The organism is Shewanella sp. cp20, assembly GCF_000832025.1.
Classification (GTDB): domain Bacteria; phylum Pseudomonadota; class Gammaproteobacteria; order Enterobacterales; family Shewanellaceae; genus Shewanella.
Genome location: NZ_JPII01000027.1, coordinates 57672 through 153074 on the forward strand (window position 1 = coordinate 57672; position 95403 = coordinate 153074).

At 53.8% G+C, this 95403-nt stretch carries 81 protein-coding genes, 2 pseudogenes and 1 riboswitch (1 of these 84 cut by a window edge); of the genes and pseudogenes, 44 read left to right on the forward strand and 39 right to left on the reverse strand.

Annotation, left to right across the window (positions count from 1 at the left end):
* Positions 1–1162, forward strand: partial view of a S9 family peptidase gene (locus tag DB48_RS09825; protein WP_041510190.1) — the 3' portion only. It extends 1091 nt beyond the left edge of the window; only the last 1162 of its 2253 coding nucleotides appear in the window; its start codon lies beyond the left edge, outside the window; the stop codon is at positions 1160–1162.
* A gap of 348 nt (positions 1163–1510) precedes the next feature.
* On the opposite strand, the gene arcA is transcribed toward DB48_RS09825, so the two are convergent.
* Positions 1511–2230 (reverse strand): two-component system response regulator ArcA, encoded by a 720-nt coding sequence (gene arcA / locus DB48_RS09830; protein ID WP_011864583.1) that lies wholly within the window; start codon positions 2228–2230, stop codon positions 1511–1513.
* Positions 2231–2808: 578 nt separating this feature from the next.
* On the opposite strand from arcA, the gene DB48_RS09835 reads away from it, so the two are divergent.
* The 3 genes from DB48_RS09835 to DB48_RS09845 all read left to right on the forward strand — a co-directional run bounded on the left by DB48_RS09835 (position 2809) and on the right by DB48_RS09845 (position 6376).
* Positions 2809–3240: a DUF3293 domain-containing protein gene (locus DB48_RS09835; RefSeq protein ID WP_041510119.1), complete on the forward strand. Its 432-nt coding sequence runs from the start codon at positions 2809–2811 to the stop codon at positions 3238–3240.
* A gap of 368 nt (positions 3241–3608) precedes the next feature.
* Positions 3609–3785, forward strand: a riboswitch (Lysine riboswitch).
* Positions 3786–3914: 129 nt separating this feature from the next.
* Entirely contained in the window at positions 3915–5270 is a 1356-nt protein-coding gene (gene lysC, locus DB48_RS09840) for a lysine-sensitive aspartokinase 3 (RefSeq protein WP_041510120.1), read from the forward strand.
* Positions 5270–6376 (forward strand): succinylglutamate desuccinylase/aspartoacylase family protein, encoded by a 1107-nt coding sequence (locus DB48_RS09845; protein WP_041510121.1) that lies wholly within the window; start codon positions 5270–5272, stop codon positions 6374–6376. Before lysC ends, DB48_RS09845 begins: the two co-directional genes overlap by 1 nt.
* A gap of 113 nt (positions 6377–6489) precedes the next feature.
* On the opposite strand, the pseudogene DB48_RS20615 reads toward DB48_RS09845, so the two are convergent.
* The 6 genes and pseudogenes from DB48_RS20615 to DB48_RS09875 all read right to left on the reverse strand — a co-directional run bounded on the left by DB48_RS20615 (position 6490) and on the right by DB48_RS09875 (position 12962).
* Positions 6490–10121: pseudogene (locus tag DB48_RS20615) on the reverse strand (S8 family serine peptidase).
* A gap of 220 nt (positions 10122–10341) precedes the next feature.
* Positions 10342–10803, reverse strand: a complete 462-nt coding sequence (gene asnC / locus DB48_RS09855; protein ID WP_041510122.1) for a transcriptional regulator AsnC — start codon at positions 10801–10803, stop codon at positions 10342–10344.
* Positions 10804–10921: 118 nt separating this feature from the next.
* Complete coding sequence (gene rluA, locus DB48_RS09860; protein ID WP_041510123.1) at positions 10922–11599, reverse strand: bifunctional tRNA pseudouridine(32) synthase/23S rRNA pseudouridine(746) synthase RluA; 678 nt, start codon at positions 11597–11599, stop codon at positions 10922–10924.
* A 113-nt stretch (positions 11600–11712) separates the two neighbouring features.
* On the reverse strand, positions 11713–12000 hold the full coding sequence (locus DB48_RS09865; RefSeq protein WP_041510124.1) for a hypothetical protein: 288 nt from the start codon (positions 11998–12000) through the stop codon (positions 11713–11715).
* A 25-nt stretch (positions 12001–12025) separates the two neighbouring features.
* Positions 12026–12571, reverse strand: coding sequence for a class I SAM-dependent methyltransferase (locus DB48_RS09870; RefSeq protein WP_041510125.1), 546 nt, complete (start codon positions 12569–12571; stop codon positions 12026–12028).
* On the reverse strand, positions 12546–12962 hold the full coding sequence (locus DB48_RS09875) for a hypothetical protein (protein ID WP_041510126.1): 417 nt from the start codon (positions 12960–12962) through the stop codon (positions 12546–12548). Before DB48_RS09875 ends, DB48_RS09870 begins: the two co-directional genes overlap by 26 nt.
* 218 nt (positions 12963–13180) lie before the next feature.
* Between DB48_RS09875 and DB48_RS09880 the strand changes: the two genes are divergently transcribed.
* Together DB48_RS09880 and DB48_RS09885 are read left to right on the forward strand one after the other, a co-directional pair.
* Entirely contained in the window at positions 13181–14170 is a 990-nt protein-coding gene (locus tag DB48_RS09880; protein ID WP_041510127.1) for a 2-hydroxyacid dehydrogenase, read from the forward strand.
* Positions 14171–14286: 116 nt separating this feature from the next.
* Positions 14287–15024, forward strand: a complete 738-nt coding sequence (locus DB48_RS09885; RefSeq protein WP_041510128.1) for a dienelactone hydrolase family protein — start codon at positions 14287–14289, stop codon at positions 15022–15024.
* A 261-nt stretch (positions 15025–15285) separates the two neighbouring features.
* Here DB48_RS09885 and DB48_RS09890 read toward each other — a convergent pair whose 3' ends face one another.
* A complete protein-coding gene (locus tag DB48_RS09890) occupies positions 15286–16254 on the reverse strand; it encodes a magnesium transporter CorA family protein (protein ID WP_041510129.1) in 969 nt (322 codons plus the stop codon).
* A gap of 16 nt (positions 16255–16270) precedes the next feature.
* A complete protein-coding gene (locus tag DB48_RS09895; RefSeq protein WP_041510130.1) occupies positions 16271–16816 on the reverse strand; it encodes a mechanosensitive ion channel domain-containing protein in 546 nt (181 codons plus the stop codon).
* Between the two features lie 307 nt (positions 16817–17123).
* Here DB48_RS09895 and DB48_RS09900 point away from each other — a divergent pair, with 307 nt between their 5' ends.
* From DB48_RS09900 to DB48_RS09915, 4 genes are all read left to right on the forward strand, one after another.
* A complete protein-coding gene (locus tag DB48_RS09900) occupies positions 17124–17870 on the forward strand; it encodes a spermidine synthase (RefSeq protein WP_041510131.1) in 747 nt (248 codons plus the stop codon).
* Between the two features lie 195 nt (positions 17871–18065).
* Complete coding sequence (gene ahpC / locus DB48_RS09905) at positions 18066–18635, forward strand: alkyl hydroperoxide reductase subunit C (RefSeq protein ID WP_041510132.1); 570 nt, start codon at positions 18066–18068, stop codon at positions 18633–18635.
* A gap of 174 nt (positions 18636–18809) precedes the next feature.
* Positions 18810–20375 (forward strand): alkyl hydroperoxide reductase subunit F, encoded by a 1566-nt coding sequence (ahpF, locus tag DB48_RS09910; protein ID WP_041510133.1) that lies wholly within the window; start codon positions 18810–18812, stop codon positions 20373–20375.
* Positions 20376–20486: 111 nt separating this feature from the next.
* A complete protein-coding gene (locus DB48_RS09915) occupies positions 20487–21671 on the forward strand; it encodes a GGDEF domain-containing protein (RefSeq protein WP_041510134.1) in 1185 nt (394 codons plus the stop codon).
* 47 nt (positions 21672–21718) lie between these two features.
* Here DB48_RS09915 and DB48_RS09920 read toward each other — a convergent pair whose 3' ends face one another.
* The 4 genes from DB48_RS09920 to DB48_RS09935 all read right to left on the reverse strand — a co-directional run bounded on the left by DB48_RS09920 (position 21719) and on the right by DB48_RS09935 (position 24715).
* A complete protein-coding gene (locus DB48_RS09920) occupies positions 21719–22123 on the reverse strand; it encodes a hypothetical protein (RefSeq protein WP_041510135.1) in 405 nt (134 codons plus the stop codon).
* Positions 22124–22331: 208 nt separating this feature from the next.
* Positions 22332–22529: a hypothetical protein gene (locus DB48_RS09925; RefSeq protein ID WP_011864602.1), complete on the reverse strand. Its 198-nt coding sequence runs from the start codon at positions 22527–22529 to the stop codon at positions 22332–22334.
* Positions 22530–22637: 108 nt separating this feature from the next.
* The gene (locus DB48_RS09930) at positions 22638–24056 is read right to left on the reverse strand and encodes a cytochrome C biosynthesis protein (protein WP_152619133.1); all 1419 of its coding nucleotides are present in this window, start codon (positions 24054–24056) and stop codon (positions 22638–22640) included.
* Between the two features lie 221 nt (positions 24057–24277).
* Positions 24278–24715 carry a hypothetical protein gene (locus DB48_RS09935; protein WP_052813744.1) on the reverse strand — a complete coding sequence of 146 codons (438 nt, stop codon included), beginning with the start codon at positions 24713–24715 and terminating at the stop codon, positions 24278–24280.
* A gap of 323 nt (positions 24716–25038) precedes the next feature.
* On the opposite strand from DB48_RS09935, the gene DB48_RS09940 reads away from it, so the two are divergent.
* The 4 genes from DB48_RS09940 to chrA all read left to right on the forward strand — a co-directional run bounded on the left by DB48_RS09940 (position 25039) and on the right by chrA (position 29312).
* Positions 25039–25506, forward strand: a complete 468-nt coding sequence (locus DB48_RS09940; protein ID WP_200890549.1) for a MarR family transcriptional regulator — start codon at positions 25039–25041, stop codon at positions 25504–25506.
* Between the two features lie 33 nt (positions 25507–25539).
* Complete coding sequence (locus DB48_RS09945) at positions 25540–26781, forward strand: glycerol-3-phosphate dehydrogenase/oxidase (protein ID WP_041510138.1); 1242 nt, start codon at positions 25540–25542, stop codon at positions 26779–26781.
* Positions 26782–26823: 42 nt separating this feature from the next.
* Complete coding sequence (gene rlmC, locus DB48_RS09950) at positions 26824–27963, forward strand: 23S rRNA (uracil(747)-C(5))-methyltransferase RlmC (protein WP_041510139.1); 1140 nt, start codon at positions 26824–26826, stop codon at positions 27961–27963.
* Positions 27964–28115: 152 nt separating this feature from the next.
* Positions 28116–29312, forward strand: a complete 1197-nt coding sequence (chrA, locus tag DB48_RS09955) for a chromate efflux transporter (RefSeq protein WP_041510140.1) — start codon at positions 28116–28118, stop codon at positions 29310–29312.
* A 10-nt stretch (positions 29313–29322) separates the two neighbouring features.
* Here the strand turns inward: chrA and DB48_RS09960 are convergent, their stop codons facing one another.
* Genes DB48_RS09960 through DB48_RS09975 form a run of 4 tightly spaced genes read right to left on the reverse strand, consistent with a single transcriptional unit; the run spans position 29323 to position 32489 of the window.
* Positions 29323–30570 (reverse strand): ATP-binding protein, encoded by a 1248-nt coding sequence (locus tag DB48_RS09960; protein WP_041510141.1) that lies wholly within the window; start codon positions 30568–30570, stop codon positions 29323–29325.
* Positions 30567–31271, reverse strand: coding sequence for a response regulator transcription factor (locus DB48_RS09965; protein WP_041510142.1), 705 nt, complete (start codon positions 31269–31271; stop codon positions 30567–30569). Before DB48_RS09965 ends, DB48_RS09960 begins: the two co-directional genes overlap by 4 nt.
* Positions 31268–31663, reverse strand: a complete 396-nt coding sequence (locus DB48_RS09970) for a DUF3019 domain-containing protein (RefSeq protein ID WP_041510143.1) — start codon at positions 31661–31663, stop codon at positions 31268–31270. The genes DB48_RS09965 and DB48_RS09970 overlap by 4 nt, the downstream gene beginning before the upstream one ends.
* Positions 31653–32489 carry a MipA/OmpV family protein gene (locus DB48_RS09975; RefSeq protein WP_235375378.1) on the reverse strand — a complete coding sequence of 279 codons (837 nt, stop codon included), beginning with the start codon at positions 32487–32489 and terminating at the stop codon, positions 31653–31655. Before DB48_RS09975 ends, DB48_RS09970 begins: the two co-directional genes overlap by 11 nt.
* A gap of 718 nt (positions 32490–33207) precedes the next feature.
* Between DB48_RS09975 and DB48_RS09980 the strand changes: the two genes are divergently transcribed.
* Both DB48_RS09980 and DB48_RS09985 read left to right on the forward strand, forming a co-directional pair.
* The gene (locus DB48_RS09980; protein WP_041510145.1) at positions 33208–38325 is read left to right on the forward strand and encodes a S8 family serine peptidase; all 5118 of its coding nucleotides are present in this window, start codon (positions 33208–33210) and stop codon (positions 38323–38325) included.
* 278 nt (positions 38326–38603) lie between these two features.
* Positions 38604–40268, forward strand: a complete 1665-nt coding sequence (locus tag DB48_RS09985; protein ID WP_041510146.1) for a methyl-accepting chemotaxis protein — start codon at positions 38604–38606, stop codon at positions 40266–40268.
* A 165-nt stretch (positions 40269–40433) separates the two neighbouring features.
* On the opposite strand, the pseudogene fdhF reads toward DB48_RS09985, so the two are convergent.
* Positions 40434–44665: pseudogene (gene fdhF / locus DB48_RS09990) on the reverse strand (formate dehydrogenase subunit alpha).
* 295 nt (positions 44666–44960) lie between these two features.
* The gene (locus DB48_RS09995) at positions 44961–45941 is read right to left on the reverse strand and encodes a pentapeptide repeat-containing protein (RefSeq protein ID WP_041510147.1); all 981 of its coding nucleotides are present in this window, start codon (positions 45939–45941) and stop codon (positions 44961–44963) included.
* A gap of 462 nt (positions 45942–46403) precedes the next feature.
* Here DB48_RS09995 and prfB point away from each other — a divergent pair.
* From prfB to DB48_RS10010, 3 genes are all read left to right on the forward strand, one after another.
* Positions 46404–47502 (forward strand): peptide chain release factor 2 gene (gene prfB / locus DB48_RS10000; RefSeq protein WP_162484107.1). Its coding sequence is split into 2 segments (ribosomal slippage): positions 46404–46478 and positions 46480–47502, totalling 1098 coding nucleotides; the frame shifts between segments, so codons are not numbered across the junction.
* Positions 47503–47514: 12 nt separating this feature from the next.
* Positions 47515–49017 carry a lysine--tRNA ligase gene (gene lysS / locus DB48_RS10005; protein ID WP_041510148.1) on the forward strand — a complete coding sequence of 501 codons (1503 nt, stop codon included), beginning with the start codon at positions 47515–47517 and terminating at the stop codon, positions 49015–49017.
* A gap of 303 nt (positions 49018–49320) precedes the next feature.
* Positions 49321–51801: a sensor domain-containing protein gene (locus DB48_RS10010; protein ID WP_041510149.1), complete on the forward strand. Its 2481-nt coding sequence runs from the start codon at positions 49321–49323 to the stop codon at positions 51799–51801.
* An 81-nt stretch (positions 51802–51882) separates the two neighbouring features.
* Here the strand turns inward: DB48_RS10010 and DB48_RS10015 are convergent, their stop codons facing one another.
* Positions 51883–52431: a pseudouridine synthase gene (locus tag DB48_RS10015; RefSeq protein ID WP_152619138.1), complete on the reverse strand. Its 549-nt coding sequence runs from the start codon at positions 52429–52431 to the stop codon at positions 51883–51885.
* Between the two features lie 336 nt (positions 52432–52767).
* Between DB48_RS10015 and nagB the strand changes: the two genes are divergently transcribed.
* The 5 genes from nagB (at position 52768) to DB48_RS10040 (ending at position 57384) form a co-directional block, all read left to right on the forward strand.
* Positions 52768–53574, forward strand: coding sequence for a glucosamine-6-phosphate deaminase (nagB, locus tag DB48_RS10020; RefSeq protein ID WP_041510150.1), 807 nt, complete (start codon positions 52768–52770; stop codon positions 53572–53574).
* Between the two features lie 263 nt (positions 53575–53837).
* Complete coding sequence (locus DB48_RS10025) at positions 53838–54374, forward strand: SRPBCC family protein (RefSeq protein WP_041510151.1); 537 nt, start codon at positions 53838–53840, stop codon at positions 54372–54374.
* Positions 54375–54384: 10 nt separating this feature from the next.
* Complete coding sequence (locus DB48_RS10030) at positions 54385–54702, forward strand: cupin domain-containing protein (RefSeq protein WP_041510152.1); 318 nt, start codon at positions 54385–54387, stop codon at positions 54700–54702.
* Between the two features lie 179 nt (positions 54703–54881).
* Complete coding sequence (locus tag DB48_RS10035; RefSeq protein ID WP_041510153.1) at positions 54882–56795, forward strand: peptidase U32 family protein; 1914 nt, start codon at positions 54882–54884, stop codon at positions 56793–56795.
* A 214-nt stretch (positions 56796–57009) separates the two neighbouring features.
* Entirely contained in the window at positions 57010–57384 is a 375-nt protein-coding gene (locus tag DB48_RS10040; RefSeq protein ID WP_033537910.1) for a PH domain-containing protein, read from the forward strand.
* 87 nt (positions 57385–57471) lie between these two features.
* Here the strand turns inward: DB48_RS10040 and DB48_RS10045 are convergent, their stop codons facing one another.
* The 4 genes from DB48_RS10045 to DB48_RS10060 all read right to left on the reverse strand — a co-directional run bounded on the left by DB48_RS10045 (position 57472) and on the right by DB48_RS10060 (position 60823).
* The gene (locus DB48_RS10045; protein WP_041510154.1) at positions 57472–58659 is read right to left on the reverse strand and encodes an AAA family ATPase; all 1188 of its coding nucleotides are present in this window, start codon (positions 58657–58659) and stop codon (positions 57472–57474) included.
* Between the two features lie 83 nt (positions 58660–58742).
* Positions 58743–59036: a helix-hairpin-helix domain-containing protein gene (locus DB48_RS10050; RefSeq protein ID WP_041510155.1), complete on the reverse strand. Its 294-nt coding sequence runs from the start codon at positions 59034–59036 to the stop codon at positions 58743–58745.
* Between the two features lie 62 nt (positions 59037–59098).
* Entirely contained in the window at positions 59099–59692 is a 594-nt protein-coding gene (locus DB48_RS10055; RefSeq protein WP_041510156.1) for a LysE family translocator, read from the reverse strand.
* A 231-nt stretch (positions 59693–59923) separates the two neighbouring features.
* Positions 59924–60823: a LysR family transcriptional regulator gene (locus DB48_RS10060; RefSeq protein ID WP_041510157.1), complete on the reverse strand. Its 900-nt coding sequence runs from the start codon at positions 60821–60823 to the stop codon at positions 59924–59926.
* A 118-nt stretch (positions 60824–60941) separates the two neighbouring features.
* Between DB48_RS10060 and DB48_RS10065 the strand changes: the two genes are divergently transcribed.
* Positions 60942–61571 (forward strand): NAD(P)-dependent oxidoreductase, encoded by a 630-nt coding sequence (locus DB48_RS10065; protein ID WP_041510158.1) that lies wholly within the window; start codon positions 60942–60944, stop codon positions 61569–61571.
* 115 nt (positions 61572–61686) lie between these two features.
* Here DB48_RS10065 and rpiA read toward each other — a convergent pair whose 3' ends face one another.
* On the reverse strand, positions 61687–62346 hold the full coding sequence (gene rpiA, locus DB48_RS10070) for a ribose-5-phosphate isomerase RpiA (RefSeq protein ID WP_041510159.1): 660 nt from the start codon (positions 62344–62346) through the stop codon (positions 61687–61689).
* Positions 62347–62911: 565 nt separating this feature from the next.
* On the opposite strand from rpiA, the gene DB48_RS10075 reads away from it, so the two are divergent.
* Both DB48_RS10075 and DB48_RS10080 read left to right on the forward strand, forming a co-directional pair.
* Positions 62912–63835 (forward strand): DUF808 domain-containing protein, encoded by a 924-nt coding sequence (locus DB48_RS10075; protein ID WP_041510160.1) that lies wholly within the window; start codon positions 62912–62914, stop codon positions 63833–63835.
* A gap of 110 nt (positions 63836–63945) precedes the next feature.
* Complete coding sequence (locus tag DB48_RS10080; RefSeq protein WP_041510161.1) at positions 63946–64593, forward strand: peptidylprolyl isomerase; 648 nt, start codon at positions 63946–63948, stop codon at positions 64591–64593.
* A 4-nt stretch (positions 64594–64597) separates the two neighbouring features.
* Here DB48_RS10080 and DB48_RS10085 read toward each other — a convergent pair whose 3' ends face one another.
* Positions 64598–65491 carry a LysR substrate-binding domain-containing protein gene (locus tag DB48_RS10085; RefSeq protein WP_041510162.1) on the reverse strand — a complete coding sequence of 298 codons (894 nt, stop codon included), beginning with the start codon at positions 65489–65491 and terminating at the stop codon, positions 64598–64600.
* 100 nt (positions 65492–65591) lie between these two features.
* Between DB48_RS10085 and DB48_RS10090 the strand changes: the two genes are divergently transcribed.
* Positions 65592–66020, forward strand: a complete 429-nt coding sequence (locus DB48_RS10090; protein ID WP_041510163.1) for a CidA/LrgA family protein — start codon at positions 65592–65594, stop codon at positions 66018–66020.
* The gene (locus DB48_RS10095; protein ID WP_041510164.1) at positions 66004–66714 is read left to right on the forward strand and encodes an LrgB family protein; all 711 of its coding nucleotides are present in this window, start codon (positions 66004–66006) and stop codon (positions 66712–66714) included. The genes DB48_RS10090 and DB48_RS10095 overlap by 17 nt, the downstream gene beginning before the upstream one ends.
* A gap of 61 nt (positions 66715–66775) precedes the next feature.
* Here DB48_RS10095 and DB48_RS10100 read toward each other — a convergent pair whose 3' ends face one another.
* Positions 66776–67195 (reverse strand): CBS domain-containing protein, encoded by a 420-nt coding sequence (locus DB48_RS10100; protein WP_041510165.1) that lies wholly within the window; start codon positions 67193–67195, stop codon positions 66776–66778.
* 359 nt (positions 67196–67554) lie between these two features.
* Here DB48_RS10100 and DB48_RS10105 point away from each other — a divergent pair, with 359 nt between their 5' ends.
* Both DB48_RS10105 and DB48_RS10110 read left to right on the forward strand, forming a co-directional pair.
* Complete coding sequence (locus DB48_RS10105; protein WP_041510166.1) at positions 67555–69327, forward strand: alkaline phosphatase D family protein; 1773 nt, start codon at positions 67555–67557, stop codon at positions 69325–69327.
* A 283-nt stretch (positions 69328–69610) separates the two neighbouring features.
* A complete protein-coding gene (locus DB48_RS10110; RefSeq protein ID WP_041510167.1) occupies positions 69611–70177 on the forward strand; it encodes a phosphoribosyltransferase in 567 nt (188 codons plus the stop codon).
* Positions 70178–70384: 207 nt separating this feature from the next.
* Here the strand turns inward: DB48_RS10110 and DB48_RS10115 are convergent, their stop codons facing one another.
* The 6 genes from DB48_RS10115 to DB48_RS10140 all read right to left on the reverse strand — a co-directional run bounded on the left by DB48_RS10115 (position 70385) and on the right by DB48_RS10140 (position 76827).
* Positions 70385–70597 carry a hypothetical protein gene (locus DB48_RS10115; protein ID WP_041510168.1) on the reverse strand — a complete coding sequence of 71 codons (213 nt, stop codon included), beginning with the start codon at positions 70595–70597 and terminating at the stop codon, positions 70385–70387.
* 122 nt (positions 70598–70719) lie between these two features.
* Positions 70720–73326 (reverse strand): ERAP1-like C-terminal domain-containing protein, encoded by a 2607-nt coding sequence (locus DB48_RS10120; protein WP_041510169.1) that lies wholly within the window; start codon positions 73324–73326, stop codon positions 70720–70722.
* A gap of 217 nt (positions 73327–73543) precedes the next feature.
* Entirely contained in the window at positions 73544–74137 is a 594-nt protein-coding gene (lpoB, locus tag DB48_RS10125) for a penicillin-binding protein activator LpoB (protein WP_041510170.1), read from the reverse strand.
* Positions 74138–74162: 25 nt separating this feature from the next.
* Positions 74163–75518: a COG3014 family protein gene (locus DB48_RS10130; RefSeq protein WP_041510171.1), complete on the reverse strand. Its 1356-nt coding sequence runs from the start codon at positions 75516–75518 to the stop codon at positions 74163–74165.
* A gap of 114 nt (positions 75519–75632) precedes the next feature.
* Positions 75633–75845: a SlyX family protein gene (locus DB48_RS10135; RefSeq protein ID WP_041510172.1), complete on the reverse strand. Its 213-nt coding sequence runs from the start codon at positions 75843–75845 to the stop codon at positions 75633–75635.
* 13 nt (positions 75846–75858) lie between these two features.
* Complete coding sequence (locus DB48_RS10140) at positions 75859–76827, reverse strand: WD40 repeat domain-containing protein (protein WP_041510173.1); 969 nt, start codon at positions 76825–76827, stop codon at positions 75859–75861.
* A 179-nt stretch (positions 76828–77006) separates the two neighbouring features.
* On the opposite strand from DB48_RS10140, the gene fkpA reads away from it, so the two are divergent.
* Both fkpA and DB48_RS10150 read left to right on the forward strand, forming a co-directional pair.
* A complete protein-coding gene (gene fkpA / locus DB48_RS10145) occupies positions 77007–77774 on the forward strand; it encodes an FKBP-type peptidyl-prolyl cis-trans isomerase (RefSeq protein WP_041510174.1) in 768 nt (255 codons plus the stop codon).
* A gap of 184 nt (positions 77775–77958) precedes the next feature.
* Positions 77959–78333, forward strand: a complete 375-nt coding sequence (locus DB48_RS10150) for a YacL family protein (RefSeq protein ID WP_041510175.1) — start codon at positions 77959–77961, stop codon at positions 78331–78333.
* 150 nt (positions 78334–78483) lie between these two features.
* Here DB48_RS10150 and DB48_RS10155 read toward each other — a convergent pair whose 3' ends face one another.
* Together DB48_RS10155 and narQ are read right to left on the reverse strand one after the other, a co-directional pair.
* A complete protein-coding gene (locus DB48_RS10155; RefSeq protein ID WP_011864648.1) occupies positions 78484–79113 on the reverse strand; it encodes a response regulator in 630 nt (209 codons plus the stop codon).
* 61 nt (positions 79114–79174) lie between these two features.
* Positions 79175–80878, reverse strand: coding sequence for a nitrate/nitrite two-component system sensor histidine kinase NarQ (gene narQ / locus DB48_RS10160; RefSeq protein WP_041510176.1), 1704 nt, complete (start codon positions 80876–80878; stop codon positions 79175–79177).
* A gap of 248 nt (positions 80879–81126) precedes the next feature.
* On the opposite strand from narQ, the gene nrfA reads away from it, so the two are divergent.
* Positions 81127–82527: an ammonia-forming nitrite reductase cytochrome c552 subunit gene (nrfA, locus tag DB48_RS10165; protein ID WP_041510177.1), complete on the forward strand. Its 1401-nt coding sequence runs from the start codon at positions 81127–81129 to the stop codon at positions 82525–82527.
* Between the two features lie 57 nt (positions 82528–82584).
* On the opposite strand, the gene DB48_RS10170 is transcribed toward nrfA, so the two are convergent.
* Positions 82585–83127, reverse strand: coding sequence for a hydrolase (locus tag DB48_RS10170; protein ID WP_041510178.1), 543 nt, complete (start codon positions 83125–83127; stop codon positions 82585–82587).
* Between the two features lie 252 nt (positions 83128–83379).
* On the opposite strand from DB48_RS10170, the gene DB48_RS10175 reads away from it, so the two are divergent.
* The 4 genes from DB48_RS10175 to DB48_RS10190 all read left to right on the forward strand — a co-directional run bounded on the left by DB48_RS10175 (position 83380) and on the right by DB48_RS10190 (position 86688).
* The gene (locus DB48_RS10175) at positions 83380–83718 is read left to right on the forward strand and encodes a P-II family nitrogen regulator (protein ID WP_011864652.1); all 339 of its coding nucleotides are present in this window, start codon (positions 83380–83382) and stop codon (positions 83716–83718) included.
* 13 nt (positions 83719–83731) lie between these two features.
* Positions 83732–84982, forward strand: coding sequence for an ammonium transporter (locus DB48_RS10180; protein ID WP_041510179.1), 1251 nt, complete (start codon positions 83732–83734; stop codon positions 84980–84982).
* A gap of 105 nt (positions 84983–85087) precedes the next feature.
* Entirely contained in the window at positions 85088–85414 is a 327-nt protein-coding gene (locus DB48_RS10185) for a hypothetical protein (protein WP_041510180.1), read from the forward strand.
* A 122-nt stretch (positions 85415–85536) separates the two neighbouring features.
* On the forward strand, positions 85537–86688 hold the full coding sequence (locus DB48_RS10190) for a tetratricopeptide repeat protein (protein WP_235375379.1): 1152 nt from the start codon (positions 85537–85539) through the stop codon (positions 86686–86688).
* Between the two features lie 176 nt (positions 86689–86864).
* Here DB48_RS10190 and DB48_RS10195 read toward each other — a convergent pair whose 3' ends face one another.
* Positions 86865–87632 (reverse strand): substrate-binding periplasmic protein, encoded by a 768-nt coding sequence (locus DB48_RS10195; protein WP_052813745.1) that lies wholly within the window; start codon positions 87630–87632, stop codon positions 86865–86867.
* Positions 87633–87970: 338 nt separating this feature from the next.
* Here DB48_RS10195 and aroG point away from each other — a divergent pair, with 338 nt between their 5' ends.
* The gene (aroG, locus tag DB48_RS10200; RefSeq protein WP_041510182.1) at positions 87971–89023 is read left to right on the forward strand and encodes a 3-deoxy-7-phosphoheptulonate synthase AroG; all 1053 of its coding nucleotides are present in this window, start codon (positions 87971–87973) and stop codon (positions 89021–89023) included.
* Positions 89024–89118: 95 nt separating this feature from the next.
* Here aroG and DB48_RS20290 read toward each other — a convergent pair whose 3' ends face one another.
* Positions 89119–89295: a hypothetical protein gene (locus DB48_RS20290; RefSeq protein WP_011864658.1), complete on the reverse strand. Its 177-nt coding sequence runs from the start codon at positions 89293–89295 to the stop codon at positions 89119–89121.
* A gap of 398 nt (positions 89296–89693) precedes the next feature.
* Here DB48_RS20290 and DB48_RS10205 point away from each other — a divergent pair, with 398 nt between their 5' ends.
* Positions 89694–91469, forward strand: a complete 1776-nt coding sequence (locus tag DB48_RS10205) for an ABCB family ABC transporter ATP-binding protein/permease (protein WP_041510183.1) — start codon at positions 89694–89696, stop codon at positions 91467–91469.
* Between the two features lie 75 nt (positions 91470–91544).
* Positions 91545–91802, forward strand: a complete 258-nt coding sequence (locus DB48_RS10210; RefSeq protein WP_041510184.1) for a hypothetical protein — start codon at positions 91545–91547, stop codon at positions 91800–91802.
* A 354-nt stretch (positions 91803–92156) separates the two neighbouring features.
* Here DB48_RS10210 and DB48_RS10215 read toward each other — a convergent pair whose 3' ends face one another.
* Complete coding sequence (locus tag DB48_RS10215) at positions 92157–92693, reverse strand: phosphoglycerate mutase family protein (RefSeq protein ID WP_041510195.1); 537 nt, start codon at positions 92691–92693, stop codon at positions 92157–92159.
* Positions 92694–92846: 153 nt separating this feature from the next.
* Here DB48_RS10215 and DB48_RS10220 point away from each other — a divergent pair, with 153 nt between their 5' ends.
* The 3 genes from DB48_RS10220 to DB48_RS10230 all read left to right on the forward strand — a co-directional run bounded on the left by DB48_RS10220 (position 92847) and on the right by DB48_RS10230 (position 95245).
* Positions 92847–93428: a DUF5610 domain-containing protein gene (locus DB48_RS10220; protein ID WP_041510196.1), complete on the forward strand. Its 582-nt coding sequence runs from the start codon at positions 92847–92849 to the stop codon at positions 93426–93428.
* 466 nt (positions 93429–93894) lie between these two features.
* Positions 93895–94635 (forward strand): ferredoxin--NADP reductase, encoded by a 741-nt coding sequence (locus DB48_RS10225; RefSeq protein ID WP_041510197.1) that lies wholly within the window; start codon positions 93895–93897, stop codon positions 94633–94635.
* A 10-nt stretch (positions 94636–94645) separates the two neighbouring features.
* A complete protein-coding gene (locus DB48_RS10230; RefSeq protein WP_041510185.1) occupies positions 94646–95245 on the forward strand; it encodes a glutathione S-transferase N-terminal domain-containing protein in 600 nt (199 codons plus the stop codon).
* Positions 95246–95403: the final 158 nt, after the last annotated feature.

Sequence of the window (95403 nt, forward strand, 5' to 3'; positions counted from 1 at the left end):
ATCGGAGCGCGATGGCTTTAACCACCTCTATCTATTCGATCAACAGGGACGACTGCTTAAGCGGTTGACTAAGGGCGACTGGGCGGTAGATGAGCTGGTGCATGTGGATGAGCAGGAAGGCTGGGTCTACTTTACCGGCCGCAAGGCGAGTGTGGTCGAGCAGCATCTGTTTCGCGTGCCACTCAAGGGTGGCAAGATAGAGCAGCTGAGCAAGCGTAGCGGCATGCACGCGCCGGTATTTGCCGACAATCAGGCAATCTATCTGGATTACTTCAACAGTCTGGCGCAGCCGCCGCAGATCAGTTTGCACGACGAGCAGGGCAAGCGTCTGGCCTGGGTGGAGCAGAACAAGGTGGATAAGGCGCACCCTCTCTATCCTTACTTTGGTCAGTGGCAATTGCCCGAGTTTGGCCAGATAAAGGCTGAAGACGGTCAGGCGCTGCAATACCGTCTGTTTAAGCCGACGCAATTTGATGCCACCAAGCGATACCCCGTGGTGGTGCGCGTCTACGGCGGGCCCCATGCCCAGCTGGTGGTGAATAGCTGGAGCGAGCACGATTACTTTACCCAGTATCTGCTGCAACAGGGCTTTATCGTGTTCCAGCTGGATAACCGTGGCTCTGCCCATCGTGGTACCAAGTTCGAACAGGTGATCTATAAACATCTGGGCGAGGCCGAGGTGAACGATCAGAAAGCGGGTGTCGACTACCTGCGTAGTCTGAGCTATGTCGATGGCAATAACATCGCCATCTATGGCCATAGCTATGGCGGCTACATGGCCCTGATGAGCCTGTTTAAGGCGCCGGATCATTTTAAGGCGGCGATTTCAGGGGCGCCTGTGACCGACTGGTCTCTGTATGATACTCACTACACTGAGCGTTATCTATCGCATCCAGAGACCAATGCTGAAGGCTACGCGGCCAGCAGTGTGTTGCCGTACGTTAAGGGTTATCAGTCTGGTCTGCTGATGTATCACGGCATGGCCGACGACAACGTGCTGTTTGAAAACAGTACTCGGGTCTACAAGGCACTGCAGGATGAGGGCAAGCTGTTTCAGATGATCGATTATCCCGGCTCTAAGCACTCTATGCGCGGCGAGAAGGTGCGTACTCATCTGTATCGTTCTCTGGCCGATTTTCTCGAGAAGCAGCTAAAGCACTAAGCTAGAGACATTTAGTCTTTAGGTGAATTAAAAGCCCTACCGCTTATCAAAAGTGGTAGGGCTTTTTTTGTGGTATAACAAAGGGGAAAGTAGTCGAAACTATTTAGCGTTAATCTGAATAGGATGTGAATGAATCTAACTCTAACTTTTCCCTGAATGACCTTCGCTGATACTCTATGGTTTCATCAAACCAAAGCGACTTTTCAATATCGGTATAAATACCTGTGTAAATAAAGTTTTTGCCCTTGGAATCATCACCATTGGGAACAAGTACAATCCATGTACAAAAAAGCCAGTCGTTAGACTGGCTTTTCAAATTAAATCACATTTGCGCTAGCTGGATGTGATTTATGCTTCTTCTAAGTTACCGCAGAAACGATAGCCTTCGCCGTGGATGGTGGCGATGATCTCTGGGGTGTCAGGTAGGCTCTCGAAGTGCTTACGGATACGACGAATGGTCACATCCACAGTACGGTCGTGTGGCTTAAGCTCACGGCCAGTCATCTTCATCAGCAGATCGGCACGGGTCAGGATCTTGCCTGGGTTCTCAACGAAGTGCAGCATGGCGCGGAACTCGCTGCGAGGCAGCTTGTAAGACTCGCCCTGTGGGCTAACCAGTGAACGGCTGTTGATCTCTAGGCTCCAACCGTTGAAGCGGTAGAATTCTACTGCACTCTTTTCTTCGGTTTCGCCACCGGTGCTGTTAACACGAGTCAGCAGGTTACGTGCACGGATAGTCAGTTCACGTGGGTTGAATGGCTTGGTGATATAGTCATCGGCACCAATTTCCAGGCCCAAGATCTTGTCAACTTCGTTGTCACGGCCGGTAAGGAAGATAAGGCCGATGTTGTTGATTTCACGAAGTTCACGCGCAAGCAGTAGACCATTCTTACCGGGTAGGTTGATATCCATTACCACTAGATTGATCTTGTTTTCCTGCATGGCTTTATGCATCTCTGCGCCATCATTGGCTTCAGTTACCACATATCCTTCAGCCTCGAAAATACTTCTTAGCGTGTTCCGGGTAACGGCTTCATCTTCAACGATCAGAATGTGCGGGTTTTGCATGTTTATTTACCTAATATTTGTTTAAAACTGTTCTAACCATGAGCGCTAGTTGGTGCTGCTGCGCCCTATCTGTCTTCGCGACAATTACTGAACTCACTTAGTGCTTTCATCAAAAAACTATTGATACAGCAACACACTTCATGATTAGTAAAGTATACGTATCTCTTTCAAAAGACACGCGAACTGCTATTCACTTCGATTAACAATAGTTGGGAATAGTTCCGTTAACTATTTAATATTTTCAAGTTTAAATGCTAAATCAGCCTAAGCTCACATTTTATACAGGAAATTGACTAACTTTTGATGACCTTGTCGCCGACAAGATGTAACAAAAAGTATTTCATCGTGAGATGAGTGGAAGTGAATCAACGAACTTATTGTACTCGTTTTAGTCATTTGTTAACAAATGAAATGTTAACAAAATTCCTTTGAGATTTGATGTAAGTCACATTGTTTTCCTTAGGTGTTTGATTTTAATGATATTAATAAAAATTCATAAAGTGACCTGCCTCACACCTCTAGGAAGGTGAGCGAATTTTGCTATAATCGACTGAATCTAATTTAGGAATATTTTAGTGATGAGCACAGCGAACGAACACTTTTGGCAATGCTATCAGCAAACGCAATTCTTACTCACTCAACCTTTCTCTCCCTCGTTATCATTTGCAATCATTACCGCTCATAATCCTAAAGGCCAACACCTTTCTCCCTCGCAAAACCGCCTCCTCGATAAACAGCTTCAACGTCATATTCAACGCCTGCAATACCCCTATCGTGCCCTGATCGGCGCCTCCAGCGATCGGGGGCATATGGAAAAGAGCTGGGCGGTCTCTATCGATAAGGCTGCCGCGGTGGATCTGGGAAAGGTGTTTAATCAAAACGCCATCTACTTTGTCGATAAGGATGAACTGCAACTGGTGCCTTGTCTGGCCGCGTATGATGAGGTCACCTTAGGTAAGTTTTCCGCAAGGGTCTGCCTGGTTAGCGAACTGCCGGACATTAGTCGTTAGGGCCTGCTGACCTTTTGAGCACAAATTTTGTTCTAATTGAGCACTTTCAAATCACGGCACGAGGCTTGTAGTATAGTTATTCTGTATAAATGCCGAGCAACAAAGAGTTGAACGTGCTCAAGACGAACTCTGCGGGCAGTGTCTGTATCATTTTTCTACTGCGTTATCGCTCATTGATGTAGCACACTACATTACAATCGCTCTGCCTTGTATAAAATCGATACAGAATGCTGCAAAAATGAACGCGAAAGGTCAACAGACCCTAGGGCCGTCTATGTTGAATGGCTTTCATCATGACTGGCTAAAATATCGTTGACTTTTTATTCGGTTGTTTGATAGTTTTCTTGCATCCTGATCGATAAGGTTAGTGATACAGAAGAGGAGCGTTAACTAGGTAGTAAGCCCGAGGAGTCCAAACTCCGTTGACGGTTTATGAGGGAGATTAACGCCGAGGTAAAGAGATGTTTGGTTTCATCTGTTTATCGGTCGACTGGGCTGAATCCCACCGATTGTCACCTGTTTTTTGGTGGAGAGCTTCTGGTGGCAATCGCTGTTTCCCGTCTTGGGGTGCGTCATCTTTGCACCAGGCTCTTCGAACGAAGTGAGTTCGGAGCGTATTCAATGTTATCTATTTCTTTCGTGTCATCGTCGGCTATTTGGGTTGAGGTGCGCTAATGTCTATTGTTGTTGCTAAGTTTGGTGGAACCTCTGTCGCCGATTATGAGGCGATGAACCGCTGTGCCGATATCGTATTGGCCAATCCCGATACCCGCGTTGTAGTCGTGAGCGCCTCGAGTGGTGTGACGAATCTCCTGGTGGAACTGACTCAGGAGCGTGTGGATTTTGAGCGTCGTCAGCAGTTACTCAAGGCGATTGCCTCTATTCAATATAAGATCCTCGACGAGCTGGGCCAGCCCCACGATGTGGCCGCGCGTCTCGATGCCATCTTAAGTAAGATTGCCAGCCTGAGTGAGTCGCTTTGCCAGCATCGCAGCAAGGCGACCATAGATGAATTATTGGCTCAGGGTGAGCAGTGCTCGTCTGTGCTCTTTGCTGCCGTGTTAAGAGAGAAGGGCGAGCGGGCGAGTGCCTTCGATGTACGTCAGGTGATGCGCACCGACAGTCATTTCGGCCGCGCCGAGCCGCAGATCGAGGCGGTAAAGCAGCTATGTACCGAGCACCTGCTACCACTGCTGGGAGAGCAGCGTATCGTGACTCAAGGCTTTATTGGCGCCGATGAGCAGGGGGCGACCACCACATTGGGCCGTGGTGGCAGTGACTATTCAGCCGCGCTGCTGGCCGAGGCGCTGGATGCTTCGGCGGTGGAGATCTGGACGGATGTGCCAGGCATCTTTACTACCGATCCAAGGCTGGCGCCCAATGCTCGCCCTATCCCAGAGATCAGTTTTAACGAGGCGGCCGAGATGGCAACCTTCGGCGCCAAGGTGCTGCATCCTGCCACCATATTACCAGCGGTTAGACACAAGATTCAGGTATTTGTCGGTTCCAGTAAGGCGCCTGAGCTTGGCGGCACCTGGATTCGTCATCAGGTGAACGACGAGCCTATTTATCGCGCCGTAGCGGTGCGACGCGACCAGACGCTACTCAATCTGCATAGCCTGCAGATGCTGCATGCCCAGGGCTTCCTGGCCGAAACCTTTGCCACCCTAGCAAGGCATAAGATCAGCGTGGATTTGATCACTACCTCAGAGGTAAACGTCTCGCTGACCTTAGATAAGACGGGATCAGATTCGGCAGGAAACAGCCTGCTGAGCGAGGCCTTGCTGCAGGAGTTGTCACAGCACTGCCGGGTGCGGGTAGAAGAGGGCTTGGCGCTGGTGGCGATCGTCGGCAATAAGATTGCCACTACGGCCGGTGTGTGTCGCCGGGTCTTCGAAGTACTCGAACCCCATAATGTGCGCATGATCTGTCAGGGGGCAAGCCCGCACAACCTGTGTGTCCTGGTGGCCGAGTCTGAGGCGGCTCAGGTGGTGAGTGCGCTGCATCAGAATCTTTTCGAAGGCCAATGATGAAACCAACTCGTTCTACGTTAAAGGTTGGCGAGCTCGCCACGGGTCAAGATCTCGAACTCAACCTGTTTGAGTTTGCCCCAGAGGTCGTGACAGGCCCGAGTGTCTATATTCAGGCGAATGTGCACGGCGCCGAGGTGCAGGGCAATGCGGTGATCTATCAGCTGATGCAGGCACTCGAAACCTGTGAGCTGCGCGGCAAGGTGACCCTGGTGCCACTGGCTAATCCTCTGGGGATCAATCAAAAGAGTGGCGAGTTTACCCTGGGCCGGTTCGATCCTATCACCGGGGTGAACTGGAACCGTGAATATCTGGATCATAAACTGGACATTGCTAGCTGGTATCAGGGGCACAAACATCTTACTGATGCCGAGTTAATTGCCCATTTCAGGGCCTTGCTGGTTGAGCAATGCTACAGCCGTCTGCATGAGCCCTGGGGGATCACCACGGGACATCGTCTGGCGGTGAGTCTGCAGCAGATGGGCCATGGGGCGGATATCGTACTCGATCTGCACACTGGCCCCAAGTCATGCAAGCACCTCTATTGTCCCGAGTATGACAAAGCGGCCGCCAGCTATTTCTCCATTCCCTACACCTTGCTTATCCCTAACGAGTTTGGCGGGGCCATGGATGAATCTATCTTCTGTCCCTGGTGGCAGCTAAGCGAATATCTGGCCACTCAGGGGCGTGAGATTGAGGTGCCTGTGTCGGCCTTTACCCTGGAGCTGGGTAGTCAGGAGAATGTCGACCTAGAAGATGCCTTGGTGGATGTCGAAGGGATACTGGCCTATCTCAGCCTGCGCGGCGTGATAGGTGAGCGTATTTCGCCCTCGGACATGCCAAGGTATGCCTGCTACCTGAAAGACTATAAGAAGTATCATGCGCCACTGGGCGGTCTGGTGGAGTACAAAGCCAAGGTAGGGCTGCCGCTGCCCGCCGGTGAACCCCTGGCCAATATCCTGCGTGTCGACAGATATGGTCGAGAGGATGCGATAGTGCCTTTGAGTCTGCCTGTGGACTGCGTGCCGGTACTGCATTTTGCCTCGGCGTCTGTCTACCAAGGCACGGAGCTCTACAAGGTGATGACTAAGGTATTTGCGCTTTAGTTATAGGCTTGGTTAAGACTAAGTGTTTTAGCTTAGAGGTCGGTCTAACTGTCAGTAGTGTTACCAATAAAAAGGGAGCCAATTGGCTCCCTTTTTCTGTTTAAGCTAGATGCTTACTTACGACGACGTAGCGCTGCAAATGGTAGCATCAGTAGTGCGAACCACCCCAGTGAACCACCACTTGAAGATTTCTCTTCCTTGGCGTTAACTGTGATAGTTGCAGTTCCAGCTTCACTCTCTGCACGGCCATCAGAGGCTACAACAGAGAAGGTCAGAGTATGGTTACCTTCTGGAGCAGTGAACTTAATTTCTGCACCGCCGTTGTTAAAGGTAACAGGCGTACCCGCAGTCTGTGTCCAAGTGTAGGTTAGCTTGTCACCATCTGCATCTTTGCCGTTAGCCTTAGCGGTAACCACGAAGCCTTCGGTACTTGTCATTCCGCTAGGCGATACAGTTGGAACTGTGTTGTTGATTTCGACAGTTACAGTTGCAGATTCAGAGCGGTTGCCCATGGTATCTATGGCAACAACTTCAGCAATCATAGATTCACTTTGCTGATCGATAACAGCGGAGTCGCTTAGCTTAACTGTTCCGTCTTTTTCGATAACAAGCATATTGCTGTTGCTGTTGAGTACAATAAACTCTGAGAATGGGCTTGTTAGCATGTCTGGGTCAGTAACCATAAGTTTACCTAACTCAGAGCCTGCTTCTGTACCTTTATCGACTGACAGCGTAGTATCTTCGATAGTTGGAGCAGAGTTCCCTTCTTCTGTGATGTTTGCGGTAATTGACATAGAGCCATTTTCAGAAAGGAACATATAACCCATTGAGTTTGCACCCACTTCGCTGGTTAGGAATGCACTTTCACCTGGTGCTAATTCACTGACGTCATTTCCTTCTTCGTCAACAAGTTGAGCACTTGTACCTGAGCCATCCAGCATCAGTGTTGTGACCACTTCATCACCTGAACCTGTAGATACTGGCGCCCAGTCAGATTCTTCAACGCGGTAGCGTACAGTCACATTTTGACCCAGGTCGGCTGAAGTTAGTGACATATCTTCGAAACAGGCCTTAATCGTCACAAAGTCATTGCCTGTAACGTGGAAGGCTGGTTCCAGTGTACCGCTAGCTGTACCGTACTCTTTGACAAAACCATACAGTGAGCGTGGATATAGGTCATTAAACCACTGTAGATTTACAGTTGTCGCCGTGTAATCCCATACACCGTTATTATCTATATCAAAGTCTACGTTGTAGCTGGCTGCGAGTGGATGAAGGATTGCATCACGCATTTGAAAGGTGTTGTAGATTGCAATACCTTCATCGCATGAGCCGCTGAGTAATAGCTCGCTCGATGCGTTAATTAGATCGTGGCGAAGCTCTTTGTTTACTGGGCTAGTAGCTGTCAATGGCGCAGTAAATGGCTCAGTGATAGCGACAGCACCCGAGTTAGTAAAGGTACGAACGGTACCTCGTCGGTGACTTCAGTTTCGACCGAGGCTGCTGCAGTTGCTTTTGGCAGAATGTGGTAAACCACGTGAAGAGCAAGCTCTTCGCCGTCCATAAATTTGATCGCACCGTCGTACTCGGAAAGAGTGAGCGCAGTTGACGCATCTTCAGCGGTGCCACTTAACTCGTATGATGAGGTCAGTGTCCATTCAGGTAGCTTAGTTGGATCGATAGTTACGGTTACGTCGAAGTCTGCAGTTTGACCTGCTGCAACGGTAACTGATTCAGGCAGCTCGAAACTTACTGCTTCAGATTTTGCGTCATTTTCAAAACGTTGATCAACGGCTAGGTTGTATGTCTTCTCTTCTGTAGAGAAGTTTTTAACCGTGACAGTCTTGGTCATTGACACAACTTTATCGGTTGCCACTAGACCAAAGGCGAGAGCCGCCTGTTGAGTGTCTTTATTCCAAGCAATTACCGGCAAATTAACCGCTTTCTCAACATCAACAAGGCCTGAACCAATGTAGCTAATAGGTGCAAGCTCAGCATCTGGGTTTAGACCTGTCGGTTCTACCGTGACGTTGAGATCGGCTGAGTTCATCATTGTCGCTTTAATCTCAAGAGCATTACGCTCTGGAAGAGCCTCACGTACTATGCTCATTGCGCCTGCGGTGATCGGGCTAGAGAAAGATGTACCACTGATTGGTGATAGCTTGTCTCCGCCACCTGGATAGGCAGTAAGAATTGATGTACCTGGTGCAGTGATTTCAGGCTTGAGTGTGCCTGCAACTGAAGGTCCGCGAGATGTAAAGGTGGCTATCGCGCCCGCTGTGGTAACTTCGATTGAGGTTAAGCTGTATACCACGTCCCCTTTGGCTAATGCCGCTTTGATCAGGTCGCCATCTTCTTTAGAGATCATCACTGATGGGATAGTGACGTTCTCATCGGCACCGCCCATGTTGAAAGCGCCATCATCAGGCTTGTTGTTGGCAACGATAACGAAAGATGCGCCTTTATCTTGCGCATTAAGCACCTTGGTTGTGAAGTTACATGCACCGCGGTCGATGATGACTGCTTTACCAGTAAAATCAACGTCATCAGCAAAGGCAGTACAGCCGTTTTGATTGGCGGTCGGGTAGACTAATGGTGCTTTGGTGTTGTCAAAAGCAAATTCGTTACTCTTGTTAAAACCTGCGCCAAATGCCTTTACTGTTTCGCCAGCAAAGGTTGAATCAACCTTACCTGCTTTAGTTGTCGGGTGAGTCATAGCGCCAACAGAAAGGGCGTTATTTGAAGTACTTGGGCCACCAACGACGAAAGGTGTCGCGCCGTCGTTACCAGCTGAAATGGCTAGGTTGACGCCGAGTTCAACCATTTCATCGATAAGTTCTTGAACCGCACCGCCCTTGGTATCACCAAAATCACCACCAAGAGACATGTTTACAGTATCAACGCGGTCACTAATGTCGCCATCACCGTTTGGATCCATTGCGGCTTCAAGAGCTAGAAGCTGAGCTAGACCAGGACATCCAGAGTTACACACTGAATAAACGAATAATTCAACATCTGGTGCAACCCCCAGTACCGAGTGGCTAACATGAGTACCGTGACTGGTATTTACATCGATAGGGTTAGGATCATTGTTAATAAAGTCCCAACCACCTACTACTTTACCCTGCGGCCAGTTTGGTGCTTCAGACTTTGCAGCAACAGCTGCTTCATAGTCGGCAACATCACCGCTACCGCCGATTGATTTGTGTGTGTAATCAACACCTGTATCAAGAACAGCTACACGTTGGCCTTTACCTGAGGCAATACCAGCTTCGATAACGTCGGTAGCTTTGATGTAATCAGCACTTTCGTCAACATGTAATTCGTAATCATAGATAGGTAAGATATCTGCAACGTCTGGATTTGTAAGTAGCGCTGCAAGCGTATATTGATCAGCTTCGACGATGACCGAGTTAACGAGTTTTGATGTTGTTGCCAACACCTTGATGCTATCACCCATCGCACGAATGCTTGATTGGATGCGCGCTTGAGCACTTTCGATGCTATTCATTGCAGACACGCGATCAAAGTTTCCTGCGCGTTGCTGTTGTGAGATAGATTGGGTTTTTAGTTTCAGCATCCAAGCAACAGGCGTTTTAGCTTGTGATTGGGAAGCTCTTGAGGCCTTAAGTCCCTGGTACTTATCATTTACTTGGTTGGTCGTATTATATTTGTCTACGGTACCAGCAAATGCCGCACTCGAGATCAGCGCCGCTGAAATGGCTAGAGATAATTTAGTTTTCACAACTTCTTCCTTGTCAAATAGAAGTGTTTTGAGACACAAAACACTATTGGTATTGCTGTAACTTTGGTTACTAATCTTTTCTTATTTTGTTGCCGCTATGTTGACGGCTTGTTCTTTTTAACACAAAAGATTACCAAAGTTAAAGCTGGTAGAAGAAAAAGTTGTAAGCGGTTTTTTTATAGTAGTATTCGCTAAGCCTGTAAGCCGCAACGGTACTGACTTAAGGCTTCACCGCGCGGATGATTGGATTTTGTAAACTTATGAGTGTCTCGGTGGACTGGATCTCATCGATGGACTGAATGCGGTTGATTAGTACATGTTGCAGGCCATCGATCGACTGGCACATAACCTTGACGAAGATGCTGTAGTTGCCTGTGGTGTAATAGGCCTCGGTGACCTCTTCTAAGGCGTTGAGCTTGGCGATGGCGGCGGGGTAATCACCTGCGCTCTTGAGGTTGATGCCGATAAAGCAGCAGACATCATAACCTAAGGCCTTGGGGTTGACCGTGATCTGGGCGCCCGTGATGATGCCAGCCTGCTTCATCTTCTCTACCCGCACATGTATGGTACCGGCGCTCACGCCGAAGCGTTTAGCCAGTTCGGCGAAGGGGGTACGTGCCTCCTCCATGAGTGCCGAGAGGATCTGGTTGTCGAGTTGGTCTCGCTGAAATGAACTATCCATTGCCATATACCGTTTTAAGTCAACATTATGAAGTAATTTACGGCATTGGTTAGCAAACTGCTAACCTTTTAGCGAGTTAAGTAGATTTTATCGCAGATTTCCTCTGAGAATGACGGGCCTATTGCTGCTCGGTGACTTCCAAAAAGGGGATTGGCGTACTAAAAGTCATCGGCTGCTTGCTGTAGGGATGGGTCAGGCTCAGCGACTGGGCATGCAGTAGCAGACGCGGTGCCAGACGCTTAGCCAGAGGATCGGCGTAGAAGTTATCGCCCAAGATGGGGTGTCCTATGGCCATCATGTGCACTCGTAGCTGATGAGAGCGTCCGGTTATCGGCGTGAGCTTGACCAGAGTCGAACGCTTGGCGCGGCTGACGACCTCAAACAGCGTCTTAGAGGCCTTACCAAGTTGATGATCCACCTTCTGCTTAGGTCGGTTAGGCCAGTCACAGATAAGCGGATAATCCACGCTGCCTTGCTGCGCCTTCACGTGGCCGGCGACGCGGGCATAGTAGATCTTATGGGTCTCCCGGTCACGAAACTGTCGCTTAAGCTCCCGCTCGGCGCTACGCCTGAGCGCCACCACGATAATGCCAGAGGTGGCCATATCCAGGCGGTGTACTATCTGGGCGTTGGGGTGGTCGCGTAAGACACGGGTGTAGACGCTGTCATGATAGGCGGGGTCGCGTCCCGGCACCGACAAGAGTCCAGAGGGCTTATTGACCACCAGAATATCTCTATCCTCATGGAGAATCTCGAGCCAGGGCTCGGTAGGCGGCGCATACACAAAGTCAGTCATAGCAAACCTTGGGGGTTAAATCGGGCTGCAAAGATACCCCTAGGGCGCTGGCGGCGCAAGTATTGTGGACGTAACCTGTGTGGTTTAGGCGGGTGTATTGGTAGAGCTTGGGGCTAAAAGCTGTGGCCATTGACATGCATGATGGCGAAGGTCCAGACCACGAAAGCCAGGCTGAGGTGGATAAAGGCGTAGATGCCCTGATCCAGCCGCTCTATTCCCTTGGCCTGCCAGATCAACTTGCCGTGCAGTAAGATATTGAGGGGAAACAGCATAAACAGCGGGTAGAAGGCGATGGCGCTGTCGTCGCCGAACAGGGCGCGTGACAGGATTGACCATAACACCATGAAGGCGGTGACCAATGGCGGCGCGGCGAGTCGGTACTGTTCGGGATAGGGAAACATCTATCGTCCTTAACGCTGTGAGATCCTATTTTGCCGGTTTGCGGCCAATATATTGAGCCTTGAAACAAGGCGTATCTTCACAGCCTACATCACCTTCGAAAGCGTGCAAAGTCTCCCAGGATGAAAAGCGCTGCAATAATTCCCCATCGGTCAGTAAGAAGTTGGGGTTCTTGGGTCTGCCCACCTCTGCCTGTCGGGCGATAAAGGTCTCGTAGACGATGAGACCGCCGGGTTTGATGCTCTCCTTTATGGCCTCAAACAGTGGTCGGTGCAGGTAGTTGAACACCAGGACGATGTCGTACTGTGCCTTTTCTGCCTGAGCTTTGGGGAGCTTTGCCTCGCCGGTTTCCAAGTCGAGCGCCAGCGCCCGACACTGGGGCGGTAGCGCCGCGAGTCGGCCCAGGTCTCTGTCGATAAAGGTGACCTGGGCACCATGGGCCGCTAACCATCGGCCGTTGCGCCCTGTGCCGCAGGCAAGGTCCAGTACCAGGGGATGGCTATCGAGCCCGAGAAGCTGGCTGCTTTGCGTCAGCAGCAGGGCGGCTTCAGCCCTTAATCTCTTTTCGTCCATCGAGGCGTCGTCCATGTACCACAGAGAAGTGTCTGAGCCCTGCCGGGCCGTGTGAGACCACCACAGAGAGCAAGACGATAACGATCAGCAGCTCGCTCTTGTAGTCGGCGAGGGGAATAAACAGTGCCAGCAGGCAGAATTTTACCAGGGTCAGCACGCCCTTTAGCTGGATCAGCCAGCGCCAGTCTCGCACCACCTCCCAGAGCATCAGCAAGCTGCCGGTACTCATGGCCAAGATCCAGTAGTTGCACCACAGGGTCTTATCCACCCCGAGTAGGATGCCGCCACCGGCACCCGTGATCCCTAAGATATGCAGGGCACGCAGGCTGGTCTTGCTCAGGCGCTGAAGCCAAAACTTTTTCTCGGAAATCGGCTTATGCTTATTGCTCATAAGGTGAAAGAAGGCTGAAAATTTGCGCCAGCTTAGCAGGAAATCAACTTAAAACACATTGACGGCTCACAAAGTTAACCATTTCGTGATCTAAGCGCGATTTATCTTTGCTAAGTCACATCTTTCCTTGGCTATAATGGAGCCAAGACAGGCGGGGGCTTTGCGATACTAGGCTTGCAAACCTCTGTCTAATGTTGAACCACTTTTAGGTAGCTAAGATGAGAATAGGTTTTTTTAGTGCTAAGCACTATGACATGGAACATTTCAACCGCACCAACCAGGCCTTTGGCGCTCAGATAGAGTATTTCGATTATCGTCTCTGTATGCAGTCGGCCAAGTTGGCCTATGGTTTCGAGGTGATCTGCGCCTTCGTCAACGATTCGCTATGTGAAGAGGTGTTGGTCGAGCTAGCTAAAAATGGCACTAAGATTATTGCTATGCGCTGCGCCGGATTTAACAATGTCGATCTCGAGGCGGCCAAACGTCTGGGGATCAAGGTGGTGAATGTGCCAGCCTATTCACCCGAGTCGGTGGCCGAGCATACCGTGGCGCTGATGTTGACCCTAAACCGTAAGGTTCACAAGGCCTATCAACGTACCCGCGACGCTAACTTCTCCCTCGAGGGGCTGGTGGGCTTCAACATGTATGGTCGTACCGTGGGCGTGATCGGCACGGGTAAGATTGGGGTGGCGACCATCAAGATCCTGTTAGGCTTCGGCTGCAAGGTAGTGGTGTATGATCCTTATCCGAATCAGGCGGTGTTGGATATGGGGATAGAGTACCTGTCTCTGGATGAGCTTTATGCCGTGAGCGACATCATCAGCCTGCACTGTCCGCTGACCAAAGAGAATCACCACCTGCTCAGCAAGGAAAGTTTCGATAAGATGAAACCTGGGGTCATGGTGATCAACACCAGCCGTGGCGGCCTGCTTAACGCATTCGATGCCATGGAAGCCTTGAAGACGGGGCAGATTGGTTCCCTGGGGTTGGATGTGTACGAGAATGAGAAAGAGCTCTTCTTCGAAGATAAGTCGAATCAGATCATCCAAGACGATGTGTTCAGACGCTTGTCGGCGTGCCACAACGTGATCTTTACCGGTCACCAGGCCTTCTTGACCGAGGAGGCGCTCGGTGCCATTGCCCATACCAGCCTGACCAATGTGCGCCAGCTGCTCGACGGCGAAGAATGTCCTAATCAGCTATTTTAACTTTTTTCACTTCTTTACTTTTTTCACTTCTTTAACTTGGTCAGCCGGGTTTCACCTGACAAGGGGGACTCAGGCTGATAACTTAAGGACAAGTTTATTGGCCTGAGGGCAAGATTATGATGGTAAAACAGGAAGTTCACGACATAGACACGCCGACGGGTAAGATGCGCTGTTATCTCTATCGTCCCGACAGCGAAGGCTTGTTTTCGACGATTATCTTCTACTCGGAGATTTTCCAGCAAACCGCACCCATCGCCAGGGCCGCAACCATGTTGGCCGGTCACGGTTTTGTGGTCTTGGTGCCGGAAGTCTTCCATGAGCTCAACCCCCTAGGCACAGTGTTGGCCTATGACGATGAGGGCAAAGACAAGGGCAATCAGGACAAGTTTACCAAGGCGCTGGAACATCACGACAGTGACACTCAGGCCTTAGTCGACTTCGCCATGAGCCAAGCCTTCTGCACCAATCAGATCGGGGCCATGGGCGTCTGTATCGGTGGTCATCTGGCCTATCGCGCCGCACTGAATATCGATGTCGTCGGTGCCTTCTGCCTCTATCCTACGGACATACATTCCAATACCTTGCCTGCTAATCCTGGTAATGACTCGCTGAGCCGTACCGGCGATATAGATGGTGAGTTGGTGCTGGTATTCGGTAAGCAAGATCCCCATGTGCCGAGCGAGGGGCGCAGGCTCATCTATGACAGACTGACGGAGACGGGGCGCAAGTTTACCTATCTTGAGGTCAATGCCCAGCATGCCTTCATGCGTGATGAGGGTGACAGATACGATCCCGCGCTGGCGCTGCAGATCTATCAGCAGGCAGTGGCCTTCTTCCATCGAGTGCTGCGCTAAAGATACCGATTGCGCGACAGACAGCGTTTGCGCAAATAGCGATACCCTGTCAGTAAAAAAGGCGAACCTAGGTTCGCCTTTTTCTGTTTAGCTTTGGCTTATACCAATCGTAATAAATAATTGATCATTCTAGCTTGTTAAAACGCTCGATAACTGTATTAGTATTTTTAATTGTAGAATAACTACTTATCTAAAAATCCTGCTTTGTTCTCAAGCGTTTTTCCTGCGCTATTTCTGATCACATGTTTACTGTGATTGGTATTACAGCCACTTGCGGCGTCTGAACAGCCAGATCAATACGGCTGTGATGCTGAGCATCACACCCCAGACGATGAAGTAGCCATCTTTATGTTTCAGCTCGGGAATATACTCGAAGTTCATGCCATAGATGCCGGCGATAAAGGTGAGTGGCACGAAGATGGCGGTGATGATGGTTAGCACCTTCATGATGTTATTGAGCCTATGGGCGCTGATGGAGATATAACCGTCGATGAGATCGCTTGAGACCTGATAGAAGAGATCTGCCAGGCTGGCGGCCCTGTGCTGGTGTTCGCACACGTCGTTGATCTCGTGGTACAGGCTGTCATCGAACGGCACAGAGGGCTCGCTGCGCAGGCTGTCGAACAGTTCGACGTGGTAGTGAAAGTTGCGCCTCAGGCGGGTGAGATCTGTCTTATACAACACTACCTCGGCCAAGATCTTATCATCCGCCGTGGTCAGCATCACGGTTTCCAGCTCCTCTAGGCGGCTCTCGAGATCGAATAGGATCTTATGGTAACGCTTGATCACATAGCGACTCAGTTTCAGTGCCACGGCGCCGGTGTTTTTAAGCGACAGCTCGCCAGCTTCCAGGGCCGTCATGGTGCGTTCGATGGAGAGCGAACGCTTGCTGTGACGGGTCACGATGAAGCGAGGCCCCACAAACAGCGCCAGCACTATGTTGTCGCAGTTGATAGAGTCGGAGTCGGCCGACAGCCCTCTGAGCAACATAAAAGTATGGTCGTCGAAGTCTTCTATCTTTGGGGGGTGACGATCCCGCGAGGCATCCTGCAGTGCCAGCGGGTGTAGGCCGAAATCTCGCTGCAGCGAATCACTCAGCTGCTCGTCTATCTCGCCGTCAATGTTGAGCCAGAGTATGGTGTCGTCGCGCAGCTGCCAGCTGGCAACTTGCGATGCGTCGCCCCGGGTGAGCGAATCATCTTGCGGATCATAGAGCAATGTCGTGAGCATTTTGGCCCCCTATCTGTTAATCGCTTTGTACTTGAGTATGGTCTTTCTCGGGCGATTCGCTCGGCACCTTGACGGGGGCCTGAGTCAGTTTCAACACCCCTTTCTGTAGCATCAGGTTGTTCGGATAGGTGATGGTGATGCCATCGCTGCGTTCTATCAGCACATGAAACAGGCTGATCTCGGCAATGATACCGCTGACATCCTCATCCTTGTCGATGATCTTGATGCGATCGCCAATACGGTAGGGGAAGACGAAGAAGATCAATATGCCGGCGGTGATGTTACTCAATATCGACCACTGGGCCACCAGGGCGACACCAAGCACGGCAAATACCGAGGAGATAAACAGGGACACCTGTTGATACTCTATGCCCAGCGACACCACCCAGAGGCAGGCGATGATGATAAACAGCAGGTAGGTAATATATTGGGTCACCATCTTGGTGCGCTTAAAGGAGACCTGTTTGGCCTCGGAAAGCCTGGCGATCCAGTTGGTCAGCAGACGTTGGGCGAAGATGAAGATGCCGATATAGAGGCAGCTGATGAGCAGGGTTTGTGTCATGGTCAATCACAAATGAGCCAAAGATTTCAAACAAATACTACAAGCTTCGCATGATTGCAATGTGAGAGTGCCGGGCCGATTGCAAGGCGAAAATGCGGGGGCGAATGCAGCGCGCAAAAGTGGGTTGAGTGGGGAAGGGGATGCTCATGCCTGTTTATGGCCTTTAGCCTTATCCTTCACTTACAGAGTCAAAAGGATTTGCCTGCTGTGTTAACTGCGATTTTGCGGCATACTAGCGGCTTTTACTGTGGCATTTTTTGCGCCATTCATCGAAGCCCTAGGCATAGGCGCAGCAACGGAGAGACAGATGTCAGATTACACCACCCTTTATGCCGGCGAAGATGACCACGGCCCCTTGCTGGTGATGGAAGATAAGGAGGTTCGCCTGCTCTCCTTTGGCGATAACGATGAGCAGAGCAAGCTGCACAAGTCGGCGTTGCATGTGCCTATGCATACCTATCTGCAGGCCATGTTGTTGGTGCTGCTGTTTATTAAGCCCAAGCGGGTGATTGTACTCGGGTTGGGTGGCGGTGGCCTGATCCACGCACTGCGTAACTTCGACCGGGGGATCAATATTACCGCCGTCGAGCTGCGCGAGGCGGTGATCGAGGTGGCCAAGCGTTACTTCTGGCTGCCCCTGGGGAAGAAGCTCAACCTGATCCACCAAGATGCCAACGAGTTCCTGAGCGAGGCCAACCACAAGAAGGCCGATGTGATCTTCGCCGACATCTACCATGGTGACGGGGTAGACGAGCAGCAACTAAGCGAGACCTTCATCGCCAACGCCGCGGCCCTGCTTAAGGCAGAGGGGTATCTGGTGCTTAACTGCTGGAAGGAACATAGCCGCAACACCACCTTACTAGCTCAGCTAGAGCAACATTTCGGTGACGTACGCGCCTGCCTGACCGGTGGTGGCAACTGGGTAGTACTCGCCGGTAAACAGGCGCGCCAGATAAGTGCCAGTGGTCTTAAGGCCGAGGCGCAGCAGTTGTCGCAACAGTTGGATTTTCCCCTGAGTCGCAGCCTGACGCGCTTCGAACCCTGGGAGTCATGATACAGAGGTGTTGGCCTAATCGGTTTTTTGTCACCACAGATAGTTCAATCTTAAAAACCGATTAGTATGATAGTTTTTACCCGTTATATTTAATTGTCCAGTCTCGTTATTATCTCCTCATCGACAAAGAACACGGGGTCACGGCAGACGCCACACCCCACAAATTACTGTTAATAACGAGCACTGGAGCAAGCAATGACTCAATCAATCATCAACACCGAAATCAAGCCTTTTTCAGCCACTGCATACCACAATGGCGATTTCGTCTCTGTGACTGAGCAAGACCTACTGGGTAAGTGGTCAGTGGTTTTCTTCTACCCAGCCGACTTCACTTTCGTCTGCCCAACTGAACTTGGTGACATGGCTGACCATTACGAGAAGCTGCAGTCTATGGGTGTCGAAGTTTACTCAGTTTCTACCGACACTCACTTTACTCACAAGGCGTGGCACGATAGCTCAGACACTATCGGCAAGATCAACTACCCAATGATCGGCGACCCAACCGGTGTTATCTCACGTAACTTTGGCGTGATGATCGAAGAAGAAGGTCTGGCACTGCGCGGTACCTTCGTGATCAACCCTGAGGGTCAGATCAAGGTTGCCGAGGTTCATGATCTAGGTATCGGTCGTAGCGCTTCTGAGCTGGTTCGTAAGATTCAAGCGGCTCAGTATGTAGCGACTCACGATGGTGAAGTTTGTCCGGCAGCATGGCAGCCAGGTGAAGAGACCCTAGCACCTTCACTTGACCTGGTCGGTAAGATCTAAGATCTCTGCTAAAGGTTGCTCGGGCCTCATCATCTCGGGCAACCCGGCGAAAGCCAAATTCGTTTAATCATCATTCTTTTTCATTGCCGGTTCACCTCCCCCTGCATGCGAGCCGGCAATTTTTCCCCTATGTTTTGGCTCCCAGTGGGAGCCACTTTTTTCCTAGGAGTTATCATGTTAGATGCGAATGTGAAAAATCAGCTGACTACCTATCTGCAAAACCTCAAGCGCCCAGTTGAACTTGTCGTATCGGCAGATGAGCGTCCTAAAGCAAAAGAACTATTGTCGTTGGCAACCGATATTGCCGCGCTTTCCGCATTAGTGTCATTGACCCAAGTTGAGGGTGAGCGCACCCCGTCAATGACAGTTAAGAGTCCTGACACCGGTAGTCAGATCCATTTTGCTGGCCTGCCCATGGGGCACGAGTTTACCTCTCTGGTGCTGGCGCTGCTGCACACAGGTGGCCATCCAATCAAGCTCGCCCCCGAGGTGATCGAGCAGATCCGTGACCTGCCGGGTGAGTATCGCTTCGAGACCTATGTGTCACTCAGCTGTCAAACCTGTCCCGAGGTGGTACAGGCGCTCAACATGATGGCGGCGATCAACCCCAATATTCAAAACACCATGATAGATGGTGCCCTGTTCCAGGATGAAGTGAACGAGCGCAATATCATGGCGGTGCCTTCTGTTTACCTCAACGGCGAGCCGTTTTCTGTCGGTGGTATCAGCGTGGTCGAGATCCTCAATAAGCTGGATGTTAACGCGGCCAGCCGTCAGGCGGAAAAGCTCAGCCAGAAAGAGGCCTTCGATGTGCTCGTGGTCGGTGGTGGCCCAGCCGGCGCCTCTGCTGCCATCTATGCTGCCCGCAAGGGGCTGAGAACCGGTATCCTGGCGGACAAATTTGGCGGCCAGGTGGCCGAGACTGTGGGTATCGAAAACTTTATCTCGGTCAAGGCGACCGAAGGCCCTAAGCTGGTGGCTAACCTGGAAGCCCACGTACAGGACTATGATGTCGATATCATGGATAACCAGCGCGCCCTGAGTCTCAAGTCGGGCGAGCTGTTTGAGATCCAGACCGAAAGCGGCGCACTGCTGCGCAGCAAGACGGTACTCCTGGCCACGGGCGCCCGCTGGCGCGAGATGAATGTACCGGGTGAGAAAGCGTATCGTGGCAAAGGCGTCGCCTACTGTCCTCACTGTGATGGCCCGCTGTTTAAAGGCAAGCGCGTCGCTGTGATTGGCGGTGGTAATTCGGGTATTGAGGCGGCCATCGATCTGGCCAATATCGTCGAGCATGTTACCGTTCTCGAGTTCGATAGCAAGCTGCGCGCCGACGAGGTACTACAGCGTAAGGCGGCCTCCATGGGCAATATCGAGATCATCACCCAGGCGATGACCACAGAAGTGGTGGGCGATGGCACACGGGTACAAGGCCTGAACTACACAGACAGAGCCACGGGCGAGCAGCACCATGTTGCCCTGGCGGGGATCTTCGTGCAGATAGGCCTGGTGCCAAATGCCGAGTGGCTCAAGGGCACGGTCGATCTCAGCGATCGCGGCGAGATCATGGTCGATGCCAAGGGGCAGACCTCATTGCCAGGCGTATTTGCCGCGGGCGATGTGACCGACTCGGCCTTTAAGCAGATCATTATCGCCATGGGCAGCGGCGCAACGGCCTCCCTGGGTGCCTTCGACTACCTGATCCGTCTCGGCGAGCCGGCGGAGTCGGTTGCGGCTTAGGGAACAAATTGCTACAGATAAACAGCCAGCTTTATGCTGGCTGTTTTTTTATTCGTCTTTATAATTACTTAAGCTTATGACGATAGCAGAAGAGGGGCGGGCGCAGATACGATGAACAGTAAGCCAAAAAGCTTTGACGAACTCCTGACCCAAGAGACTCACCTCTATCTTTGCCGCTCGGTGAAGTGGACCGCCTATCTCTCGGTGTTCCTGCTGATTGCCATCTTCCTCGCCACCATGCTTCAGAAGCATCATGTTTTAACCCTAGAGGATCTCTTAGTATTGCAGATGCCTACTCTGAGTATCGCCCTGTTTGGGTTGGCGGGGATTCTCTATCGTCAGCCTGAGCAGCATCGCATGGGGCTAGTGCTGGCTTACCTCTTGGTACTCGAAGTTGCCTGGATCTACTTTGTGATTGGACATTACTGGCTGACCAGCACCTTAAGTATTCAATGGGAATATGGCTCCCTTGCCGCAGTCGATTCTGTTGTCGACGTCTTGGTGTTTACCTTTGCCATCTCTCTCTATCCCCTGCGCGGCTGGCTCTTGGTCAGCGTGGTGCCCTTACTGACGGTGAGTATGGTGACGCGGCTTATCGAGATCCCGGAAAATCCCATTTTCGCCGTCACTAAGTTTATCTGTCTCTTTGTGATCATACTTACCGGGCAGAAGGTGCTGCAGCAGTGGTTTCGTAAGGCGATTCTGCGTAACGCCGAGAAATTGCAGCTGTTGCAACAATTTAAGCGGATGGCCCTGATAGACGGCCTGACTGACCTGAGCAATAGACGCCATTTCGACGAGGTGCTGGCCCTTGAGATCAAGGCGTCCGAGCGTACCGGCGATCCCCTGAGCATCATCTTACTGGATGTGGATTTCTTTAAACGCCTCAACGACAGCCTGGGCCATGGCGAAGGCGATCTCTGTTTGATTGGGCTAGGTGAGGTGCTGCGCGGCGTGGCGTCTCGGCCTAGAGATCTGGCGGCGCGCTATGGTGGTGAGGAGTTTGCCATCATATTGCCCGATACCGATCTCGATGGTGCGCGTCATATTGCCGAGCAGATCCGTAGTGGGCTCAAGAGCGCCGAGATCCCCCATCCAGACTCGACGCTAGGGGATCATGTCACCGTCTCTCAAGGGGTCAGCCTGTGGCAACCTGGGCTGGATGCCAACGAGCTACTGGCCAGCGCAGATAGGCTGCTCTACCTGAGTAAGTCCCTGGGGCGGGACCGATTTAACTGCGGGGTAGCCAAGGCGGAGGAGGCCGACGACAAGCTTGTCAGCCACCATTTAGCCTGATCTCTGTGAATCTCGCTGAGTGCTAGGCTGGCAGAAGGGACTCTGCCTCAGCTATATTTGGCATCTATGGCTTTGAGTGAGCGTAAAAACAGTCCCAGGCCGCCCACGGCCAGAACCAGTATGACCAAGAGGTCGAAGGTGGTCATGGTCCTAAGATTGAATCTGACACTGGCCAGCACGCCGAAGATAAGCGCCGTGAGTGACCCCAGGGTCAAAAGCCAACCCAGCAGGTTTCTGGCGTTATAGAAGATGATGCCTATGCCAAAGATCAGCGGGATCAGTATGGTGCCCCCGGTGATCCCCATGCCACCGACGTTGTAGAGTCGATAGCCAAGGCTAAAGTTTGACGTCACGGAAATGGCGTTCAGCAGCAGGTAGAAACCGCCGCACATCATTACCAGCCCTACTAAAAACAGGCCTATTCCTCCGGAACTGCCGCCGGCTCCTCGCATCTGTCTATCCTCCATGTGTAAGCTTCCACTTTCTACTGCAAGTATTGGCCACAGTGCATCGCTTCGATGAGCGCTATGATAAGCGCCTAAGTGGCCGGGTTGGCTCAGCTTAATATGTTTTGCCGCAAGGTGATAGTCGTCACCTGTATGTTTTTAGCCATCATAAAAAAAGCCCTCATGATGAGGGCTTTATTAAGTTCGCTCTGATTTAAGCTGTGGTATTAATGTTGTGACCACTATTTCCCACAGGCCCAGCGCTAGGCGCTGAGTCAACCGCTTCAATCAGTTGTAGTGCAATCTCTCCCTCTGCCTGCTGCTGCTCTTTGGCGAGCTGTGCAACTTTAACCCCAACGCTTCCATTGCTTAGGTTAGGTTGTAGATTACTGGTTCCAACTGTTATTGCCATGATTACCGCCTTAAACTGGGTGAGAGCCTATAGTTAACCGAAAAACTTTCGCTAAGGTTAACTATAGTGCTATCGGCCACGTTTGGGAAAACTTTAGCCTATTCCAAATTAATTGGTGGCGCGCCGTCTCTCAAGCAACTTACGTCCCATGCTGATTATGAAGGTGACGCCAATGGACGCGAAGATCAAGCCAATGGCCAGGCCAGCGTTTTGCAGCGCGGTCGGGTCGAGCGCCAGCATGCCGCCCAGACCTATCATCATGATCCCCGACATGAGTTTCAGGGTTTGGCCCTCTTTCTCGGTCAGCTTACGCTTGCCCAGGGTGGCGCTGAAGGCGATCACGATAGCCGCCAGTGGGATCACATAGACGATGTTATAGAAGGCCAGGTAGAGGTAGCGCTCGAAGGCCGGTAGCTCATGCATTGACAGTACGCTGGTGTAGATCATTGGGAAGCCCGCGGTACACAGCAGCTCATAGGCGTTGGCCAGGATGGCCAACACCACAGTGCCGGCGATCATCGCCGCCATGCTGCTGGCACTGGTGAGCTTACCCATACGCTTGATCAGGCCGGTGCGGTTTTCCGCCGACATCGAGAGGCTGACTTCCCCCTTAGTGAAGAAGTATTCCTTGATGTTGATGGCACCGGCGATCAGCGCCATGAGCCCCGCCCCGAGAATGATGAGGCCACCGTCGCTACCCGCGCCCAGCAGCTCGAAGATGTTGAGCCAGGCGATCATAAACAGGAAGTAGATAAAGCCAGAGAAGAAGACGAAGATGCCGCCGACGATCAACATGCGACTGCGGCTCTTGGCGTTGACCATGATAGAGAGCAAGAACAGTAACACGAAGAAGGCGCAGGGGTTAAAGGCATCGACCCCGGCCAGCACCACGGTCAGCACCGGCAGTGAGAGCTGCTCGGGGGCAACCACGCCGATAAGTGGCAGCTCTATGGGTTGTACCTTAGTGGCCGGCGCGGCAGCGGTGTTTTCCTCCAGTCCTAGGTCACAGGTGCCGGGTTCGCTGCTGGCGCTACAGGTGGCAAACAGCGGCTCGTCCTCAGTGGCTGCCGTACCAGTCTGAGTCGCCTGGTCGTTATCCTCTACCACGCCGCCCAAGGCGCGATAACAGGCCTTGAGTTGCTGCAGAATAAATTGCCCGGTCACGGCCTCGCTGCTGTAGCCCACGGTAGCCTGTTCACAGGCGGCGATATAGGGCACAGAGCGGGCGGCAACCTTGGTCTGCTCGGCGACCGCCTGCCATTTTTCCCGGGTGCCCGCCTGAGACACCATGTGTGACTCCAGTTCTATCCAGGGATATTTTTCCGGCAGGCTATCGATAAAGGGGTGGGCCTCGGCGCAGTGGGGGCAGGTCTTAGACCAGAAGAAATAGAGCTTAATCTTCAGCTGACCGTCGGCGTCGACATAATGCCAGGTGGCATTTTGAGGTGCTGGCTGTTCTTCGGTCTGTGCGAAACTGGGTAGTGCGCTCGAGAGCATTAGAAAACAAAAAATTAGGGCTCTAAACATAATCCCTCCCCGGGAGCTGATTTGCCAAATAGACGATGACAAAGGCGTGAATCCTCTGCCTCTAGTGTACTGCGCGTGGTGGGGGAGACTAAGTTTATGTTTCAGATTTGCAACGCAAATCTTGAAATGTACAGGAAGTGTTAACTGGCGCGGATTTTAGCCTATCGTCAACTTGCCGCCTCGCCTTTTTACAGGGAGGCGGGCTCTGGAATTTGAACCTATTACTTCAGCTGCTGGTGGGCTGGAGCTGTGGTGCTGGCGATGACAGTTGCCTGCTCGCTCTGCTGGCACCAGTGGATGCTCAGGGTGCGGGTATCTTCCTTGCTGGCGGTTAACAACTTGGTGACCACAGGTTGGTTGTAGTCGGCCTTGGTCAGGAAACTCTTAACCCGTTCGATGCGGCGGTTGGCGAGCCAGAAATTGTATTCTCTGAGCTTCTTATCTGTCTCGCCCTTAAAGAGGGGAAACTCCAGTAGCAGGTAACCGTTATCTGTCTGGGTCTTCTCGATCAGCTGCTGCAGCTGTTTGGCATATCGTCTATCGAAGTAAGAGCTGTTTTTCTCGAAGGGGATATCGCCAAAGCTGATGTTTTGCGGGCAGGCAGCACCGGCTTGGGCGGTAATGAGACATGACAACATCACCAGTAGCAATCGCTTCATAGTGAACACCTCCATTGTGTTTTTAGAGTATTAAGCTGAATTAGGAGGGGGAATTTAGGGGATTATCGTTCGAAAAGCAACCATGTTTGATGTAGGAGTTGGGCGAAAATTCCAGCCTTTTTGCGTATTTAACCCTGTGTCAGGTTTCAGTCGATCCGCATCTAAATGGTTTTACTTAGTTATTTTAATAAGTCACTGTAAAGATGACAGATTATTGACTAACTATGCAGTAAAAAATTTTTCTTGATAATTTTTCACTTTGGCCTGCACATGGCGTAAACTTGGTAAAAGTTGTGTGCAATTTAATAATGGCGATCCAATTCATGAGTCAATCCAAGAGCCAAGATACTCAGCCTAACCCCCTGGCCCTCGAAAATCAGATCTGTTTCTCGCTTTATAGCGCCGCCAATGCCATGGTGCGCGCCTATCGTCCCTTGCTGGAGGCGCTGGACTTGACCTATTCGCAATATCTGGCGATGTTGGTCTTATGGCAAGAGCCGGGGATCAGCGTCAAGACCCTAGGTGAGCAGCTGCATCTGGATTCGGGCACCCTGACCCCGCTGCTGAAACGCCTGGAAGCCAAAGGACTGGTGACTCGTGGGCGCAGCGAGGCCGATGAGCGGGTGCGGGTACTCCAGCTGACCGATGCCGGCAAGGCGTTACAGCAGCAGGCTAAATCGATTCCGATGCAGATGCTCTGCAAACTGGGAGGTGAGCCCGAGGAGTTTATTGAACTCAAGCGCCTGTGTGACAAGGCCTACCGTTATCTGGAAGCGGCGGGCCAGGAGTAATCTAATTAGATTCATTTAGCGAAAGGACGCGATATGCAAGCAGTGGATTTAGTAGTGATTGGCGGCGGTATTACCGGGGTGGGCATCGCCCAGTGTGCCCAGGCGGCTGGCTACTCAGTGGTGCTGCTTGAAAAGGATAATCTGGGCGAGAAGACCTCATCTAACTCGAGCAAGTTGATCCATGGCGGCCTGCGTTACTTAGAGTCGGGCCAACTTGGCTTAGTGCGCCAATCCTTGGCCGAGCGCAAGGCACTACTGACCTTGGCCCCCGAGCTGGTCAAGCCTGTGCCTTTCTATATTCCTATCTATCGGGGCAGTCAGCGCGGTCCCCTGGCCATTCGCGCCGGGTTGAGTCTGTACGCCCTGCTGAGCGAGCTGGATCCTTTGGGACAGTTTCAGTCTGTGGCGGCCAATCGCTGGAGTGAGCTTGCGGGTCTCAAACTCAAGGGGCTGCGCGCCGTGTTTCGTTACTGGGATGCCCAGACGGACGACGGTGCCCTGACTCGCGCGGTGGCCGAGAGTGCCAGGCAACTGGGCGCCGAGCTGCTGACCCATGTCAGCCTGGAGCAAATAGAGCACAGGCCTGACTCCTGTATCGTTAGCTTTAGTGTTGACGGCGAGCGTCGCCGCCTCAGCAGTCGCTGTGTCATCAATGCCACCGGCCCCTGGGTGAATCAGACGCTAGAGCGCGTCATCCCTAAGGTCGAGGTCTCGCCCGTGGAGTTGGTGCAAGGGAGTCACTTAGTGCTGGATATCCCAGCGCCGAGCGGCATCTTCTACCTGGAGTCTATCTTCGACAAGCGAGTGGTGTTTGTCATGCCCTGGCAGGGCAAGACAATGATAGGCACTACCGAGACCCCGATCGATAATGTGGAGGCGGCGGGGGTGACGTCAGCCGAGGAAGCCTATCTGCTGGGGATCTATCGCCATTACTTTCCCCTGTGTGAGGCCGAAGCTGGGCTGGAGGCGCGCATCATAGGGCGCTACTGTGGCGTGCGCGTGCTACCCAAACAAGGTGGGGAGGCGTTCGATCTGCCCAGGGATACCATGATGCTGTCACGGGATACCCATCCCAACCTGCTCACCGTCTATGGCGGTAAGCTCACCACCTTCAGGCACACGGCCAAGGAGGCCTTGGCCTGGGTCAAGGCACGCCGCGGGCCTAAGCCGGTGCGTGCCGATGTCGATAAGTTGCGCCTCCCCCCAGTGGCAGATGAAGCATCGGGCAACCAATTGCCGATGGGGAAAGGTGATTTTTCTCCTCAAAAAGGCTAAAGTAGGGCGCCTTTTTTAAGCCAAGTTGCGAGCAAATCATCCGTGAAGTGTGCCTATTTCGATGCTAATCAGTGTCTTTCCTGTCGTCATATCGAGACGCCCCTGAATGAACAGGTGGCGGCGAAAACGGCGACCCTTGAGGCGCTGCTAAAGGATCTGCCCGTGGCGCAGTGGCTGCCGCCTGTGGTGGGGCCCGAGAGTGGTTTTCGTAACAAGGCGAAGATGGTGGTACTGGGCGCGGCCCATGAGCCGATACTCGGACTGGTGAGCCCCAGCGGCGAGGCGGTAAGCCTGTGTGACTGTAGCCTCTATCCTCAAGATATGCAGCAGTTGCTGCACAGATTAGAGCGTTTCGTGCGCCAGGCCGGTATTCCGCCCTACCGAGTGGACAAGGCCAAGGGCGAGCTTAAGTTTATCCTGCTGACCCGCAGTCAGGTGCGCGGCGAATATATGCTGCGTTTCGTGATGCGAAGCCAGCAGGCGATTCCCCGTATCGAACGTGAACTCCCCGCACTGCTCGCCGAGCACCCCGAGATCAAGGTGGTGTCGGTGAATCTGCAACCCGTGCATATGGCGATCCTGGAAGGGGAGGAGGAGATCTTCCTCACCGAGGCGACCCGGCTGGAGGAGGAGTTTAATCAGGTGCCCCTCTACATTCGCCCCAAGAGCTTCTTTCAGACCCATCCCGAGGTGGCGGCTAAGCTCTATCAGAGCGCGCGGGAGTGGACCCGTGAGCTGGCGCCTAAGTCTATTTGGGATCTCTTCTGTGGTGTCGGCGGCTTCGGCCTGCACTGCGCCTCGAAAGAGGTGGCGCTTACCGGTATCGAGATCGAGGCCGAGGCCATCGCCTGCGCCAAGATGTCCGCCGAGACTCTTGGGCTGACAAACGTACGTTTTACCGCCCTGGACTCGACCAGCTTTGCCAGCGACAGCCGCGGTGAAGACAAGCCAGATCTGATTATCGTCAACCCGCCAAGGCGGGGAATTGGCGAGGCGTTGTGTCATTCGTTGAGCGAGTTTGCCCCCAAGGCGATTCTCTATTCCAGCTGCAATCCCAAGACCCTGGCCAAAGATCTGCATGTTATCTCAGGCTACCGGGTGACCAAGGTACAGCTGTTTGATATGTTCCCCCACACGGATCATTTCGAGGTGCTGGTGATGTTGCAGCGCATTGGCGACTAGCCGCTGAGCTCTCTAAGCTTCCCTAACACTCCCCGGTCTGTCATCAGGCGGTCATCTGTCTGTCATAATCTAATCAACCTGTATTTCAAAAGGCTGCGCGCAACATAGCGGCGCGGCCAAATCTCGGCTCTGGCTTGACGGAGGGTGACCAATTGGGTGAGGTGTTTAAGCAGTTTCTGCTCTTGGGACTGATGAGTTTTGGGGGGCCTGCGGCCCATATAGGCTATTTTAAGCGGCGCTTCGTCGATGAACTCAGCTGGCTGGACGCGGAGCGTTTCGGTGCCATCGTCGCCATGAGTCAGGTGATCCCAGGACCGGGATCGAGTCAGGTCGGTTTTGCCATCGGCCATCACAGGGCGGGGCTGTTTGGTGCCATCGCCGCGTTTCTCGGCTTTACCTTACCTTCTTTTCTGCTGCTCTATCTCCTGGCGGTGGCGAGTGTCAGCTGGCTGGATACCAGCTGGTTTCAGGGGCTTATCCATGGCCTCAAGTTGATGGCGGTCGTGGTGGTGACCGACGCCGTTCTGAGCATGTTTAAACAGTTCTGCCGTCGCGGCGCGACTAGGCTCTTGATGCTGTTTTGCGCCTCGCTGACCCTGTTTGTCGGCACCCTGGCTAGCCAGCTGGGCATGTTGCTTCTGGCCGGTGTGTTTGGGAGTTTGTTACTGGCGCCAGCAGCGCTGCAAGATGGCGAGAAGGGCGGACAGGAGCGCGTCCAAGGCGATGCTGTTGATACCTTGCGACCTCAGATGTTGCCGCTGGCGCTGTTTATCTCGCTGTTTGGCCTGTCGCTCTACTGGCTAGGGACTGGCCATAGTCTGGCGCAGTTGTTTGCCCAGTTCTATCAGGCGGGTTCTCTAGTGTTTGGTGGTGGTCACGTGGTGCTGCCGCTACTGGAGGCGAGCGTGGGGCAGCAGCTGACCAATGAGCGTTTCCTGACCGGTTATGCCCTGGCGCAGGCGGTGCCGGGCCCAATGTTTACCCTGGCGGCCTTTCTCGGCGCCGAATCCTGGTTTGAGTCGCCGCTGCTGGGGGCCCTGGTGGCGACCCTCGCCATCTTCTTGCCGGGATTTTTGCTGCAACTCTCCTTGCTGCGCAGCTGGCATGGCTTGATGGGGCGGGCGAGATTTTGCGGCGCCATCATGGGGCTTAACGCTGCCGTGGTTGGCTTGCTGTTGGCGGCGTTGATCTCGCCTGTGATAACCAGTGCCATCCTCGCCTGGCCTGATGCCTTGTTGGTGCTGGCGGGGCTGGCCTGGCAGCTGCGTTCTCGCCCCAGCATTCTCATGCTCTTGCTCTGCTTCGCGCTAGCGGGGATGCTGCTTGCTGCCATGGGCACATTCGTTTAGCGCCATTGAGTTAAGCTTGTTGGTTGCGCCAGATCAGGGTGAGGCTGGCGCCGCCCAGCTGGCTGGATCTGGCCACCTCTAACCGACCCTGGTGCCAGATGGCTATCTTACGGGCGATGTAGAGCCCCAGACCATAGCCGGAACCATCGGCCTGCTCCTTATCCCGGGCGAAGGCGGCCAACAGCTGCTTGCCCTTGCCTTCGAAGCCGGGACCATCGTCTTCGACCGTGATCTGGCATTGATCCTTGTCGCAGCAAAAGCGCACCTGAATCTTATGTTTGGCGAAGCGCAGGGCGTTCATGATCAAGTTTTGGGTAGCGATGGTCATGGAGTTGGCATCGAACAACGCCTGCCCATCGTCGGCGATAAACTCTATGCTTATCTTGTCTTGATAGAGGGCAAACTTCTCCTCTAGCTGTTCGAGGAAGGCCTGGGTGGCGATCGTCTGTTTCTGTATTTTCGCCTCCCTGTGCTCCAGCTTGGCGAAGGAGAGGTAGTTGTTGGCCAGCTGCTCTATCTCATCGATATCGGCGTTGAGTCGCTGCCAGTATTTCTCATCTAGCTCAGCCTTGCTCAGCTGCAGGGCGAAGCGCATGCGAGCCAGGGGGGTCCTGACCTCGTGGGAGATGGTGCGCGACAGCTCCTTGTGCATCTGCAGGAAGTCCACTATCTGCAGCGTGACCTCATTAAACACCTTGGCCAGGGGATAGATGGCTGAGCGTTTACTGATCTTTTGCTCCATCCTTCTCGGATTGGCACCAAACTCGACGGCCGATGCTTGCAGGCGGGCGAGATCCCGAAACAGGGGCCAGATAAGCAGCAGGGCCAGGCAGCCCAGGCTGGCATAGAGGGCGAAGATGATAAGCTCTGTGGGTACAGGTTGTCTGGCTGGGCTCTGAATGGGGCCTAAGGCGAGCACCTTTTTTGCCGCTTTATCTAGCGATTTATCCTTCGCCTTGTTCGAGTCGAGCGCCTGTCGATAGTAATAGGTCTTGTTACCGCTCAGGGTGAGGGCGATGGTTTCGCCGCGGGCGAGCTTGTCGGCCAGATCTTGAGGCAGCGCCAGCTCGTCTCTGGACAGCTCACGGATGAGAAGCTTGTTGTCTGCCTCATTCAGGCTGTGAAACACGCTGTCGACGTCTATCTGGTAGGACTCTACCTGATGCTGCATGGCGCTGTGGATCTCGCTGAAGGACCAGATGATTAGCGCGCTGCTTAAGATCAGCAGGGCGTAGAGACGGTAGAATTGATATTTCATCCCTTATCCGCGGTCTGGGGCTGATAGTTAAACAGGTAGCCCTGGCCGTGTACCGTCTTGATGGTGAGTCCGGCAATCTGATAGCTGTCGATTTTCTTTCTCAGGCGGCTGATCTTGAGATCGATCGCCCGGTCGAGACCATCATAGGGGCGGCCCACATACTGTTCGAACAGATATTCGCGGCTGAGTACCTTGCCCGGGTGCTGGGCAAAGATCCACAGGAGATCGAACTCCTGAGTGGTCACCTTCTGGGGGCGATCGCCTATGGTCAGCAGTTGATGGGTATGATCTATGGTGAAGTCGTGTAGGGTGACGGCCTGAGGGGCTGCCTCGCCGGGGAATTTCCTCAGGTTGGCCTTGATGCGAGCCACCAACAGCTCAGGGTTGACCGGTTTAACGATATAGTCGCTGGCACCCAACTCCAGGCCCTTTATCTGCTCCTGCTGGCCGTCGAGGGCGGTCATGAAGATGATCACGCACTGGTAGCGCGCCTGTAACTCGGCGAACAGGCTAAAGCCATCTGTGTCGGGCAACATGATGTCACAGATAATGAGATCGAAGTTGAGATCGGCGGGCAGATTCGCGACCGCCTGGGCCGATTCGCTGTGGGTCAGGTCGAAGCCTTGCTGCGTCAGGTAGAGCAGGGTGAGCTCGGCCAAATCCAGATCGTCTTCAATCAGGAGTATCTTAGGTTTGCTCATAACAGGTTCCAGTTGAGTCCTCGGCGTTTGCGGGTGTTGACGGGCTGATAGGTGGCGATCTGTATGGTCACCTCATCGAGCACCTTGTTGTTCAGATCTTTGATTTGCACTTGGGTGTCTTTGGTGAGGGTCAGCTCGAGCAGGTGATCCACGCTCAGGCGGTCAAAACACTGCTCCGGCTTTTCCTTGAGGGCGACCCAGATACAGGTCTGTTCCAAGGCCTCTAGTCTGTAGCTTATCTTGAGCGTTAGATGGCAGGGACTGCCCGCCTCGAGTACCGCGCAGGTCTTAGGCTTGATATTGACCTGGGTGCTATTGCCCTGGCAGTAGAAGCTGGTGGCCAGGGCCAGCAACAACATGCACTGTATCAGCTTGATGGCGTTAGAAGGCATAGCTGACTCCAATGAACCCGGATAGGTAGCCATCCTTCTCTACCATGAGGTTCTTAGTGATCTCATCTCCTAACCAAGTGTAGGTGACAATCGCTACGAAATTAATATCTTGCCACAGGGGGACATTGACGACGCCGCTGGTATGGTAGTTGATAGCCGCCGATTGGGGTTGTAGGGTACGGCCGCGGCCCAGCTCGGCTTGGGTGAAATGGTAGTAATAGCTGATCAGCTGACTGCTCTTGCGTATCGCGCCGACTTCGAAGCCCAGTGCACCCCAGGAAAATGCCATGTTTTTCTTGGCCTTGAAGTGGATCTCGTTGCCCTGATGTACACCACTGATATCGTGAAAATAGCCCAGGGTGAAATCGCTGTAGGGAGTCAGCCAGGTGGTGCTGAGGCCCCCCAGGTAGGAGATGTGACGCTCGATCGGTACCTCGGGGATTTCCGGACCAAACAGGGGCTGCTTGTTGGGCTTATAGCCGAGAATGTCACTCAAGAAGACCTTGTTCCAACCATCGAGTTCGAAGAAGAAGCCATCTTCGTTGAGTCGGGTCTGCAGGTCGACCAATAGGCTGTCTGACTCATACAGGCTATAGCCCAGGGTGAAGTTCTCGACATAGAAGCGGTCATCATAGTAGGACCAGCTCGGCAGGACATAGGTGGTGATATCGTCCGACTTGGCCCTGGGGTTCTCGATGCCACCATAGCCCAAGGCGAGGGTGAAATGAAATTCGCCCGTGGTTATGTCATCTATCTGCTCTTCGGCCCTAGCCTCGCTCAGGAGCAGCCCTGTGAGGAAAATAAGACCGGACAAGAGGTACTTCATGGCCTTCATCCACATCCCGAAACTGAAATTAGCATCTAAAACCATCTCAGGTTAAAAGTCTGTAAAAATATATATAAGTGTACAAAATGCTACATGCCTTGGGAGGATTTTTCGAGTAGAGCCTTTAGGTTAGCGCTAATCGAGGCATTTAAGATCTGTCCCCTGCCAAGCTTGGCTGTGGCCCTGCTGTATTCCCCCGTTATTCGCGTACTGCGTTTTTCTTCTTTTCGCTACTGGCACCCGTGTCGGTCGGCTGTACTGCGCGACTTGCACTGCTCGACTTGTACTGTGCGACCTGCATTGAATGATTGAATAATCATGCTTGGCCTCTTGCCAGGGAAGAAGATCCTTTCCTATGTAGCAAGATGATCTCCTATCCCACTTAGCTCTTGAGCTCATTGCATTTCGACGCCTTGTTTGTAGTGATTTTGTTATCGGGTGATGTTTTTTGGGGAAACTCGGCTTGCTGTATTTAATGCGTTGTTTTAATTCTAGTTATTATTGTTTTTAGGTTTTGGTTTTTTCTGTGGTCTGACCTGAAAGTTGTAAAAATAACCCGCTGTTAACCAAATGTTTGTTTTTTAACAAAACTACAAAATGCTACACCAAAGCTATCCACATTAGTTAAGCCATCATGATTATATGTTAGTTCGCTGGTGAATAAGTATGCAAACAACAAGCTTCATCAGGGCATAACTACAAAAAAGGTGGAAGTTTCATGAGAGTGAAAACATTAGTAACAGCCGTGGCAGCCGCACTCTACAGTGCCGGTATGGCCCATGCGGCGATACAGCCGGGTAAGGTCGAAAGACTCGAGCCGTTGAAGATCACCGCCGAGCAGGCGAAAAAGCTCAACGCCGGCAGCACGCAAGAGGTTAACCTGTTGCAAAACGATGGTCTGAACGTACAGATCAGCCATCAGAACCAGAAGTTCGTCGCCGAAGAGGGGCTGACTGGCGAGCACGTCTATATCGTCAGACTCTATCAGAAGCCGTTGGCACAGGCGGGCGCGAGTCTGCTGGCTCAAGGCGGCGCCGAGCGCAGTTCGGTCAAGGGTAAACCAGGTGAGGCTAAGTTGTTTGTCGCCGGTCAGCCGGTTAACCGCGAGATTAAACACTACCGCGATCAGCTGCTGAGCAAGCAGCAGTCGGTCATTTCTGAACTGTCGGCCACCCTGGGCGATCGCCCTGTGCGTCAGCAGTTTACCAATGCGGTCAACGGTTTCTCTATGACCATGACCCAGGAAGAGGCCAAGCGCGTCTCCCAGATGGCGAACGTCGCCTCTGTTCGTCGTTCTAAGACCTATGATCTGCTCAGCGATGTCGGCCCAGAGCTGATTGGCGCCGACAAGATCTGGACCGGCACAGTGACAGACTCTGTGCCTTACAAGGGTGAGAACGTGATCGTCGGTATTATCGATACCGGGGTAAACACAGACCACAGATCTTTTGCCGATGTGGGCGACGATGGCTATGACCATCAAAACCCATGGGGCGCGGGCCAGTATGTGGGCGACTGTCTGAAAGAGGGCTTCGAAGGCCTGTGTAACGACAAGTTGATCGGCGTGCGCTCATATCCTGTGATCACTGATAACTTCACCAGCGGTGTCTATGGCGATACGCGTCCGGCAGTGGGTGAAGATTACCAGGGACACGGCTCTCACGTGGCCTCGACAGCGGCGGGTAACGTGCTGCTGGATGTCGACTTTGTGAATCCGGCGCCGGGGGCGGTTAACGATGGCAACGTGGTGAAAGAGGCACTCTTCCCACGCATGAGTGGTGTGGCGCCTCATGCCAACATCGTCTCTTATCAGGTATGTCATCCTTCGAACGCATTAAACGCTGGCTGTCCAGGTGAAGCGCTTATCGCCGGTATCGAAGATGCCATCAGCGATGGCGTGGATGTGATTAACTTCTCTATCGGTGGTCAGGATTCTCACCCATGGAGCGACGATGTGGAACTGGCCTTCCTGTCGGCACGCGAAGCAGGTATCTCTGTGGCGGCCGCGGCGGGTAACTCGGGTCAGCCTCAGGGATATAAAGAGTATTTCGGTGCCATCGACCATGCCTCGCCTTGGCTGATGAACGTGGCGGCGAGCACTCACTCACGCGAGATTCTGGTAGAGACCAAGCTTGTCGAACCTATGGGCGGCGCCGAAATGCCTCGCTGGAGCGAGATTGTCGGCGGTGCGGTAAACACCAGCTCGGTAACCGGCATGGTGGTGAAGGCCAGCGACTATGGTGATGAGTATTGTGGCGAGCCATTCCCGGCGGGGACTTTCGACCTGACAGATTCTGGCGGCAACCCAACCGATGTGATTGTGGTATGTAAGCGTAATAGTCTTAGCGATCCTAACGGCATCGCCCGAACTGCCAAGGCCGACAACATCAAGGCGGGCGGCGCCGATGGCATGATCATGTACAACTATGCCAATGCCGACGCTATCGTAGCAACCGCAGCCTACTCTGTGCCAAGCATACATATCACCAAGCAGGAGTGGGATGGTCGCTGGGACAACGGCATGTCTGGTTACGGCCTGAGTGATTGGCTGGCTAAAGGCAGCGACCATGTGTTGACCATCTCAGAGACGACGATAGATCGTGACCTGGACCCTGAGCGCGCCGACTGGCTGGCCGCCTTCTCGTCACGTGGCCCGAGCCCTTCGACGCCTGAAGCCCTCATCCCAGCGGTTGCGGCGCCTGGTGTAAATATTTACGCTGCGTTTGCCGATGAGCATCCGTTTGTCAGCAGTGGTGCATCCGGTGACTTTGCCTTCCTCAGCGGTACCTCTATGGCCTCGCCACATGTGGCTGGTGCCATGGCGCTGCTGAAGCAGGCTAAGCCGGACTGGAGTGCTACCGAGATCCAGTCTGCGCTGGCAATGACTGCCGAGAACAAGGTGCAGTACCACAGACTCGACGATGAAAATGGTGATGTGGCACTGGCGTCGACCTACCGAGCAGGTACGGGTCGTATCAACGTGGCTAACGCCGCCAAGGCCGGTTTTGTCCTGGACGAGACTGCCGAGAACTTCAAGGCTGCCGATCCGCAAAACGGTGGCGCGGTGCATAAGCTCAACATTCCACAGCTGGTGAATTTTGAGTGTAAGCCTAAGTGTCAGTGGATCCGTACCATCAAGGCGACCACAGCCGGTAGCTGGAGCGTGACCCATGATGACGTGAAGAACTGGGCATTCGATCCTCGTTCACAGATGACGCAAAATGGTGTGTCTATCAAGGTAACCCCGAGCGAGTTTAGCCTCGAAGCCGGTGAGACCATGGATATCGTGGTCGAGGCCTCGATCATGGATACCCAAGACTGGTTCAGCAACGCGGAAGTTGAGCTGCATTCAAGCCTGATCTTCACCGAAACCACAGGCAATGCCTCAGAGGCGCACTGGCCAGTGGTCTTCAAGTACGATAAGAACGGTATGCCTGGACGCCTGGCGGCAACCGCGCATCGTAACGACGGTAATGTGGTCATTAAGGGCATCAACCTGCCTGAAGGTGACAACATCCACGGCCGCATCTTCGCGCCGGTCAAGGCCGATGTGAAGACCATTACCCTACCAAAAGATGATGATGGTAACTTCCCATGGAGCGCATCGGGTGACATGACTGTGCCTATGGAAGAGCGTCTGGATGAGGCGACTCATGTCGAGATGATCGATGTGCCAGCCAACGCCCGTCGTCTGATGGTCGAGTCTTTCGGTACCACAGAGAGTGAACTGGAAGGCACCCTGGATAAGGGTAACCTCTTAGTATTTGTGGGTAAGGACTACAACGGTAACGGCCAAGCGGATCCGTATGAAGAGTTACTCTGTGTGTCTAACCACATCCAGTACGACAACTTCTGTAACATCAACCAGCCGGAAGAGGGCCAGTACTGGGCGGTATTCTACAACCCAAGAAAGGGCTCGCTACAGAACAACTACTTTGACGCCATGGAAGAGACCTTCCAGTTTGCGACTACGGTAGTGACTGACACTGTGGCGTCAAACATGAGCATCGACGTGCCAGCCAGCAATGGTCAGGACGCTGTAGATGTTCAGGTTAACTGGAACCTGCCTGAGATGGTTGAGGGCGACGTGTATTACTCGCTGATCGACTTTGGTAGTTCAGAGATCAACGCCGGCAACATAGGCAAGGTGGCCTTCAAGTTGGAACGTGGTGTCGACGATGTGAATCTGGATGTGCCACAAACCGGTGCACACCTGGGCGAGCAGGTACCTCTCACCTTCGAGGTTCAGCCTAACGACAGTGGTATCGATCGCGCCTTTACCATTAGCGCTGACATTCCGACAGGCCTAAGCTTGAATGTGGAAGATGTACTGACCTCATCGAAAGAGATAGTCACAGACATCAGCCTGGAAGATGGCAAGCTGACCATTAGTGGTGTCCAGCCTAACACGGCAGATATGGAAGCCAGCTATAATGTGACCACTAACCTGGAAGATGCCATGTGCCGTACGCCAAACTTCGGCAACAGCAACCCAGGTGGCTATGTGAACCTCGAAGAGTTCCGTATCTATCCTATGTTCAGTGGCTTTGCGCCAGTTGAGTATGACGCCAACGGTCGTGCCCTCACAGGTAAAGACAATAATATTCTTTACCGCAAGGGTATTGCACTGCCAATCGATGTGATCTTCGGTGGTCGTTATGACAGTTTCCATCTGTATAACAACAGCGAAAACCTCAACGTCGGCAAGCAGAATGCGCTGGATATCCATGCCCACGGCATCGTATCGCTATGGGAAGGTCAGCCTTTCTTCTTCCCATATCATGACATCTTCCCATACAACAGCTTCCCGTATGAGACGATCGGCATGATGTGGCGTGGCTTCGAGGTACTGGATCCTAATGCGCCAAGAGGTATCTTGTCGGCACCGCTGATCAACAACTTCAGCGAGCGCTCGGGTATCTCAATTGCCAGCACACAAACTGGTTGGGCTATCCTGGAATACGACAATGCCCGTACATACAAGTCGGCAGGTCGTGATGCGAACCGCGTCTACCAGTGGGACGAACAGGATGACAGATTCGACTTCGAGCTGATCTTCAACGTCAACACCCGCCATGGCGACGGTGAGTACGAGATGATGATGGCCTATGACAATCTGGACTTCGGTTCACAGGGCGGTCGCGGTTCTATCGGTGTGCAGGGTTTCCGAGGCGGTATGTATGCCTATGGACCACTACAGAAGTATCTGGGTGAGCAGTTTAGCTATGGCGAGCTGGATAAGAAATTATCCGACGGCCTGGTGATCTGTTACGACTATGTGGGGCCAGAGTCCTCACAGTTTGAAGTCACCGCCTGGACCCGTGTTAAGCAAAATGCCGCCGGTCAGGACCTGACGGTCAATGCCGTCAGCCAGGTCGAAGGCATGGCCGATATCAGCATGAGCCATACCGTCAGTGTTGCTTCTAACATCACCCTGGGCGCCATCGCCGACCAGAGTGTTGCCGAGAACACGAGTCTGGAAGGCATTGCTGTGATGTACGCCGATGAGCAAAACAGCGTTAATCAGATCACAGTTACCGGTGAGCACATTACCGCTGTGGTCGATGGCCATACTTCGGGCAGCGAAATCACCATCACACCAGAAGAGAACTTCTATGGTGAGGTTGAAGTGACGGTTACCGTGAGTGATGTGGAAAACCCAGCCGATGCGGCATCGACCAGCTTTATGCTGACGATCGTCTCTGACGGTGTCGAGCCACAGCCTGAGCCAGAGACACAACCCGAAGTCGAAGAAAAAGATGACGGTGGTGCGCTTGGTTTCGCGGCTCTCATGCTGCTGATGTTTGCCGGCCTGCGCCGCAAGTTAGCACGCTAATCTGGGGAATGTTCAGGCGGTTTGGAACTAAGCCGCCTGACAAAGCGATAAACGCCTAGTGCCTAGCTATCAGGGCGATACCTAGGCACAAACCAATAAGTGAAGTGATTGCCAGTATTCCAGGGATGGAGTACTGGCTTTTTTTATGTTAGGTGGAAATTCGGGCAAGTTAGTAAAGATTATTGATCTACTACAATTTATCTGGCATTAGGCGCTGACACTGCTACTTTTTAGCTATATTTTACTTACAAATAATAGAAACCCTGCTGGAGTGGAACATGTGGCAATTAAGAATGAAAAATAAGCTGTTAGTATTTGCGCTTCTGCCTCTGATATTGAGTTTTCTCTTTTTAGTTTCAATTACCTATAACTTGGAGTCCAATTCTCTCGAAGAGAATATGGCGACCTTCAAGGCGAGCCTCTATAGCGAACGTAAGGCGCAGTTAAAAGATCAGGTCGATATTGCCCTGGATATCGTCGAGCATCAGCTCTCCTTGGGGGCGGCAGGCGATGTGAACCAGGCGCTGCGTAACGTGCGTTTCGGTAGTGCCGGTTACTTCTTTATTTATGATTTTGACGGTTTCAACCGATTTCATGCGGTTAAGCCGGCGCTGGAAGGTACGGCGCAGATCGGCATGACAGATCCTAACGGCAAGAAGATAGTCGTCGGTCTTATCCAGGCCGCCAGAAGCGGCGATGGCTTCTTTAATTATGACTACTCCAAACCTGGGGTCACAGGCCTAGTGCCTAAGATAGGCTACGCCGCGACCGTACCGAGTAAAAATTGGATCTTAGGTACCGGCGCCTATACCGACGATATCGATGCCCAGGTGGACAGCTATCGTGAGGTGATGACCCAGCACATGAACGACAAGGCGATGATGATCATGCTATTTGCCCTAGTGCTGGTGGCTATCACCGCAGTGGTGATGCTGGTGGCCGCCCAGCGCATGGTCAACCCCATTCATAACATGGTGCAGAACCTCGAAGATATCGCTAAGGGCGAGGGGGACTTGACCAAGCGCCTCGACGTGCAGGGCAGCGATGAGATCGCCATGCTGGGTCGCGCCTTCAACCAGTTTGTCGATAAGCTGCAGGGGATCATCAAGGATGTGGCAAGGGCCACGGTGGAGGTTAAGAGTGGTGCCGACAATATCTCCTCTCAGACCTCGGCCATGGCTCAGCAGTTGATAAGCCACAACAACGAGACGGATCAGGTGGTCACGGCCATTACCGAGATGTCGGCGACCGCCTCTGAGGTGGCCATGAGCACGACTCAGGTGGCCGAGGCGACTCAGGCGGCGACCCAGGATGTGGGCAATGCCCAGGAGTGTGTCGACAGTTCGCTGCATGAGGTGTCGACCCTAATGGCCGAAATCGACATGGCGGCGGGGCATATTAACTCGCTCAATGAACAGTCGCAGAAGATCAACAGCGTATTGACTGTGATCGGTGGCATCGCCGAGCAGACTAACCTGCTGGCGCTGAACGCCGCCATCGAGGCCGCCCGTGCCGGGGAACAGGGTCGCGGCTTTGCCGTGGTGGCCGATGAGGTGCGCAGCCTGGCCAGCCGGACACAGGCCAGTACCTTAGAGATCAATGAGATGCTCTCCGAGCTGCATAACCTGGTGTCGCTGGCGGTGAGCAGCATGGAGTCGAGTCAGCAGAGCTGTCATCGTTCTGTGACCTCGTCGCGGGCGATCTCAGACAGCTTGGGCGCGGTGACCTCGGCGGTGACCTCGATTAACGACATGAGTACTCAGATCGCCACCGCGGCCACCGAGCAGAGTTCGGTGACCGAGGAGATCAACCGCAACGTGTTTGCGATTCAGGAGATCGTCAACGAGCTGTTGCAGGCCAGTAACAGCGCCTCGGATACCAGTCAGGGACTGGCCAACGAGGGACGCAATCTCGATACCCTGGTCGGACAGTTTAAGGTCTAGGGGGCTGTATAAGGGGCAGTTTAAGGTTCTGTGGGAGCTATGCCCCTATCGAGTCAACGTGCTAAAAAATAGACAAAGGCCGTAACCTAAGTTACGGCCTTTTTTCATCAGTTTATCAGCTAGGGCTATCTGTCAAGGCCATGGGTCAGGGCTATCCGCCGGGCATCAGGGCCAGCAGATGGCCTCGCTGGCCTTCTCCACCTTGACGGCGCAGATCTTAAACTCGGGGATCTTGGCCACAGGGTCGAGCACATTGTTGGTCAGCTTGTTGGCCGCCGCCTCAGCGAAATGGAAGGGCAGGAAGAGCACCCCAGGCTGCGCACGTCGCGTGACGAAGGGGCAATGTTGATGCTGCCGCGGCGAGTCGACAGGGTCAACACATCGCCGTTGTTGATGCCCAGACGGTCGGCATCTATGGCCGACATCATTACCTTAGGCGAGGCCAACTCGTTGAGGCCGTCGGTCTTGCGGGTCAGAGTGCCCGTGTGGAACTGCTCCAGCAGACGACCCGTCGACAGGGTGAAGGGGTAATCTTCACAGGGTAGCTCGGCCGGTAGACGGTAACCGACGGCCTGCATCTTGCCAAGGCCGCGGGTAAAACGCTCCTGGTGCATCAGGCGGGTGCCTTCATGGCCTGGTGCCGGGCAGGGCCACTGCTTACCCTGCAGGCCTTTTGGCGTACTCGGATCTGTGTCTTGCCATTGGATGCCGCGGTATTGCGGCGTGACCCGGGTCAGTTCCTGCCAAATCGCCTCTTCATCTTCATAGTGCCATTCGGCTCCGAGCGCCTTGGCGATATCTGAGACGATCTGCCAGTCGCGGCGCGCCAGCCCTGGGCTCTCGATGGCCGCCTGCAGGCGCTGCACCCGGCGCTCGGTGTTGGTGAAGTGGCCCGGCTTCTCGGCAAAGCTGGCCGCCGGCAACACCACATCCGCCAGCAGGGCAGTTTCGGTCATGAAGATATCCTGCACTATGAGCAGCTCGGCCGACTCCAATCCCTGCATCACATGGGCCTGGTCTGGGTCGCTCAGCACAGGGTTTTCCCCCATCACGTAGAGCGCCTTGAGCTTACCGTGTGCCAGGGCGTGCATCATCTCGGTGGCCGCCAGGCCAATCTGATCCGGTAGCCACTCCTGTTGCCAGGCCTGCCTAAAGGCGGCTTGCACCTCGGGATCGGTCACCTTCTGGTAGCCGGTGAAGTAGTTGGGCAGGGCGCCCATGTCACAGGCCCCCTGGACATTGCTCTGACCCCGCAGCGGATTGATGCCCGCTCCCTCGACGCCTATGTTGCCGCACAGCAGCTGCAGATTGGCGATGGCGGTGACATTGTCGTGCCCCGAGGTGTGCTGGGTGATCCCCATGGCGTAGTAGACGGCCGTCTTTTTCGCCGTGCCTATCATGCGCGCCAGATCTGCTATCTCATCGGCGTCGACGCCGGTGATCTTGGCGGCGTTACTCAGGCCGTAGTCTTCCTTCATCACCTCACTGAGGAGCTCATCGAACCCCTCGACGCGCCGCTTGATGTAGTCGCTATCGTGCCACTCATTTTTAATGATCTGTTGCATGATGGCATTGAGTAGCATGACGTCGCTGCCCGGGCGGTGACGCAGGTAGAGCTCGGCGTGGTCGGCGATGCTGACCCGCTTGGGGTCGGCCACCACCAGACGGGCGCCGTGTTGATTCACCGCCTGCTTTATCTTGGAGGCGATGATGGGATGAGCCGCTTCGGTATCCGAGCCCAGGATGAAGATAAGGTCCGACGATTTGATCGATGGAATATCGTTGGTCATGGCGCCGCTGCCCAGGCTGTCCTGCAGGGCCGTCACCGTAGAGGCATGGCACAGGCGGGCGCAGTGATCTATGTTGTTGGTGCCGATGACACTTCTAAACAGCTTCTGGAACAGATAGTTATCTTCGTTGGTCGCCTTGGCCGATGCCAGGCCTGCGATGGCGTTGCCGCCATGTTCTGCCTTGATGCGGCTAAGTTCACTGCCTATGTAGTCGATAGCCTCTGCCCAGCTGACGGGTACCAGTTCGCCCGCCTTGCGCAGCAGCGGCTGGGTCAGGCGTTGCTGGCTGTTGATGAAGTCGAAGCCGAAGCGCCCCTTGACGCAGAGCATGCCTTCGTTGACTTGGGAGCGACTGTCGCCGGTGACCCTTTTTATCTCGTTACTCACGGGATCGCTGTGGATCACGATACGGCAACCCACACCGCAGTAGGTACAGACGGTGGAGGTCTGCTTCAGCTGTTCCTTGACTCCCTGACGCTTATCTCTGGCATCGGTCAGCGCCCCTGTCGGGCAGACCTGGACACAGTTACCGCACTGCACACACTGGCTGTCGGCCATGGTGGCACGAAAACCGGCGCGAGGGGCCTGACGGACGGCTTGTTGGGCGTTCTCCTGAGGCAGGGCCAGGTAGCTGTCGGGCTCGAAGCAGATCGCCTTATGGCCCGATTGTTGATGGCAGGCGCTGACGCAGGCACCGCAACTGATGCAGCGGTTGGGATCGAAGTTGATAAAGGGCGTACTGTCATCCTGAGTGAAGGCACGGTGGCCTTGCTTGTCCAGCGCCGCGCCGTCGATGCGGTATTCGGTGGCATAGTCCCGCAGGGCGCACTCCGTGTTGGCCTGGCAGCCACACTCGAGACAGCGAGCGGCCTCCAGCATCGCCGCCTCATCGTTGAAGCCAAGTTCAATCTCGTCGAAATTGCTCAGGCGCTTGTCGATGGCCAGCTCGGGCATCTTGGCCTTGGCTTGCAACAGGCGTGCGGGGAAGTGGCGGGTATCTGGCTTCTTGTCGGTCTGTTTTTGCGAGTTAAAGGGCGCAGGCGTCAACTCGCAGCTCAGCTCGCCGCTGAGCAGCTTCTCGATGGCATTGGCGGCCTTACGACCATCGGCCACCGCGGCCACCGCCGTGGCCGGGCCCGTGCGCGAATCGCCAAGTACAAACAGCTTCTCGACCCCGGATGACATGGTGTGCTCACAGCCGGAGAAGGTATTCCAGCGTGTCAGCGCCACCTCGCCGCTCGAGAGCTGGCTCTCGGGATGGATCAAAAACTCCATGTCCGGGGTCTGGGAGACGGCCGGGATCACGGTATCGAAGGCCTCGGTAAAGGTCTCGCCTGTGGCCTGGGGAGAGCGTCTGCCCGAGGCATCTGGCTCACCAAGGCGCATCTTCTCGAAGGTAACAGCCTCGATACGGCCATTGGTGTCGCCATGGTTTTCGACAGGGTTGGTGAGGAAATAGAAGCGCACGCCTTCGTGTTCGGCCTCTTCTATCTCATAGGTTTCCGCCGGCATCTCATCGCGGGTGCGGCGGTAGACCAGGGTCACCTCTGCGCCTTTACGCAGGGCGGTGCGGGCGCAGTCGATGGCGGTATTGCCGCCGCCGATCACCGCCACCTTCTTGCCCGTATGGTAGCGGTTGTCGGTGCAGTGATCCTTTAGGTAATCCACCCCGAGATAACAACCCTCGAGATCCACCCCAGGGTAGTTCATGGGCACGGCTTTCTGGGCGCCGATGGCGAGACACACGGCGTCGAACTGGTCGACGAGCTCCTTGAGGTGAATGTCGCGGCCAAGGCGGGTATCGGTCTGGATTATCAGGCCATTTTGGCACAGGAGATCTATCTCCCGGTCGAGGATCGCCTTTGGCAGACGGTATTCGGGAATGCCGTATCTCAGCCAGCCGCCCGCCTTGGGCATCGACTCAAAAATGGTCACCTCGTGGCCGGCGTTGGAGAGATAGTATCCTGCGCTGATCCCCGCTGGACCACTGCCTATGATGGCAACGCGTTTACCTGTGGCGGGCGCCTTGGGAGGGATGTAGGTCTCTTCGCTGTCGAGATCAAAATCGGCGGCGTGGCGCTTAAGCTGGCGAATCGCCAGGGGCTCGTCCAGCTCGCCGCGGCGGCAGGCAGACTCGCAGAAGGCCGGGCAGACGCGGCCGATAGAGAGCGGCAGGGGCAGGGTCTGTTTGATCACCTTGACCGCCTCTCTGTGGTTGCCCTGGGCGATATGTAACAGATAAGACTGTACGTCTACCCCGGCGGGGCAGGCCTGTTGGCAGGGCGCCTCGCAGTCGGCGAAGTGATCGCTCAGCAGGTGTTTCAGGGCGGCCTGGCGGCGTTTGCTTAGGGCGGCCGAATGGGTGATCACCTCGAGCGGCGCGTCGACCTGTGTTTTACAGGCCTTGATGGTGCGGGTTTCGCCTCGGCTGTCTCGCACCTCGACGTAGCAGAGGTTGCAATCTTGCTTGCCGGCGAGTTTGTCATCCAGTTGCTTGCCCAGATGACATAAATTTGGGATCGCTATGCCTGCGGCCTTGGCCGTGCTGAGCAGATCGTCGCCCCGGTTGGCTTTGACGACCTGGCCGTCGAAGGTGAGTTCTATCATGGTAGGGACCTTTTATTAGAATCTAAGCCTGAGCTCGACAGTCTTAAGTTTGGTAATCTTGAGCTCGACAACCTTGGTCTCGTTGATGGTTTTTATGGATTGCCTATGGGTAACAAGGCGTATCGGTAAATTAGCGAAACAAGGTTTTATCGAGTATACCCAGAGCCTTTTTCACCACAGGTCTTAGTAGTGATTTTTTGTGCAGCATTTGCAGGGGTGCTCACAAATTGTGCTGGGTTTGTTGGCTTACGCCATGCTTTGAAGGGCTTGGTTTGAAGCGGATCACACTTTGGGTTTAGCGGGTCATCTTCTTGACGAACACCACCACGAACAGGGCGATGGTAAAGCTGCCGGTGAAGGCCTCGACGGCGGCGATCGCCCGTGAATAGCCTATGGGGGTAAAGTCGCCATAGCCCAGAGTGGTAAAGGTGACGACAGAGTAGTAGATGCAGTTGAACAGCAGCGACAGGTTAGTGCTGAGATCGTTGTGCCAGTTGAACACATGGATATTGCCATCGTAGTTGAGGCCGGTGAACAGGTAGAGTAGGGCACAGATTAAGATGAGGCCGACGGAGAAGCCGATCACTCGGGTGGGGGCCTCACCATAGCCACAGAAGATGTCGATCATCTTGGAGAGGATGCGCGAGTAGCTGAATTTGGGCATCTGATGGCGGCGCATGGTGAGTTCCTTGCGCAGGTAGTCGCCGCCCATGGCAAACAGCCCCTCCCGCTCGGCGGCCTTGCGTAGATCCCGGTAGATCTCTTCGGCCTGCTCGAAGTAATCCAGGGCTATCTCGGTTTCGCCTAACCGTTCAGCCTCCTTGGCCAGGCGTTCCTGCTTGAGCACCTTGCCGGTATTGATGTTCTCTATTTTGGCGCCGTTCCACTTGATCCCCAGCAGGTTAGTGCCGACTAGGTTGGCGCAGTGGACGTTGGCCTCGCGCAGATCTGCCTTCATCAGGCTGGCGTGTTGCAGGTTGAGGTTAAACATGTGCGCCCCCTGTAGGTTGGCGCGATACAGCTCGGCATGGCTCATGTCGAAGCCGGTCTTCTGGTGGTGCCTCACCAGATCGATACCTGGCAGGTTGGCCCGCTTAAGGGCGATGCCTCGCAGCATGCCGCCGTTGCGGGCGAAGGCCTCCAGACGGGCGACATCTTCCGGCTTATCTTTAATGATTTTAGGATCATGCCAATAACAGAGTCCAGAGGCTTCGGCCGGCTCGGTGCAGGAGAAACCTTCGTCTTCGTGATAGCAGCATTGGTTCGACTGTTTCATATTGAACAGTATAGCCAGCCTGTCGAAAAGGGGCGGCGATTCTCCCGCTTGTCGACTAGGGGGAAGGCCAACTGCTCTTTGCGATGAAATTTGTTCAAGTTAGCAGGACGAGGCCTAGGGGGGATCTTCCAGGTTCAGTGTCTGTTCCATCTAAACGCGTTTTACTCGAGGCGTTAGCCATGAAGCACAGTGGGCTATGATAGCGGGTTAGGTCAGTTGCTCACAAGGATGAATCGGCGGGTTTAGGTGAGCCCTCAGGGCAGCGCTTGTCGGCCATCAATGCTGGGTTATCGCCGCTTTATGTCGAATGACTACACCGCATCGGCTCAGCCTTGTCGATATTGCCCACAAACTGCTGCAGAAATAAACAGGGAAGGTCAACAGCCCCTATGCGAACAGGGGCGATTGAGTTAAAATACCGCGTTTGCATTCCTGCCAATCGAATTTTAAGTAGAAAGAGTCATGTTTGAAGTCAATCCGGTTAAATTTAAAATCAAGGAGCTAGCCGAGCGCACCCAACTTCTTCGGGGGTATCTTTGACTATGATGCCAAGAGTGAGCGTCTAGAAGAAGTCAGTCGGGAGCTAGAGAGCGCCGAGGTTTGGAACAATCCTGAGAATGCCCAGGCCCTGGGTAAAGAGCGTGCCTCGTTGGAGGCCGTGGTCAAGACCATAGACGATATGGACAGCGGCCTTGAAGATGTGGAAGGCCTGCTGGAGCTGGCGGTCGAAGAGGAAGATGAAGACACCTTCAACGACGCCAATAGCGAGCTGGCCAGCCTAGAGAAGCGTCTGGAAGAGTTAGAGTTCCGCCGCATGTTCTCGGGTCCTCAAGACGCGTCAGATTGTTACCTTGATATTCAATCGGGTTCAGGCGGTACCGAGGCGCAGGATTGGGCCAACATGGTGCTGCGCATGTATCTGCGCTGGGGCGAAGCTAAAGGGTATAAGCCTGAGCTTATCGAAGTGACCGACGGCGATGTCGCCGGCATTAAGGGCGCTACCGTCAAGTTTACCGGCGAGTACGCCTTTGGTTCACTGCGCACCGAGACCGGGGTGCATCGTCTAGTGCGTAAGTCACCATTCGACTCTTCGGGTAAGCGTCACACCTCTTTCTGCTCTGTGTTTGTCTATCCGGAGATCGACGACTCTATCGAGATCGATATCAATCCGGCGGATCTGCGTATCGACGTCTATCGTGCCTCGGGTGCCGGTGGTCAGCACGTTAACCGTACCGAGTCTGCGGTGCGTATTACCCACTTGCCCACCAATACCGTGGTGCAGTGCCAGAACGACAGATCGCAGCACAAGAACAAAGACACTGCGATGAAACAGCTGAAAGCTAAGCTGTTCGAATTGGAAATGCATAAGCAAAACGCCGAAAAACAAGCTGCCGAAGATGCCAAGTCTGATATCGGCTGGGGCAGCCAGATCCGTTCTTACGTGCTGGACGACGCCCGTATTAAAGATCTGCGTACCGGCGTGGAAAGCCGTAATACCCAGAGCGTCCTCGATGGCGATCTGGACAAGTTTATTGAAGCTAGCCTTAAATCTGGCCTTTAACGAGAGAAGAAGATGACTGAACAAACTCAAGACGAAAACAAGTTAATTGCAGAGCGCCGTGCCAAGTTAGATCACGTTCGCGTTTCTTGCCCTGCTAACGGTCACCCGAACAACTTCGATCGAAAACATAAGGCTGCAGATATTCAGGCCGAATATGGTCAATACAGCAAGGAAGAGCTGGAAGATATGAAGGTCCAGCGCTCTATCGCCGGTCGTATCATGGCTAAGCGTGGCCCCTTCCTGGTGATCCAGGACGTGAGCGGTCGCATCCAGGCTTATGCCGGTAAAGATGTGCAGAAAGATCTTAAGGCCAAGTATCAAGGGCTGGATATTGGCGACATCATAGGTGTTACCGGTCAGCTGCACCTGTCTGGTAAGGGTGACCTCTATGTCAACATGGAAGAGTACCAGCTGTTGACCAAGGCGCTGCGTCCACTGCCTGAGAAGTTCCACGGTCTGACCGACCAGGAAACCCGTTACCGTCAGCGTTATGTAGACCTCATCGTGAACGAAGAGTCTCGTGCGGCCTTCATCATGCGCTCTAAAGTGGTTACCGCCATCCGTAACTTCATGGTGAGCAAAGAGTTCATGGAAGTCGAAACCCCTATGATGCACAGCATTCCTGGCGGTGCCTCGGCGCGTCCTTTCATTACCCACCACAACGCGCTGGATATCGAGATGTATCTGCGTATCGCGCCTGAGCTTTACCTCAAGCGTCTGGTGGTTGGTGGTTTCGAGCGTGTATTTGAGATCAACCGTAACTTCCGTAACGAAGGCCTGTCGCCACGCCATAACCCAGAATTCACCATGATGGAATTCTATATGGCCTATGCCGACTACAAGGATCTGATGGATCTGACCGAAGAGATGCTCTCTTCAATCGCCAAAGATCTGCTGGGTGATACCAAGCTGCCATACGGTGAGCACACCATAGACTTCGGTGGTCCTTATGAGCGTCTGAGCATGCTGGACGCGATCAAGAAGTACAACCCAGACAACGAGACCATTCAGTCTATGACCTATGAAGAGGTTAAAGACGTTGAGTTTATGCGTAACCTGGCCAAGAGCTTGGGCATGACTATCGAGAAGTTCTGGACCTGTGGTCAGCTGTTGGAAGAGATCTTCGGCGAAACCGCCGAGCCTCAGCTGATGCAGCCGACCTTCATCACAGGTTACCCGGCAGATATCTCGCCGCTGGCACGTCGTAACGATGAAAACCACTTCATTACCGACCGTTTCGAGTTCTTCATCGGTGGCCGTGAAGTGGCCAACGGCTTCAGCGAGCTCAACGACGCGGAAGATCAGGACAAGCGCTTCAAGGCACAGGTTGATGCCAAAGACGCGGGTGATGACGAAGCCATGTTCTACGACGCCGACTACATCACGGCGCTGGAGCACGGTCTGCCACCGACTGCGGGCCAGGGTATAGGTATCGATCGTCTGGTGATGTTGTTTACCAACACTCACACCATTCGCGACGTGATCCTCTTCCCGGCAATGCGTCCTCAGGGATAAGCCATTACGCCATACTAAAAACCAGCCTAAGGGCTGGTTTTTTTATCGCTATCGATTGGAGGCTAAATAACCATCCGAACAGAAGTTTTAGATTAAATCACTGATAATCTATCCTATTTTTAGTGTAAGATGGCTTAAGTTTCTCCACGAGCCACTTTTTGTCGCGGCTTGTATACTTTTGTTAGTTTAGGGTTAATTTTCTAGCGTTTGTGGGTGTCTATTAGCATGAATAGGCGATATGCTTGCAAATAGCGAAGGGAAGATGGGAGAGTGCTAGTTCACGGCCACTCTCGGAGAAGGATAGTGATAGATATCAAGATTCCAGATGATGCATTGCAAGATTGGCAGGAAGCGCTAGAGACCCTAGCCCTGGCATTTGACGGCAGTCTTTTTTTGCTGGCCTTAACCGCGACCGATGGCCTGGCACCTATGCTCAGCCTATGCGACGACACCGAGGCACATCGCCAGAGTGTGCACCAGCTCTGCGCTCAGGGACTCACCCTGTTTCGCGACTATATCGAACATCCCCATCGTACGCGAGAGTCGGTAAGAGTCGGCGGCATAGTGCTGCATCCGCTCTTCTGGCCCTCCCAGGCCCTCTTCGGCACCCTGTGTCTGGTGCCCAACGAACAGCCTCATCATGGCAAGCAGCTAGACGTCTTAGTCAAACTGACCTGCCAGTCAATGCAATATAGGTTGGCTAACCTATACCAGGATCATCGCCAGCAGTTGCTGCAAATAGCCCCGTCAGAGACATCTAATGTGGACCTGCAGCTCTTTATCGATAGCCTGCCTGAGCATGTGTGGATGAAGGATGTTGCGGGGCGCTATGTACTGATCAATCACAGTGTCGAGGTGGCCTGGGGAAGAACTCGGGAGGAGCTGCTTAATCGCACCGATGATGAGATCTTCTCCCCCGAGGTGGCCGAAGAGTTTGTGAAGGGGGATTATGAGTCTATCGTGCGCGGCGTGCAGGTGACGGCCGCCGAGTGCGAGGCTAAAGATGTCGACCAGTCCAGCTCCTGGCTTGAGACAACTAAGGTCCCCGTCGTCTCATCCGATGGCACCCTAGAGGGGGTGATCGGCATCTCCCGTAACATCACCTCCCATAAGGCAGCCCAGGAACAGCTGGAACTGGCGGCCAACATCTTCGAGAACTCGGTGGAAGGCGTGGTGATCACCGACGCCAACGGCAATATTGTCGAGGTTCATGGTGCCTTTACCGAGATCACCGGCTACAGCCGTGAAGAGGTGCTGGGCGAGAACCCGCGCATCTTGAATTCTGGCCGCCACGACAAGGCCTTTTTCGAACGCCTGTGGCAATCCTTGCTGACCAATGGCAAGTGGCATGGCGAGATCTGGAACCGGCGCAAGAGTGGCGCCATCTATCCCGAGCAGCTGACCATCAGCTCCATGTATGGCGACGACCACCAGGTGCGCTATTTCGTCGCCGTGTTCGCCGATATCTCGGCGCAGAAGCAGAGCGAGAAGGAGATGGCAAGGCTGGTGTATCACGACCCACTGACCAAGCTGCCCAACCGCCTGATGCTGTCGGCCAACCTGGAACAGGAACTGCGCCACGCGGCCCGTGAAGAGACGCAACTGGCACTGATCTTCATCGACGTGGATCTGTTTAAACATATTAACGATAGCTATGGTCATGTGACCGGCGATGCCATCCTAATGGAGGTGTCCAGGCGCCTGAAGCAGAAGCTGGGCGAGGAAGCCACCTTGGCCAGGCTAGGTAGCGACGAGTTTATTGCCGTGCTGCCCCATGTGGAGAGTGACGATAGTGTCTCCCTCATGGTGAGCCGGCTGCGTGAGGCCTTCGATGCGCCTTTCCTGCTGGATGATGAAGGCAGTGTGCGTCTGACCGCCAGCATGGGCGTGGCCATCTATCCCGGCGACGGTGATAGCGGCGACACCTTGCTGCGCAACGCCGATACCGCCATGCACAGGGCTAAGGCCAATGGCCGCAACAACTATGCCTTCTATACTCAGTCTCTGACCCTGGCGTCGGTAGAGCACCTCAAGTTGCAGAGCGCCCTGCACGATGCCATCAGCAAGGATGCCTTCTATCTGGTGTATCAGCCTAAGCTGGGATTGGGCACTGGCCAATGCGTCGGTTTCGAGGCGCTGCTGCGCTGGGATGACCCGCAACTTGGGGTGATCTCGCCTGCGGTGTTCATCCCTGTAGCGGAAAATATTGGCCTGATCAATGAGATAGGCCTATGGGTGCTGAAACAGGCGGCCGCTCAGGGGGCATGCTGGCTGGCCGAAGGGAAAACCTTCGGGCGGATATCGGTGAATGTGGCCGGGCCTCAGCTGCAACAGAAGCAGTTTTTCACTCAGGTCAAACAGGTGCTCGACGAGACGGGCTTGCCGCCCGAGTATCTGGAGCTCGAGGTGACCGAGAGCTGCATGATGTCGGACCCTCTGGCGGTGATCGAGGTGCTCAAACAGCTGGGCGAGCTCGGCGTCGAGCTGTCGGTGGATGACTTCGGTACCGGCTATTCATCGCTAAACTATCTGAAACGCCTGCCCATACATAAGTTGAAGATAGATCAGTCTTTCATTCGCGATATCCCAAGAGACAGCAACAACACGGCGATTGCCAAGGCGGTGATCGCCCTCGGTCATGCGCTGAATCTCTGCATCATCGCCGAAGGGGTCGAGACGCCTGAGCAGGCGGCCTTCCTGGAGGCGGCGGGATGTGATCAGGCCCAGGGCTATCTCTATAGCAGGCCCAGGGTGGTCGATGAGCTGGACGAGTTTCTCGGCTAGACGCAGAATGAGTGCTCGTTTCGGCTCTTGAGTTAGTTCTTGAGTTAGCTATTAAGTTAGCGCTTGAGTCAGCGCTTAATGCTAGCCGAGGGTCTGAAGCTGGCGAACCTCGCCCGGCTGCAACGTTCCCAAATGAATATCGCCGATGCGCACCCTGACTAACCTAAGGGTGGCAAAGCCCACTGCGGCGGTCATCTTGCGTAGCTGACGATTCTTCCCCTCTGTGATGGTGATCGCTAGCCAGCTGGTGGGGCCGTGACGAGCGTCCCTGATCTTGCGCCCTCTGCCTGGCAAGCTCGGCGCCTGCGCCAGCCTCTGTGCCCGGCAGGGCAGGGTAAGGTATTTTTCACCCTTGATTCCTATCTCGACTCCCTCGCAGAGACTGGCAATGGCCTGGTCGGTGATCTCGCCATCGAGCTGCAGATAGTATTCCTTCTCGACCGACTTGCTGCGCACCGCATGGCTGGTCTTGCCGCTTGTAGTCAGCAGCAGTAGCCCCTCTGAATCATGATCCAGCCGACCGATCGCCATGATACCGCTTGGGAAGTCGGCCAGCTCGCCCAGCAGGGGTTTACGCTTGCGCCGCTCGGCAACAAACTGGATCAGGTAGCCATAGGGCTTGTAGATCATGAAGTGCTGAGGCTGAGTGTTATCTTGCGTCTCTGTGCTTGTCTGTTCTGATGACCCAGGTGCTGCTTGCATGTGCGTCTGATTGGGTGTCTGATTGAGCGTCTGATTGAGCGTCTGATTGAGCGTCTGATTGAGGGGGACAGGCATAGGTTTCTCTGTGATAAAGGGCATGGCTAGCTTACCACGAATGGCGTGTCGATTTTACCATCAGATTAATAATGACAACGCTGTCATTTGTGGTTATAGTAATGTTAATTTCTCTTGTCGACGCTCAGCTGTGATGCTGACAGGTGTCGATAGAGCGCGTTAACTACCAGGGCCGAGAAGAGTCAAATCATGCAAATTGTTATTCTAAGAGACAGCGACGAGGTGGCCGAATATGGCGCCAATCTCATCATCAATCAGCTAAAGGGTAAGCCGGATTCGGTCCTGGGACTGGCGACGGGATCGACCCCTGTATCCCTCTATCAGCGCCTGATTGCCGCCAACCAGGCCGGGACCGTCTCTTTCAAGGCCGTGACCAGCTTTAACCTGGATGAATACCTGGGTTTAGCGGGTAGCCATCCCCAGAGTTATCGCTACTTCATGAATAGCCAGCTGTTCGATGCCATAGATATTGATAAGGCCAACACCCATGTGCCGCCGGGAGACGCCGAGGACCCCATCGTCGCCTGTGAAGCCTATGAGGCGCAGATCCAGGCCGCCGGCGGTATCGACATTCAGCTGCTCGGCATAGGGCGCAACGGGCATATCGGCTTCAACGAGCCCTCATCGGGTTTGATGTCACGCACCCGGGTGAAGACCTTGACCAAGGCGACCATTGAAGATAACGCCCGCTTCTTTGACGAGGGGGAGTATCAGCCGCATCTGTCGATCACTATGGGGATAGGCACTATCCTGGATGCTAGAAAGGTACTGCTGCTGGCAACCGGCGAGAGCAAGGCCGAGGCGATTCGCGCCGCGGTAGAGGGCGCCCTGAGCGCGTCCTGTCCCGCCTCGGCGCTGCAACTGCATCGCGACGCCGTGTTGGTGATCGATGAGGCGGCGGCATCTAAGTTGGCCGACAAGGCGTTCTATCGTCATATCGAGGCAGAAAACCAGCAGCTGCAGGCAAGACTGGCCGCCCTGAAGGCGAGTCGCTAAGCTCAGCTCACTCGTACCTGCCTTACTCTGCTGTTTATCGTCGAGTGTTGTATGTTTGTGTAAAGCGCATCACCATCTGTGATGCGCTTTTTCGTCTGTGTGGGGAGAGCTGGCGTCGCAACGCCTTGTTAATTATCCACTCTTGTTTCGTTTTAATCGCATGATGGCTTTCCTGTCGCCGCAATCTTGACTATGTTATGACAAGTAGCGCAAGCCCTGGGCACTTCTCTGGGGCAGCTTGTGCCAGTCCTAAGGAACTCGTCATGCTAAAGAAACTCTTGATACTCGTGTTGCTGCTAGCCTCGTCCCCCTTTATTGCCGCCCTCTTTATCGAAGAAGATTATCGTGTGGATACCCAGGTCGTCATAGATAGACCCAATGAGCAGGTGTTCGACTTCCTGAGAAGGCTCAAAAATCAGGATCAGTTCAGCGTGTGGGCCAAGATGGATCCGGCCATGGAGCAATACTATCGCGGTGAGGATGGTTCTGTGGGCTTCGTCTCCGGCTGGCGCAGCGATAATCCGGATGTGGGTTCAGGCGAGCAGGAGATCATGGCGATCTTTCCCGGCAAGCGTATCGAATATCAGCTGAGGTTTATGACGCCGTTTGAATCTGTGTCCTCCGCCTATATCACCACCCAGGCGCTAGGGCCGAATCAGACCGAGGTGCATTGGGGCTTTAGCGGCCACATGGCCTATCCCATGAACATTCTGCTGCCGCTGATGCAGGTGGATGTCATGGTCGAGCGGGATCTCAGCCAGGGGCTGAATAACCTGAAAACCTTACTCGAGACAAACTGAGGGGATGGCGATGGAGAAGCACAACATCTTTCAATCTTTGCCGGAGGACCTCACCCTGGAGGCTTTCGAGCCTCTTGTGGATACGGGCAGCGTGCTGATAGAGCGTATCGTCTCTAAGGCCCATCGCACACCCGAAGGACAATGGTACGATCAAGACAGAAATGAGTGGGTCATGGTGCTCCAAGGGGAGGCGACCCTGGTGGTCGAGGGCGCCGAGGTGGTGCACCTCAAGGTGGGCGATCATCTTAATATTCCTGCCCATTGTCGTCACAGGGTGAGCTGGACCAGCGAGACCATGGAGACCCTCTGGTTGGCTGTGCATTACTGATTAACGGCGCGAAAGAACCGGCAGCTAGTCATTAATGTGAGCGACAAATAGGGCTAAGGCGAGCCATCTCGCCGATAATCTGGTGAAAAAATGCGCGGTAGCGAGGTGTTTTGTGAGCCAGGTCTGTTATAATCGCGCCCCTAATTTTTATCTATCTGTGATCTGATTCGAGTACCTTGATGGACAAGCCTGAGATTTTTATCCCCGATAGCGCCGCCAGTGCGCCGGTAACCACCCGCTCAAACCGCCTCGAGCTTCTGGCGCCCGCCAAGAATGCCGACTATGGCATCGAGGCCATCAAGCATGGTGCCGACGCCGTCTATATCGGTGGCCCCGCCTTCGGTGCCAGAGCAACGGCTGGCAACAGTGTCGAGGATATCGCGCGTCTGTGTGAGTTTGCCCACCGCTACCATGCACAGGTATTTGTCGCCATCAACACCATCCTGATGGACGACGAGCTGGACGCTGCGCAGAAGCTGATCTGGCAGGTGTATGAGGCCGGCGCCGACGCGCTTATCGTACAGGACATGGGCGTGTTGCAGCTGGATATTCCGCCTATCGCCCTGCACGCCAGTACCCAGATGGATAACCGTAACCCAGAGAAGGTCGCCTTCCTCGAGCAGGTGGGCTTCTCACAGGTGGTGCTCGCCCGAGAGCTTGGCCTGAGTCAGATCCGCGACGTGGCGGCCAAGACTAATATGCAGCTGGAGTTCTTCATCCACGGCGCCCTGTGTGTCGCCTACAGCGGCCTGTGTAACCTGAGTCACGCCTTTAGCAATCGCAGCGCCAACCGCGGCGAGTGTTCGCAGATGTGCCGTCTGCCGGGGGATCTCAAGACTCGTCAGGGCGAGGTGCTGGCCCAGAACGAACACCTCTTGTCTCTCAAAGACAACAACCAGACGGATAACTTAGAGGCGCTGATCGATGCGGGCATTCGCTCATTCAAGATCGAGGGGCGTCTTAAAGATCTCAGCTATGTGAAGAACGTGACCGCTCACTATCGTCAGGAGCTGGATAAGATCATCGCGCGCCGCCCCGAGTTTGTCGCCTCGAGCCATGGCCGCTGCGAGCACACCTTCACGCCTAACACCGAGAAGACCTTTAACCGTGGCCGCACCGACTACTTCGTTAACGAGCGTAGCCAGGGGGTCAGCGACTTCCGTTCGCCAAAATACATTGGCGAAGAGGTGGGCAAGGTGGCGGCCCTGGGCAAAGATTTTATCCAGGTAGCATCGAGCCACAGCTTCAACAATGGTGATGGCCTGTGTTACTTCCCGCCTAACTATGAGAAGGCCAAGCAGTCTGACGATAAGCTGCAGGGGCTCAGGGTCAACCGCGCCGACGGCAATAAGCTGTATGTAATCGCCGTGCCGGGCGATCTTAAGGTGGGTGCTACCCTGTATCGTAACCATGATCAGGCGTTCGAAACCGTGCTGGCCAAGGAGTCGTCCAAGCGGATCATCAAGGTGGACATGACGCTGAGCGATACCCCGGAGGGGGTCGCCCTGACCATGACCGACCAATATGGCCTGAGCGCCACCTGTGAGCTGGCGATGGAGAAGACCCCGGCCACAGACGTCGACAAGGCGATGCAGAACCTGAACAAGCAGCTAAGAAAGCTGGGCAGCACAGACTTTGAGGCGCGCGAGATCCATGTTGAGACTGCCAGCGCCTGGTTTATGCCGGCTTCCCAGCTTAACGGCCTGCGCCGTGACACGGTTGCGGCTTTGGAGCAGGCGCGCGTCGAGGGGTATGTGCGCCCGCAGGCGTGGAAATACAATCAGGACGCCACCTATCCCTTTAAGCATCTGAGCTTCATGGGCAACGTGGCCAACGAGAAGGCGAAAGACTTCTATACCCGCCACGGGGTGATCGAGATAGAAGATACCTATGAGAAGAACGGTATCACAGAGGATGCACCGCTGATGGTGACCAAGCACTGCCTGCGCTTTAACTTCAACCTCTGCCCGAAAGAGGTGCCCGGCATCAAGGCCGAGCCGCTGCAGATAGAGATAGGCAAAGATGTGCTCAAGTTGGTGTTCGACTGCCCTAAATGCGAAATGATGGTTGTCGGCGCTAACCGTCAGGTATAGGCTAGGGAAGGTGCGAATAAGTCCCGTGCTTGCTCTGCGTGTGCTTAAAGTGGATAGATGCAAGGCACAGTTTGCAGCGAATGGCCCTAGTCCTTCGCAAGAACTGTAACGCAGCAAATACCGCTGTAAGCCTCGCCCTGCGGGGCTGTGCGACGACTTGTTCGCCCCTTCCTTGGGATACACCTCATTTCAGTTCAGCTATTAAGGAAAATATATGGGACTGCTAGATGCACTGATGGGCAATGCTGCCGAAGTCGATTTACAGGAGCTGGCGCAAGAGCTGGGGCCTATCATGGGAGATAACGAGCAGTTAGCCCTTGCTTACCGGGTGGTGCGCGATATGTTTGTGTTTACTAACAAGCGCCTTATCCTCATCGACAAGCAGGGCGTGACCGGCAAGAAGGTGAGTTATCACTCTGTGCCCTATAAGGCGATCACCCATTTCGAGGTGGAAACCGCCGGTACCTTCGATATGGACGCCGAGTTAAAGCTGTGGATCTCGGGCCAGAAGGAGCCGCTGGTGAAGGAGCTGAAGAAGGGCACTGACGTGGTCGGTATTCAGAAGACGATCGCTAACTTCTCACTTTAGCGCTAACTTCTCGCTTTAGCGTTTGGTTCTCGCTCTAGGCGATGACTTCTCGATTTAGTCGCCTTATCGACGCTAAAAAGCCCAGGCCTAGGCCTGGGCTTTTTGTTGCCAGTGCCAGCTTGGCGTCGAGAGCAGATCTTGCCCCAAGACCTTGGTCTGCCCCAACTGTTTATCCAGTTCGATGAGCTGGCAGGATTCAAATTCGTTCAGGGCGTTGATCAGGCGATTGGCGTGGGAGACCACCCATAGCTGACATACCTCAGATGCCTTGGCAATAAGCCTGGCCAGTGCCGGTAGCAGATCAGGATGCAGGCTGGTTTCGGGCTCGTTCAATACCATCAGCTCCGGCGGCCTAGGTGTCAGCAAGGCCGCGATCAACAGCAGATACCTTAAGGTGCCATCGGAGAGTTCCTTGGCATTGAGGGGCCTGAGTAGTCCCTCCTGATGAAACTCGAGGCTCAACATGCCACCTGGCTGGGCAGCTATGGTGACCCGGGCACCGGGAAAGGCGTCGCTCACCGCCTCGTCGAAGTCCTGCCTGTCGCCAATCTCGAAGATGGTTTGAATCGCCGAAGCCATGTCTCGCCCATCATGATGCAACACCGGGGTACGGGTCCCCAGCTGTGGCTGACGGGCAGGGGCCTCGCCATCACTTCGAAAATGGTCGTAGAAACGCCAGGCGCGAATGCTGTCTCTGAGTCTTAGCACCTCGGGTGTACGTAGTGGATCAGAAAGCTCGGTGAAGATACTGTCGCCATTTTGCATGTGTTGGTTCAGGCTCAGCCAGCCGTCTTGTCCCCCTTGCTGGGCGCGCCCCTTCACCATGGGGCCACGGCGCTCTACCAGCACGGCGGCGGGGCGATACTTATGGCCAACCCAAATCGCCTCACGTTTAATCTGGGGATCCAGCCCAAAGAGGGTGGTGCTATCAGGTTTAGGCAGACCAAGCTCAATCAGGTAGCTAAACTCGTCGCCGGCAAAGCCCAGTCTTAACCGCTTAGTCTGTTGGCGAACAGTAGGCGTGATTTCTGTCTCGCCGCTTAACATTCCTTTAGTAAGGTTTTCCGGTCCCGCCCAGAAGCAGGAGTCTAGTCCGCCCTCCTGAGCCAGGGCATTGACTACGCCGCCTTGTGCCGTTTGTGCCAGCAGACGTAGCGCCTTATAGAGATTGGACTTACCACTGCCATTGGCGCCGGTCACTAGATTGAGCTGGCCGAGAGGCAGACGTATGTCGCGTAAAGAACGGTAGTTACTGATGGCTAAAGTGGTCAGCATGGCTTATTCGGGTTGAGATGAGCTTGGGTAATAGTGGCATCTTTAATCTCTCGATGCCATAACAGGCCAGAAGGAAAACGAGCTTAGCCCTGATTTTCCTTGGCCAGATGCGCCTTACGCTCGGGCGTATAGTGCCACCAGGGCTGCGCCTCTTCCCCTTCCATGAAACGCACCGCGGCGATAAAGACATCGATGACGCAGGGGTCGTGACGCTCGCCCGTGATGGCTTCGAGCCTGGCGTGCATCTGGTAGGGATCTTGGCCGACAAGATCCCTCGGCTGCGTTAGCCCAAGCTTTTGCAAGTCCTCGGCGGTGGCCTTGCCCACATTGGGGATCATGGTAAATGTGGTGATGCTAGCTCGCCCGGCTTTGGTCATGATCTGCTCCTGTTGATATGGTTAAAGTGTAGGGCCTATTACTGGCTGTCTGCTGCTGGCTGTTATGCCCACAGGGCGTAGCCGACGGCGATCAGCATAGCGATGGCGAAGAAAATTCGCAGCGCTCTTGCCGCGCGCGGGCGGGAAAACAGTGGTCGCAGCAGGCCACCGAAGGCTAGCCAGAGGCTGTCTACCAGGGTGGCGACCAGCAGGGCGCAGATACCTGTGGCCAGATAGCCCAGGCTGGTGTTCTCGAGTGGTAGCAAGAACTGGGAGAAGATGGCCAGAAAGGCCGCGTAGGCCTTGGGGTTGAGCAGGTTTAGGATAAAGCCATCCCTAAAACTCGGCGCCCGCTGAGCCGCATCCAACTGAGTGCAGGGGGCGCTGGCGATCTTATAGGCGATAAAGGCGATATAGGCGGCGCCCAGTAGTTGGCAGGTGAGCCTAAGCTCGGGAAAGCGACTAAACAGGGCGGCGAGCCCAATGCTGGCGCCAATAATGGCGACCGAGAGTCCCAGGAGTATGCCCGCAAGAAAGGGGGCGCCGCGTCTGATGCCAAAGGTAGCGCCTGTGGCGGCAAGCGCCAGTGGCGCGGGGCCTGGCGAGCCCAGGAGCAATCCGGTTGCCGCGATCAATGAAAGTAGTGATTCCAACATGCCAGGCTCCTTGTACACATTATCCATCGGGCAACCCATTTACCCGGACTCAGCATCATATCTTGAATGGCCGGCGTGTAAAGTCATCAGCTAAACTGGCGCGGCTGCCTGGCTGCAAGTTTATCGCTACACCTGCACCGCTTTCCTTACAGCAGCCCCTACTGTTGTCCTAACTGTTGTTAAAGACAGGCCTTACTTGGTTTCGCTGCTTCTCTCTCTGTTTCGACAGATCTATTCGGGCCGGTGTTTGACTATGTCTTGCTGCCAGCGATCGGCGAGAAAGTCGATGAAGTGACGGATGAGATGTTGCTGATAGCTGCGGGAGAGGTAGACGGCCCACAGCTGCTTGCTCGGCAGATGATAGTCCGGCAGCAGCTCGACCAGCGCCCCCGAGCTTAGGTGCGCATTGGCAAGATCGCAGGGCAGGTGAATGATGCCTTTGCCTCGCAGCGCGGCTTTGAGGAGCACGCCCATGTCGTTGGCTTGCAGGTTGCCGCTAATCGGTTGCTCAAGGTTTTGATTGTCTTTGACAAATCGCCAGCTGTTTTGGCTGACGTGGATCAGGCAGTTGTGCACGGCGAGATCGCCGAGCTCAGTGATGGGCTCATGCCTGGCGAGATAGTCCGGTGAGGCGCACAGCACAGAGTCTATCTGCATCAGGCGGCGGGCGATCAGGCTCTCGTCGGGCTGCTGGGTGTAACGCAGGGCGATATCCACCCGCTCGTCGACTAGCTGTACCATCTCGTCGGACAGCACCAGCTGTACCTTGACCTCGGGGTGTGCCTGGGTAAAGTCGTCTACCGCATCGAACAGCAGCGCCTGTCCCAGGCCGATGGGGCAGGCGATGCGTATGCTGCCGACCAGTTCTTGTCGGTGGCGCTGGGCGCGGTTTTGCAGGGCGGCAACCTCGTCGAGTATCTTCTGACAGTAGATAAACGCCTCTTCGCCTTGTACGCTCAGGCTGACGCTACGTGTGGTGCGATGCAGCAGGCGCAACCCCAGCCAGCGTTCCACCTCCTGAATGTGGCGGGAGACCTGGAGTCGGCTCAGGTTCAGTTGCTCGGCGGCCTGGGTGAAGCTGCCGCAGCTGGCGACCTCGACGAAACTGCGAATAGCGCTGATCTTATCCATATTGGTAACCCTATTTAGTAACACATAGTGAAACAATAATGCTCTATTTAAGCTGTTTATCACGATAAGGCTGCTAAGTAAACTGGTGTCAATCGAGTCAAACAGTGAGGAAGAGAAGATGAATATAGCGATCATTGGCGCCACAGGTTGGATAGGGAGCACACTGATGCAGGAGGCGCAGCGTCGCCAGTTGTCGGTTACCGCCCTGGTGAGAGATTCTGCCAAGTTAACCGGCGAGACTGAGGCGAGGACCTTAGATCTTGAGCAGGCCATAGACCCTCTAGTATTTGAGGGGATCGATCTGGTGATCGCCGCCGTGGGCGGACGCGCCTCGGGTCAGCATCAGCTGGTGCCATCGAGTGCCAAGGCGCTACTCGAGGTGCTGCCCAAGACGCAGGTGAAGCGCCTCTTGTGGGTCGGCGGCGCAGGTAGCCTGGAGCTGGCTCCCGGTGTGACCTTAGTGCAATCGCCAGACTTTCCGCCAGAATATAAGGATGAGGCCCTGGCCCAGGGTGAGGCGCTTAAGGTATTTAGAGAGAGCGACTCGGCCGTTAACTGGACCTTTGTCAGCCCGGCCGCCGAGATCTATCCAGGTGACAGCGAAGCTGCTTATCGCATTGGCGGCGATCAGTTTTTTACCGATGAAGCGGGGCGCAGCCGCATCTCGGTAACGGATTACGCTAAGGCGATGTTAGATCTCATCGCTGCAGATGACTATGGCCGTCAGCGGATCAGCGTCGCCTACTAAGAAGCGACAAGGGGATTTGGCCCAGATACAGAAAAAGCCACTCAATGAGTGGCTTTTTTATGAGGCCTTACTTTAAGACTGTTTGATAAGGCTGTTTTATAAGGCTTAGTCTGGCCTATGGCTTAACCGTCTTGACGCCTTCAGGGGTGCCGACCAGCAGCACGTCTGCGCCGCGGTTGGCGAACAGGCCGTTGGTGACCACGCCGACGATCTGATTGATCTGCTCTTCCAGCTCTTTTGGATTAACGATCTTCATGTTGTAGACATCGAGGATCACGTTGCCGTTATCGGTAACAACGCCTTCGCGGTAGACAGGATCGCCACCTAGTTTCACCAGCTCGCGTGCCACGTAAGAGCGCGCCATAGGGATCACTTCGACCGGCAGCGGAAACTCGCCCAATACCTCAACTTCCTTGGTGTTATCCACGATACAGACGAACTTGTCGGCCACGGCGGCGACAATCTTCTCGCGGGTCAATGCCGCGCCGCCACCCTTGATCATGTCCATGTGGCCATTGATCTCATCGGCACCATCGACATAGACAGAGAGCTGATCGACAGAGTTCAGATCAAAAACCGGGATCCCCAGCGCCTTCATCTTCTCGGTCGAGGCCTCAGAGCTAGACACTGCACCTTCGATGTCGGCCTTCATGGTGGCCAGGGCATCGATAAAGTGGTTAACGGTCGAGCCGGTACCTACGCCGACAATACTGTCTTTCTCAACATACTCGAGCGCAGCCCATCCGGCGGCTTTTTTCATTTCATCTTGAGTCATAAGGAGTTCCTATAAGGATAAACGAAGCATTTTGTCGTCATTATACCTTTAGTTCTCCTCGGGAGTATGTCAAATGACGCAGTTTGTTACTTTAGCGAAGAATTTATCTAGGGCCTGTTGACCTTTTGAGAACAATTTTTGTTCTGATTGAGCACGTTCAAATCGCGGCATGAGGCTTGAAGTATAGTTATTCTACATAAAAGCCGAGTAACAAAGCGTTGAACGTGCTCAAGACGAACCCTGCGGGCAGCGTCTGTATTATTTTTCTACTGCGTTATCGCTCATTGATGTAGTGCACTACATGACAATCGCTCTACCTTGTATAAAAGCGATACAGCATGCTGCAAAAATGAACGCGAAAGATAAACAGGCCCTAGGGGAAATTTGTGTGAAATCTCTCAACTTAGGTCTGTGGTGGGGGATTTGCATGGGTCTTACTGGAAAAATACTCGTGTTCAGAGTACGTTAGCTGTCAACATTAGCCCTCTAGTGATTAATTGGTTAGAGGCCTCGTGCCCAGTTCGGGTAGCGGGTAAAGGATATTGAGTAGAGAAAAGGAGACAGCATGGCAGGCGCGAGTCTTTTGAGCTTGTTGGATGATATTGCAGCCATTTTGGATGATGTGGCCCTGATGAGTAAGGTCGCGGCGCGCAAGACAGCCGGGGTGCTGGGGGACGATCTGGCGTTAAACGCCCAACAGGTATCAGGCGTCAACGCCGATCGTGAGCTGCCCGTGGTGTGGGCGGTGGCCAAGGGCTCGCTGCGAAACAAGCTGATCTTAGTGCCGGCGGCGCTCTTGATTAGCGCCTTCATTCCCTGGGCGGTGACGCCGCTGCTGATGTTCGGCGGCTTGTTTCTCTGCTATGAGGGCTTCGAGAAGGTCCACCACTCCATGACCCATAAGCACGAGCCTGCCATGAGTGAGAGCGAGATGGCCAAGGCGGCTGCGGATCTCAAGGCCTTCGAGAAGCAGAAGGTGGCCGGGGCGATCCGCACCGACTTCGTGCTGTCGGCGGAGATCATCGCCATCACCCTAGGCGTGGTGGCCGAGAGCAGTTTCATGACTCAGGTGGTCACCCTGGCAATCATTGCCGTGTTGATGACGGTCGGTGTCTATGGCCTGGTGGCGGGTATCGTTAAGTTGGATGATGCCGGCCTCTATCTGAGTCAGCGCCAGGGCGACGGTCTGCTGCGCCGTCTGGGTCGTAAGTTAGGTGACGCCCTGGTGAACGCGGCGCCCTACCTGATGCGCGGCCTGACCGTGGTGGGCACCATCGCCATGTTCATGGTGGGGGGCGGCATCCTCACCCATGGCATTCATCTAATCGCGGACTACTTTGAGCAGGCGGCCCATTGGGTGGCAGAGCTTAGCCTGGTGGGGCCGGTTTTAGCCTGGATGACCCCGAGTCTGCTCAATGCCCTGTTCGGTGTATTGGTGGGTGCCATCGCCCTTGCCATCATGTCGCTTATCGGCCGGCTTCGCCGCTGATATACGGCTGTCGGATGTAGCATAATGTATCAGTAACAACTTGTATCTTATATTGTTTTCTAATTTACGGACTCGTAACATCCCTCTTGTTACACGCTTTGGGGACTGTGATGAAAAAGCAATTAAGAGGCAAGTTAGCCCTGGGGGCTCTGTTGCTCCTAGGCTTGGGTGGCTGCGGCAATGAGGCGGGCAGCAACGGGGTGATCGTCAATCCGCCGGTGACCGGCCCAGTGCCCGATATGACCATAGATGCCTGCTTTACCATGACCACGAGTCTGGGGGAGATTGGGCTGGGGATAGATAGCCTTCATACGCCGCAATCGGCCGTCAACTTCAGCGACTATGTCGACGCTAAATTTTACGATGGCACCCTGATCCACAGGGTGATCCATAATTTCATCATTCAGGGGGGCGGTTTCACCTCGGGCATGGTGCCTAAGCCGGGAGGTGCGCCCATATCTAACGAGGCCCGGGTGGGCTTTAGCAATCTCAGGGGCACACTGGCCATGGCGCGTGGGCGTCAGAGTGATTCGGCCACCTCGCAGTTTTTCATCAACATTCTGGACAACCCTCAGCTGGATTACAGCGCAAGCAGCCCAGGCTACGCCGTGTTTGGCAAGGTGCTCTTCGGCATGGAGGTGGTGGACCAGATAGGCATAGTGGTCACCACTCGGGTAGGGGAGTACAGCGATGTCCCGCAGGAGGAGGTCGTTATCGAGCGTATCGCCCCCAGCGAGTGTCCCATCGTGGAAGCCTAATAGGCTATTCGCCGCTCGCCTGATGGCGTTTCACCAGGTCGATCATCGCCTGGGCGGCGAAGGAGAGGCTGAGATCTTTGCGCCAAAACAGGCTCATCTGCCAGCTGAGTGCAGTCTGGGTGAGGGGACGGATGACCACACCATTGGGCAGGTAGCGCTCGGCAATAAACTTAGGCAGCAGCATCACGCCGATCCCGGCGGCGACCAGGGCGACGCCAAACTCAGGCTGGTTCACCTGGGTCGGGTTCTTGATGTTAACGCCCGCCTGCTGACAGGCCTTGATCACCATCTCATGGAGTGAAAATTCCGATTCAAACAGTATCTGTGGCTGGTCATCGAGTTCGCCGAGGGGGATCTCAGAGTGCCTCGCCAGCGGGTGTTCGCTGGGGAGAACCACCACCATGGGCTCGGTATGAATGGCAATCCCCTCATAGCGATCCTTGAGATCTATGATGCCGGTGGCGAGTTCAATTTCACCCTGTTGCAGTGCCTGAGTCTGCTCCACGCCGCCGCGGACCAGCAGCTGGGTCTCTATCTCTGGATAGGCCTGACGATACTTGGCGATAATGGGCGCAAACAGCTCGGCGCTGCCCAGTGGCGCCAGACCCAGACGCAGTATCCCTAAGTTAAGTCCCTTGAGCTGTGCCAGCTCCTCCATCATTGTCTGCTTGTCTTCCAGTAGCCTAAGGGCGTGGCGATAGACCACCTCGCCATGGGGCGTAAGCTGCACCTTAGTGCCGCGTTTGCCACGGGTGAGCAGGGGCAGATCCAGCTCGCTCTCGAGCTGGGCGATGGACTTGGACAGCGCAGGTTGGCTGATATGGATCCGCTCGGCGGCGCGGTTAAAGCCCCCCGAGGCGACGATTTCGACAAAGTAGTGTAATGCCTTGAGATCCATTTAATAGCTTTTGGTAATTTATTTTATAAATAATATTCATTTTTTTTATTTAAATGGCAAGCGTAAGATCGCTACATCTTCTCGTTAGACAGAGTTTTTCATGGCAACTTTTCTCCCCCCACTTCGAAATCTGCTGCAACTCCTGCTGCAGGTGGGGCTATTGTCTCTGCTGGCCCTTGCCGCCCAATGGTTGGTGACTCGCCTGGCCTTACCCCTGCCTAGCGGGGTGATTGGCCTGGTGGCGCTGCTGGCCCTGTTGGCGCTCAACTGGTTGCCCGAACGTTTCGTGGCCCGTGGCGCCGCCTGGCTGCTGGGTGAGCTGCTACTCTTCTTCATTCCGCCGGTTGTCGCCTCCATGCACTATGCGCCGCTGCTGGAGCAGTACGGTGTGAGCCTGCTATGCACCTTAGTGCTGGGGAGCGTCAGCGTCTTGTTGATCACCGGCTTTGTCATCGACCGAGTCTTTAAGTATGAGCGCCGCATTAGACGCGCCGGCGCGGCCCAGCCGTTGGATGTTCGACATGGTTAACTCATTGCATCTGTCGCTGCTCGGCCTAGGCTGCTTGCTGGCGACTCTGGTCAGTTACACCCTGAGTAAGCGGCTCTATCGTCGCTTCGGTCACTGGTGGTTGTCGCCCATGGTGCTGACACCGGCCATACTGCTGGCCTTGGTGGTCATTTTTGCCATTCCGCTGCCCACCTATTTCGAATATAACCACTATCTCAGCATGCTACTGGCACCGGCGACCATTGCCTTTGCCTTGCCCATCTATCGTGAGCGTCATCTGATCCGTCGCTACCCGCTGACCCTGAGCCTGGGTGTGCTGACCGGCCTGCTGGCGGGCCTGGTCTCCTCCTGGCTGCTGACGCGGATGATCTATCTGCCGCCCGAGTTGTCTCACAGCCTGCTGGTGCGGTCGGTTTCGACCCCTTTTGCCTTGGAGGCGACCCGCGAGTTTGGCGGCGTGCCGGATCTCACCGCCGTATTGGTGTTGATGACGGGGGTGCTGGGAATGCTCTTGTGTGGCCCGGTATTCAGGCTGGCTAAGATCTCCAGCCCGCTGGCTAAAGGCGCCGCCCTTGGGGCCAGTGCCCATGGGGTGGGGGCGGCCAAGGCCGCCGAATATGGTCGGGAAGAGGGGGTGGTGGCCAGCCTTACCATGATCTTTACCGGCATCGCCATGGTGATCGGCGCGCCGCTGTTCGCCTATCTCTTGGTGTAGGTTGCGTAAGTTACAGGCTCAGATGGCAGGCTCAGTTGGCAGGCTTAGACGACTGGCTTATCTAGCGTTTAAGTAGCGCGGCGCATAGCTTGACGAAGTCCGACGAGGTTAAGATGCCAATTACCTTGTGGGCCTCGTCGACTACCGGCAGGCAGCCCAGCTTGTTGTCGACGAAATAATCCACCACCACGGCCAGTGGCTCGTCCAGGGTCACCTTTTGAAACTCCCTATCCATGATCTCGGCCACCGAGGTGCGCCGCTCCTGACGATCCAGCCCTTCGTTGCCGTAATGGGTCAGCATGCCCATGACTGTGCTGATCATCTTCTTATGGGTGAGAATACCCACCAGGGTGCCATCGGTTTCGCTGATGACGGGCAGGTGACGTACGCCGCGGCTGCTCATCAGGAGGTGGGCGTCCTTAGTGGTGGCCTGATCGCTGATGCACACAGTGTCTTTGGACATGATATCGCTGACTCTCATGGTCGACTCCTTCAACTATGGGGATGCATTTATCATAACAGTTATTTACGGCGCGATTAAAAAATGCACGCCATCGGCCTGAGGGCGCAGATATCCCCCAGGCAAAAAATGCTGCTGCATGGCATTAACCCAGCCCCTTTCGAAATGTTCTGCTGCCTTGGCTGTCTCCCTCAGTCGAAACTAGCGGTTGCCGTGATCATAATAATTTTGCAATATTGTTAATTGATAATTAGAGTCATTAGACCTCTTACCAGGAATAACAATAACAAGGTCAGTTATCTTTCGCAGTAGGCGTTTTCAGCTTCACATGATGTGAAACGAGGGCACAAGGGATAACCGGCTCAAATAAAGGAATAATAATGAAAACCAAGTATTCTCGCAGGGATTTTCTGGCCATGTCGGCCAAGGGTGTTGGTGCTGCCGTTGTCTCCTATGGCCTGATGGGCTGTTCAAGCAGTGACGACGATAAGCAGGAAGCCGCCCCTAAGGTACAATTTCTTCACGGTGTCGCCAGTGGTGACCCGACCCACAGCGCTGTGATCCTCTGGACCCGAGTGACCCCTGAAACCGACGGCGACGTCAAGGTAGGCTGGGAGATCGCAACCGATGCCGACTTTACCCAGATGATCTCCAACGGTGAAACCACCACCAATGCCGATCGCGACTATACCGTCAAGGTGGATGCCATCGGCCTGGATGCGGGCACGGCCTACTATTATCGCTTCATGTCGGGCGAGCAGGTATCAAATACCGGCATGACCAAGACGCTGCCCCAGGGCGCGGTTGAGCAGGTTAAACTGGCGGTGATGTCTTGCGCTAACTACCCGGCCGGTCATTTCAATGTGTATCAGCTGGCGAGCGAGCAGGACGCTCTGGACGCCGTGGTGCACCTTGGCGACTACATCTATGAATATGGTCGCGGCGGTTATGCCAGCGAAAATGCGGCCGAGTTAGGCCGTGAAGTCATGCCTGCCGGTGAGCTCTTTACCCTGTCAGATTACCGCACCCGTTACGGTCAATACCGCAGCGATGGCTCACTGCAGGGCCTACATGCCAAGGTGCCTTTCATTACCGTATGGGATGACCATGAGGTGGCGAACGATACCTGGTCTGGCGGCGCCGAAAACCATAACGAGGGCGAAGGGGATTTCGAGGCCCGTAAGACGGCTGCGTTACAAGCATACTTCGAGTGGCTGCCTATCCGCCCATGGCGCGAGGGGAACCACGAGGAGATCTATCGATCGTTTAGCTTCGGCGATCTGGTCGACCTGCATATGCTAGATACCCGGGTGCTGGCCCGAGACAAGCAGCTGGACTATGCCGACTATGTCGATGCCGCCACAGGGGCCATGGACAGTGCTCGCTTCATGGCGGATGTCACCAGCAGCGACCGTACCTTGCTGGGCGCCGATCAGCTACAGTGGCTGCAGGCCAGCCTGCTGAGTGCAACGGGTAAGTGGCAGGTACTGGGACAGCAGGTGTTGATGGGCACCATGATGCTGCCTGCGGCGATCGCCATGCAGAAGCTCTCTGTCTACGAGTATGCCGAGCTAGGTGCCCTGGCACAGCTGGCGGCCCGAGCGGCGGCCAATGACCCGACCCTGACGGCGCAGGAATACAGCTACCTTATTGGTAACCAGCACAAGCTGACACCCGAGGTGATGGCGCTGCTGCAACTGCCTGCTATTCCTTACAACTTAGATGCTTGGGATGGTTACGCCTACGAGCGAGAGGTGATCCTGGCGACGGCGAAATCGACTGGCGCTAATCTGGTGGTGATTGCCGGTGATACCCATAACGCCTGGGCTAACGAGCTGAAGGACAGCCATGGTGATATCGTTGGCGTCGAGTACGCGACCAGCTCGGTTTCTTCACCTGGACTCGAATACTATCTTGGTATTCCTGCCGATCAGCAGAGTGTGACCGAGGCCGGTGTCGTCGACCTGGTTGAGGGGCTTAAGTACACCAACTTAAGGGATCGCGGTTTCATGGTGCTGACCTTCACTCCTGAGTCGGTACGCAGCGACTGGCACTTCGTCGATACGATTCTCGATAGTGAGTTTAGCGAGGCAACTGACAAGCACTACGCGGCGATGACTATGGCGGGTGAGGCCAAGATCAGCGCGGCATAAGCCGAGGCAAAGTGACTGAAATTGGCTTAAAGTAACTGAAGCCGCCTTAGAGGCGGCTTTTTTTGTCTTAAAAAGTGCATCCCCGTCCAAGTTTCGTTATTTAGTTCTGCATGGGGGGATTTTTTAGTATAAAATTCAGCTCCAAATCCCGCAGCGCCGATTGTCGTCGTGTTGAAGTTCAATACGCGCCCCTTGTGCTACGCTGGATTTGGGGCGAAGCCTAATCGATGGATTACCTTCCTCCCTCTCAAAGACCAAATTAGAACAAGATGGGGACGGCCTGATGTCTGAGAAACACTTTATTACCGCACAGGAATTGCTGGAAGATTCTTTTCGCCTTGCGGCGCAAGTTTATGAGAGCGGTTTTAGACCACAGTTTATTGTCGGCATATGGCGTGGCGGTGCCCCGATAGGGATCGCAGTCCAGGAATATTTCGATTTTAAGCAGGTCGAGACAGATCATATTGCCGTACGTACCTCTTCTTACTATGGCATAGGCACAGACAAGCAGAGCAAGCAGATCAAGGTGCATGGTTTGCACTATATCGTCGAGAATGCCAACGCCGATGATGGCCTGTTGATCGTCGACGATGTGTTCGATTCTGGCCGAAGCATCCACGCCCTGAAAGAGAAGCTGGCGGAGCTGATGCGTCTCAATATGCCAAGAGACGTGCGCATCGCCTGCCCATACTACAAGCCGAAGAATACCGCGGTATCGCTAAAGCCGGATTACTTCATTCATGAATCTGAAGACTGGTTGGTGTTCCCGCACGAGGTGTCTGGCCTGTCGCCAGAGGAGATTGCCAACGGTAAGAGCGATCTGAAGAACATCAAAGAGCTCTTCGTGTGAGACCAAGCGTAGTAAGTAACTGGTTATATTAGCTCGATAACTGTGTGAGTATTTTTGACTGTTGAATAACGACTCATCAAAAATACTCTCTTGTTCTCAAACGTTTGCCTTACGCTAAATCTAATTGCTTACTGTGATGGGTATAGAACTTCGAGCCATGAAAATGCCACCTTAGGGTGGCATTTTTTGTCTGTTACTTTGCGCCTGCTAGAGCTTGTCTATCTCGTCACCCAATTGGTAAGCCTTGTCGGTGACTATCTTCTCTAACGTGGCGATGCGAGATTTCAGCTTGTCTATCTCGGCCTTAAGCTCATCAATTTCACTATTGTCCACGCTGCCTTTTCGCCGGTTGTGTTCCTTAAAGGCTGCTAAGGCGAAGGCGCCTATGATGGCGATGGCGGCGATTTGAAAAATGCCCATGTCGTGCTCCTGTCGATGTTAGGCGTCCTTTGTACTTATTATCCCACTATAACCCAAAACAGGCTTGTCACCAGCCCCTTAGCCCGTTTCAAGCAAGTGAGTCTATCAGGCTGCGCAGTGGACTAGGGCCGCTGCTGCATCGCTTCTTGCACGCGAATACACTCCTGCTCGGCGGCAATCGTCTGGTTAATGCCTCTCAGCGTCGTGGGGCTAAAGCCCTCTGGCTGGGTGAGTAATGCCTGCAGTCTTACTAGGCTGGCGTAATTGCAGCTTCTGGGTAGCAGATTGGCGGTGTAGCTCTGCATAAAGCGCTGGCTGTTGCGTCTATCCAGGCTTGCCAGCTCCGTCAGGCGCTGCTCGGCGCTGGCCTGACTCAGGGCCTTCTGCTCGCTGGGGTAGAGGTGGTTCATCACCAAGGTTAACTTCTCCAGCAGCTGAGGGTCGCTCTCCTTGGTATGGGCCTGAATACGCTCAAACCACTGGCGCTTCTCCTTGGCGCTGGGGCGGGCCACCAGGGCGCCGAGTGCCGCCTGCTCGCCCTCGGGCGAAGCGTCATGCTGCTTCTCCTTGAGCAGGAGTCGTTCGCTGCCCGGGTAATCATAGCGATTGAGGTGGGTCACTATCTGCCAGCGACGTTCGGGCGTGAGAGTGATGCCGGGTAGCGACTCTCTCTCCTCGAGCAGCGCCGCCAGATGACGCTTTGCCTGATGGCTGACGGCGAAGTGCAGGTAGTTGTCGAACCACAGAGATTGCAGTTCGGGTTCGGCCTTATTGGTGATGGTCAGGCGCAGGCTCATCTGGGCGATGGCATTGAGCGCCTGCCGGCTATAGCGACGCTGATTGGGACTCATCTGCTCCAGCAGGGCCTTGGCCTCTCTAAGCTGGTCTTGCACGCTAAGTAGCACCTGGGGATCGGTTTCAGTTGGCAGGTTCACCAGGGCGCTGCCAATAAAGCGGGGCAGAGGTAGCTCACCTATTAATACGGATTCCCACAGCGATTGCCACAGCATGCGCCTCAGCTCTGCCTCTTCCAGGCTGCCAAGATGTAACAGGGCGGTCTCCTGGGAGTCACTGTCCAGCTTGACCCTGACATAGGCTTTGTTCTGGTAGTTGGTATACACCAGATCCGGGCAGCGCACCCCCTTGAGGCGCTTCACCTCGGTGCGCTCCCCCTGGTAATTGACCTCGCTCACCAGGTTCTTGTGCAGGCCATGGCGGCCCAGGGTAAACAGGCCTACCTTGACCCTCTGCATGCTCTCGGCATCGCCGTTATGCTGTATGAGGTTAAAGCGTGAGATGCGATCGCCGCGGCAGCTGAACTCTGCCTCCAGACGGATGATGCCCGCTCGTTTAAAGGCCGTCTGACTCCACTGGCTCAGGGGCTGCTTGGTGACATGCTCTAGGCTCTGAATAAAGTCATTCAGATCGGCATTTTGCAGCGCAAAGCGCTCGAGATACTGGCCTATACCCTGGTAGAAACTGGCGTCGCCCAGCATGAACTTGAGCTGATTGAGCTGGGCGATAGCCTTATTTTGACTCGGTGTCCTATCTTGTGAAAACAGCTCTAGGCTATTGGCGATCTGCTGCTGCACCTGTTCGGGGCTGCGAACAAAGCTAGCCTGGCTGCCTGTATGGGCCTGGCCAAACAGCTGCGCCTCGGCATCATCGGCAACCAGATAGGCCAGGCTCTGATTGAGCCAGAGCTGATCCCACCACTTGAGGGTGACCAGATTGCCTAGCCATTGCTCGGCCAATGCCCGCAGGATAGCCCGCCGAGGCGTGACTCTAGGCAGACTCTCCTCACTGAAGCTGGTCTGCGCCTGACTGGCGCGAAACTCACTCGGCAAGTGAGGCACTATCGCCTGGGTGTAGTGGCCGAAGGGATATTGGTTGCCAAGACGCTGCTGATAATGGCTAAGGGCCTGGCCGGTCTGGGAAAGCCAGGCCTCGGCATCGATAGATTGTGCCTGAGATTGACGGGCAAACAGATTCAATGCAATCCCTTCTGCCTGGCTCTGCCAGGTTTGATATGGCCCGGCGAGCAGGGAGAAGTTATGAGGGCTGACCGGCTTACTCACCATAAACTGCCACAGACGGCTCTCGCTCATTGGCTGATGGCTCTCGCCCATTGGCTGACGGCTCAGCACCTTGGCTGCGCTGGCGACTTGCCAGTCGCTGGGTGCCAATACACTCAGCTGGTAGCTGGCCCTGAGATCCGGCTGATCAAATTGTGGCGCCAGGGTCTGGGCGCTGGAGGGCAGAAAATGGCTGTAGAGGTAGCGCAGGCCATCTTGTGGGTCGATAAACTCGATAAGCCCCTGATCTTCATGGCTGTAGGGACTGCTAAAGTCCACCTTTATCTGGTTACTGCCGCCCTGTAATAGGCTGGCCGGGATCACTAGCCTGTGACCATTATAGTTGGGATAGAGCTTCTGATCATTGATGAGCAGTTGGCTGATAAGCGCCTGCTCCAGATCTAGGCTTATGGCCTGCTCGCTGCCGGTGAGCTCAAACTGGATCAGCGCCTCGCCCTTAAAGCGTCGCGCCTGGGTCAGATCTAGGTGTAGCTGGTAGCTGACCTGGCTGACTCGGCTGGCACGCTGTTTGGCGACGCTGGCGCTGATGCCGAGGGATTTCTCGACTGTCTGTTGACTGCCGGGGGAGGTGCTTTGGCATGCGCCGATTAGGAGGCAGAGGAAGAGGCTAGCGCACAGGGAAAACAGTCTCAAAACGGGTCCTTCTTATATTATTGGCTCGAGGGCTTATCGTTCGGCTAGCACTCAATGGGCGGGCAAATACCCGCGCCATACATGGGTGCCAAAGGCCGCCACATTCTACCCGACTCTGCCCCTTGGCAGTAGAATTTATCGACAAAATTTCTCTTCGCTATGCAGATTTAGGCATAAAAAAACCAGCACTAGGCTGGTTTTTAACGGTGAGTCTGGCTTACATGCCGAGGAAAGATTTTGACTTGGTCTTGCGGATCTCTTTCTCGTCTGACCATTCGATCAGGCCGGTTTCCAGATCCATCAGGCGCATGGTCATCTTGTAGTAGACATCCTTGGTGCTGCCATCTTGCTTAACTATGCTCGACAGGTTGCCGTACAGCATGTACTGGGCACCGATCTGACGACCGAAGTTGATGGCGGTCGATGGGTCAACCATGCCGGCGTTGTTCTGATAATCCAGTTGCTTGCGTACCGCGTCGACCTTGGTCATGTCGATGAAGCGGAACTTACCCGAGCGCAGCAGCTTGTTGCTGATCGAATCTGTGACAGATTCGGTATCGATATGCTCTGAGGTCTTGTTCTTGATCTTGTCGACAAAGATGACAGGGCGATCTTTGGCCGTCATGGCTACCACAGGCGGAAAGCTCAGCATGCTGTCGACCATCTTGGCGGTGATCGCCTGCAGATCCGTAGAACCGAAGTTTTCATTGACGGTTTCGACTTCAGTAGCATCACCGTACTGCACCTTAGATTGACAACCCGCCAGGCCAATCGCCACGGCGATGATAAAAATGAGGTTGAACTTTTTCATAAAAATACCGATTCCTTAGTCTTGATTAGATGATTATTGAATGAAAACGGGTGAAATTACCAGTCTCAATTATCCAAATTAATGTGGTTTTATCGCTTTGTACGTCAACTGCTTGCACCTGAGACTGCCCCAGACGGATCTGATATTGGCCCGCATCCAGATAGCGACGTCCTAACTGGGCCTGACTGGGCAGGGTCAACCAGCTGCGTCTGTCTGCCTGCTCGGTAACCACATTGAAGATCTGCATGGCGATGGCTCCGGCGTCGAACTCGTCCTTGCGGCGCTTGGACTCGCTGCGCACGCTGCGGGCCATCTCTGCCTTGGCGTAGATTCTCGCGGCCTGGCGAAACAGGGCGCTGGGGAGTTCTTCCTTAAGCGCGGTGATTGCCAGGGCGTCAATATTGGCGAGCGGCGCCGTCTTCAGCACAGTACCCAGGCCAATGATCTCCCCTTGGGGGACGCTGACTCGGCTGGGTACATAGGTGGCCAAGGAGGCAGTCTGCCAGTTGCCGCTAATGCGAAAAGGCACGGTAAAGCTTTGCTTCTCAGGCACAAAACCCCGCTCGAGTATGACGACGACCTGTCCCTGGCCGGGCTTGGCCAGCTTGGTATCGCCCCAGCGGTGCTTAAACTCCTCATATTGCGGCATAGCCAGTTTCTTGGCCAGTCGCACCAGATCTTGCTGCAGATAGGGGTTGTCCGGGGTGATCTGCGCCGCCTTGCGATAATCGATGAAGGCGTCATTCTCTTCGCCCAGCAGCTCGTGCAGCAGCCCCGTGGTGTAGTAACTATAGGCGTTGAGGAAAGAACTTGTGGTGGTGCCGGCCGCTTGCCCGAGTCGATTGACCTCGGCGTCTATGGTGCCGTTGGCCATCGCCTGTACCGACGCCTGGGATTTCTGATATCTGGCCTGCTCGCTCTGCTGTAGCTCGTTGCTGCGCCTCACCTCGACCAGGGCTCCCTGGCTGTCTCGGCTAAAGAGGTAGTTAAGGGCCTGATACTGATGCAACATGATGCGTTCATAGCCGGGGCCACGATAGGGGATCACGTTGTCGTTGATAAACAGGCTGCTGGCGGTAGCGCCAAGATCAGATGCGCTGATCACCGCCTGGTCGTCAAACTTGGTGTAGGCATCGACGGCCTGCTGGTAATAGGCTTTGCTAGCCTCGAAGTCTCCCGTGATCTGGGCAATACGTCCCGCCTCCTGGGCATACAGGAGTCCATCTTGGCCTGTGATGGCATCGTCGAATTGTCGATAGAGGGCGGCATCGCTCTGTCTGGTGAGATCGGCCTTTACCGGCGCAAGCTGTGACGGATAACTGATAAAGACGCTGTTAAAGGCGCAGCCCGATAGGGTGAGCGACAAGAGCGCGCAGGCCATGGCCGTGCGGTATCGTCTTGAGACTCGACTATGAGGGCTGCTTTGGTGTGGCATAGTTGGTCAGATCCTTTGTGAAGCTAGTTCCGTTAAATGGCCTGGCGCCATGGCGCCGGTCTAATAGTGGGGAGGCGGCGTCTCTTCCGCCTGACTGGCGATGTTGCTGGGCTCGACCTGCGCCAGCTTGCTGGTGAGCAGGCGCAGTTTTTCCTGTTGCTCGGCCAACAGGTCGTTGAGCTTGATCACCTGCTGGTTCAGCGACTCTATGGTGTCGTCCTGAAAAGCCAGTTTCATCTCAAGATCTTCGATTCTTTGTTCTAGTTGCACCAATGTTAGTCCTCTATCAATCGGGCATGGGCCAGGTTTCCAGCAAGCCATTACTGCTAAAGCTGATGATCTGCCCATTAAGGGTTTCAGCCACAGAGTATACAACGGCGCCCTTGATTTGGGCACGCTCGGTGCGGGTAACTTGCCAGTTGGCGCGCATTTTTCCATCGGCTACCCGCCAAACGCTCACTTCTCTGGCAGGGGTGCCGGTGAGTAGTGTCTGGTTATCTTTGGTAAAGCGTGCGGTGGAAAAGTTCATTGTGCGACGTTTTATTTTAAGGCGAGACACAGATTCGCCTGTCTGCGTCTGCCAGATCTCGGCCCTATTGGTGCTATCGGCGGCGAAAGCCAGGCTGGCGTCCTGGGTCAGGCTGACGCTGAGTACCCGGCTGGGGAGTTGCCACTGCTGCAGTGGCTGCCCGGTGTTGGCCTGCCAAAGAATGACCCGGTTGTCGTTGCCGCCCGATAGTGCCCAACGGCCGTCGGCAGAGAGGGCGACGCTGTTAACCTTCTCGCTGTGCCCGAGGAATTTGATCAGGGTGTCGGTCTGGTGATTGAGTGACATGACGCTGCCGTCGGTGAGGCCGATCAGTAGGGTTCCATTGTCGGCAAGCGCCAGACACTGCCCCTTGGCGGGCAGGGACCACCATCCCAGTGGCTGACCATCTTGTATATTCCACAGCGCGACCGAATCGCTGCTGAGGGAGGCAGCGTATTTCAGGTTGTCCGACAGGGCGGTGGCGATCGCTGTGCCGCCCGCTTTGCCATGGAGCCACTGATACTTAAGCGCTTTTTGGGTGAGATCCCAGAGTTGCAGGTTGTTGCTGGTGGTGCTGACCAGAAGTAAACGCGCCTGTGGAGAGAGGCTGGCATCATAGCTAGGTTCGGCGATCAGGCTATCGACCTCAGGTTTAGGCTGACAAGCACTCAGCAGGAGTGTACAAGCAATCAGTGTACAAAAATACAGCAATCCGGTTCTGCTCATGAACTTGTTCCTGGTTGAGTTGTCTTTAGCTCAAAGGTTTTCGCCTAGGTAAGGCCACCAAACCATCATTGATGAAACTTAATCAATGTAATTGGTATATGTTAATTAACTAGTATAAAGTGGTTCGTCTTAGAAGAGTAAGGTTATTGTAACCACAAGAAAATGCTGAGGAAGCTTTAATGAAGTCCATTTATAAGATGTCACTGGTCGCGTTGGCGGTGGTTGGTCTAACTGCTTGTAACCAAGAACAAAAAACAACAAAACCGGCAGAAGTAAAACTCGAGACCCAGGCGCAGAAGCAAGCCTATAGCGTAGGCGCGTCGATCGGTAAATATATGTCTGGTCATATCAAGGAGCAGGAAGAGCTGGGTCTACCAGTAGATCGTAGCCTGATTATTCAAGGTTTTAGCAACGGTCTGAACGACGAGCTGAAGCTGACCGAAGAAGAGATGCAGACAGTACTGCAAGGCCTTGACGAGCAACTAAACGAGAAGCGTCAGGCACAGGCGACTGCACTGGCCGAGAAAGCCCAGGCAGAGAGCGCGGCTTTCCTAGAAGCCAACAAGGCGAAAGAAGGCGTTGTGACGACAGAGTCTGGCCTGCAGTATGAAGTGATCACCGAAGGTACTGGTGATAAGCCTGCTGCAGAAGACACGGTTGAAGTGCACTATGTTGGTACCCTGATCGACGGCACAGAGTTCGATAGCTCTATCGCCCGTGGTCAGAGCGCTAAGTTCCCGCTAAATCGCGTTATCCCAGGTTGGACCGAGGGTGTTCAGCTGATGTCTGTGGGTTCTAAGTACCGTTTCGTGATCCCAGCCGAGCTGGCCTATGGTAGCCGCGATACCGGCAGCATCCCGGCTAACTCGACGCTGATCTTCGAAGTTGAGCTGCTTTCTATCGAGAAGGCCGCACCGGCAGCCGAAGAAGCGGCAGCGGCTAAGTAATTCGCTGTTCTCCTAAAGAGATTGAAAAAGGGCGCCTCGGCGCCCTTTTTGCGTCTGTATGAAATGCCAGAGTGAACTGCCCGAGGGGGAATTTTCGCCGCTTAGCGCCAGGCGGCTTGGATATCTCTGCAATTGTCTTGGCCTTAGGTTAGAATTTGCAAAGTAACCTTGGGGAAGACAGCTTATGGAATATGAATTTCGCCGTAACACATTGACCGGCACCCTGGTGGCACAGTTCACCATGGATCATGAGATTATGGGGCTTTGGTTTGTCGATGAGCTGGGCGAAGATAAGGCGCTTATCGCTCAGATAGCCTCGACTATCGAGGCACTGCAACAGGGTAAGCTGACAGAGCAAGGTTTTATCGGTAAGGCCATCTCCCTAGAGCTGGATGAGGAGCAGGCGAGAGTCTTTGCCAACGCCTTAGAGATGGATGATGACACGCCTCTGGATGAGTCTATGTCGCTATATGACGGCGAGTCCCAGGCCTTCTGTGGACTGGAGGATTTCGAGGCGGCGCTCAAGAGCTGGCAGGCCTTCATCGAGGAGAGTCGATAGCCGAGGAAATCTAGGCGAATAGTAAGGGGAAAACCCTACAAAGAAGAAAGGCAGCCTGGGCTGCCTTTTTTGCGTCTAATGAGCGATTCTGAACTTAATCACTCTCAATCCACACAAATCAAATCCAAGTAAACTAAACCAAACATAAGCCTATTGGTTCAGGTAGCGTACCGCCATCTCGGTGCGCGACTTGGCGTTGGCCTTGCGCAGCAGATTCTTCACATGCACCTTGACCGTGCCTTCGCTGATATGCAGCTGCTCTGAGATCACCCGGTTGCTCTTGCCTTCAGCCAGTTGCTCGAGGATCTGCAGCTCTCTCGGTGTCAGGTTGTCTATCCAGGCCTGCTCGTCGGCGCCATCTTTCAGCTCATAGATGAAGTCTTCCACCGATTCAGAGATCACGCGGTGACCCTGCATGGCATTCTTGAGTTTCTCCAGCAGCAGATCCGGCTCGGTATCTTTGAGCAGGTAACCGTCTGCGCCGGCCCTGACCAGGCGGATAACGTCCTGCTTGGCGTCGGATACCGTTAGGATCACTATGCGGCTGGTGACCCCTTCCTGACGCAGGGCATTGAGGGTATCTAGTCCTGTCATCCCCTTCATGTTGAGATCCAGTAACACGATATCCGGTTCATTCTCGGCAATTGCCGACAGGGCATCTAGGCCGCTGCCTGCTTCACCAAATAGGGTGAAGTCTGAGTCAGAGGTGATAAGTTGACAGATCCCGCGACGTAACAGGGGGTGATCGTCTACAACCAAAACTGAATAGGGTTTGCCCATTTTTTATGCCTCCACTGAGGTCTGTTTTATTTAAAAATTAGTGTTTTATATTACCAGCATCCTACTGGTTTGGCTCTTTTTCGGGAGGGAAAACTAAGGTGACCGTGGTCCCGCCCTGTTCGTTGCTGCTGAAGTCTACCACACCCGAGAGGCGACTTGCTCGTTCATGCATGATTCCTATGCCAAAATGTTGGTCCCTTTCCTTGAGCTTCTCCAGACCTACGCCATCGTCACTGATGCTGATCTTCACATTGTTCCCGCTACGGGTGCAGCAGATATGAATATGATTCGCCTGGGCATGCTTGATGGCGTTGAGGGTCGCCTCCCGGGTGAGCTGCAACACGTGAATATGTTGATGGGCGCCCAGCAGCTGGATCGGCAGCTTATCTTCGAGGGTGATCTCGGCCGTGGTTTGCCCCCTGAGCTGGTCCAGCATCATCTCTATGGCGTGATTCAGGTTGGGATCTTTAATGGTCAGGCGGAAGGTGGACAGCAGTTCTCGCAGCTGAACATAGGCGGTGTTAACCCCTTCGTTGATCTCCTGGAGTTGTTCCTCCACCTGAGGGCTGCGGCACTGGCTGTCGAGTCCCTTGGAGAGCAGGTTGACCTGGATCTTAAGAAACGACAGCAGCTGACCCAGGGAGTCGTGCAGCTCACGGGCGATCACGCCGCGCTCTTCCATCAGCGCCAGCTGTTGGCGCTGTTCGCCAGCGTTATAGATGACGATAGAGCGGGCCAACATGATGGCGAAGTTCTCAAACAGGGGGTGATTGATCTCGCCCAGGGAGGTGACCTCGAGATAGCCCAGCTCATTGTCGGCAAACTTCAGCGGGAAGCGTGTCTGGCTCAGCGAGGCAATCGGCCAGCCGCCATCGGCATCTATGTAGAGCTTCTCCTTGTCGTCCTGGGCGATCACTAGCCTGAGGAAGCTATGGGGTTCATGGGCCCTGAGTTGATTCAGTGCCTGTTTCAGGGTGCTGATCTCCAGCTTGCCCGAATGCAGCATCACCAGGTTGTCATAGAGGAGTTTCAACTCGTTGTTGGCGCGGGTGAGGGCGAAGGTCTTCTCTTTAACCTGATTTTCCAGATTGTTATATAGGGTCGACAGCTCCCTGGCGCTGGTGGCTAGGGCGTTGCTCAGCGAGCTGAGCTCAACATATTCACTGTCTGGCATGGTGACATCGAACTCGCCTTTAGAGATGGTGTTGGCCGACTCCATCAACTGATTGAGCGGCTTGACCACCTTGCGCTTGGTAAAGCGCACGGCGAAGAAGGCAATCAACAGCATCAGCCCCAGGCCGCTGATCTGGCTGGCGGCCAGCAGCTTGAGCTTGAAGGCGGCAAACTCTTCAGTCTCCAGCACGAAGAGATCTATGGTGTCGACGAAATCCTTGAGGGCGGAGACATAGAGGCGGGAGTTCTCCTCTTCGATATATTGCTTCATTACCTGCCACTTCTCGATAACCAGTAGATATTGGGAGGCGAGATCATCCGGGGTCATCCAATCGAGCGAGCGTTTCAGGGCATCCGAGTGGAGTGTGGCCTCAAACTCCTTAATTTTCTCGTCGGCTTCCTCGCTGCCCGAGTTGGCATAGAACATCAGGCGGTAACTTTGCATACGCAGAGAGCCAGAGGCGTTGATGGCTCTGGCATCTCCCAGGCTATAAGCCAAATTAGCTATGGCGAAGGTGGCAAGTCCACTGGAAAGTAAAATTAAGGCCAGCATTAACCTTAAGATGGTGGAGGTAAGACTACCTTTCTTCATGTATTAGAACTCATTAAATAATAGGGAAAAATCGGAAATTTGGACTATCATACTTGTTTAGCAATCGCTGATAAAATTAACAATGTGGTAAAAATGTGACCAACAACACATTCACATTATGATCTGCCTCAAGTTTTAACCCGGATACCCCATAAGGGGTATATTTTTAACGGGGTTAAGGGACTAACTTTGGCCCTGGAGATGTTGTGGTTTTAAAGACTACTATAAAAAAGTAACACGGAGATGAGATGGTGAGAACATTAACAACAAAAACCTTTGCACTGAGTGCTTTGGTCGCCGCAGGCCTGATGGCTACCGGCGTTATGGCAAGCGACAAGACCGAGCCACGCAATGAAGTCTACAAAGACAAGTTTTCAAAGCAGTACAACAGCTGGCATGACACTGCCGAAAGCAAAGAAGTTGTCGATATGCTTGAAGAGGTTCCTAGCCTAGTCGTATTGTGGGCAGGTTATGGTTTCGCGAAAGATTACAATGCGCCACGTGGTCACATGTATGCGGTAACTGACGTACGCAATACACTACGTACCGGTGCGCCTAAGTCTGCCGAAGATGGTCCAATGCCGATGGCATGTTGGTCTTGTAAGAGCCCAGACGTACCGCGCGTTATCGAAGAGCAGGGCGAAGATGGCTACTTCACTGGTAAGTGGTACAAAGGCGGCGCCGAAATCGTTAACACTATCGGTTGTTCAGACTGTCACGAGAAAGGCTCTTCTAAGCTACGCATGTCACGTCCATTCGCCGAGCGCGCAATGGCTACACTAGGCACACCGTTTGACAAGGCTTCTAAGAAAGACAAGCAGTCTATGGTTTGTGGCCAGTGTCACGTAGAGTACTACTTCGAGAAGACCAAAGATCGTAAGGGCTTCGTGAAATTCCCATGGGATATGGGTACAACTGTTGAGCAGATGGAAGTCTACTACGACAACATGGAGTTCAAAGACTGGACACATGCTGTTTCTAAGACGCCTATGCTGAAAGCACAGCACCCAGGTTATGAAACTTGGCAGCTGGGTGTACACGGTAAGAACAATGTGACCTGTACCGACTGTCACATGCCTAAAGTGAAGAATGCTGAAGGCCGTAAGTTTACAGACCATAAGGTAGGTAATCCATTCGATCGCTTCGAAGAGACTTGTGCGACTTGTCATACTCAAAGCAAAGAGTTCATGGTTAACCTAACTAAAGAACGTAAAGCGAAGGTCGCTGACCTTAAAGCACGAGCTGAATCTCAGTTAGTTAAAGCACACTTCGAAGCTAAAGCCGCTTGGGATGCCGGTGCAACCGAAGCTGAAATGAAGCCTATCTTAATGGATATCCGTCATTCACAATGGCGCTGGGACTATGCAACTGCCTCTCACGGTGTTGCGGCTCACGCGGCTGATGAAGCACTGCGTATATTAGGTACCTCGGTAGATAAGGCTGGTGATGCTCGTGTTAAGCTTGCTCAGCTGCTAGCGAAGAAAGGTGTCAAGCAACCTATCGCCTTCCCTGATGTCTCTACCAAGGCTAAGGCACAAGCTGCGCTGGGTATGGATATGAAGAAGTTGAATGGCGACAAGGAAGAGTTCAAGAAGACTGTACTTCCTAAGTGGGATGCCGAAGCTAAGAAGCGCGAAGCAACTTACTAATTTCTCCCCCCTGCATAGTAAAAGCCCCGGTTATCCGGGGCTTTTTTATGTCTGATCTTATTTAATCATCTTCAATAAGGCCTTGAACCTGTCGCCGTTGGCCTCAGCCTGCAGCTCGAACAGTAGAGATTCGCTGTTGGTCAACAGCGCGCCGTGCTGCGCCATTATCTCGCTGCCCAAGATCTTATTGGCTTGTGTTCGCGAGGAGACGGCGTCTGTCACCAGGTGCACCTCGTAACTGTTATCCAGCAGATCCCGGCAGGTCTGATAGACGCAGATATGGGTCTCTATACCGGCGAGCAGCACCTTGGGCCTGTCATACTGGCGCAATGCCTGTCTGAAGGGCTCGGCCTGCCAGGCGCTAAAAGTTGCCTTGGCGATAGGCTGATAGTGAGGCGCAAGTAGCTCAGCTAACGCCGGGCTGGTGGCGCCTAGCTTATCGGGGAGTTGTTCGAGCCAGATGACTGGGATCTCAAACAGCTCGGCCGCCTTGATCAGTGTGATAAGCCGGGCTTCAAGTTCCTCGGCTTGGTGCATCAGGGTAGCCAGCTTTCCTTGAACATCGACGATGATCAGCACACATTTCTGTGGTTTTAACATGGGGCGCTCCTCAATGGGTGGTGACTCCATGATACCCAGATAATCCCCTCTACCAATCCGTCATAAGTCGAATAGTTGGCTGCGCTATTTCTGTGCAGCCAATGCATAGCCGCACCTATTTGGTGCATTTGTATTCAGCCCTAAGTGAGCCTGTATTACTAAGTTTATGAATGTTAAGGGTTTGTAATATTGGCCTGATGATTGAATTGCCTTTGGCATCAGCAAGAATACTAAGATGAGTCGGAGGCGGTAATGAAATTAATCAGCGCAATAATCAAGCCATTCAAACTCGATGATGTGCGAGAAGCCATTGCAGGGTTGGGGATTGAGGGGATGACGGTGACCGAGGTGAAGGGATTCGGACGTCAGAAAGGCCATACTGAGCTCTATCGTGGCGCCGAATACCAGGTAGATTTTCTGCCTAAGGTCAAACTGGATATCGCGACTAAGGCTGAAAATGTCGATCACCTTATCGAGTCCATCGTGGCGGCGGCGCACACGGGCAAGATAGGCGACGGCAAGATTTTTGTGACGGATCTCGATCAGGTGATCCGTATCCGTACCGGCGAACTCGATAACGAAGCACTTTAAGGGGGTAATTCCAATGGAAGAGTTAGTAAAATTAGGTGCGACAGTATCTGAGTTGAGGTTTGCGCTCGACACCTTTTATTTCTTGATCTCAGGCGCGCTGGTGATGTGGATGGCGGCGGGCTTTGCCATGTTGGAAGCGGGCCTGGTTCGCTCTAAGAACACCACAGAGATCTTAACCAAGAACGTCTGTCTCTATTCTATCGCCTGTATCATGTATCTGGTGGTGGGTTACAACATCATGTATGTGGATAACGCCGAGGGCGGCTGGTTACCTTCGTTCGCCAGTCTCATTGGTGCTCAGGCCAGTGATGCCGACCATGCGCTGGAGTCGGATTTCTTCTTCCAGGTGGTGTTTGTGGCGACGGCTATGTCTATCGTCTCTGGCGCCGTTGCCGAGCGTATGAAGCTGTGGGCCTTCCTGATCTTCTCTGTGGTGATGACAGGGCTTATCTATCCAATCGAGGGTAACTGGACCTGGGGCGGCGGTTTCCTCTCAGAGGCGGGATTTGTCGACTTTGCCGGCAGTGGCATAGTGCACATGGCGGGCGCAGCCGCGGCGATCTCAGGCGTCTTGTTGCTCGGCGCTCGTAAGGGCAAGTATGGCCCTAACGGTCAGGTTAACCCTATCCCAGGTTCAAACCTGCCTATGGCTACCCTAGGTATGTTCATTCTGTGGATGGGTTGGTTCGGCTTTAACGGTGGCTCTCAGCTACTGGTGTCTGATGCCGAAAATGCCTCGGCGGTGGCGAAGATCTTCGTCAACACCAACTCTGCAGCCGCGTTCGGCGCCGTCTCAGCCCTGGTGGTCTGTAAGATGGTATGGGGTAAGGCGGATCTGACCATGATCTTAAACGGCGCCTTGGCGGGCCTGGTGGCGATCACCGCCGATCCGCTGTCGCCTTCGCTGCCTCTGGCCGGGGTTATCGGCCTGGTAGCCGGTGGTCTGGTGGTCTTCTCTATCGTGATGTTCGATCGAATCAAGATTGACGATCCTGTCGGCGCGATTTCGGTACACGGTGTTGCCGGTCTGTTTGGTCTGGTGTTAGTGCCACTATCAAATGCCGATGCGACGCTGTTGGGTCAGCTCTATGGTGCGGCTGTTATCTTCGCCTGGGTGTTCTCGGCTTCTTTTGCGGCCTGGTATCTACTCAAGGTCACCATGGGTATCCGTGTCTCTGAAGAGGAAGAGTACAACGGCATGGACGCATCGGATTGTGGTATCGATGCCTATCCTGAGTTTGTCTCGCTCAAGAGCGCCAGCTGATACTCCTCTAGACTAGATAGTCTGATAAACAGGGTCCGTGCCTCATGGTGCGGACCCTGTTTTTTGTATTATGCTATCGACAGGGATGGTGTGAGGAGCGTTAACATGAAGCAGTCTCTCTGGGTATTGGTTTTGATGCTGATGTCGGCTCAGCTGCAGGCGGGCCAGGTGGTGGTGCGTAAGTCGAGTGAGCCTTTCGATGCCTTTGCCGTGCGCGATAAGGTGCAGCAGGATTTCGCGTGGCGAGAATCTTTGCGTATGCAGCAACAGATTAAGATATTACAGAGTCTCCCCCTGGGCTGTGTGATGTTTAAGCTGCCCTATGCCTACTATCGTTGTGGCGCGAATTTCTATCGTCCCTATCAGTATCGAGACGAGGGCACGGCTCCCATGCAGCTCTATATTCAGGTCGATCCGCCAGTTGCTCAGTGATTGTTAATATTTTGTAACGCTTTGCGTGGGGCAAAATGAAAAAGCCTACTTTATGATAGATCTTACGGTGCCCTCATCAGCGTAGGTTTAATATGAAAAGGCTATTTGAGTATAGGCGCGCTATGTTGTTGTTATGCTTCATAGTGAGCGGTTGTGCCAGCGGCCCGGGTAAGGAAACCCTCGCTAATATAGATCAATACTTTGCCGACGAAGAATTCACGGCGGTAGCGGTTCAAGTCACCCCAGATAAGCTGTTTGCATTGCCCACACAGGTAACTGTGGATCTGCGGCAAGATTATAAGCGTAGCCGAATGGCAAGGGACTATATTGCCGCCAACTTGTGGCTGGCTAATTACATCAATGCCGATAAGGGTGGCTTCAAGTACCGAGATAATCTGACCAAGATCCCCGCCGATACCTTTGATGCCAGGGCAGGTAACTGCCTGTCGCTGGTGCTGCTGAGTGCCTCGCTGGCCGATGCCTTAGGGGTCGATGTCGAGTTTCAAGAGGTCGAGGTTCCGCCCGTGTGGGATAAGGCCGGTGATTTCTATCTGGTGAATGGTCACATCAATCTGCGCCTCATTCCACGAGAGACGAGTGATACCTTCCTTGCCGACAAAAATGCGCTGCAGATCGATTTTCTGCCCGAACGTACCATGCGTGGCTACGCTAAGCGGCGTATCGATAGAACTACCGTCATGGCGATGTTCTATAACAATGTCGCGGCGGAGTCGCTGGTTGAGGGACGTTACGATCAGGCCTATGCCTACCTGAAACAGAGCCTCATGTTGAAGGCCGACTTTATACCCGCCTTGAATACTCTGGCAATTCTCTACCGCTACAAGGGGTTGGATGATAGGGCGGAGACCCTCTATAAGCTGGCGTTATCCCAAGACAGTGAGGATATGAATGCCCTGTTTAATTACAGTGTGCTGCTGGCCAGCCAAGACAGATTAGAGGAGTGGGCTGAGGTACATAAGACCCTGGAACTGGTCAGGATCCGTAATCCCTATTATTACTATGACATGGCGCAGCAGGCCTATTCAGAGCACGAGTACCAGACCGCGTTGGCCTGGTACAAACGCGCGGTGGAGAAGGCTGACTATCGCCATGAGTTTTACTTCGGTCTCTCCAGAGCCTATTGGGCCACGGGGGATGAGCGCAGGGCTAAGCTGAATATGCAAAAGGCCTTGTCCTTATCTGTGGATGAATATAACCAGCGACGCTATCAGGCCAAGTTGCAGGCGATGCAGTCGCATCAAGGTATTCATTAACCCTGTATTCATTAACTAAGGCATTTATTAACCAAGGTATTTATTAATTAAGGCATTTATTCACTAAGGTATTTTTTACCAAGGTATTCATAAATAAGGCGCCTGTGAGAGGCGTCTTTCATGTCATGCCTATCCTGGTTGAATGAAGCGATTTGAATCGCCAGCGAATACCGACACTATTTTAGCTCTACAGGCATCTTCTCAGGCTCTGGCGCTGAGTCGATGCTTCGGCTTTTCTCCTCAGCTTCCTCTCTGTCCAACTGGGCGATACCCAAGTCTATTTTTTCTGCAATGGCTTGGCTGTGACAGGCTATCTTGCGTGGAGCCGGCGCAAACAGGGGATGGCGAACCGTTGCCAGAAGGGTGTCGACTCTAAACTTGAGCTGTTCGCGGTAATATTCAAATATGCGCCCTTCCAAGATAATGGCTTCGACCCTTCCAGAAAACAGCATCATCACCTGGCTTTTCTGGCTGTTGGATTCGCCATATTGCGGGTTATTGAGTGCCATCTGGTAGAAGTCTTTACCTAAATATTGCGTCGCATTCTGAAATCCCATGACAGAGATCGCCGCCAGATCGGTGACTGAGTCGATGAGCAGTTTATTGCTGGCCAGAGTAAACACGCTGTTTTGGTAACTGATAAGGCTGCGGGTGTAGTAGAGGCCCGCTAGGTTCTCGGGGGCATTGATGAGGCAATCGACATTGCCGCTGGCGACCTGGCGGAACGCTCGCTTATTGGGGGATAGATGAATGTGTCCGATCGATAACGACTGCCTGGCTAACACCGCCGCGAGACGCTCATATTGAATCCCGCTCTGACCGTTGGCAAAGAAATAGGGGGGAATGGTGTTGCTGACCGCAAAGGAGATCTCTGTGTTAGCAGCGTGTGCCAGAAGCGGGTTTGAAAAAAGTATAAAACCAGATGCCAGCAGCAATTTTCTCATCGGGGCGATGGTTACCTCAACAGGGGCTGTTGCGCCATCTCGAGAGCCTCGGTGTCACTCTCTTATGACCTTTAATAATCTACTATAGATAGGCTTCTAGCCGATTTCCAGACAAATGTTAACAATTTGTTTTGTCTCTATCCGTTTATATCGCTGGCTTAGCTGGGAAAGTTTTAAATAAAAATAATAATTTAATCTTATATAACAGATGGTTATTTTTATATTTTTAATTTTATTAATGTTTGGTTGCAATAGCGGAGGATACTGGATAAATTGAAATCAGTAGTGCAATAGAGAGACCCTTATTTAATCCAGAGCCGGAGTGGAAAATAAATATCATGTATTATCAAACTGATGACGTTCGCATTAATAAAATTAAAGAGTTGTTACCCCCTGTCGCCATTCTTGAGCGATTTCCGGCAAGCGAAAATGCATCGGCAACAGTGTTTAACGCACGGCAGAATATACACAATATCCTTAAAAAAGAAGATGATCGTCTGTTAGTGATCATTGGCCCTTGTTCTATCCATGATCCTAAGGCGGCGCTTGAATACGGTGAGAGACTCGCCAAATTGCGTGAGCAATATAAGGATCAACTCGAGGTGGTGATGCGCGTCTATTTCGAGAAGCCGCGTACCACAGTGGGCTGGAAAGGCTTGATCAACGACCCTTACATGGATAACAGTTTTAAGTTGAACGATGGTTTGCGTACTGCGCGTAAACTGCTGTTAGATCTCAACGATTTAGGCGTGCCTACTGCGGGTGAATTCCTGGATATGATCACCCCACAATATGTGGCGGATCTCATGTGTTGGGGCGCAATTGGCGCTCGTACCACAGAGTCACAGGTACACAGAGAGTTGGCATCGGGCCTCTCTTGCCCCGTAGGTTTCAAGAATGGGACCGATGGCACCATCAAGGTCGCTATCGACGCGATCGGCGCGGCCAGTGCACCTCACCATTTTCTGTCGGTGACCAAGTATGGCCATTCGGCGATCGTCTCCACCAAGGGCAACCCCGATTGTCACATCATTCTGCGTGGAGGCAAGGAGCCTAACTATAGCGCCGAACACGTTCAGGCGATCAGTGAACAGCTGGCGAAGGCAAACCTGCCGCAAAATATCATGGTGGATTTTAGCCATGCCAATAGCAGTAAACAGTTCAAGCGTCAGATGCTGGTGGCCGAAGATGTGGCCAGTCAGGTAAGTGCCGGTGAGCGTGCGATTTTCGGCGTAATGGTCGAGAGTCACCTGGTCGAGGGACGTCAGGATTATATCGAAGGGCAACCTTTGTGTTACGGTCAGAGCATCACAGATGCCTGTATTGGTTGGGAAGATACCGAGACTTTGCTGGCACAGCTCAATCAGAGTGTGCTCGAACGTCGCGCTTAGTCTGGCCTTCATCTGCTGAGCTTGCTCAGCCGGGTGTCGACGAGAAACTAAAAAGGAAGCCAATTGGCTTCCTTTTTTGCATTCTGCTAGCCCGTTTATTTGGCTTGTTGTTTCACCAGATATTCATTGGCCTTAGCCAGACTGCCAAAAGACGATATTAAATTGTTTTGACCCTTTTGCTGAATTTCTGGGCTGTTCGATTCTGTCATCATCCATACCCAAGTTTGTACCAATGGCAGTGGAGGGTATTGCACGTCAGATGATTGTGGCATATCGGCTTCCTTTAAAAAATGGGGGTTATTCCCGCTCTGCTTTTGCTCGGCTTGAACTGCCTTAAGCTGATCTTGAGATTATCAAAATCTCCGGCAAGAGATAACAATAATTACCCCGTTGAAACATTAAAGTGATAATTATTCTCTCAAGAATAATGCTTTTTTCTGATTTTGCCATCATTTTGTCAATCTAAAGTCGTGCCAGGCTGTACAAACGAATGCTCCTAAAGTCTGATATTGGACAGCTTGCATAGGGCAAAATGCTAACCCCTTGGCAAAGCTGAACAATTGCGCTAGTGGCGGATGAGTCTACTAAGGTAAGATGGTGGATGTTATGGCTTTTATCTCGATTTCATCTAAATGCCATCCTCCCAATATTGATGCTAGCTGGAGTTGCCATGCGTCCCACGCTCTATTTTGATGGTCCTATCGATAAATTGAACTGGCAGGTCCTGAAACTGCTTTGGCCCTATCTATTGGAGTTCAAGGGGCGGGTGGTACTGGCGCTGGCCTGTCTGGTGGTGGCGAAAATGGCAAGCGTCGGTCTGCCTTTCGTGCTCAAACACCTGGTGGATACCCTGAGTGAGGCCTTGAGTGAGCAGATAATTGCGGTGCCCATCGCCCTGGTGCTGGCATACGGTAGTCTACGCCTGCTGAACACAGTGATCTCCGAGGTGAGAGACACGCTATTTGGTCGGGTTACCGAACGAGCGATAAGGCGTTTGGGCTTGTCTGTGTTTGATCATCTGCATCGGCTGGATCTCGCGTTTCACCTGGAACGGCGCACCGGCGGCCTGTCTCGAGATATAGAACGGGGCACCAGTGGGGTCAGCTTCTTGATGCGTTTCATGGTGTTCAACATAGTGCCGACCCTGCTCGAGATCGCACTGGTGGTGGGCATCTTGCTTTATAACTATGGCTGGGCGTTCGCCATCATTACGTTAAGCGCCGTCGTCGCTTATATCCTATTTTCCATCTTTGCCACCGAGTGGCGCACCGGCTTCGTGCGTGAGGCGGCTATGGCAGATTCTCAGTCCAATACCCGCGCCATCGACAGCCTGCTCAACTATGAGACGGTGAAGTATTTTAACAACGAGGCCTATGAGTCTGAGCAATATGATCAGGCCCTCGAGCGATGGGAGGTGGCCAAGCGTAAGAATCGACTCTCTCTGTTTGCCCTCAATGCCGGTCAGGCGTTGATCATCTCGCTGGCGATGACGCTGATGTTGGCATTGGCCGCGAGTCAGGTCAGTCAGGGAGCCATGACCATAGGTGACTTCGTGCTGATCAACGCCTTCATGATGCAGCTGTTTATGCCGCTGAATTTTTTAGGCTTTGTCTATCGCGAGATACGCGGCGCGCTGGCCAATATCGAGCGCATGTTTAGTCTGCTAGATAGAGTGCCAAAGATTGAGGATGCGCCCGACGCTAAGTCGCCCCAGATCACGCTGGGGAGCCTTAGGTTTGAGGGAGTCAGTTTTCGTTACGGCGACAGGCCTATCTTGTCCGATGTGAGTTTCGAGATCCCTGCTGGGCATAAGGTGGCGATTGTGGGGGATAGCGGCGCGGGTAAATCCACCATAGTGAAGCTGCTGTTTCGCTTCTATGAGGCGCAGCAGGGGGTTATCAGCATAGATGGGCATGATACTAAGGCGCTGACCCAACACGCGCTGCGTAGCGCCATTGCCATAGTGCCGCAAGATACCGTGTTGTTTAACGACTCCTTGCTGGAGAATATTCGTTATGGTCTGCCGGGGGCCAGCGATGAGCAAGTGAAGGAGGCGATAGAACTGGCCCATCTCTCTCATTTTGTCTCACAACTCAGCGAGGGTTGGCATACCAAGGTGGGCGAGCGCGGGCTAAAGCTATCCGGTGGCGAGAAGCAGAGGGTGGCGATCGCCAGGGCGATTCTTAAGGGCTCACCCCTATTGGTGTTCGACGAGGCGACCTCGTCTCTAGATAGTCATTCGGAGCAGGCGATCCTCAATGCCCTCAAGGAGATGGCCAAGGGGCATACCAGTCTGGTGATCGCCCACAGGCTGTCGACGGTCGTGGATGCCGACCAGATCTTGGTTCTAAGTCAGGGGAAGATCGTCGAGCGCGGCGATCATCAGAGCCTGCTGGCAGCCAATGGCCTCTACAAGAAGCTGTGGACGGTACAAAATCAACATTAATTGTAGGGGGTTAAGTATTCGTTCAGGTTTGATTTGCATAATATTTGTCAATAACAAACCTGTGGAGGCGGTCCCATGAAAAATATCCCTATACATGCAAGTATCGAAGGTCAGGCGCGGGTTGTGGATACCGATTGGCTAGCCATCATGGCGACCTTGAAAGAGCGGGGGCTGGAACAGGAGGAGTTGGTCACCGTTTATGCCCAACTTAGCTCCTACTTAAGGGTCACGACTCGGGGCCTGACGCTGGCGATGATACCAGCCTCGACCGTGATCGAGGGGCTGACTCGCGAGGTAAAACACTGCGCGAATGACTATGCGGGGATGTTATAGGGGGTTACTGCCTGAGTGGCAGGTAGAAAGATTAGGCTGACTTTGAGGTATTGACCGGTCTCCAGCCGTCGCAAAGGAGGCTGAGTTTGCTATTTTGCGGTTCATAAGGCGTAAGCCTAATGATCTCTCCCCCCTTGAAGCAGATAGTCTCACCTTCGATAACCGTTAATCGGTTGCAGTTTTGGCAGCTAACCGACAAGGGTTTACTTTTATTTCCCGCTCCAAAAAACGAATTACTCACCTGTGACTCTCCATGGCTGGGCTTGTTGCCAGCACCTGCTGCTAATCCATATATCGCTAATGTAATCAAGTTTAGTCTATAAAGCTAGCGCTATCTAGACTAATGTCTAATCCTTATTGGGTATTGCTTGAACTTGCACCATATTGGGTTTTTATCAGACTACTTGGGCCATCTTGGTGCAGGGAAAGGATAAATAAATTGTCATATTCATCCTCTCCCAATTGAGGTATCTCTGGTCCTCTCAGTGCCTTGATGATCAGTGGTACAGTATTGGAATGCCCCGCAATGACCACATTGCCTTCCTGCGCCATGACGCTATCGACGATAGCCGCTATATGCTTGTCCATCTCCCTGCCCGCGTCGATAACGATCAGAGGAATCCCTTTCGCGGCGATAAGCGGCGCCAAAGTTTCCTGGGTGCGCTTAAATTGTGTCGATATGGCCAGGGTGAGTGGGGTATCGGCCAGGCTCTCTACCAACGCTTGTGCCCTCAACTTGCCCGCGTCATTCAGGCTAGGGTCGCGACCTTGAGTGGCCTTTTCCCCATGACGTACCAAAATCACAGTCTTACTGGCAATTGCCGCATTGGCCTGGGCTATAGGCAGGTAACCTAATAGGGCGAGAAGCCCAAAGCTGATGAGTCGTAACATAAGCATCCCTATCTATTTTAACGAGTTGGCTAGCATATCCTATTTCGCTGAGTATGCCGATGACAGATTAATTGGGTCTTAGGGCTAAAGTTGTTTATAAAATGGACGATAATTATAGCTGAGGGTTAATTTAATTTGGTGAGCGAGGCGATTATGGAGATTCAAAATCACGGCGGAGCCGTATCTGCGGCGGCGCATAACAAGACAGATTCGACGACTAACCATGGTCAGCAAGTCTCCGAAGTGGCTAAGAACAAGACGGCCCTGGCGGCCAGTAAACAGTTGATGAATACGGCGATCCTGGAAGCGCAGCAAGATGTGAACCTGAGCGCAGGCAATGAGCCCATGCAGCTGCTCTACAAGGCAGCAATCGAGGCGATCAATGAGGAGCTGGCGCCCACTATGGGCGAGCACGCCATTGAGACGGCTGTGGCTCAAGGGGTCGATACCTCGCCCGAGGCGACGGCCGAGCGCATCGTTAGCTTTGCCACCCAGTTTTTTGCCATACACCAGGAGCAAAACAGTGGCATGTCGTTCGATGAACAGTTGAGCTCCTTCATGGACATTATCGGCGGGGCGATAGACCAAGGTTTCGATGAGGCCAAAGATATCCTCTCTGGGCTCAAGGTGCTTGAAGGTGACATCGAGGCTGGGGTCGACAAGACCTACGGCCTAGTACAGGAAGGGCTACAGGCATTCAGAGACAGTTTCAATCAGGAGCCTGAGCAAGAATAGCGTCTCTTTCGATACCATTTGACTAGGGCCTGTTGAACTTTGCTGTTTGTTTTTGCAGCAGTTTGAAGGTGGTTTATACAAGGCAGAGCCTGTGTCGTGTAGTTCTCTACACAAACTGGCGATAACGCCGTAGAAATGGCCTACAAACGCTGCCCAACGGGTTCATCTAAACGCGCGCTGCACTTTATGAAAGGCTTCCTGCCTTTCATCGCAGGCGGTCAGCGACGCTGTTAGAAATCGTTCCAGACGATTTATTTGTTGTTCGCCATTCACATAGAGTAACTATGCTTCATGGCTCTCGCCTCGCGCAAAACGCGTTTAGATTGAACAAAAATTAAACTTGAAAAATCAACAGGCCCTAGGATAAACCCCTTCATATAAGGGGTTTTTTGTTGTCTTGACTCGGATAGAAAATCTATGAATCATGGGAGTATCAGTGTCGATTGATGCCAGCAGAGGTGGCGATATGTGGGGAGAGGCAAAGGTTGTAGAGCGGATTGACTGGAGCGATCAGTTATTTACCTTGAAGCTGTCGGCGGATATCGGCGAGTTTATTGCTGGGCAATTTATCAAGTTGTCGTTGCATATCGACGATAAACGTGTCGCCCGGGCCTATTCTTTGGTCAATGCGCCCGATGCGCCGCTGCTCGAGGTGCTGGCAGTGAGTGTTGACGACGGGCTGCTTTCGCCTAAGCTCCAGGCCTTAGGGCCGGGGGATAGCGTCGATATTTCTACCAAGGCGGCGGGTTTCATGACGCTGGATGAGCTCCCTGAGCAGGGCAAACATCTGTGGTTTTTTGCCACGGGCACAGCAGTGGGCCCCTTTATCTCCATGATGAGAACCGCCGAGCCCTGGCAGAGATTTGAGCGTGTGATCTTAGTATATGGGGTGAGGTATCAAGACGATCTCGCCTATTTTCAGGAGCTTAAATCGTTCGAGGCGCAATACCCTGAGCAGTTTACCTTAGTCACCTCAGTGACCCGAGAGCCGGTGGAAGGGGCGCTGAGTTGCCGCATCACCCAAGGGGTAGAGAGCGGCGTGATAGAGCAGCAGGTTGGCCTCAGCCTAAGCGCACAAGATTCACAGGTGATGATCTGTGGTCATCCAGAGATGATAAAAGAACTCAATACCCTGTTGCAGTCCCGTGGCCTGGCTAAAAATCTTCGCCGCGCGCCAGGACAGATCACCGTCGAGAAATATTGGTAGAGGAAGCGAGATGCAATTACTGTTTTCTGACGCATCACCCTACGCAAGAACCGTGCGTGTCGTCATCGCACAGTTTGCCATCAGGGGGATCGAGCCGGTAGCGGTGAACCCATTGGACAATACCGAGCTACTGCTAGATGCCAATCCCCTGGCCAAGATCCCCTGTTTGTTATTAAACGATGGCGGCGCCTTGTATGATAGCGAGGTGATCCTGCGCTACCTGGATCATGAATATTGCGGTGGTGAGCTGTTTGGTCAGCCTGGTGATTCTTGGTATGGCGAGACTCAATACTCCCTGATCAAGGGGCTGCTCGACAGTGCGGTGGCGTTAAGGCAGGAGCAGATGCGGGACGATGAAGGATTGCGTAGCCCGTTCTGGACGGCGAGATTCGAGCAAGCCTTACTCAGGGGGCTGGCACAGATAGAGCTGATGGCCATTTCTGGGCACAGCAAGTTGTCGTTGCAGCAGATTTGTCTCGCCTGCCTGTTAGAGTATTTGGATTTTCGTCATCCTGACCTGGATTGGCGTAAGGTGGCGCCCGCTACAGCCAGATGGCTACAGACTTTCTCTATGGGCGCGGCCATGTTAACCACGCGTCCCCGCGCCTAGCCTTTGCCAAGTTGCTGCTAGTATCAGGCAGTTTGCATTTGAGGCTCTGCCTCTAGTGGCGGGTATCGGTAAGGCGCCGTCCCTTTGCCGGTTGATTGCGTCGATTGGGCTCGCCGAAAACGCCATAGAGTTCGCTGGTCACGCCAAAGTCGACCCGC

Bases quoted from the DNA above. Each gene is read 5' to 3' on its own strand.
- arcA (WP_011864583.1), bottom strand. From the start codon at position 2,230: ATGCAAAACCCGCACATTCTGATCGTTGAAGATGAAGCCGTTACCCGG.
- DB48_RS09835 (WP_041510119.1), top strand. From the start codon at position 2,809: ATGAGCACAGCGAACGAACACTTTTGGCAATGCTATCAGCAAACGCAA.
- lysC (WP_041510120.1), top strand. From the start codon at position 3,915: ATGTCTATTGTTGTTGCTAAGTTTGGTGGAACCTCTGTCGCCGATTAT.
- DB48_RS09845 (WP_041510121.1), top strand. From the start codon at position 5,270: ATGAAACCAACTCGTTCTACGTTAAAGGTTGGCGAGCTCGCCACGGGT.
- asnC (WP_041510122.1), bottom strand. From the start codon at position 10,803: ATGGATAGTTCATTTCAGCGAGACCAACTCGACAACCAGATCCTCTCG.
- rluA (WP_041510123.1), bottom strand. From the start codon at position 11,599: ATGACTGACTTTGTGTATGCGCCGCCTACCGAGCCCTGGCTCGAGATT.
- DB48_RS09865 (WP_041510124.1), bottom strand. From the start codon at position 12,000: ATGTTTCCCTATCCCGAACAGTACCGACTCGCCGCGCCGCCATTGGTC.
- DB48_RS09870 (WP_041510125.1), bottom strand. From the start codon at position 12,571: ATGGACGAAAAGAGATTAAGGGCTGAAGCCGCCCTGCTGCTGACGCAA.
- DB48_RS09875 (WP_041510126.1), bottom strand. From the start codon at position 12,962: ATGAGCAATAAGCATAAGCCGATTTCCGAGAAAAAGTTTTGGCTTCAG.
- DB48_RS09880 (WP_041510127.1), top strand. From the start codon at position 13,181: ATGAGAATAGGTTTTTTTAGTGCTAAGCACTATGACATGGAACATTTC.
- DB48_RS09885 (WP_041510128.1), top strand. From the start codon at position 14,287: ATGATGGTAAAACAGGAAGTTCACGACATAGACACGCCGACGGGTAAG.
- DB48_RS09890 (WP_041510129.1), bottom strand. From the start codon at position 16,254: ATGCTCACGACATTGCTCTATGATCCGCAAGATGATTCGCTCACCCGG.
- DB48_RS09895 (WP_041510130.1), bottom strand. From the start codon at position 16,816: ATGACACAAACCCTGCTCATCAGCTGCCTCTATATCGGCATCTTCATC.
- DB48_RS09900 (WP_041510131.1), top strand. From the start codon at position 17,124: ATGTCAGATTACACCACCCTTTATGCCGGCGAAGATGACCACGGCCCC.
- ahpC (WP_041510132.1), top strand. From the start codon at position 18,066: ATGACTCAATCAATCATCAACACCGAAATCAAGCCTTTTTCAGCCACT.
- ahpF (WP_041510133.1), top strand. From the start codon at position 18,810: ATGTTAGATGCGAATGTGAAAAATCAGCTGACTACCTATCTGCAAAAC.
- DB48_RS09915 (WP_041510134.1), top strand. From the start codon at position 20,487: ATGAACAGTAAGCCAAAAAGCTTTGACGAACTCCTGACCCAAGAGACT.
- DB48_RS09920 (WP_041510135.1), bottom strand. From the start codon at position 22,123: ATGCGAGGAGCCGGCGGCAGTTCCGGAGGAATAGGCCTGTTTTTAGTA.
- DB48_RS09925 (WP_011864602.1), bottom strand. From the start codon at position 22,529: ATGGCAATAACAGTTGGAACCAGTAATCTACAACCTAACCTAAGCAAT.
- DB48_RS09930 (WP_152619133.1), bottom strand. From the start codon at position 24,056: ATGTTTAGAGCCCTAATTTTTTGTTTTCTAATGCTCTCGAGCGCACTA.
- DB48_RS09935 (WP_052813744.1), bottom strand. From the start codon at position 24,715: ATGAAGCGATTGCTACTGGTGATGTTGTCATGTCTCATTACCGCCCAA.
- DB48_RS09940 (WP_200890549.1), top strand. From the start codon at position 25,039: ATGAGTCAATCCAAGAGCCAAGATACTCAGCCTAACCCCCTGGCCCTC.
- DB48_RS09945 (WP_041510138.1), top strand. From the start codon at position 25,540: ATGCAAGCAGTGGATTTAGTAGTGATTGGCGGCGGTATTACCGGGGTG.
- DB48_RS09960 (WP_041510141.1), bottom strand. From the start codon at position 30,570: ATGAAATATCAATTCTACCGTCTCTACGCCCTGCTGATCTTAAGCAGC.
- DB48_RS09965 (WP_041510142.1), bottom strand. From the start codon at position 31,271: ATGAGCAAACCTAAGATACTCCTGATTGAAGACGATCTGGATTTGGCC.
- DB48_RS09970 (WP_041510143.1), bottom strand. From the start codon at position 31,663: ATGCCTTCTAACGCCATCAAGCTGATACAGTGCATGTTGTTGCTGGCC.
- DB48_RS09975 (WP_235375378.1), bottom strand. From the start codon at position 32,489: ATGAAGTACCTCTTGTCCGGTCTTATTTTCCTCACAGGGCTGCTCCTG.
- DB48_RS09980 (WP_041510145.1), top strand. From the start codon at position 33,208: ATGAGAGTGAAAACATTAGTAACAGCCGTGGCAGCCGCACTCTACAGT.
- DB48_RS09985 (WP_041510146.1), top strand. From the start codon at position 38,604: ATGTGGCAATTAAGAATGAAAAATAAGCTGTTAGTATTTGCGCTTCTG.
- DB48_RS09995 (WP_041510147.1), bottom strand. From the start codon at position 45,941: ATGAAACAGTCGAACCAATGCTGCTATCACGAAGACGAAGGTTTCTCC.
- lysS (WP_041510148.1), top strand. From the start codon at position 47,515: ATGACTGAACAAACTCAAGACGAAAACAAGTTAATTGCAGAGCGCCGT.
- DB48_RS10015 (WP_152619138.1), bottom strand. From the start codon at position 52,431: ATGATCTACAAGCCCTATGGCTACCTGATCCAGTTTGTTGCCGAGCGG.
- nagB (WP_041510150.1), top strand. From the start codon at position 52,768: ATGCAAATTGTTATTCTAAGAGACAGCGACGAGGTGGCCGAATATGGC.
- DB48_RS10025 (WP_041510151.1), top strand. From the start codon at position 53,838: ATGCTAAAGAAACTCTTGATACTCGTGTTGCTGCTAGCCTCGTCCCCC.
- DB48_RS10030 (WP_041510152.1), top strand. From the start codon at position 54,385: ATGGAGAAGCACAACATCTTTCAATCTTTGCCGGAGGACCTCACCCTG.
- DB48_RS10035 (WP_041510153.1), top strand. From the start codon at position 54,882: ATGGACAAGCCTGAGATTTTTATCCCCGATAGCGCCGCCAGTGCGCCG.
- DB48_RS10040 (WP_033537910.1), top strand. From the start codon at position 57,010: ATGGGACTGCTAGATGCACTGATGGGCAATGCTGCCGAAGTCGATTTA.
- DB48_RS10045 (WP_041510154.1), bottom strand. From the start codon at position 58,659: ATGCTGACCACTTTAGCCATCAGTAACTACCGTTCTTTACGCGACATA.
- DB48_RS10050 (WP_041510155.1), bottom strand. From the start codon at position 59,036: ATGACCAAAGCCGGGCGAGCTAGCATCACCACATTTACCATGATCCCC.
- DB48_RS10055 (WP_041510156.1), bottom strand. From the start codon at position 59,692: ATGTTGGAATCACTACTTTCATTGATCGCGGCAACCGGATTGCTCCTG.
- DB48_RS10060 (WP_041510157.1), bottom strand. From the start codon at position 60,823: ATGGATAAGATCAGCGCTATTCGCAGTTTCGTCGAGGTCGCCAGCTGC.
- DB48_RS10065 (WP_041510158.1), top strand. From the start codon at position 60,942: ATGAATATAGCGATCATTGGCGCCACAGGTTGGATAGGGAGCACACTG.
- rpiA (WP_041510159.1), bottom strand. From the start codon at position 62,346: ATGACTCAAGATGAAATGAAAAAAGCCGCCGGATGGGCTGCGCTCGAG.
- DB48_RS10075 (WP_041510160.1), top strand. From the start codon at position 62,912: ATGGCAGGCGCGAGTCTTTTGAGCTTGTTGGATGATATTGCAGCCATT.
- DB48_RS10080 (WP_041510161.1), top strand. From the start codon at position 63,946: ATGAAAAAGCAATTAAGAGGCAAGTTAGCCCTGGGGGCTCTGTTGCTC.
- DB48_RS10085 (WP_041510162.1), bottom strand. From the start codon at position 65,491: ATGGATCTCAAGGCATTACACTACTTTGTCGAAATCGTCGCCTCGGGG.
- DB48_RS10090 (WP_041510163.1), top strand. From the start codon at position 65,592: ATGGCAACTTTTCTCCCCCCACTTCGAAATCTGCTGCAACTCCTGCTG.
- DB48_RS10095 (WP_041510164.1), top strand. From the start codon at position 66,004: ATGTTCGACATGGTTAACTCATTGCATCTGTCGCTGCTCGGCCTAGGC.
- DB48_RS10100 (WP_041510165.1), bottom strand. From the start codon at position 67,195: ATGAGAGTCAGCGATATCATGTCCAAAGACACTGTGTGCATCAGCGAT.
- DB48_RS10105 (WP_041510166.1), top strand. From the start codon at position 67,555: ATGAAAACCAAGTATTCTCGCAGGGATTTTCTGGCCATGTCGGCCAAG.
- DB48_RS10110 (WP_041510167.1), top strand. From the start codon at position 69,611: ATGTCTGAGAAACACTTTATTACCGCACAGGAATTGCTGGAAGATTCT.
- DB48_RS10115 (WP_041510168.1), bottom strand. From the start codon at position 70,597: ATGGGCATTTTTCAAATCGCCGCCATCGCCATCATAGGCGCCTTCGCC.
- lpoB (WP_041510170.1), bottom strand. From the start codon at position 74,137: ATGAAAAAGTTCAACCTCATTTTTATCATCGCCGTGGCGATTGGCCTG.
- DB48_RS10130 (WP_041510171.1), bottom strand. From the start codon at position 75,518: ATGGCCTGCGCGCTCTTGTCGCTCACCCTATCGGGCTGCGCCTTTAAC.
- DB48_RS10140 (WP_041510173.1), bottom strand. From the start codon at position 76,827: ATGAGCAGAACCGGATTGCTGTATTTTTGTACACTGATTGCTTGTACA.
- fkpA (WP_041510174.1), top strand. From the start codon at position 77,007: ATGAAGTCCATTTATAAGATGTCACTGGTCGCGTTGGCGGTGGTTGGT.
- DB48_RS10150 (WP_041510175.1), top strand. From the start codon at position 77,959: ATGGAATATGAATTTCGCCGTAACACATTGACCGGCACCCTGGTGGCA.
- DB48_RS10155 (WP_011864648.1), bottom strand. From the start codon at position 79,113: ATGGGCAAACCCTATTCAGTTTTGGTTGTAGACGATCACCCCCTGTTA.
- narQ (WP_041510176.1), bottom strand. From the start codon at position 80,878: ATGAAGAAAGGTAGTCTTACCTCCACCATCTTAAGGTTAATGCTGGCC.
- nrfA (WP_041510177.1), top strand. From the start codon at position 81,127: ATGGTGAGAACATTAACAACAAAAACCTTTGCACTGAGTGCTTTGGTC.
- DB48_RS10170 (WP_041510178.1), bottom strand. From the start codon at position 83,127: ATGTTAAAACCACAGAAATGTGTGCTGATCATCGTCGATGTTCAAGGA.
- DB48_RS10175 (WP_011864652.1), top strand. From the start codon at position 83,380: ATGAAATTAATCAGCGCAATAATCAAGCCATTCAAACTCGATGATGTG.
- DB48_RS10180 (WP_041510179.1), top strand. From the start codon at position 83,732: ATGGAAGAGTTAGTAAAATTAGGTGCGACAGTATCTGAGTTGAGGTTT.
- DB48_RS10185 (WP_041510180.1), top strand. From the start codon at position 85,088: ATGAAGCAGTCTCTCTGGGTATTGGTTTTGATGCTGATGTCGGCTCAG.
- DB48_RS10190 (WP_235375379.1), top strand. From the start codon at position 85,537: ATGTTGTTGTTATGCTTCATAGTGAGCGGTTGTGCCAGCGGCCCGGGT.
- DB48_RS10195 (WP_052813745.1), bottom strand. From the start codon at position 87,632: ATGAGAAAATTGCTGCTGGCATCTGGTTTTATACTTTTTTCAAACCCG.
- aroG (WP_041510182.1), top strand. From the start codon at position 87,971: ATGTATTATCAAACTGATGACGTTCGCATTAATAAAATTAAAGAGTTG.
- DB48_RS20290 (WP_011864658.1), bottom strand. From the start codon at position 89,295: ATGCCACAATCATCTGACGTGCAATACCCTCCACTGCCATTGGTACAA.
- DB48_RS10205 (WP_041510183.1), top strand. From the start codon at position 89,694: ATGCGTCCCACGCTCTATTTTGATGGTCCTATCGATAAATTGAACTGG.
- DB48_RS10210 (WP_041510184.1), top strand. From the start codon at position 91,545: ATGAAAAATATCCCTATACATGCAAGTATCGAAGGTCAGGCGCGGGTT.
- DB48_RS10215 (WP_041510195.1), bottom strand. From the start codon at position 92,693: ATGTTACGACTCATCAGCTTTGGGCTTCTCGCCCTATTAGGTTACCTG.
- DB48_RS10220 (WP_041510196.1), top strand. From the start codon at position 92,847: ATGGAGATTCAAAATCACGGCGGAGCCGTATCTGCGGCGGCGCATAAC.
- DB48_RS10225 (WP_041510197.1), top strand. From the start codon at position 93,895: ATGTGGGGAGAGGCAAAGGTTGTAGAGCGGATTGACTGGAGCGATCAG.
- DB48_RS10230 (WP_041510185.1), top strand. From the start codon at position 94,646: ATGCAATTACTGTTTTCTGACGCATCACCCTACGCAAGAACCGTGCGT.